Source organism: Janthinobacterium algoris (assembly GCF_051380935.1).
Taxonomy (GTDB): domain Bacteria; phylum Pseudomonadota; class Gammaproteobacteria; order Burkholderiales; family Burkholderiaceae_D; genus Janthinobacterium.
In genome coordinates this window covers 170614-283061 of record NZ_JBNYXZ010000008.1, presented here as the reverse complement: position 1 = coordinate 283061, position 112448 = coordinate 170614, and the positions used below count along the sequence as shown (strand labels likewise).

Genomic DNA, 112448 nt, shown 5'->3' with positions numbered 1-112448 from the left:
TCGTTTGCCATTTGCGCGTCCAAATATTGAAAGTAAACGCCTTTCTTGGCAGGTTTACAAGCAATATTTTTGCCCTACGGCCAAACCGAGCACTAATCCTTCATGCAATCGCCCTGCGGGCACAGGCCGTCCGCGTGGCGGTGCGCCACAGTTCTGTTTATACTCTCCCTTTCCCTACTTTGGCAGACCGCTCATGCAAGCACAGCACACCCAGCAAGGCCAACGCTTCGATGGTTCCGACAGCTATGTCGCCACCGCCGACCTGAAACTGGCCGTGAATGCGGCGCTGACCTTGCAGCGCCCCTTGCTGATCAAGGGCGAACCGGGCACGGGCAAGACCATGCTGGCCGAGGAAGTGGCGGCCGCGCTGAACATGCCGCTGATGCAATGGCATATCAAATCAACCACCAAGGCGCAGCAGGGCCTGTACGAATACGACGCGGTGTCGCGCCTGCGCGATTCGCAACTGGGCGACGAGCGCGTGCGTGATATCCAGAACTACATCGTCAAGGGCGTGCTGTGGCAGGCGTTCACGGCGCCCGAACCGGTGGTGCTGCTGATCGATGAAATCGACAAGGCCGACATCGAATTCCCCAACGACTTGCTGCGCGAACTGGACCGCATGGAATTCTATGTCTACGAAACGCGCGAAATGGTCACGGCGCGCCATCGTCCACTCGTCATCATCACCTCGAACAACGAGAAGGAATTGCCGGACGCCTTCTTGCGCCGCTGCTTCTTCCATTACATCAAATTCCCGGACAAGGACACGATGGAGCAGATCGTCGCCGTCCACTACCCGCACCTGAAACAGGAATTGCTGGCGCAGGCGCTGCAAACCTTCTATGAAGTGCGCGATGTGCCGGGCCTGAAGAAAAAACCGTCGACCTCGGAATTTCTCGACTGGCTCAAGCTCCTGCTGGCTGAAGACATCCCGGCCGAAGCCCTGCGCAGCAAGGACAACAAGGCTGTCGTACCGCCGCTGCATGGCGCGCTGCTGAAAAACGAGCAAGACGTGCATCTGTTCGAGCGCCTGATGTTCATGTCGCGCACCAACCGCTAAGGAGCGCCGGTGAACGACATCAGCCCGGACAAGGTCTTCGTGCCCCTGCAACTGCACGGTATCCGCCTCGAAACGCTGGCGCCGCACCACGCGCCCGGCTTGCGCGCGGCGGCCACGGATGGCGAGCTGTGGAAACTGCGCGTCACCTCCGTGCCCGAACCGGACCAGGTGGACCAGTACATTTTCAAGGGCATCGAGATGCGCCCTTCGCGCTTCGCCTTTGCCGTCGTCGACGCGGCCAGCGGCGAGGTGCTCGGTACCACCAGCTACCACGACGTGATAGCAAGTATTGGCCGCCTGGAAATCGGCTACACCTGGTATGCGAAGCGCTGCCAGCGCAGCCACGTCAACACCACCTGCAAATTGCTGCTGCTGGCGCACGCCTTCGACACGCTCGGCTGCGCACTGGTGGGTTTTCGCACAGATAACTTCAACCATGCCTCGCAGGCGGCCATCGAACGCCTGGGCGCGAAGAAGGATGGCGTGCTGCGCCACCATGCGCTGCGCCGCGACGGCACCGTGCGCGACACGGTCATGTACAGCATCACGCGCGGCGAGTGGCCGGAAATTGCCGCCCATCTGCGCTACAAGCTGGCGCAGCGCCCTATCGCCGCCCTGCCTTGCGCAGGAGGTGAGGGGACCGAGGCAGCGACAGAGGAAGCGCCATGCTGATCGATTTCTTCTTCACGCTCAAGGATGCGAAGATTCCCGTCTCGATCAAGGAATTTTTGACGCTTCTTGAGGCGCTGCAAAAGAACGTCATCGATGCTTCGATGGACGATTTCTACTATCTGTCACGTTTGACCCTGGTCAAGGATGAAGCCCATTTCGACAAGTTCGACCGCGCGTTTGCCCAGTACTTCAAGGGTGTCAACGCGGCCTTCGAGACGAACGCGGCGATTCCCCTCGACTGGCTGCTGAAACGCATGCAGCGCGAACTGTCCGAGGAGCAGAAGGCGCAGCTGGAGAAGTTCGGCTACGACAAGCTGATGGACCGCCTGAACCAGCTGCTGAAGGAGCAGAAGGAGCGCCACGAGGGCGGCAGCAAGTGGATCGGCACGGGCGGCACCTCGCCATTCGGCAATGGCGGCACGAATCCGGAAGGCATCCGCATCGGCGGCAAGGGCGGCAGCCGCACGGCAGTGAAAGTGTGGGAAGCGCGCAGCTACAAGGATTACGACGGCGAGCGCGAACTGGGCACGCGCAACATCAAGGTAGCCTTGCGCCGCCTGCGCAAGTTCGCGCGCGAAGGCGCGGAAGACGAACTGGCCCTGGACGCCACCATTGCCGCCACGGCCAACAATGCGGGCTACCTCGACATCCGGATGCGGCCCGAGCGCAAGAACCGCATCAAGGTGCTGATGCTGTTTGACGTGGGCGGCAGCATGGACGACCATATCGAGCGCACCGAGGAACTGTTTTCGGCGGCGAAGACGGAATTCAAGAACATGGAGTTCTTTTACTTCCATAACTGCGTCTACGACACTTTGTGGAAGAACAACCGGCGCCGCAACGCCGAGCGTTTTCCCACCTGGGACGTGCTGCGCAAGTACCCGTCCGACACCAAGCTGATTTTCGTCGGCGACGCCACCATGAGCCCCTATGAAATCCTGCAGCCGGGAGGCAGTGTCGAATACGACAACGAGGAAGCGGGATCGACGTGGCTGGCGCGCTTTACCCAGGCGTTCCCGAAATTCATCTGGCTCAATCCGGAAGCAGAAGGCCTGTGGCAATACCGCCAGTCGATTGGCGTGATGCGGCAATTGATGAACAACCGCATGTTCCCCCTGTCGATCGACGGGCTGGAACGGGGTATGCGTCTGCTCAGTAAATAAAGACGCACGACAAAAAGTCCATGGCGGCAGGTGGCCGCCATGTCGTACACTGCACACGGCACTACCGTGCGGAGCCTCTCCGCTGCGGGCGGGTACCATACGCTGATACCAGCCCGGCCCTAACCTGCTGCATCCTGTGCGCGGCCGCCATGGCCACGACTCTGTTCGATTGCGCACATCGTGCGCGCCTTCTGCTCCGGTAGAATCGGCGCATCGCTCTGCGCAAACAATGCACCATCGCTGCACCACGACATTGCCGCGCCAGCCTCCGCGCTGCCGGCTGGTGCCAGCGCTATTTCAAAGGAATGAGCATGCAAAGTCTGATCTCGATCGCCGCCGACCTGTCCTGGCCGTTCGCCATTACCCTGGCCTGGGTGGTGGGCGAATTCGGCCACCGCTGGACTGGCCTGCCGCGCATCAGTTTTTACGGCGTGATCGGCTTCGTCCTCGCGCAGACGCAGGTGGGCATCCTGCCACAGACGGACGCCGGCCCCATGCTGGTGCTGGCCGACGTGGCCTTCGGCTTGATCCTGTTCGAGGTCGGCTACCGCATCAACCTGCGCTGGCTGAAGAACAATCCGTGGATCGCCGTCACGGGCCTGGTCGAATCCCTGCTGACCTTTGCCGTCGTCTACTTCATCGGCATCGAATTCGGCAGCACCTCGATGACGGCGCTGCTGCTGGCGTCCCTGGCCATGTCCACCTCGCCGGCCACCATCATGCGCGTCATCAACGAGGAACGCAGCTCGGGCCAGGTGACGGAACGCATCGTCCACCTGACGGCGCTCAACTGCGTACTGGCCGTCTTCACGTTCAACATCATCGTCGGCTTCTGGATGTTCCAGAGTTCCACCGACTTGATCGAGGCGAGCAGCAGCAGCGCCGCCGTGCTGGCCGCCTCGGTGGCCGCCGGCACCGTCTTTGGCATCGTCGTGCCGGCCATGCTTCGCCGCCTGGGCAATATGGCGCAGGATGCCACCGTCGCATTTGCACTGTCGGTGATGCTGCTGGTCGCCCTGACCTACACCACCAGCCTGTCGCCGCTACTGGCCACCCTGACGTTTGGCCTGGTGGCGCGCCACCGCCGCGTGGCCTTCAGCCAGGCGCAGCGCAATTTCGGCGCGCTGGGCGAGCTGCTGACGGTGCTGCTATTCGTGTATGCCGCCTCGACCCTGGAATGGGCCAGCGTGACGGCCGGCGCGGGCCTGGCACTGGCCGTCGTTGGCGGGCGCCTGCTGACCAAAGTCGTTGGCGTGGCCGCGTTTTCGCATGTGAGCGGCATTTCCTGGCGCAAGGGCGTGCTGACAGGCGTGGCACTGACGCCCGTCTCCGTCTTCATCATCCTGCTTCTCGAGCACGCGCGCCAGCACGGCGTGAACTTCGGCGACGAATTGAACGCCCTGGCCGCCGTCACCCTGGGCCTGGAACTGGTCGGCCCCGTGCTGGTGCAGCGCGTGCTGATGCTGGCCAAAGAAACCCACGAAATCAAGGAGCGCTAAATGCCGCTGGAACCCTTTGGCCAATCGGCCGCGCTGACCTTCGGCGTCGAACTCGAACTGCAACTGGTGAACCTGTCGGACTATGACTTGACGGCCGCCAGCCCCGACCTGCTGCATCTGCTGAATAAAAAACCGTTCCCCGGCAACGTCACGCCGGAAATCACCGAGAGCATGATCGAGATTAATTCGAGCGTGCACACGCATCACGGCCCCCTGCTGGCGCAGTTGCAGGAAATCCGCGACACCTTGATCACGGCCGGCGACAAGCTCAATATCGGCATCGCGGGCGGCGGCACGCACCCGTTCCAGCAATGGTCGTCGCAAAAGATCTTTTCCAAGCCCCGCTTCCAGGAAATTTCGGAACTGTACGGCTACCTGGCCAAACAATTCACCATCTTCGGCCAGCACGTGCACATCGGCTGCGCCTCGGGCGACGATGCCATGTTCCTGCTGCATTCGCTGAACCGCTACATCCCCCACTTCATCGCCCTGTCGGCTTCCTCGCCCTACGTGCAGGGACGCGACACCCTGTTCGATTCAGCGCGCCTGAACTCCGTGTTCGCCTTCCCCATGAGCGGGCGCGCGCCGTTTACGCTGAGCTGGGACCAGTTCTCCAATGAGTACTTCTCCAAGATGGAGAACACGGGCATCATCAAGAGCATGAAGGACTTTTACTGGGACATCCGTCCCAAGCCGGAATTCGGCACCATCGAACTGCGCGTGTGCGACACGCCGCTGACGGTGGAGCGGGCCGCCGCGCTGGCCGCCTACCTGCAAGCCCTGTGCCGCTACCTGCTGGAGCGGAAAGAAACGCCGCCCGTGGAAGACGATTACCTCGTGTATAACTACAACCGCTTCCAGGCTTGCCGCTTCGGCCTCGACGGCGCCATCACGCATCCGAAAACCTACGAAACGATGTCGCTGCGCGAAGACATCATGACCACCCTGCGCAAGATGGAGCCGCACGCCGAGGCACTGGGCAGCACGCCAGCACTGAAACACCTGTCGGACGTGGCCAAGCAATGGAGCGACGCGCAATACTTGCGCAAGCAGCACAGCCTGCAGGGCAGCGCCGAGGGCATGGTCGATTCTGCCATCCGCTGCTTCCGCGGCGAGCCGATGAATTATTGAGGATGCCTGGCCAAACCTGCTGCGCGCCGGTTTGGCCAGGCATCGTGACTTTTACCCCAACAACGCAACCCAAAAAACCACACCCCATCCCCCCGTCATTTACAGCATCCGCCCCCGCTTGTTACAATAAGTGAGAATGATTCTTATTATTGTTTAAAAACACCAGTCCAGCCGGACCGGCCATGCAAGGGGAATGCGATGCCGCTGGCAAAGCCGCTACAACGCCAGGACATCGCTACACTGTACGCCGACCACCACGGTTGGCTGCAAGGCTGGCTACGCAAGAAGCTGGGCAGCACGGCTTGCGCGGCCGATGTGGCGCATGACACCTTCATGCGCCTGCTCGACCGCGAAGACGCCGTCGCCGCGCGCGCGCCGCGCGCCTTGCTCGTTACCGTCGCACAGCGCGTGCTGTTCAACCATTACCGCCGCCAGAAACTCGAACAGGCTTACCTCGACGTGCTGACGCAACTGCCGCCCCTGCACACACCGTCGCCGGAGGATCGGGCAATGCTGCTGGCCACCGTGTTTGAACTCGACCGCATGCTCGACGGCTTGCCGCCTCCCGTCAAACGGGCTTTTTTACTACGCCAGCTCGATGAGCTGCCGCAGGAAGATATCGCGCGCCAGCTCGGCATCTCGCTGGCCACGGTGAAACGCCATCTGCAGCGGGCCGGTAGCGCCACGCAAGCGTGGCAGCAGTTGCAAACGCAGCACGAGCATCTGCCGCCCGCCATGCACGCGACCCTGCTGCGCGCCTGCGTGCAAGCCAACGCGCCGCGCCGCCATGCCGTCAAGACGCTGGCCCTGCTGCTGGGCTGCGGCGCCTCGCTGTATGCGCTGGAACGCCGCAGCCCATGGCGCGGCTGGACGGCCGACTATCGCACCGGCGTCAACCAGCGCCGCGTGGTGACCCTGAATGATGGCACGCAGCTCACGCTCAATACCAACAGCGCCGTCAACATCGCTTATGACGGTGCACAGCGCCGTATTGAACTGCTGGCCGGCGAAATTTTCATCGCCACCGGCAAGGATGCGGTACAACGTCCCTTCTTCGTCGGCACGCCGCACGGCGGCCTGCAGGCGCTGGGCACGCGTTTCACCGTGCACCTGCACCAGCAATACGCCAGCGCCGGCGTGCTCGAAGGGGCAGTCGCCGTGCTGGCCGGCGATGGCGCACAGCGCCTGGTGCTGCGTCCCGGCGAAGGCGCGCATTTCGACGACATGGGTGTGCACCGCCAGGCGCTGGCGCCGTATGGCGGCGCCTGGCTCGATGGTATGCTGGTGGCGCGCGACATGCGCCTGGCCGATTTCCTCGCCGAGCTGTCGCGCTACAGCAACCATCCGCTGGCCTGCGCGCCGGCCATCGCCGGCTTGCGCGTCTCCGGCTCCTACCCACTGGCCGATGTCAATGCCATCCTCGACGCCGTCAGTGCCAGCTTGCAACTGCAGCGCAATACCGTCACGCGCTTCTGGGGCCATCAAGTCGTCAGGATCGAACTGGCGGCGCGCTGAAAAAAAGTATTTTCTGCAAAGTGAGCTGTTTCGCCGTGCTCGCGTGACTTGGTAGACAGGTAGTCTCCATCTTGCGCATCCACGAAAGGTTTTATTCCATGCACCACGCTTCGCGTTCCCTCCTTACCCGCACCGTCCTGGCCTGCGCCCTGTCGCAGATCGGCATGGCCCTGGCCCTGCCGGCATCAGCTCAGGCGCAAACCCGGCAAGTGCGCAGCTACAGCATCCCCGCAGCTTCCTTGGGCGACGTGCTGACGCGCTTCGGCAGCGACAGCGCCATCCTGCTGTCGTTCTCCAGCGATGCCACGCAAGGCTTGCGCAGCGCCGGGCTGCAAGGCAGCTACAGCTTGCAGGATGGTTTCCGCGTGCTGCTGGCAGGCAGCGGCCTGCAAGCCGTGCCGCAGGCGAATGGCGGCTACCTGCTGCAAAAGATCCCCGCCGGCGCGAATACTCCCTCGGCGGACAGCCGCGGCGTGGCCGTCATGAGCGGCGTCACCGTGGTCGCGGCAGCCGAGCGCAACGCCGCCACTAGCGGCACGGGCAGCTATACGGGCGGCCCCGCCAGCGGCGCCACAGGCCTGGCCCTGACGCAACGCGAAACGCCGCAGTCGCTGACCATTGTCACGCGCCAGCAGATGGATGACCAGAACAGCAACGCCGTTTCCGACGTCATGAAGAACGTCAATGGCGTGAGCGTGCAAAACTACGACAGCGACCGCTGGAGCTTCCAGGCGCGCGGCTTTGCCGTCACCAATTTCCAGTACGACGGCGTGTCGGCCATCTATGACGGCGTCTACGACTGGGGCACGACGAACAGCGACATGGCCATCTACGACCGCATCGAAGTGCTGAAGGGCGCGACGGGCCTGATGAGCGGTTCGGGCGACCCGTCGGCCACCGTCAACATGGTGCGCAAGCGCCCCACCGCCAACTTCGAGGGCTCGGCAACCCTGGGCGCAGGATCGTGGGACAACTACCGCGGCGAAGTCGATGTTTCCGGCCCCCTGAACGACAGCCGCACGGTGCGCGGCCGCCTGGTGGGCGCCTACCAGGACAAACACTCCTACCTGGACCGCTACAAGCAGCAAAAATCAGTCGCCTACGGCATCGTCGAGGCGGACCTGACACAAGTCACCCTGCTGACGGCAGGCTTCACGCACCAGGATTACAAGCCGCGCGGCTCCACCTGGACGGGCTTTCCTCTGCTGTTTTCCGACGGCACGCGCACGGATTTCCCCACCTCGTGGAATCCTGCCACCGACTGGAGCCGCCGCGACATGCAGAACACCACGCTGTTCACGTCGCTGGAACACACGTTCGCCAACGCGTGGAAAGTGAAATTGAGCGCCAACCAGTTGCGCAGCAAGCATGACAGCGTGTTGAGCTCGGTCAGCGGCGGCTATCCTAACCCAGTCACAGGGGAAGGCGCCAGCTTCTACATGGGCAAATACGCGGGCGACCGCCGCCAGACCACCTTCAACGTGGACGCCAGCGGCCCGTTTACCCTGTTCGGCCGCCAGCATGAAGCGATGTTCGGCTATTCCACCTCGACGGCAAAACAGGATGGTCCCGTCTATGATTCGGTTTATCCGACCCTGGACAGCAGCTACTTCGACTGGCGCGGCCAGTATGCGGAGCCGGCGTTCGAACACCAGGGAAACGACAACGACAGCACACGCCAGAGCGGTCTGTATGGCGCCGTGCGCCTGCGCCCGAGCGATGCGCTATCGGTGATCGTCGGCACGCGGATCAGCAACTACAAGATGGACCAGAAGCGCAGCTTATTCGACAATGCCACGCCCAGCCATACGCGCATGGACGAAAGCGGCGTCATCACGCCGTATGCGGGCGTCGTGTATGACCTCGACAAGACCTATTCCGTGTTCGGCAGCTACACCAGCATCTTCGCGCCGCAGAGCAACCGCGACATCAACCGCAACTTCCTCGCACCCGTGCGCGGCAAGGGTATGGAAGCGGGCGTGAAGGCGGAGTACCTCGATGGCAAGGCCAACGCCAGCGCGTCCCTGTTCCAGATCCGCCAAAGCAATGTGGCCAGCCCTGTGGGCGAAGTCAACGGTGAGTTAGTGTATAAGGCCATCGATGGCGTCACCAGCCGCGGCGTGGAAATGGAAGTAACAGGCGAGGTGCTGAAGGATGTGAAACTGAGCGCCGGCTACACGTATGCGCATGTGCGCGACAAGGATGGCAAGGCAGTGTTCGCGGAAACGATGAAAACCACGCAGCCGGCCCACCTGGCAAGAGTGCAAGGCAGCTGGCGCCTGCCGGCCAGCCTGGACAAAGTGACGGTGGGCGGCGGCCTGACCTGGCAAAGCAGTTTCCACGGCGAGGTCTGGAACCCTGCCGCCAACGAAAATGCGCGCCTGCAGCAGGGCAGCTATGCACTGGTCAACCTGATGGCGCGCTACGAGATCAGCAAGAACGTCACGGCCAGCCTGAACGTCAACAACCTGATGAACAAAAAATACCTGACGGGTCTGGGCCTGTTCGGAACAGGTTTTTATGGCGAACCGCGCAATGTGATGTTCACCGTGCGCACGAAGTTTTAACGCTAAGTTCTCACTAAGCACCGTACAGCGCCAGCGCCCAGGCTGGCGGACGCAATTCCAGCGCCAGGGGCAGGTAAGCGGGGTCGAAGCGCGCCGCCAGCAGATACACATTGGCGGCGCCCTTGGACTCCCAATTCCCCGTAAATCCCTTTTCACCGGCGGCCACGCGCTTGCGGTCGAACGGCACGGCGCTCTTTGCGAATTCCTCGTGCGTCTTTCTGCCCTGCGCGTACGGCGCCAGCCAGGCCAGCGCCTCGGCCAGGCGCCGCGCTTCCGGCGCGTCATACCAGTCGTCGCCATGCGCCTGCGCCATCAGGGCCGTCGTCAGCAGCGGCTCCAGGCTGTAGGTGGTGTAGTGCAGGGCGTCGCGCTGTTCGAAATCGAAGGGTACGCCGCCAGCACCGATATTGCGCGGCACGTGCGCCAGGAAGCGCTCTTTCGCGCGCGCGATCAGCAAGACGTCGCCCGTGACATACGCGGCGGCCGTGCCGATCTTGATGCGGTGGCTATGCCAGTTGTTGCGTGCCGTGGACGGACCGCCCACCTTGATGGGATCGCTCAAATACCCTCGCGCCAGGGTGCGGCAAAACGCCTGCACCTGCTCGCGCTCCACGCCGTTCAAGCGTTCCTGTATCAAGTCAAAACCCATCAGCAGGCTGGCCAGCTCCGTCTCGTCGACGGGACTGAACGATGGCTGATAAGCACCGCTCCAGGCCAGCAGCAACTGGCGCGCTGCCTCGAAATGCGCCAGCTCGCCCGACAATCTCCAGGCCAGCGCCTGCAAGCGCGCCTGGCGCCAGTCTTCCTGCGCCTGCTGGCTGGTCTCGCGTCCGCCTTCTCCCTTCAGCAAGCCGCCCGTGCGCACTTCGGCCATCAGGTGCACGGGTCGCGCCGCATCCTTGCGCGCCGCCTTGAGCACCTGCTCGGCAATGGCTGGCGCCACTCGCATCTTGAACGTGCGGGCGCGCGCGGCGGACGTCAGCGCAAACGCCAGCACGCTATCACGCGGGTGCGGCGCGGCGCGCAAGCCCGTCAGGGGCAGTGCCAGCAGGCCAGCCAGCAAGGTGCGCCGGCGCGTCAGGTGCGTACTCAAAACCGCGTCTCCCGCGCCGCGCGCAAAAAGTTATCGAGGATCGGGGTGCAATCGAGCAGTTCGACCCCGCCCGCCGAATGAAATTCCGGGTGCCACTGCAAGCCCATGACGAAGCGCGCCCGCTGGTAGCGGATGGCTTCGACGATATTGTCCCCTTGCGAATACGCTTCCACGGTGATGTCGCGTCCCAAATCCTTGACCGACTGATGGTGGATGGAATTGACGAGCGCCTCGCCCGCCTTCGGGAACATGCCGGCCAGCGACGAGCCTTTCGGGAAGGCGATGCTGTGGCGGTGACGGTCATACAGGTCGTTGACGTGCGAGGTGGCGCCTTCCACGTCCGAGGCGATGTCCTGGTACAAGGTGCCGCCAAAGCCCACGTTGATGAGTTGGCAGCCGCGGCAAATACCCAGCACGGGCTTGCCCGCGTCGACGAATTCGTGCAGCAATTCCAGTTCGTACAGGTCGCGCGCGCGGTCGCCGCTCCATTCGGGGCGCGTGGCCGTCTCGGAATAGGTCTGCGGCGAGACGTCGGCGCCGCCCTGCAGCACCAGACCGTCCAGGTGGCGCGCATAGTGACGCAAGGTGATGTTGCTCGGGTGTAGCAAGCCGCTGGTATTGACCGTCGGAATCATGAACACCAGCACATCGCGCGACATGACCCACTGCGCAATCGACTCTTCCAGGTATTGCAGGTTCTTGCTGCGCAGGCCAGTGGCGCCTGGTTCGGGGTGGAAAATGCGCGCCGAGATGCCGATGCGCAGCGTGCGCCGCATGAAATCGCGGCTGGCCTTGTCGCGCATGGAACGGTAGCGCGATGTGATCACGCGCCAGGCCAGCGCCAGCGGCGTGTCGTTATCCTTCAAGTAGCGCGGTGCCGCATCGCGCGCGCGGTGGTCGTCATCGGGTGCCCTGCCGACACGGTCGGGCCGCGCCGGCGTTGCAGGATCGGCGGAAGGGGGCTGCTGGGGATCTTTTTCGTCTGACATGGCAAGGCTGACTGAAAGCGGAGACGTTTTCAATATAAACCCCTGCCCCCGAAAGCACGATTCAATTTTGTAACAAAAGCACATGCGCGGCATTTCCACGCAACACGCCGGCAGTAAAACTGCATACAGCCCGCATACAGCCCGTTTACGCCCACGGCCCCGCTTTTTAGAGAATCTTTACGCCCCCGCTGCTAATCTTGAACGTACCTCAACCACCGCTGCAAAGCCACCATGGAACCCCATTCACGCCTGCAAACGCATCAAGCGCATCAAGCACTGCCCCACCGCCATCCCCGCCTGCCCACTTTCCTCATGCATATCACGGTCGACAAGTCCTGCCTGGCCGAGCTGCGCCAGCTGGTCGTCAGGACCTGCGGCGGCATGCTGTCGTTCATGCGCGTCGAGGCGGTCGACCACGCCGAGCGCATGAAGGTATGGCTGTGCGTGACGGAGCCGGCCCTGCGCCTGACCATGGATGCCGTCATGCGCCTGCTGCCAGCGGCGGAATTTGGCCGCATCAGCCAGGGGAAATCGCTATGAACCAGTATTCCTGCGAGCAGGCGATGTCTTCGTCGCGCATCACCGCGCACTTCCAGGGCATCTGGGTGCCGATGGTCACGCCATTCCGTGATGGCGAGATCGACTTTGACGCCGCCCAGCAGCTCGCTTGCGAGCTAGCCGCCAGCGGCGTTGATGGCCTGGTGGTATGCGGTACTACGGGCGAAGCGGCCATGCTGAGCGCCGCAGAACACACCATGCTGCTCGATAGCGTGCTCGAAGCCATCGGTCCCCGCTTCCCCGTCGTGATGGGTATCGGTGGCAGCGATACGCGCAGCGTCGTCGCCACAGTACAACGCTATCACGACCATCCGCTGGCTGGTCTGCTGATCTCGGCACCGTCATATGTACGCCCTTCGCAGGACGGCATCGTGCGCCACTTCGAGGCCATCGCCGCCGCCACCGACCAGTCCATCGTGCTGTACAACGTGCCGGCACGCACTGGCGTCAATATCGAACCGCAGACGGCGGCGCTGCTGGCGCGCGACTCGCACTTCGTCGCCATCAAGGAAGCGGGTGGCAAGCTGCAGCAACTGGGCGAACTGCTGCTCGACACGCGCCTGGATGTGCTGTGCGGCGACGATGCGCTGCTGCTGGCCAGCCTGTCCATGGGCGGCCACGGCGCCATGTCGGCCGCCGCCCAAATACGCCCCGACCTGTATGCGCAGCTGTACCACCTGGTCAGGCAGGGCCGCCACGGCGCCGCCAGCACCCTGTTCAAGACCATGCTGCCCGTCATCCGACTGCTGTTCGCCGAACCCAATCCTGGTCCCGTGAAGGCGGCGCTGGCCATGCAGGGCAAGGTGCGCGACGAGCTGCGCCTGCCGATGACGCCGATGTCGTCCGCCGGCCAGGACAAGCTGGCCGAAGCACTGGAGCCATTGATGCAGCTGCCCGCATGGACAGCCAGCGACAGGGACGCGCCGCGTGAAGGCTGTTTGCTGCAACTGGTCTCCGCTTCCAACATTATGCCAGCCGTGCGCCAAGATGATCATCGCCATCACGGATGAACGCGGGGGGATGGAGAAATCCATCCTGGCCGGACGGCTGGCCGCCTCGCGCGCGCTGGCCGGGCGCAAGGTATTGTTGCTCGATGCCGATCCGCGCCAGGGAGCCATGGCGCAGGCGAGGAATATGCACGACGGCGCCATGCACGGCAGCCTGATGCAGCCGCGCCTGATGGCGCGCGCCATCAGCGCCAAGGGCTTGCAACCGGAGCTGGAGCACCTGGTGAACTGCTACCACGACATCGTCATCGACAGCGAAGGCCGCGACTCCATGGGCAGCCGTTCGGCCCTGATCGCCGCGCGCGTGCTGGTGGTGCCGCTGGACGGCGTCGTGGACGGTGCCGCGCAAGCGGGCCTGGTGCGCCGCATCGCGCACGCGCGCAGCGTCAATCCGGACCTGCGCGTCCTGCTGGCAACAGACACGCAAGCGGCGCTGGCCCATGCCCTGGCCGCACAGATTCCAGCCGCCTGCGTGGTCAGCCTGGGACAGCTGTATTGCGCCGTTTTTAACCTGCCTGCCTAACCTGGCTGGGCAAACAAAAAAAAGGCGGCGCATGCGCCGCCTCTCCTCTCAGTCAATTCAGTCAATTCAGTCAATTAGAACGTTTTGCTGACCGTCAGCTGCAACGCCGTCTTGCCCATGAATTTACCGTTCACGGGCGAAGCATAGGCCGACTTGTCCGCGTTCGTGCCGATCACGGCCAGCGCGCCCGTCACCACACCGAAATCGCGCGTGACGCCCACTTTCCAGTCCGTGTAGCTAGCCGCATCATTGTTTTTGACCTTTTGGTGGCCCGCGTGCAGGTTGCCGATCCAGCCGTTGCTCAAGTCGATATTCGCGCCGATGTCCAGGTAGCCGCTGTTCTTACTGTTGACGATGCCGAACAGATTGGAGACGGCGTGCGAATACTTGATATAGGCCGGGCCATACGACAGTTGACCGTAGACTTCCTGGGTGTCCGCGTCGGCCAGGCCGTCGATGTGCTTCAAGCCGTTGTCCGCATACACATACGCCAGCACGCCCACGTCATAGCCGATATCGGCCGTCAACTGGCCGCGCTTGCCCGCATACAGGTCCACTTCCACGTCACCGCTACCACCCGCATCCTTGGTCCACTTGATGGTGGAGGCCCAGGCGCCCGCATACAGGCCGGTAGGATTGTTGACGTAGTCGACGCCGCCCTGCAGCGCGGGTTTCAAGCGCGTCTGCGAAATGCCGCGATAACGGTAGTCGGACACGCCGGCCACGTTGAAGCTGACGTCATTATCGGGCTTGGCCTCTTCCGCGTGGGCCAGGCTGCCCGTAAAGGCGGTGGCGACGGCAAGTGCAAGTATCATTTTATTCATGGTTTCTTCTTCTTCATGGGTGGTATGGGCCTTTGCCAACATGGCGCAGCTGGCCCGCCGCTGCAAAAATTTAAAGTAAAGCGTCCCCCCGGCGCGCGCGGCGCCTGTTTTCCAACAGGGGATTAACAGGTATTAGAGCGGCAGCAGCAAGCGGTAGCCGACGGCCGTTTCCGTCAGCAGGTGCTGCGGCTGGGCCGGATCGGCTTCCAGCTTCTGGCGCAGATGCCCCATATAAATGCGCAGGTAGTGGCCATTTTCGCTGTTCGACGGCCCCCACACTTCACGCAGCAGCTGCGGATTGGTGACCACCCTGCCGGCGTTCTTCACCAGCACCGAGAGCAAGCGAAATTCCGTCGGCGTCATGTGCACCAGTTGCTTGTTGCGCGTCACCAGGCGATCCTTCAGGTCGACCCGCACATCGCCAAACTGCACCACGCCATCGTCGCTGGCGGCGGGCTGGCGCTGGCGGCGCAAGGTGGCCCGTACGCGGGCCAGCAGCTCGCCCACGCCGAACGGCTTGGTCAGGTAATCGTCGGCGCCCGCGTCCAGCGCGCGTATCTTGTCCTCTTCGTCGACCCGCGCCGACAGCACGATGATGGGCACGGCCGACCATTTTCGGATGTCGGCGATGAAGTCGATGCCATCTCCGTCAGGCAGGCCCAGGTCCAGCACGATCAGGTCGGGCCGGCGCGTGCCGGCATCAATCAGGCCTCGCTGCATGGTGGCGGACTCGAAAATCTGCCAGCCCTCGTCTTCCAGCGCGGCGCGCACGAAGCGGCGGATTTGCGGTTCATCCTCAACCAGCAAGGCGGTGGCGGAAGGTTCGTTCATGTTGGTTTTCCTGTTTCATGGTCGTTGGCGTCATCGAGCTCGATCTCTGGCGGCGCAGGGGGCGTGCCCAGCGGCAGGCTGAACACGATGGCAGCGCCCTGTCCCGGCGTGTGCGGCTGCGCCTGGATGGTGCCGCCGTGGGCTTCGACAATGGCGCGGCAAATGGCCAGTCCCAGCCCGACACCCGGCTTGTTCGATTCGCGCTCGCCGCGCGTGAATTTTTCAAAAATGGCTTCTTCGCGGCCGGGCGGCAGGCCCGGGCCATCGTCAAACACCCTCACCTGCAGGAACTGGCCGTGTACCCCGGCCGCGACCGTGATGGTGCTGCCCGGCGGCGTGTATTTGGCCGCGTTTTCCAGCAGGTTGCACAGCACGCGTTCGATCAGCACGGCGTCGTAGCGCACCAGCGGCAAATCCGGCGCCAGCTGCGTCTGCACGGCATGCTGCTGCAATTGCGGGCCGCTGGCGCGCAGCGCGCTGCCCACCACTTCTTCCAGCGCCTGCCATTGCAGGTTCAGGCGCACCTGTCCGCTTTCGATGCGCGCCATGTCCAGCAAGTTCGCCACCAGGGCGCTCATGCGCACGGTTTCGGACTGCAGCGAGCGCGCCATGTCCAGCTGCGCGGGCGACAACGCAGGCCTGGACAGGGCCAGCGATTCGGCCAGGCCCACCAGTGACGTCAATGGCGTGCGCAAGTCATGCGACAGGGCGGCCAGCAGCGAATTGCGCAACCGCTCGGACTCCATCTGCAGCAGCGCCCCTTGGGCCACGTCGATGTAGTGCACGCGCTCGAGCGCGATGGCTGCCAGCGCGGCAAAGGTATCGAGGTGCTGGCGCTGTTCCGGCACCAGCAGCCAACGCCCGCGGTCCGTGCCATCGAGTGGCAACAGCGCCAGCACGCCCCGCGTGCGCATCGGCGCGATCAGCGGCAGGTAGAAAATGGGCGAAGCCGGCAAGGTATCTGTTCCCGTCCCCGCCGCCTGCGCATGGTCGAAGGCCCACTGCGCGATGCCTATGTCCAGCGGCTCGCCGCTGCTCGGGGTCTGCAGGCTGCCCTCATCATCAGGCAAAAGCAAGGTAGCGCGCGCACGGAAAGCCCGCTCGATGGCGCTTTTCGTGATGTCGAAAATCTGCTCCGTTTGCAGCACGCCGGACAATTCACGCGAAAATTCGTACAGGGCGCGAGCGCGCGCTTCGCGGTGCGAGGCCACGCGCGCCTGGAAGCGCAGGCCGGCCGTCAGGTGGCCCGTAATCAGGCCCACGGCCAGCATCACGCCAAAGGTGATCACGTACTGAAAATCGCCCACGGCAAACGAGAAGCGCGGTGGCACGAAGATGAAATCGAAGCAGGCCACGCCCACCAGGCTGGCCAGTGCCGCCGGTCCGCGCCCCAGGCGCACGGCCACCAGCACCACCGTCAGTAGCGACAGCATGGCGATATTAGCCAGGTCCAGATAGGGTTGCAGGGGGACCGAGGCGAGGGCCGTTCCCAGGCTGACGCCAGCGGCCAATAGATAGCGCCAATGGCGTGATGGCCGGCGCGGTGCCTCCGTGTCTTCGCCAGCCACGCGCCGGGGTGCTGCATCGGCAGCTGGCAAGCCGACCTCGATCAGGTCGATATCGGGCGCCAGGCTGGCCATGCGCACGGCCGGCGGCGCATGCCACAGACGCGCCAATGCGCCAGCGCGGCCACGGCCCACGATGACTTTCGAGATATTCGCGTTACGCGCATACTCGACCACGGCGCCGGCGATGTCGGCGGACGGCACAATGGCCGTGCGTGCGCCCAAGTCCTGCGCCAGTTTCAGCGTTTTCAGGATGCGTTCGCGCTCGCGCGCCGGCAGACGCTGCAGGCGCGGCGTTTCCACGTACAGCGCGTGCCATTCGGCATTCAGCTGGCTGGCCAGGCGCGCCGTGCTGCGAATCACGTGTTCGCCACCCGCGTACGGTCCCACGCAGGCGAGCAGCGCGGCGCCCGTCTTCCACACGGGATTGATGGATTTCTCGACGCGGTAAGCCTGCACGTCGTCCTGCACCCGGTCCGCCGTGCGGCGCAAGGCCAGTTCGCGCAGGGCGATCAGATTACCCTTGCGGAAAAAATGCTGGGATGCCCGCTCGGCCTGCTGCGGCTGGTATACCTTGCCCTGCTTCAGGCGGCGCAACAATTCATCGGCCGGAATATCGACCAGCACCACTTCGTCGGCGCGGTCGAACACCGTGTCGGGCAGGGTTTCGGCCACACGCACGCCGGTGATGCCGCCCACCACGTCGTTCAGGCTTTCCAGGTGCTGCACATTCACGGTCGACAGCACGTCAATACCGGCCGCCAGCAATTCCTCGACATCCTGCCAGCGCTTCGGATGGCGCGAACCGGCCACGTTCGAGTGGGCCAGTTCATCCATCAGTATCAGCGGCGGCGCCCGCCGCAGCGCTTCGTCCAGGTCGAACTCGAACAAGGTCTTGCCCCGGTATTCGATGGCCTTCAGGGGGAGCAGCGGCAAGCCGTCAAGCTGGGCCGCCGTATCCTGGCGCCCATGCGTCTCCACCACGCCCACCAGCAGATCCTGGCCATCGGCCAGCAATTTGCGGGCGGCGGCCAGCATCGCATAGGTCTTGCCGACGCCGGCCGAGGCGCCGAAGTAAATGCGCAGCCGGCCGCGCGCGGCTTTCTTTTCCTGCGCCTGCACTTGCGCCAGCAGGGCATCTGGGTCGGGGCGTTGGCTGTCGTTGGGGAGCATGGGCATCTTTTAATATTAAAACCAGGGGCAAAACCGGCGGCTCTGCCCCTGCATCATCTTACTTCGCGGCTGCATCGAGCGCCAGATTCAGTTCCAGCACATTCACCCGTGGTTCGCCGAAAAAGCCGATATACGCGGTTTTCTGCACCTTGGCGATGGCGTTTTCTACCTGCGCCAGCGGCACTGCGCGCACGCGGGCCACGCGCGGCGCCTGGTACAAGGCTGCCGCCAGGCTGATTTCCGGGTCCAAGCCGCTGCTCGACGCCGTCACCAGGTCAACGGGAATGGCGCGCGTATTGCCGGGATCAGCTTCCTTCAGGGCGGCGATGCGCGCCTTGACAGCGTCCACCAGTGCCGGATTGCTCGGTCCCTGATTCGAGCCGCCCGAACCGGCGCCATTGTTGGCCATCGGCGCGGTGGCCGATGGCCGGCCCCAGAAATACTTGGGCGAGGTGAAGGACTGGCCAATCAGCATCGAGCCGACAGGTTTGCCGCCACGCTCGACGATGCTGCCATTGACTTCATCGTTGAAGGCCAGCTGCCCGATGCCGGCCGTGGCAAACGGATAGACGACGCCGCAGATCACGGTCAGCGCGGCAAACAGGACCAGGGCGGGACGTACGATAGTGCTCATGATGGTTCCTTTAGACTAAATTGAGTGCGGACAGCAGCATGTCGATCAGCTTGATCCCGATGAAAGGCAGGATGATGCCGCCCAGGCCGTAGATCAGCAGATTGCGACGCAGCAGGCTGGCCGCGCCGATGGCCCGGTATTGCACGCCTTTTAACGCCAGCGGGATCAGCACGACGATGATCAAGGCATTGAAGATCACGGCCGACATGATGGCCGACGCGGGGCTGGCCAGGTGCATGATGTCAAGCGCCTTCAGTTGCGGATAGGTGCCCACAAACGCCGCCGGGATGATGGCGAAGTACTTGGCGATGTCGTTCGAAATCGAGAACGTCGTCAGCGAACCGCGCGTCATCAGCATCTGCTTGCCGATTTCAACGATTTCCAGCAGCTTGGTCGGATTCGAATCCAGGTCGACCATATTGCCAGCCTCTTTTGCCGCCTGCGTGCCCGAGTTCATGGCCACGGCCACGTCGGCCTGCGCCAGGGCGGGGGCATCATTGGTGCCGTCGCCAGTCATGGCCACCAGGCGGCCTTCGGACTGATAGCTGCGAATCAGCTTGAGCTTGTCTTCCGGCGTCGCTTCGGCAAGAAAATCGTCCACGCCAGCCTCGGCGGCGATGGCCGCAGCCGTCAGCTTGTTGTCGCCCGTGATCATGACGGTCTTGATGCCCATACGGCGCAATTCCGCAAAACGCTCCTTGATGCCGCCCTTGACGATATCCTTCAGTTCCACGACACCCATGACGCGGCCGTCGTCGACCACCACCAGCGGCGTGCTGCCGCGACGCGCAATATCGTCGACGGCGCGCGACACCTCAACCGGATACGGCTGGCCCAGCGCTTCCACAAACTTTTTCATGGAATCGGCCGCACCCTTGCGCAACTGGCGTACCTGCTGTTCGCCAGGAATGTCCACGCCGCTCATGCGCGTTTGCGCCGTGAAGGGCACGAAGGTGGCGTGCAGGCTGGCCATCTCGCGTTCGCGGATATTGAACTTCTGCTTGGCCAGCACGACGATGCTGCGCCCTTCCGGCGTTTCATCGGCCAGCGAGGCCAGTTGCGCCGCGTCGGCCAACTGCTGCTCCGTCACACCGGGAGCAGGTACAAAACTTGACGCCTGGCGATTACCCAGAGTGATGGTGCCCGTTTTATCGAGCAACAGCACGTCCACGTCGCCCGCCGCTTCCACGGCGCGGCCCGAGGTGGCGATCACATTGGCTTGCATCATGCGGCTCATGCCGGCCACGCCGATGGCCGACAGCAGGCCGCCAATAGTGGTCGGAATCAGGCACACCAGCAGCGCGATCAGCACGGTGATGGTGACGGGCGTGCCGCTGCCGGCCGCCGCCACGGAAAACAGCGAGTACGGCAGCAAGGTTACGGTGACGATCAGGAAGACGATCGACAGGGCCACGAGCAAAATCGTCAGGGCGATTTCATTCGGCGTCTTCTGGCGCTTGGCGCCTTCGACCATAGCGATCATGCGGTCGATGAAGGCTTCGCCAGGGTTGACGGAAACGCGCACCAGCAGCCAGTCCGACAGCACGCGGGTGCCGCCCGTGACGGCGGAAAAGTCGCCGCCCGACTCGCGGATGACGGGCGCCGATTCGCCCGTGATGGCGCTCTCGTCGACGGAGGCCACGCCGGCCGTCACTTCGCCATCGGCAGGAATGACGTCACCCGCCTCGACCAGCACCGTCATGCCCTTGCGCAAGTCGGTCGCCGGCGTGGGCAGCCAGGAGGTGCCGTACTTCGGCGTTTGCATTTTCTTTGCCATCACCGTCTGCTTCAGGGCGCGCAAGGAAGCCGCCTGGGCCTTGCTGCGGCCTTCAGCCAGCGCTTCGGCGAAGTTCGCAAACAGCACGGTAAACCACAGCCACACGGAGACGGAGACGATGAAGCCGAACGGCGCTTCACCCTGGCCGTTCAGGGCCTGTATGGCCAGCAGGGTCGTGATGATGCTGCCGACATAGACGACGAACATCACGGGGCTGCGCCACTGCGTGCGGGGGTCGAGTTTTTTGAACGCATCGACGATGGCAGGGCCAATCAATGCGGAATCGAACAAGGTCAGGCTTGTGCGTGACATGGTAGCCTCTTATTTTGTGAAAAGTTGCAGGTGTTCGACGATCGGGCCCAAGGCCAGCGCGGGAACGTAATTGAGCACGCCAACCAGCACCACCACGCCAATCAGCAAGCCGATGAACATGGGGCCGTGCGTGGGCATGGTGCCGGCATTGGCCGACAGGCGCTGCTTGGCCGCCAGCGAACCGGCCACTGCCAGCACGGGCACGATCACGCCGAAACGGCCGAACCACATGGCGATCGCCAGCATCACGTTGTAGAACGGCGTGTTGGCGGACAGCCCGGCAAACGCGCTGCCGTTGTTGTTGGCCGCCGACGTGAAGGCATACAGAATCTCCGAGAAGCCGTGCGCGCCCGGATTGGCCACGCCGATCTTGCCCGGTTCGACCATCACGGCGATCGCAGTGCCCGTCAATACCAGGGCTGGCGTCACCAGGATGGCCAGCGACACCATCTTCATTTCATAGGCCTGGATTTTCTTGCCCAGGTATTCAGGCGTGCGCCCTATCATCAGGCCGGCGATGAAGACGGCCAGAATGGCGAACATCAGCATGCCGTACAGGCCCGTGCCCACACCGCCGAACACCACTTCGCCGAATTGCATCAGCAGCAGCGGCACCATGCCACCCAGGGGCATGTAGGAGTCGTGCATGGAATTGACGGCGCCGCAGGATGCCGCCGTCGTCACTGCCGCGAACAGGGTCGAGGAGCTGATGCCGAAGCGCGTTTCCTTGCCTTCCATATTGCCGCCCGATTGCAGACTGCTGGCCTGCTGATCCACACCCAGTGCCTGCAGGTTCGGATTGGCTTGCTGCTCGGCGCTCATCACGCCGGCCGTCATGACGACAAAGATCATGGTCATCGCGGCCAGCACGGCCCAGCCCTGGCGCAGGTCACCGACCATGCGGCCAAAGGTGAAACACAGGCCGGCGGGAATGATGAAAATGGCCAGCATCTGCAGGAAGTTCGACAGCACCGTAGGATTCTCAAATGGATGCGCGGAATTGGCATTGAAAAAGCCGCCGCCATTCGTGCCCAGCAACTTGATCGATTCCTGCGAAGCGACGGGGCCCATGGCGAGCGTCTGCGTGGTCGCCACTTGCGCTTCCATTACGGGTTTACCGGCGGCATCCAGCACGGGCTGGCCATCGGCCGTCATTTTCGGCGTTTCATACGCCACCTGATCGATCAGCGTCACTTCCTTGTAGGCGGAAAAATTCTGGATCATGCCTTCGCCCATGAAGACGACGGAGAGGGCCAGCGACAGCGGCAGCAGGATGTACAGCGTGGAGCGCACCAGGTCAACCCAGAAATTGCCGATCGATTTGCCCGAACGCGAGGCGAAACCGCGCACCAGCGCGAAGATCACGGCGATGCCGGTGGCCGCCGAAAAGAAGTTCTGGCATGCCATGCCCAGCATCTGGGTCAGGTAGCTCATGGTCTGCTCGCCGCCGTAGCCCTGCCAGTTGGTATTGGCGACGAAGCTGACGGTGGTATTGAACGAGGAATCGGGGCTGACGGCGCCCAGACCCTGTGGATTGAGGGGCAAGAAGCCCTGCAGGCGCTGCAGGCCGTACACAAAGACGGCGCCCACGGTATTAAAGACGATCAGGGCGATGGCGTAGCTTTTCCAGCCCATGGCCTTGTCGGCAGGAAGGCCGGACCAGCGGTACAGCAGGTTTTCCAGCTTTTGCAGCCAGCCCAGGCCGCGCACGGGGCCATCGCCGGCCACCTTGGCCATATACAGGCCCAGCGGATAGCCGGCGGCCAGCAGTACGGCCAAAAAGGCCACCAACAACAATATCGATTGCGTCGTCATCACAGTTCCTCCGCCTTCAGCAGCGCCACCAGCAGGTACACGAGCAGGCCAGCCGAGACCACGGCGCCAAGCACATAAAACGCGTTCATTTGACGCTCCCTAATTTGTCGCAGGCGACGGCAAAGCCGGCCGCCACGACGAAAAAAACGGCAATCAAGCCGAGATACACGATATCCATTCCCACCCTCATTCAGGTTTGTTTTGATAGTGAGCAGATTAGCCAAAAGGGTCTAAAAAATTCGTAAAGACTGGAGAGGTGCTTGTAAACAAGATGTAAAAACAGGGGCTTTGCCGCATAAAATCGTCCACAATTGGCGCAAAACCACGCGCGCGGCGCACTGTTGTTGCCCTGGAGTAGCGCTATTGCTCGCTGGACAAGATAGAATGCGCGAGCGTCCGCACAAGGACGCCATGCCTGCCGCACTGCCCTCTCCCAGTGACGCTGGACGGAATATACTGTATATTTATACAGCTATCGCCGCCGTTGTCACTGCGCCCTGCAGTGCCATGGCCTGGCGTTCCAACCACTGTCTTTACTTAGCTTGAACACGTATGGCCACTAAAAAACCAGCATCCGACTACAGCGAATCATCCATCCGTGTCCTGAAAGGACTGGAACCCGTCAAGCAGCGCCCGGGGATGTACACCCGCACTGAAAATCCGCTGCACATCATTCAGGAAGTGATCGACAATGCCTCCGACGAGGCGCTGGGCGGTCATTGCACGCATATCGCCGTTACGCAAAACACGGATGGCAGCATCACCGTCGAAGACAACGGTCGCGGCATTCCCGTCGGCCTGCATCCGGAAGAAGGCGTGCCGACGGTGGAAATCGTGTTTACACGGCTGCACGCGGGCGGCAAGTTCGACAAGGGTTCGGGCGGCGCCTACGCATTCTCGGGCGGCTTGCACGGTGTCGGCGTGTCCGTCACCAATGCGCTGTCGACGCGCCTGGAAATCACCGTCTGGCGCAAGGAAAGCGATGGCAACGGCTTGCACCACATGGTGTTTGCGAATGGCGACGTGATCGAGCCCCTGAGTTCCCGCCCCGCCCCGCGCGACGGCAAGAAGTCGGGCACGCGCGTGACCGCCTGGCCCGATGCGAAGTATTTTGATTCGCCGAATATCTCGCAAACCGAGCTGCAGCGCCTGCTGCGCTCGAAAGCCGTGCTGCTGCCCGGCGTGACCGTCACGCTGACCAACGCCAAGACGGGCGATACGCAAACCTGGCAGTACGCGGAAGGCTTGCGCGGCTACCTGACCGAATCGCTGGCGCAGGTATCGAATGGCGAAACCCTGATTCCCCTGTTCGAAGGCGCGCAATACGCGGGTCCGGACTCGGAAGGATTTGCCGAAGGCGAAGGTGCGGCCTGGGTGGTGGCGTGGACGGAAGAAGGCGCCATCGTGCGCGAATCGTATGTCAACCTGATTCCCACCTCGAATGGCGGCACGCATGAATCGGGCTTGCGCGACGGCCTGTTTGGCGCAGTGAAAAACTTCGTCGAGATGCACTCGCTGCTGCCGAAAGGTGTGAAACTGCTGCCGGAAGACGTCTTTGCGCGCGCTTCCTTCGTGCTGTCGGCCAAGGTGCTGGACCCGCAATTCCAGGGCCAGATCAAGGAACGCCTGAACTCGCGCGACGCCGTGCGCCTGGTCTCGACCTTCACCAAGCCGCCGCTGGAACTGTGGCTGAACCAGCACGTCGACTACGGCAAGAAGCTGGCCGAACTGGTCATCAAGCAGGCGCAATCGCGCCAGCGCTCGCTGCAAAAAGTGGAAAAGAAAAAATCCTCGGGCGTCGCCGTCCTTCCCGGCAAACTGACGGACTGCGAATCGTCGGACATCACGCGCAATGAACTGTTCCTCGTCGAGGGCGACTCGGCGGGCGGTTCGGCCAAGATGGGCCGCGACAAGGAATTCCAGGCCATCCTGCCCCTGCGCGGCAAAGTCTTGAACTCGTGGGAGACGGACCGCGACCGCCTGTTTGCGAATAACGAGATCCACGATATTGCGGTAGCCATCGGCGTCGATCCGCACAGCGTGGGCGACTCGCCCGACCTGTCCGGCCTGCGCTACGGCAAGATCTGCATCCTGTCGGATGCGGACGTGGACGGCTCGCACATCCAGGTGCTGCTGCTGACGCTCTTCTTCAAGCACTTCCCGGCCCTGATCAACAAGGGACACATCTGCATCGCCCGTCCGCCACTTTACCGCGTAGACGCGCCGGCGCGCGGCAAGAAGCCGATGCAGAAAATCTACGCACTCGACGACGGCGAGCTGGTCGCGATCGAGGACAAGCTGCGCAAGGAAGGCGTGAAACAGGGCGCCTGGTCGATCTCGCGCTTCAAGGGCCTGGGCGAGATGAACGCCGAACAGTTGTGGGAAACGACGATGAACCCGGACACGCGCCGTTTGCTGCCCGTGACCCTGGGCGAAATCGACCACATGACTTCCTCCGCCCGCTTCAATATGTTGATGGGCAAGGGCGAAGCGGCAGGACGCCGCGCCTGGATCGAGGAACACGGCAATGAGGCGGAGGCGGATATCTGATGATCATCGGTATCGACCTGGGCACCACCAACAGCCTGGTCGCCATCTGGCGCGACGGCAAGGCTTGCATCATCCCGAACGCGCTGGGCGAACACCTGACGCCATCGTGCGTGAGCATCGACGACGACGGCAGCGTGCTGGTGGGCCGCGCCGCGCGCGAGCGCCTGCAGACGCACCCGCAACTGACGGCCGCCGTCTTCAAGCGCTACATGGGTAGTGAAAAGAAGATCAGCCTCGGCACGCAGCAATTCCGTCCGGAGGAGTTGTCGTCGATGGTGCTGCGTGCGCTGAAGGAAGATGCCGAAGCCTTCCTGGGCCACAAGGTCGAGGAAGCCATCATCACCGTACCCGCGTATTTCAGCGATGCGCAGCGCAAGGCCACGCGCATCGCCGGCCAACTGGCCGGCTTGCGGGTGGAGCGGCTGCTGAACGAACCGACGGCCGCCGCGCTGGCCTACGGCATCCGCGACAAGGAACAGGAAAGCAAATTCCTCGTCTTCGACCTGGGCGGCGGCACCTTCGACGTGTCGATCCTGGAGCTGTTCGAAGGCGTGATGGAAGTGCGCGCCTCGGCTGGCGACAATTTTCTGGGTGGCGAAGACTTCGTCACCGTGCTGGTGGACGCCTTTTTGGACGGCAGCGGCTTGCGCGATGCGGCCGGCAGCCGCCTGTTCGACCCGCGCCAGCAGCAGTTGCTGCGCGATGAAGCCGAGCGCGTCAAGCGCCTGCTGTCGGAGCAGCCATCCGTGCGCATGGCCACGCGCTACCAGGACAAGGAATATAGCTGGGAGATCAGCGAAGACAAACTGGCGCAGCTGTGCGAGTCGCTGCTGGCACGCTTGCGCCTGCCCGTGGAACGGGCGCTGCGCGACGCCACCATCCGCGCCGCCGAACTGAATGAAGTGGTACTGGCAGGCGGCGCCACGCGCATGCCGCTGGTGCGTAAACTTGTCTCTCGCATGTTCGGCCGCTTCCCCGCCATCCACCTGGATCCGGACGAAGCCGTGGCGCTGGGCGCCGCCGTGCAGGCGGGCCTCAAGATGCGCGACGCTGCGCTGGACGAAGTGGTCATGACGGACGTGGCGCCGTATTCGCTGGGCATTTCGATTTCGCGCCAGGTCGGCGCGAACCAGTATGAAGGCGGGCATTACCTGCCCATCATCGAGCGCAACTCCGTGGTGCCCGTCTCGCGTACGGAAAACATCACCACCATCTACGACAACCAGAAGGAAATCAACGTGGCAATCTTCCAGGGCGAATCGCGCCTGGTGGCCGACAACGTCTTCCTCGGCAAGATCAGCTTCCCGATTCCCGCGAAAAAGGCGGGCGAGATCGGCATCGACGTGCGCTTCACCTACGACGTCAGCGGCGTGCTGGAAGCGGAAGTGACGGTGCTGGCCACGCAGGAACGCCACAAGATGATCATCAGCGACAACGCGGGCGTGATGACGCCGGAGCAGATCGAGCAGCGCTTTGCGGAATTGGCCGACCTGAAGATCCACCCGCGCGAGCAGATGGAAAACCGCACCCTGGTCACGCGCGCCGATCGCCTGTACGAACAGTCGCTGGGCGACGTGCGCCAGTACTTGGCGGCGCACACGGCCAACTTCCAGGCTGCGCTGGAAACGCAGGACCCGAACATCATCCGGCAAGCGCGTACGGCGTTTGCGGAGGTGCTCAAGGAAATAGAAAGTGACAGTTTCCTGTGACGGATAGCGAGACGCTGGATATCTGGCAAGTCCTGGGCATCGCCGAGACGCGCGATGAACGGGACATCAAGCGCGCCTATGTGCGCCAGTTAAAACTGAACCGTCCTGAAGACGGTGCGGCCGCCTTCCAGCGCCTGCGCGATGCCTATGAGTATGCGCTGCGCATCGCCGCGCACAGCCAGGAACAGCAGGCGCCTGAAGCATCCGCCACCCCGGCCACAGCGCCCGCGCCCGCGCCAGCCCCGCTGGCAGCTGGCAAGATCGACTTTGGCAAAACGCCGCCAGCGGCATCGCCTGCCATGACAGCCGATCCCCGGAAAGAAGCACAGACCCTGTGGCGGGAATGGCTGGCCTCCGGCAACGGCATCAAGCTGTCGACGCTGGAAAAGCGCGAAGCGATGACCCACCTCGCCGTACGCGAGGAATTTGAACTCCTGGCCCTGCACTACTGCGCCACGGCCGCGTGTCATGACGCCACCCGTGGCCGCTTTATCGAGCACTACCAGTGGGACCAGCGGCTGCCGCAATTGCGCAAAATGGATGCGGAAGCGGCACGCAGCCTGGTCGGGCGCCACAACGCGACGGCTTCGCTGGCCTATTTGCGCAGCAGCGGAGAGTACGACGCATGCCTCGATCTGCTGATGGCCGCACCGCCGGCATCCGCATTCTGTCTGCACGATGTGCGATTGACGCGGACCCTGCTGGCACTCATCGAGGGCATACGCGCGCATCATGGCGACCTGCTGGCCTACAAGATCGATCCCGCGTCGATCGCCTGGTGGGAGCGCAAGGCGCGCGCCAAAAAATACTTCGGCGGTACCGCCATACGTTCCGCAGTGACCGGCCTCGCCATCTACGGGCTCGCGCTGTTCATGCATGAGCACTGGGGTTTCTTCGGCATCGACTCCTTTTATGCGATTTTCTTCGTGCTGTCACAGTTGCTATCCTTCTCGGCCTACGCCGCATACACCTTTTACCGCCCTGCCGCGCTGATTGAGCGGATGGCGCAATTCAGGCAGCAGCACTTCGGCGTCTATCTGCAGTACCGGCATCGGCACCTGTGGCAATTCGGCTGGGTGTATGCCTATGCCGGGCTGTCGCTGCTGCTGTTTATCAACCATCCATCGCCGATGCTGGTCTCCGGCGCCACGCTCCTGCTTGCCGTCTGCGCGCTAGTGGCCGTATTTGCTTCCTCGGTGCACTTCAAGCTGCGCGCCTATCTGCTCTTGCTGCCGATTGCCTCGCTGCTGGCCTGGATGATGCGGGAAACCGCCTTCGACGCCTTTCCTGCCGGCGCCTGTTTTGCTTTCAGCCTGTGCTTGCTGATACTGCTGGCGCGCAGCGGCGCGCAACTGTATCAGGCCCTGGGCTTGCCAAAGGCGTGGCACCACCGCTTGCGCATCACCTGGCTGCTGGGTGGCACATTGCTGTTTTTTGTCACGGCGGCGGGCGTGCTGCCGGCCGGGGTGGCCCCGGTGCTGGCCTGGCTGTGGTGCCTGGCCGGTGTGCCGCTGTACGCATTCACGATGCCCAATATTTCCCGCCACCTAGTATGGCCAGCCCTGCTGCTGGTCAAGATCACGCTGGTATCGAGTGCCTCCTTTTTTGCCAATTTTCCCGATGCCCGCCTGATACTGCCGGAAGCCCTGCTGCCACTCATCGCGATGCTAATCCTGGCCAATCTGTTCTATGAAAACCAGCAAGAAAACGTCCATGCCTGAACGCACCCCCATGCCCAAGCAAGCCACTTCACCCTACCTGTCCCGAAACGGGAGCGACGTCTGATGGACGGCAGCATGCATGGTGCTGAACGCAGCCTGTGGGACATCCTCGGCACGGCGCCGACGGGCGACGAGCGCGCCATCAAGCGCGCCTACGCGAAACGCCTGAAAGTGACACGGCCGGAAGACGACCAGGCCGCCTTCCAGGAACTGCGCGACGCCTATGAGTATGCGCTGCGCCATGCACCGCGCTTTGCCGCGGAGCTGGCGGAGATGCACGCCACACCAGCGACTGAACTGGCGGAGCCGGGTCCGGCGGATCCGCCTTCGGCGCTCGTTTCCCGCTTGAAGTCAGACGCAGGCCTGGCGGCACCGGTGCCAGAGCCAGTACCTGTGCAAGAGCCGGCAGCCGAACTGTGGGGCGTCATCGCCGACGCGGCGCAGGAGACACACGCGGCGCAGAAAACGCCTGCGGAGCTGTGGGGCGTCCCCAACGAACCAGCGCAGGAACGCACGCCGCCATCGGAATTATGGGGCGTGGTCGCCATCGATCCCGTACAGGAAGCCGCCAGCCTGTGGCAGGCATTTCTGGTGCATGCACGGCGCCGCAACGCGGCCGCCCTGCTGCCTACTTTCCTTGAGCGCGAAGAATTGCTCAACCTCGACGTGCGCGAGGAATTCGACCTGTGCGCGCTGCGCTATTGCGCCAGTGCCGGCTATGACTTGGCGCTGCGCCAGGCCCTGTTCGAGCAGCTGGGCTGGGACCACGATTTTTCCTATCTGGCGCGCAGCCATGTGGATCTGGTGCGCAGCGCCGTACAGCGCTACCGGGCGGACCGCTCGTTCGCCCATTTCAGCGACAACCGCGACAACTATCCCGGCCTGGATTGCATCATGTCGCAACAGCCGCCTGGCGCTTACGCGCGCCAGTTGTTCGACCAAAAATTCACGCTGCTGCTGCGCCAGCTGCTGCACGCGATACGCTGGCAGCACAGCGAGATGCTGGCTTACAAGCTCGATGCCGACCTGTTCGAGCAATGGGAACACGCCGTCCATGCCAAGCGCTACTTCAAGCAGACGGCGCTCGCTTCGTGCGGCCTGGGCTTCGTGCTGCACTTCATGCTCTCGGGCGTGCTCGATGCGGCGGGCTTCACGCTCGGCGACACGGCTGCCTATGCCAGCCTGCTGGGCTTCCAGGCGCTGGCCTTTGCCCTGCTTGCCATGCATGCCTTGCGCTGGCCGGCGCCGCTGTTCACGCGCCTGGAAGCGCTGCAGGAGTCGCTGCAGGAACACCTGCCCGTGCTATGGGCGCGGCGCGGCTTGCGGCAACTGGGCTGGATCGTGCCCTATCTGCTGCTGGTGCTGCTGCTCTTCCTGCCCGAGCGCAGCGAGACTATGCGCCTCGTGACCACGGCCGGTTTGTGCGCGTCGGCCCTGCTCGCGTATGCGATGAACCGCCAACTGCTGCATGGCATGCTGTTGCTCCTGTGCCTGGGCCTATCGCTGTTCGCCGCCATGTTCATGAGCGGCAAAGGCCAGTCGGCGCTGGCCGTCGGCGATGCCATGCCATTGATGTTTTGCCTGGCGGCGCTGGCCCTGCGCAGCGCCAGCGGTCTGTATGGCGATTGCGGCTGGCCGGAGGCGCTCTTGCCCCGCCTGCGCGCCGCATGGCTGATCGGCTGTGCGGGCTTGCTGTCGCTACTGTATATACAGCAATTGCCGGCCGCCCTAGTCGGCGCCATGCTGTTTCTCTGGTCGTGCGCCGGCTTGCTGTTTTCCCCCACAGATTTCCGCTGGAAGACGCTCTGGCCGCTGGTGCTGGTCCCATCCATCGGCATTTTTTTGCTGGCCGGTCAGGCTCCTTCCATCCGCGCCATGCCAATGATGCATAACAGCGTCGAACTGGCCGTGGCCGTGGTGTATCTCACCTTGCACTACATGTATCTGACGTACGGCAAGTCCTTTTCCAAATCCCGGCTGTCATAATCAGCTCTACGAACTCAACCGCAACCACTCAACACCGAAACAAGCGCCATGTCCACACAAACCAATTTATTTGACGATGCCCAGCCTGATCCGATCGAGCCGGATGAACCGGTATTCGACGGCGAAGCGCTGACCCTCTCTACCTTCGCCGAGCGCGCCTATCTCGATTACGCCATCTCGGTCGTCAAGGGCCGGGCCCTTCCCGACGTGTGCGATGGCCAGAAACCCGTGCAGCGCCGCATCCTGTATGCGATGAATGAGCTGGGGCTCAATTCCACGGCGAAGCCGCGCAAATCGGCGGCTGTGGTCGGCGACGTACTGGGCAAGCTGCATCCGCACGGCGACCAGTCCGTGTACGACGCGCTGGTGCGCATGGCGCAGGATTTCTCGCTGCGCTACCCGCTGATCGATGGCCAGGGCAATTTCGGCTCGCGCGATGGCGATGGCGCGGCGGCCATGCGTTACACGGAAGCGCGTTTGACGCCGATCGCCAAGCTGCTGATGGATGAAATCGGCATGGGCACGGTGGACTTCCAGCCCAACTACGACGGTTCGACGGAAGAACCGAAGCTGCTGCCAGCGCGCCTGCCGATGGTGCTGCTGAATGGCGCCTCCGGCATCGCCGTCGGCCTGGCCACGGAAATCGCCTCGCACAACCTGACGGAAGTGGCGAAAGCGGCAGTGGCCATGATCCGCGATCCAAAGATGACGCACGCCGAGCTGATGGCCTTGATTCCCGGCCCGGACTTCCCCGGCGGCGGCCAGATCATCACGCCGCCCTCGCAAATCCAGGACATGTATGCGAGCGGCCGTGGCAGCATGAAAGTGCGCGCGCGCTGGAAGATCGAAGAGCTGGCGCGCGGCCAGTGGCAAGCCGTCGTGACGGAACTGCCGCCGGGTACCTCGTCGCAAAAGGTGCTGGAAGAAATCGAGGAATTGACCAATCCGAAGATCAAGCTGGGCAAGAAGGCGCTGTCGCCGGACCAGGTAGCTCTGAAAGCGCTGATCCTCAATTCGCTCGACACCATCCGCGATGAATCGGGCCGCGCCGCGCCCGTGCGCCTGGTGTTCGAGCCGAAGTCGAAGAACCAGGACCAGACGGAATTCATGCTGATGCTGCTGGCGCACACCTCGCTGGAATCGTCGACCTCGATCAACCTGGTGATGATAGGCGGCGATGGCCGTCCGCGTCAGAAAGGCCTGGGCGACATCCTGCGCGAGTGGATCGATTTCCGCTTCGAGACCGTCACCCGCCGCACCGGCTACAAACTGGGCAAGGTCAAGGACCGCATCCATATCCTGGAGGGACGCGAAGCGATCCTGCTCAATATCGACAAGGTGATCCAGATCATCCGCAATTCGGATGAACCGAAAACGGCCCTGATCGAGGCCTTCAAGCTGTCCGAACGCCAGGCCGACGATATCCTGGAAATCCGCTTGCGCCAGCTGGCGCGCCTGGAAACGATCAAGATCCAGCAGGAACTGGCCGAGCTGCGCAAGGAAGAAAAGTCGCTGCAAGACCTGCTCGACAACCCCGGCTCGATGAAGCGCGCCATCATCCGTGAAATCGAAGCGGACGCCAAGCAGTTCGGCGACGCGCGCCGTACCCTGATCGAGGAAGCGCAAAAGGCCGTAGCCGAACAGAAGGTGGTCGATGAACCGGTCACCGTCATCATTTCGGAAAAAGGCTGGGTGCGCGCACGCACCGGTATCGGCCATGATGCGGAGCAGTTCACCTTCAAGGCGGGCGACACGCTGCATGGCGCCTTCGAGTGCCGCACGGTCGATACCCTGCTGGGCTTCGGCAACAACGGCAAGATTTATTCCGTGCCGGTGTCCGCCCTGCCCAATGCGCGTGGCGACGGCGTGCCGATCACGACCTTGTGCGACCTGAGCGGCGGCACGCCCGGTAACGCCGTACGCATCCTGCATTACTTTGCGGGCAATGGCGCCACCAATTTGCTGCTGGCGTCGAGCGCTGGCTACGGCTTCATCGCCAAGGCGGGCGACATGAGCAGCCGCCTGAAAGGTGGCAAGGCCTTCATCACCCTGGACGACGGCGACGTGCCCCTGGCCCCGAAGGTCATCCCCGAGGCGGCCAGCGCCCTGGCCTGTTTGACGGAAGGCGCGCGCCTGCTGGTATTCGGCCTCGATGAAATGAAAACGCTATCCAAGGGCGGCACCGGCGTCAAGCTGATCGACCTGGACGCCAAGGACAAGCTGCTGGCCGTGCAGCCGATCACCCAGCGCGGCGTGGTGGTCTCGGGCATCGGTCGGGCCTCGAAGCCGCAGGATGCATCGCTCGGCGCCACGGCCCTGGCCGAGCACTTCGGCAAGCGTGCGAAGAAGGGCAAGCTGCTGGCGGCCAAGCTGAAACCGGTCTCGATGGCGGCCATCGGCTGATCGTCATCGATCCATACGAAAGGACAGGTTCGCCTGTCTTTTTTTTCGTCCATCGCCGCCTACCGGCAACAGGAAAAATACATTTACAGATAATTTTACATATATTCCCCGCACTCCCGTTATCCCTGCAGGTATGCCACCGGCATGCCGCCATAGACAGGAGAGCCGGTATGAGCAACAACGTTTCAAGCAAGCTGCCATGCAGCGCCTGACCCCTGCCGAGCGGCTGGTAGCGGCCATGGCGGCCGAAGGCTTGCCGTATAAAAGCATCGCCAGAGAACTCGGCAAGTCGCCGGCCACCGTCCGCAACCAGCTGCATGCGATTTACCAAAAACTCGGCGTGGGCAACCGCACGGCGCTCGCCTGCAAACTGCGCGGCAAGCCTTAACGGTGCGACAGGCGCAGCACGTCGGGCGTCGCCTCGACGATGTCGATCACCTCTTGCGGCCCCGGCGCGCCAGCCAGTGCATACCGCCCCATGCCCAAGGGCTGCAGCCGGGTAAGCGGACCGGCACGGGGGCGGTCATCGGGGCCGGGCGACAGGCTGGTCATGCTCGCCTCGCCTCCTTCCATGCTCCCGGTACCGACGCTAAACTCCAGCACCTTGCGCCCCTTGCGGCTGGGAGGAAAGGCGAATGTGGCCGTGGGCCGGTACACCTCGATACCGTCTGCATCCTCCTCGAAGGAATGCGTCCAGCTACCGCTGGGCAATGCCATTGTTATGCCGTGCATGGCGCCTCCCGTTAAACACATTGACGTCAGAAACACGATACCACGCCGCCCAGGCTTTCATAGCCGCTCACGGAGGGCGACCAGGCCGTACCGTTCCACGCCTTGTGGAACAGGGCGCCATTCGTGCCTGTGACAAACACGTCGAGGCGGTTCGGCGCCCAAGCCGTGGCGCGCGGACGCGAGGTGCACATGCCGCCCAGGTTTTCAACTCCCGTCAGGGATGGCGACCAGGCGGATCCATTCCACGCCTTGTGGTACAGGGCGCTATCGGTGCCGATGACAAACAGGTCGAGACGGTTGGCCGCCCACGACACGGCTTCCACCTCGCCCACGCAGATCCCGCCCAGGCGCTCGAAGCCATCGATGGAAGGTCCCCATGTCGCGCCATCCCACCATTTATGGTACAGGGCGCCGTCGGTACCCGTGACAAACACGTCGAGCCGGTTCGGCCCCCACGCCACCGCCTTCGGCGACGAGGTGCAGATGCCGCCCAGGCGCTCGTAGCCCGTCGGCGACGGTCCCCATGCCGTGCCGTTCCACCACTTGTGGTACAGCGCATGGTCGGAACCAATGACGAACACGTCCAGGCGGTTCGGCCCCCATGCCACGGCTTCCGGCTGGCCCAGGCAGATGCCGCCCATGGCTTCGTAACCCGTCAACGATGGTCCCCAGGCGGTACCGTTCCACCACTTGTGATACAGGCCGCGATCCGTGCCGACGACAAACACGTCGAGACGGTTCGGTCCCCAGGCCACGGCGCGCGGGTCGCCCACGCACAAGCCACCCATCGCTTCATAGCCGGTCAGCGACGGCCCCCAGGCCGTGCCATTCCACCATTTGTGGAACAAGCCGCTGTCGCTGCCCGTGACGAACACATCGAGCCGATCCGGCGCCCACGACACCACCTGCGGCGCACTGGTACAGATGCCACCCTGCCCTTCGTAGCCGGTGACGGACGGCGCCCAGGCCGTGCCATTCCAGTCCTTGTGGCATAACGCGCGGTCCGTGTCCAGCACGAAGACGTCGAGGCGATTCGCGCCCCAGGCCACGACGGGCGAGGAACTCTGGCGCGGCGTGGCGCCAGTGCCTCCCGTTCCGATGCCGATGCTGGCGCGCGGACCATCGAGACAGGCCTGCATGCGCGCCACCTGGCCCGCGGTGAACATGAACATGGCGGAATCGTCGACGTAATCCATGTAGTTTATGAACAAGTCGCCATTCGGCCCGTTACTGCAGGACACCTGGGGAAACGAGGGCTGGCCCATATTCGGCCCGCCCTGGTTCGGCGTGTCGGCCACATTGTCCGTGCCCGAGCACCCCGTGCCGTCATCGCCCCAGATATGGTTCAAGTTCAGCCAGTGGCCGATTTCATGCGTGGCCGTGCGTCCCAGGTGAAATGGTGGCGCGGCCGTGCCGATGGTGCCGAAGGCCGATTGCAGAATCACCACGCCGTCGGTGGCGGCCGGGCCGCCGGGAAACTGCGCGTAGCCCAGCAAGCCGCCGCCCAGCTGGCAAACCCAGACATTCAGGTAGCTGTCGGCCGGCCAGGCGTCCATCCCGCCCATCGCCTGCGACTTGACGGCATCGTCGGCGCCAAAGGAGGTCAGCGTCGTCTGGCGCCGCTCGATGCCGCTGGTAGCCGCGCCATGCGGATCGATCGTGGCTAGCGCAAACTCCACGCGCGCATCGGCCGTCAGCGGCAGGAACGGTGCCGGTGTGCTGTTCACATCCGGATTGACGCGCCGGAAATCCCGGTTCAGCACATCGAGCTGGCTGGCGATCTGCGCATCCGAAATATTCTGCGCGGCCGTATTCCACACCACGTGCACCACCACCGGTATCTGCGTCACGCCGGAACGTCCGGCAATGCCGCTGTCGCCCTCATAGAGCCCGGCCAGGTTTTCGATATCGGCGCGTACGTTCGCATAGGACGGATCTTCGGTCAGCAGGCGGCGATGCACGTCCATCGTGGCGCAGGTGCGCGTCTGCGGCGCACCGCCGCCCTGCCCACCATCACCACCGCTGCCCATGCCACCACCGCCCACACCGCCGCCGGTCCCCATGCCGCCGTCACCGCCGACTTGCATGCAACTGGTACCCGCCATGCCCTGCGGCGCCTGCTGCATGCCGCCAGCCGGCATGGCGCTGGCATCCGCTGCGACCGCGCCCTGGGTGAGCGCCGCCTGGTCCGCATACGACACGCCCAGGCGCGGCCCCGACATGGCATCGCCGCTCACCACATCAGCGCCGGCCTGCATGTCGCCTTCGACCGGCATCGCCTGCATGGAAGACATGGACGGCATGGAGGGCATGCCTTCAGCCGAACCGGTAGCCGGTGATTTTTTCGTTTTAGCGGTGCTCATGATGTCTCCCTTCGTCTGTTTTCCAGCTCACTATGGCACGGCGAAAAGCGGAGCATTTGCGCCAGATCAAGATCGGCAAGCGGTGCAAAAGAAAAGTGCCAGACGAAAAAAAGACAGCCGAAGCTGTCTTTTGGGTTTGCAGGCCGTGGCCCGCAAACAGGGAATTACTTGGCGGCGGCGGCCTTGACTTCTGCGTCGGCCTTGGCCTTGGCTTCTACCGTCTTGGTGGCGGCGAGGGCCTTATCGGCGTTCGCTTCCACTTTTTCCTTGGCGACCTTGGCGTTCGCTTTCACGGCCGTCTTGGTGGCTTTCGCATCGGCCTTGGCATCGGTTTTATCTGCCTTGGCTTCCGCTTTCAGCTTGTCTTCAGCATCAGCGTTGACGACTTTGTCGTGGGCCTTGGCCTTGGTTTTATTGGCCTTGTGATGGGCATCGGCTTTCTTTTCGTCGGCCTTCATTTCAGCCTTGGCGACATTGGCGTCAGCTTTGGCATCGACTTTTGCTTCCGAAGCGGCAGCCTTGTTGACGTCTTTTTGTGCGGAAGCCTGGGCTTTCACGACAGCTTCCGTGGCCGGTGCGGTTTGAGCGAAGGCGGCGGTAGCAAACAGGGTGGCGATCAGGGCGGCGAGTAATTTGTTCATGATGTGACCTTTCAATATGGATTAATTTTATTCTTACTAAAGGCGGGAAAAATGTTCAAAATTTGCCAGGCATCGCGCTGTTTCTTGATGTAGCGCAATGGCATGACGTCATAGTAAAGACAAAACTAAAACCAGACTGTGCGCTATCGCACTCAATGGAAAATATGTGCAATTCGGCAAATTCCCCATTGGGTGCAATGGCACTGTCAAATCCTCATGCGCTCACGGCCAGGGCCGCGTGGCGTGCCGCCACCCACTCTTCATTGGCCGGCTCCACGCCCACCACGATGCGGCTGGCCTCGGTAGAAATACGGCCGGCGTTGCGCACATTGGCCTCCGCGTCGAGCACGGGGCCAATAAAGCCCAGCTCGGCGCAGATGCGCTGGCGCAGTTCGGCGCTGTGCTCGCCGATACCGGCCGTAAACACCAGCATGTCCAGCCCACCCAGCACGGCCGTCAGGGCGCCGATTTCGCGCACGATGCGGCGGATATACAGGGCCAGCGCGGCGCGGATGCGTTCGCCCGTGGCATCTTGCCGGTTCTGCTGCGCCAGCAGCACCGGTGGATCGGCCGACACGCCCGACACGCCCAGCAAGCCAGATTCGTGGTAGAGCACATGCGCCACTTTTTCCAGCGACAGTTTTTCGATTTCCATCAAGTAGATGACCGCGCCCGGATCGAGCGAACCGCAGCGCGTGCCCATCATCAGGCCATCGAGCGCGGAAAAGCCCATGGTGGTGGCCACGCTGTGCAAATTGTCCATGGCGCACAGGCTGGCGCCGCTGCCCAGGTGCGCGACGATGACCTTGCCGCGCGCGACAGAGCCGAAGCGCTGCTCCAGCACCAGTGACTGGTATTCGTACGACAGGCCGTGGAAGCCGTAGCGGCGCAAGCCCCGCTCCCACGCATCGTAAGGCAGGGCCAGCATCTGTTCGACCTGCGGCACCGTGTGGTGGAAGGCCGTGTCGAAGCACGCCACCTGGGCGATATCGGGCCGCGATTCGAGCAGCACCTCGATCGCCTCCAATGCGAACGGCTGGTGCAGCGGCGCCAACGGCACAAAACTTTTCAGGTCCGCCAGCACCTTGAAATCGATGCGCACGGGGGCGAAATACTTGCTGCCGCCATGCACCACGCGATGCGCCACCGCGCGCAGCGGGCGCCCGGCCAGCTGTGCCACGACTTGCGCGCGGATGTATTCGAGGGCCGCGTGATGGGGCTGCTCCACATCGAGCTGCAAGGCGACTGCCGGCAGGCCGCCAGCGCGGTAAGTGGCACTTTCGCGGCCGATGCCTTCGACCTTGCCGCTCCATTGCGCCTGCTGCGGCAGCACGCCACCGGCTTGCTCGAACAAGGCGAACTTGATGCTCGACGAGCCGCAATTGAGCACCAGGATCAGGGCGCCGTCGGCGTATTCGCCGGCATGGTGGGCTGGTACGTTCATGGTGGCGTGCTCCGGTAATGATTGGCCAGCATCACGGCGATGGCGCATGAAGCGATGCGACTGGCGCGCGAGTCGGCGCGGCTGGTGAGGATGATGGGAATTTTCGCGCCCAGCACGATGCCGGCGCTGTCCGCATCGCCCATGTATTCAAGCTGCTTGGCCAGCATGTTGCCGCTTTCCAGGTCGGGCACCAGCAAAATGTCGGCGCGCCCCGCCACCTCCGAGACGATGCCTTTGACGGTGGCGGCGGCTATTGACACGGCGTTGTCGAAGGCCAGCGGGCCGTCGAGGATGGCGCCAGTGATCTGCCCGCGGTCGGCCATCTTGCACAGCGCGGCTGCATCCAGCGTGGCCGGCATGTCCGCATTCACCGTTTCCACGGCGGCCAGGATGGCCACGCGCGGTCTGGCCACGCCGATCACGTGCGCCAGGTCGATGGCGTTGCGCAAGATGTCGGCCTTCATGGCCAGGTTCGGCGCGATATTGATGGCCGCATCCGTGATGATGAAAGGACGCGGATACGCGGGCGTCTGCATCAGGAAGCAGTGGCTGACGCGGCGCTTGGTGCGCAGACCGGCGCTGGCGGCCAGCACGGCCGACATCAGTTCATCCGTGTGCAGGCTGCCCTTCATCAGCGCCGCCACCTCGCCCTTGCCCGCCAGTTCGGCGCCGCGCGCGGCGGCAGCATGGCTATGCTCGACATCCTCGATGGCGATGCCGGCCAGGCTCAGGCCAGCCTCCAGCGCCACCGCTTCCAGGCGCGCGCGCGGCGCCACCAGCACGGGCGTGATCAGGCCGGCCGCATGGGCGTCCAGCGCGCCCGACAAGCTCAGTTCATCGCAAGGGTGAATCACGGCCACCTTGATCGGACCCAGCGTGCGCGCCTGCTCCAGCAGGCGCCGCGTGCCGTCGCCGTTATGCAGGCGAACTTCGGGCAGGGTGGCGCGCTTGCGTTCGATCTGCTCGGCGGGCGCGATCACCTGCGCTTCGCCGTCGAGCACCACGGCGCCATGCTGGTTGACGCAGCGGCAGGCCAGCGTCACGTGGCGGTTGCGCGGCTCGAGCGCAGTGACGGTGACGGTGATGGCCAGCGTATCGCCCACGCGCACGGGCTGCAGGAAACGCAGGGTCTGGCCCGTGTAGACGGTGCCGGCGCCGGGCAGGCGCGTCCCCAGCACGGCGGAGATGAGGGCGGCGCCCCACATGCCGTGCGCGATCACGCCCTGGTAGCGGCTGGAGGCGGCAAATTCGGCATCCAAGTGCTGCGGGTTGTCATCGCCCGACATCACCGCGAACAGGGCGATATCGTCCATGCTCAGGGTGCGCGTGATGCTGGCAGTGTCGCCGATGGCGATCTGGTCGAAGGTGCGGTTACGCACGATATGCAAATCATTGTCTTGGGTAGTAGTCATCGTGATCTTCTAGGCAGAGGTAGTGTTTTTGGCAGGTTTGGCCTGGATAGCAGGCTGGGACGCAGTTTGAGATGCATGCGCGGCCGGTGGCAGCGCCTTCGCGTGCGCCTTGATCGCGCGGTCGAATACCTCCAGCATTTGCTGCAGGCTCGCTTCCTCGTCCGGCGTCGGCGCTTCAGGCACTTGCAGCACTTGCTGCAGCCATTCGCCCAGCGCGCCGATGGCATCCGGTTCGGCACGCGACAGCAAAGTCGGCAAGGCGGCGATGGCGGCATCGAAATCATGCAGCATCAAACGCGCCTGCTGGCGCACGATGCCGCGGAACTCCTCCATGTTGAAATCCTGCCGGTATTGCGGCTTGATTAATTTGAGGGCCAGGTTGACCCTGCGCTCGTCGGCGATCATGCGGAAGCGGTAGATGTAGAACAGCGCGCGCACGGCCGCTTCCACCAGAGCCCCGTGCTGCATGTCCTCGTCCATCTTGCGCGTTTCGCAGCGCACGTATTCGCAATGTTCGGGCGAGATACCGGGGTGAGGACGCGGCGGCGTGGCGTCGCCGATGGCTTGTCCCGTCAGCGCCTGCACCAGGGGGTTACCGTACACCAGGTCGAAGGTGGTTTCCTGCACCGTGTCGCGCCAGTCGCGCCAGCTGTTCAAGCCGGCCGTGATGGCGCCAGAGATAGCCTCCTGCATGGCCAGCAGCGGATTGTCGGGCGCCACAGGCTGGCGATGGGCACGCACTTTTTCCGCCTCTTTGGCCACCAGCCTGGCCAGTGGATTGTGGTCGGTCCAGCGCTCGTACGACACGCGTAGCGGATGCGTGAGCTGCAGGAAGCGCGCCGTTTGCGGCGTGACCATGGCGCGCACCCAAGGCTGCGCGAAGGTGCGGTACAGCGCCAGGTTCACTTCGGACACGCGCGCGGCGGCGGCGAACTTGCGGTCGTTTTCCACGCTTGGCTGCACGATTGCGCGCACGTCCTCGATGCTGCGGTGCTCGACCTGCAGCACATAGTCGCCGCTGGCCAGGTCGGCGTTCGGCGTATCGGGCGTCTTATCGACGATCCGCGCTTCGTAGATGCCGGCCGGCAGCAGGTTGATCAGGTCGATATTGCTGGCAAATTTCTGGTGTTCCTTGTGTCCCACCTTGGCCGACACGAAAATACCCAGGTGGCCGATGCTGTCATGCACGGCATACACGATGGTCTGGTCGTGCAGCAGCACATCGTTGTCGTCGCGGTACAGGTCCGTGATCCAGCCCAGGGCCTGCGGTGGCGGCGTGATGTTGTCGCCGTTCGAGCAAAACACGACGATAGGCGAACGGATATTGCGCAAGTCCAGGCGTACGCCGTCGGCGGTGATCAACTCCGCCGTGGCCAGGCGGTTGCCGATGAACAGATTGTCGACGATATACTGCATCTCGACATCGTTGAGGAATACGTGGCCGCCCCAGTATTTTTCAAATTCCAGATAGCGCGGTGCTTCCGTATCGATGTTTGCGTACAGATTGTACTGCTTGCTCCACAGAGTGTTGGCCGGGTTCAGCTTCTCGAAATTCTGCACCAGGCTGGCGCCGTCGAAACGGCCGTTGCCCAGGTCGCCCGCCAGCGCCGTGGCCCAGCTACCGCCCATCAGACCACCCGCATAGCGCATCGGATTGCGGCCATGCCAGCCGGCCCAGTACGACACAGGCGCGCCGGCCACGATGATGGGACCGAACAGTTCCGGGCGCATGGCCGCCGTCATGAGGATTTGCCAGCCCGCCTGGCAATTGCCGATGACGACGGGCTTGCCCTCGCTGAGCGGATGCAGGGCGATGACTTTCTCCAGGAAGGCCGCCTCGGCGTGCATCACGTCCTCCACCGTCTGTCCCGGCACGGGATCGGGCAGGAAACCGATGAAGTAGCACGGGTGACCGGCGCGCAGGGCCACGCCGATCTCGCTCTCGGCCTTGAAGCCGCCGATGCCGGGACCGTGGCCGGCGCGCGGATCGACGACGACGAACGGGCGTTTCGACGGGTCGGGCTGCGGCACATCGGGCGTCAAGATGCGCGCCAGGCCGTAGTTGACGGGACGCGCCAGCTCCAGGCCGGACATCACCAGTTCGGCGGGGAAATCCAGCACGTTCGGCACTTCCTCGGCCAGATGCTCCTGGTACTGGTTGCCGCGCCGGCGCATCACGTCCGCGTACAGCACGATGCGCTGCCACGAGTCGCGTGCATAGTCGCCCAGCATGCCCAGGGACGGCAAGCCGCCGGTGGAAAAAAATGGAGCAGATTCGATCTTCATGGCTATCCTTTTCATGCAAACAAACGCCGGAACATTCCGGCGCAGGGCCTACGCCATCTGGCTGATGGTCTTGCGAAAGCGCGCCAGAGCGAAGGTAAACAGGGCCGTGCCGATTGCCAGCAGGGCCAGGAACGGTTTCCATACCACGTCGATGCCGGCGCCCCGGTACAAAATCGCCTGGCTCAATTCGACAAAATGCGTGGTCGGTGCGATCAGCATGATGTTCTGCACCAGGTCGGGCATGCTTTCGCGCGGCGTGCTGCCGCCCGAGAGCATCTGCAGCGGCAGCAGCACGAGGATCAGCAGCATGCCGAACTGCGGCATGCTGCGCGCCACGGTGGCCAGGAAAATGCCCATCGAGGTGGTGGCAAACAGATGCAGGGCCGCGCCGCACAGGAACAGTGCGATCGAGCCTTCGATGGGCACATGCAGCATGCCGCGCACCACCAGGTTCAGCGACAGGGCGGCGGCCAGCAGCACCACCAGTCCCATCGACCAGACCTTGCCCAACATGATTTCGGCCGGCGTCACGGGCATCACCAGCAAGTGCTCGATGGTGCCATGTTCGCGCTCGCGGATCAGGGCCGCACCCGTGAGGATGATCGACAGCATCGTCACCTGGTTGATGATTTCCATCAGCGAGCCGAACCACGCCTGGCTGAGTGAAGGGTTGAAGCGCGCGCGCATCACCAGCTCCACCGGCGAGACCGTCGCGCCCCGGTAGCGCTTGGTGAATTCGGCCACTTCGCCGGCGACGATCTGCTGGATGTAGCCGCTGCCGCTGAAAGCCTGGCTCATGCGCGTGGCATCCACGTTCAGCTGGAGCTCCGCCTGGCGCCCGCCCAGCACGTCCGCCTGCAGCTTGGGCGGTATCGTCAGCACGAAGGTGTACTGGCCCGCGTCCAGGCCCGCATCGACCTGGCTCTGGTTGATCATGGCCGGCGGCGTGAACTGCGGCGGGAAGAAGGCCGCGGCGATGCGCCCCGACAGCGGCGAGCCATCCTCGTCGACGATGGCGATCGAGGCCATGTGCAGGGTTTCCGGCTTGGCCGTGGCGGCCACGTAGATCGCCAGCGTAAAGGTATACAAAATCAGGACCAGCATCATCGGATCGCGGATCAGGCTCCAGATTTCCTTCACGCCCAGGCGGTAGATATTTTCAAGGTGGCGCATACGCTTACGACTCCTGTTTCTTCAGCAGCGCCACCGTCACGCCGAGGATCACGGGGATCGCCACGATCAGGGGCCAGAACGAGGCGTGCAGGTCGCCGAATCCCAGCGCCTTGTTGAACACGCCGCGGCTGATATTGAGCATGTGCGTGGCCGGGTACATCAGGCCAATCGCCTTGCCCACGCCTTCCATCGACGAGACGGGATTGAGCAGGCCGGAAAACTGGATGGCCGGGATCATGGTGCCGATCATCGTCACGAACAGAGCCGCGATCTGGCTGCGCGTAAACGTCGAGGCGAACAGGCCGATGCCGGTGGCGCAGATATTGAAAATGAAGGTGGCGCCGATCAGGGTCGGCAAGCTGCCCTTGATCGGCACGCCAAAGGCGGTGACCGCCAGCAGCGCCATGAGAGCGAAGTTGAACATGGCCAGCACGACGTACGGCACCTGCTTGCCGAGCAAGAATTCCAGGCGCGTGACGGGCGTCACGTACAGGTTGATGATGGAACCCAGTTCCTTTTCGCGCACCACGGACAGCGCCGCCAGCATGGCCGGCAGCATCAGCAGCAACAGGGGAATCACGGCAGGCACCATGGCCGGCAAGCTTTTCACGTCGGGGTTGTAGCGATAGCGGGTCTGGATGGCGACCGGGTTGTTCATCTTGATGCCATAGCGGTGCAGGGCCTGGTCGGCCAGCCACAGCTGATGCATGCCCTGCACGTAACCCTGCACGGTTTCGGCGCGCATCGGCATGGCGCCGTCGATCCACGCGGCCACCTGCGCTGGTGCGCCGCGCTGCACGTCGCGCGCAAAGCCGGGGGGAATCTCGATGGCCAGCGACAATTCGCCGCTGCGCATACGCTGGTCGATATCGGCATAGTCGCGCAGCGGCGGGCGCTCGACGAAATAGCGCGAGCCGGCCAGGTTGTTCGTGTAATTCTGGCTCAGGGTCGTCTGGTCGTGGTCGAGCACCGCATAACTCAAGTCTTCGACGTCCAGGCTGATGCCGAAGCCGATCACGAACAGCAGCAGCACGGAGCCGCCCAGCGCCAGGGTCAGGCGCACGGGATCGCGCCGCAGTTCCAGGGTTTCGCGCCACATGTAGCTGAGCATGCGCCCCAGGCTGAAACGGCTGCGCTGCTGCCGGTGTTCCTGCTGCGGCGCGGTCGCTTCCGCCTTCTGCGCGGGCGCCTCGCTTTCCTGCGCCGCCGGCGCCGTGCCGCCGCCCGCCTCTTCCAGATAGGCGATGAAGGCCGCTTCCAGCGATGGCGCGCCCTTCTTGCGCACCAATTCGGCCGGCGCATCGCTGACCAGCACTTTCCCCGCATGCATCAGCGAGATGCGGTCGCAGCGTTCAGCCTCGTTCATGAAGTGGGTGGAAATGAAGATGGTGACGCGGTCGCGCCGCGCCAGCTCGATCATCAGGCGCCAGAAATTGTCGCGCGCGATCGGGTCGACGCCAGACGTCGGTTCGTCGAGGATCAGCATTTCCGGCTTGTGCACCATGGCCACGGCCAGTGACAAACGCTGGCGTATGCCCAGCGGCAGGCTATCGGGCAGGTCGTCCATCACCTCGCGCAAGTCGAAGCGCTGCGCCATTTCATCAATGCGCGCCGCGATCTCGCTCGCGGGCACGTGAAACAGCCGCGCATGCAGCACCAGGTTCTGGCGCACCGTCAATTCGCTATATAGCGAGAAGGCCTGCGACATGTAGCCGACCCTGCGGCGCGTGTCGATATCGTTGGAATCGACTTCCTTGCCGAACAGCCAAGCCTTGCCTTCCGTGGCCGGCAGCAGGCCCGTGAGCATCTTCATGGTGGTCGACTTGCCGCAGCCGTTCGAGCCGAGAAAACCGAAAATCTCGCCACGGCCGATGCGGAAATTCACATGGTCGACGGCCGTGAAATCGCCGAAGCGCATGGTCAGGTCTTGTGCCTCGATGGCAACGTCATGCGCGCTGGCGGCATCGAGCGGCGTGATGACCACGGGCTGGTGGCCCGCGCGCTTGGCTTCGGGCAGCAGCTTGATAAAGGCCGCTTCCAAGTTGTCGCTTTGCGTGCGCGCCAGCAGTTCGGCCGGCGTGCCCGTACCCCGCACCTTGCCGTCATCCATGGCCACCAGCCAATCGAAGCGCTGCGCTTCGTCCATGTAGGCGGTGGCCACCATCACGCTCATTTGCGGGCGCTGCACGCGGATGCCGGCGATCAGGTCCCAGAACTGGGCCCGCGCCAGCGGATCGACGCCGGTCGTCGGTTCATCCAGAATGAGCAGGTCGGGGTCGTGGATCAGGGCACAGCACAAGCCCAATTTCTGCTTCATGCCGCCCGACAGCTTGCCCGCCGGGCGCGCCAGGAAAGGCTGCAGGCCCGTGCTGCGGGTCAGCTGATCGATGCGGCGCCGGCGTTCGGCGGCATCATGGCCGAACAGGCGCGCGAAAAACTGCAGGTTTTCCTCGACCGACAGGGTCGGATACAGATTCTTGCCCAGGCCTTGCGGCATGTAGGCGATGCGCGGGCAGACGTCGTCACGGTGGCGCGCATCGCGCATGTCGCCGCCCAGCGCCATGACGCTGCCCTGCTGCACGGCGCGCGCGCCGGCCACCAGCGACAGCAAGCTCGATTTTCCCACGCCATCGGGTCCGATCAAGCCCACCATGCGGCCGGCCGGCACGTCGAGGTCGATGGCGGCTAGCGCCACCGTCTTGCCGTAATGCTGGCTGACGCCCTTGATGCTGACGACAAATGGGTTCACGTCCATGGTCACTGCGGAACCTTGGCCGTCAGTTCAGCGGGCCATGCCTGCTTCGCATCGAGACGCACCCAGGCCACGCCGGGCAAGCCGACCTTGACCAGCGCCAGGTGTTTTTGCAGCAGCTCGCGGCTGATCTGCGCTTTCACGCGGAACATCAGCTTCTGGCGCTCGCTGGCCGTTTCCACCGTTTTCGGCGTAAACTGCGCGCTGGCAGCGACAAAGGAAATCGTCGCCGGAATCACGTAATTGGGCGCTGCGTCGAGGATGATGCGCACTTCGCCGCCCATCGCCACCTTGCCGGCCGCCGTCTCGGGCAGGAAGAAGGTCATGTACACGTCCGACAGGTCGACCAGGTTGAGCACCTTGCCGCCACCGGCCAGTACTTCGCCCTGCTGCGCCACCAGGTACTGCACGCGGCCGTCGCGCGGCGCAGCCAGTTGACCATCGGCCAAGTCGGCGTCGATGCGCGCAGTGGTCGCTTCGGCAGCCGTCACGGCGGAACGCGAACCGACTACTTGCGCCTTGGCCGCGTCGATGGCCGCCTGCGCCGCCGTGACCTGCGCCTTGGCCGCATTCAGGGCTGCGGCCACGCTACGCACGCGGGCGCGGTCATCGTCGAGTTCCTGCACCGAGGAAGCGCCCTCCTTCGACAAGGTTTCGGAGCGGGCCAGGCGGCGCTTGGCCGCATCGAGTTCGCTTTCACGCTGCGCCACCAGGGCCAGCGCGGCCGCCTTGTCGCTCTCGCGCACGGCCACCTGCGCCTGCGCGCCAACCACCGCGTCGGAGGCCTGCTGCTGGCGCGCGCGCGCCTCGTCGCGCTGCGCCGTCAGGGAATCGACCTGCATGGTGGCCAGCGGCTGGCCCGCCTTGACGAAGTCACCCTCGCGCACGAGGATTTCCTTGACTCTTCCGGCCAGCTTGGTGGCAACGTCGATTTCAGTTGCTTCGATGCGGCCATTGCCGCTGACAAAACCTTCGCCAGGGCCAGTGGGACGCATTTTTTGCCAGGCCACATAGCCCAGCACGAGAACGGCCACGACCAGCGCCGCAGGGATGATTTTTTTCTTCAATTGAGCATTCATGGTATCGGGGCGATCAAATTAATGGGTGGAAGCGGCGGTGGAAGTGGCGGAGGTGTTGGCAAGTACGCCGCCGCCCAGCGCCGCATACAGGCTGACCTGGCTGGAGAGCAGCGCGCGGCGCGTCTGCACCAGTTGCTGCTCCACCGTCAGCAGGTCGCGCTGTGCATCGAGCACTTCCAGGTAGGGCGCGGCGCCATTGTCGTAGCGCAGTTTGGCCAAGCGCGCGCGTTCGCTCTGCGCGGCCAGGGTGGTCTTGCCGATGTCGACTTGCAGCGCCAGCCAGCGCCGGTTCGACAGCGCGTCGGCCACTTCGCGGAACGCGCCCTGCACGCTCTTTTCATAATTCGCCACGGCCACCTCGCGGCGCACCTCGGCCAAGTCCATATTGGCGCGGATGCGTCCCGCGTCGAAGATCGGCAGCACCAGGCGCGGCGCAAAATTCCAGGCGCCGCTGCTAGAATCGAACAGGCCGCTCAATTCCGCGCTGGCCGTGCCGTAGGCGGCCGTCAGTGAAATCGTGGGAAAGAAGGCGGCGCGCGCGGCGCCGATATTGGCTTGCGCGGCGCGCAGTTGATGCTCGGCCGCCACCAGGTCGGGGCGCTGCGCCAGCAAGGCCGATGGTAAGCCCGCATGCAGCGGCTGCAGCACGCTGGCGTCGTCGAAGCGGCGCACCTCACCAGCCACCGGCGTCAGGTCGACCGGGCCGCCCACCAGTTGGGCCAGCGCGTGCGCCTGCGCGGCGCGCGCCTGCTCCAACTGCGCCGACAGCGACAAGGCCTGGCTGAGCAGGGTTTCCACCTGCGTCAGGTCCAGCTTGGAAATCGAACCCACCTCGAAGCGGCGCGTGAAGATGCGCAGCGATTCGGCGCGGCTGTCGACCGTGGCGCGCGCCAGCGCCACCCGTTCATCGAGTTCGCGCAAGCCCAGATAGCCATTGGCCACCTGCGCCACCAGGGCCACGCCGACGGCGCGGCGCGCCTCGTCGCTGGCCAGCAGGGTTTGCAGCGCGCTGTCCTTCAGGCTGCGCACCCGGCCCCAGAAATCGAGCTCCCAGGCACTTACGTTCAAACCCGTTTGGTACTGCGCGCTCGTCATGGGGCGCCCCGTCACGCTCAGGTCACCGGGCACGCGCGCGCGGCTGCCGGAGGCGCCCAGTGCGATGGTGGGAAATTGTTCGGCGCGCTGGATGCCATACGCGGCGCGCGCCTCTTCCACGCGCAGGGCGGCGATACGGATATCGCGGTTGCTGGCCAGCGCCTGCGCAATCAGCGCCTGCAGGCGCGCGTCGGCAAAGTAGGCTTGCCAGGCGATGTCCGCAGCGTGCGCGCCAGCGGGATCGGCTTCCGGATACTGCGCCGCCACCGGTAGCGGCGGTGGCGCGTACGGCGGCGCCATCGAGGCGCAGCCGGCCAGGGCCAGCGTGGCGGCCAGCGTGGTGGCCAGTGCAGTGGCCAGCGCGGCCATCCTGGCGCACGCAGATAAAGCGGGAACAGGCATGATCATCTTCTTCCAGTCAATTCAGAATGTTGTAGCCGCCATCGACATATAAGGTGCCACCCGTGATGGCGCACGCGCCGTCACCGGCGAGGAAGGCGCACAGCGCGCCCACGTCCTCGATGGTGGCCAGGCGCCGCATGGGCGAACGTTCGATGGCGTCGGCCATCAGGCGGTCGAAATGGGCAATGCCGGAAGCGGCCCGCGTCTCCAGAGGCCCCGGCGAGATGGCATTGACGCGGATGCCCTGTGGGCCCAGTTCCGCAGCCAGATAGCGCACCGATGCTTCCAGCGCCGCCTTCACAGGGCCCATCAGGCCATAGTCGGCGATGACTTCCTCCGCACCCAGATAACTCATGGTCATCAGGCTGCCGCCGTCCGGCATCAGGGGTTCGGCCAGCTTCGCCATGCGCATGAAGGAGTGGCAGGAAATATCCATCGCCTGCGCAAAACCGTCAGCCGAACTGTCCGTGACGCGGCCATGCAAGTCCTGCTTCGGCGCGTAGGCGATGGAATGGACGAGGAAGTCGAGCCGCCCCCACTGACGCTCGATCTGCGCGAACAGCGCTTCGAGCTGGCCCGGCACGGCCACGTCGAGCGGCGCCATGATGGCCGCCGACAGTCGCAACGCCAGCGGCTCCACGTGTGGACGCGCCTTGTCATTGAGCCAGGTCACGGCGAGTTCGGCGCCGGCCGCGCGCAATGCGCTGGCGCAGCCCCAGGCGATGCTTTGCGTGTTGGCGATGCCCACCACCAGGCCCCGCTTGCCCTGCAAAGGCAAGTGCTGGCGCAAGTCGGCCGTCATGCCTGGACTGGACGCAGGGCGGGCCACGGCGTGGCCGCATGCACGCATCGCACCGCGCCGGCGCGCATGGCGGCAGCGCACATGGCCAGGGTGACGCCACCGGCGCGCGCATACGGCAAGGCAATGGGAGTGTGGGGGTGTAAGGTACTGCACGCGCCAGGCGCGGGGATCTGCATCTTCATGAATCGGGCTTCCGTCACTGAAATTCGAGGCCTGCACCAGTGCATTCTCGGGGAACTGGTACGGGGCGAAATTACTCTACAGCATTTAGACGCGTGATTCGTGATGAGCCCGATCCGCATTCCATGACGCTTTGAGCTAGGTCAACTATAAGTGCGATTGCGGCAATGCAGCATTGATGTAGATCAAATTCTACCTCAATATTATCTAAATGAAATATTTTTCAAGCAAGCGTGCGAGCATGCATATTTGACAATTCTTCTGGGCTGACGGGGAGAAAATGGACTTTACCAGCGGCGATAGTTATTGAATTAAAAACAATAATCGTTGGGAGGTGGCGGACGGCGGATGGTGGGGAGAGACAGAATGAGGGCCATGCTATTGCATTGCAACATGGCCGCCATGCCTTACGAAACTGCGCTAACCGGCCTTATTTGCGCGGCGCCGTGGCGGGACGCGAATACAGGTCGATGATGGTACTGATGCCATCTTGGCATACGGAGCAAAACGTCTCGCTGCGGTCGAACATGATGCATTGCATCTCGGGCCGGTAGTAGCCGGACGACTCATAGTTGGCGCCCTCGAAGGCGCCAACGGCATGCCGCTGCGGCGCCTTGGAGAACAGCTGCTGGGTGTACGCCAGGTCGGCCTTGAACAAGTCGCTCATCTCGCTTTCCGGGCGGTTGGCCGCGCGCAGGGCGGCGCGCTGCTTCTGGTATTCGCGCGCATGGCTGTCGTACGCTTCCTTCGGCCACGGCGTCGGCAGTGGCGTGCCGGCTTTGACGTGGTTCTGCCATTTCAGCCTGGCCGGATCGCGCAGCGCCGTGGCGTTCGGCTCCCACGGTTCCTGCCGCTCGCCATTCGACTGATAGGCCACGGGCGAGGTGTAGTACTCGTCGGCCAGGCCGGCGAAATGGTGGCCGAATTCATGCACGAACAGGTAATTGGCCCAGTCGTTATTCGCTGCGGCCGTGCTGAACTGGCCGAAGATGCCGCCGCCGCCGTAGGTGTCGTTGTTGACGAGGATTTCAATGAATTCATACGGCGCATACTGCGCCAGGTCGCGCAGGGCGCGGTTGTCCGTCGTCAGCACGTAGCGCTCGCTGCCGAATATGTCGTAGCGCGTGCCCAGCGGCGAGGCGTGATGCACGCCCGTCGATGGACGCGATACGCCCGATTCCTGCGTCGGCGCTGCCATGGCCCACACATTGAAGTCCTTGGCCCGTTCGCGAAATGGCGAGACTGTAAACAGGTGCTCGGCCAATTTCCGCGCCGTCGCTTCGAACTTGCCCATGTCGGCCGCCGTATAGCCGTCGCCCATGATCAGCAGGTCGACCTTCTCGGACGAGGGGCCTTCGACACGGATAGGTATCGGCTTGACGGGCGCCGGCGGCTGCTTGCGGATCACATCCTGCGCGGCAGGATCAACATCGGTACTCCACACAACGGAAAACAGACCGCGCTCGTCACGCTTGAGGATGCGCACGCGCACGGGCTGCTCGGGCTGCGGGAAGCGCACGGATTCCTGGAAGGCGCGCGTGGTGGTTTTCGCTTCATCGGTGCTGGCCCACTCGCCGAAGATGGTGGAAAAACCGCGCGAATACAGCACCTTGCCCGACTTGATATCGACCACTTCCAGCAGGTTGTTGCCACGGTTGCTGTCGTCGATGGGGCGTGCCAGATTGCCCGGCCACGGCAAGGGCTCGACCAGCACGCGCTCAACCGCATAATGTTCGCCCAGCGCATTGCCGCTGTGCTGGTAATCGAGGCGCATGGTGGCTGGCTGCGACGCATTATCCGCGTGCGCGGCAGGGAGCAAGCCGGCGGCCAGCGCCAGCGCGCAGAGGAAGGATCGAGTCGGGGTCTGCTGCATGTCATTCCTAAAACGGTAGAAAAACAGGTGGAGGGAACGGTTTTCCAAACAATCAGCGGGCCTGTCGGCAAGCGCGGAAAAAACCGCTGCGGCACATTGTAGCGACAGGAAGCGGGCATGCAAAGCACGCGTTTTCAGCCTGCACGCTTGACCTCGGAAACAGCTTGCCCTATATTAAACTGACTAATCGATTAATTAATAAGGAATGTATGCGCACCATCGATCCCGACAAACACGCGGCCCGCCGCGCCGCCATTCTCGCGGCGGCGCGCCACTGCTTTGCCCGCAAGGGCTTTCACCAGACCAGCACCGCCGCCATCTGTGCGCAAGCGGGCATGAGTCCCGGTAACCTGTTTCATTACTTCCCCACCAAGCAAGCCATCATCGCCGCCATCGTCGACCAGGAAGGCGGCGAGACGGCCGCCTATTTCGCCGGCGCGCAAGACAGCGCCGATGCGTACGGCGCCCTGCTCGACTTCATGGACCTGGTGCTGGCGCTGGCGGCCGACGCGGACTTTGCGGGACTAACTTTGGAAATAGCGGCCGAGGCGATGCGCGACATGGATATCGCGGTCAGGGTGGCGCGCAATGACGCCTGCCTGCGCGGCGGCCTGCAAACCTTGCTGGAAGAGGCGGCCGCGCGGAGCCAAATCGACGCCGCGCTGGACCCCGCGCAAACGGCCAGCTGGCTCGCCGCGCTAATCGACGGCATCTTCAACCGGGTCGCCGTCGATCCCGATTACACGCCGCTGGCGCAGCGCGCCAGCCTGCACCAGCTGCTGGCGCGCTTCCTGCGCCCGGCCCTGCCATGAGCGCCTCCATGAAAACCAAGCCCGCGCGCATCGCCGACGTCGACGCCCTGCGCGGCTGCGCCCTATTCGGCATTTTGGTCGTCAATATCGGCGCCTTCGCCACACCCTGGTTTGGCCTGGGCATGACCGATCCGGCCTTTCACGGCAGCGTGGATCGCGCCACGCATTTTCTCGTCGCGCTGCTGTTCGAGACCAAGTTCTACCTGCTGTTTTCCTTCCTGTTTGGTTATAGCTTCACCTTGCAGATGCAGGCGGCAGCGCGTGCCAATGCACCGTTCGTGCCGCGGATGCTGCGCCGGCAAGCAGGCCTGTGGCTGATCGGCGCCCTGCATGCCGTGTTCCTGTTTCATGGCGACATACTCACCACCTACGCCGTGCTGGGCATCGTACTGCTGGCGCTGCACCGCTGCGGCGAACGCCAGGCACTGTCCCTGGCCTTGATTCTCGTCACCGTCTGCGCGGGGTTCTGGGGATGGATGGCCTGGCTACAAAGCCTGCAACCGGCGGGCGACGCCGCCCAGCAAGCCGTGACCATGGCGCAAAAGGCGGCGACCGCGCTGGCCGCCTACCGTGCCACGCCGGCCACCGTCATCGCCCAGCACTTGCGCGAACTGAATGAAATCTGGATCGTGCTGCTGCTGGTGCAGGCGCCGTGCGCGCTGGCCATGTTCCTGTGCGGCCTGGCCGCCGGCAAGCGCGAGATGCTGCTGCACGCAAGCGCTTATCTGCCGCTGCGGCGCCGCCTGCTGCGGGCCGGCGCGTTGGCGGGGGTGCCAGGTGCCGCCATCTATGCATGGACCTCCGTGTATGCTGACAACCAGGCATGGCAGGTGGCGGGACTGGCCGTGGGCCTGGCGACCGCGCCGCTGCTGGCGGGCGCTTACCTGGCGCTGGCCCTGGCCCTGTTCGAGCGCCTGCGCAACGGCACGCTGTTTGCCATGCTGGCCGACACGGGCCGCATGGCCCTGTCGAACTACCTGCTGCAGTCGGCCATCTGCGCCTGGCTGTTCCTCGCGTATGGCGCACGCTTGATGGGCAACGTCTCGCCGCTGGGTGCCCTGGCGCTGGCCATCATCATCTTTTGCATGCAGCTACCACTGAGCCGATGGTGGCTGCGCGGTCACGCGTATGGCCCTGTCGAGTGGCTGCTCAGGGCCTTGACGATCGCGGCGTGGCCGCGCTGGCGGCGCGCCGGCACCGCTTATTTGTAGCGGTACAAAGGCTGGCGCAGCTGGATCGGGCGGATGTCAAGGCGCAGCTTCAGCACCGAATACGCTTCCGCCTCGGTCGAGCTGTAGCCGACGCTGTTGACGGTCTTGCTGAACCTGAACTCGAAACCCAGGTCCGGATACGGGTCGCGCGGGTTGCCGAAGGCGATGCCGATAGCTTCCTGCTGCGCGTTGTCGATCAGGTTGCCCATCAGGTCGAGCACGGCGTTATTGCCGAGAATATCGTTGGTAAACACAGGCTCGCGCATGTCGGGCTGGTTCGGATCGAGCTTGTTGTCGGCCTTGTCCGGCGACGGCGTAAACACGCGCGTGACGAGGTTGAATTTGTCGCCCCGGTCCAGATAGCTGATGGCGGCGTTGCTGATATTAAAATTTTTCACGCCACGGTCGCTGATGGCGCCCGACAGGTCGATCAGCAAGGCACCGCTGTAGCCGATGACTTCCACGTCGCGCATGGCGTCGACCACCATGGCGCTGTTTTCATCGATGCCCAGCCCCAGGTGATAGCCTTTTTTCAGCATCACGGGAATCATGCGCGCAAAACGCCCGCGCACCAGCAGATGCTGGTCCACGAAGACATCGCTGCCGATGAAGCCCAGCCCCGGCGCAATCTCGCGCCCGTCCGTCACGCCCATCTTGAGCATGTCGAGCACGGGTTTGGCGTCGTAGAACATGGTGGTGCTCATGATGGCGGCACCGGCGCTGGAACCGGCGATCACGCCGCCGTTGCGATAGACCGACCAGATGGCTTCCAGCGCGGCCGTGCGGCTGCCGTCCGGGCGCAGCAAGGCTTGCGTGATGCGTCCCTGGTCGCCGCCGGCAAAATAAATGCCGCTGGCCGACTTGATCTGCGTGACGATGGCCGGGTCTTCGGCTGCCTTGCGGTAATCGCGATTGGGCAACTTGACGGCCAGCGGCACGAAAAAGGCGTCGGCGCCATATTGGTTAAGCTTCTTGATGATGCTTTCTCCCGATTTTTCCGGGTTCATCGCGGCCGATGCCAGCACGGCGATGCGCGCGCCTGGCCCGCCCGACAACTTGACGATGCGCTGCCAGACTTCGGCATTGTCGGCACGCAGGCCGCCGCCAATGATGACGAGGGTGCCCTGCGGGGCGCTGCCGATGGCACTGCCGCCAGGCGCCGCCACGGCATGGACGCTGCACAATGCCAGCGCGAACAGCAGCGCGGCGCGGAAGGTGTGATACAGGCTTGCGGATGATTTCATGGTGCCTTTCGAATACAAGGAAAGTGGCGCACACTTGTTGCTACAGGCGCGCGCCCTTGCTGCCAAAACTGCTGCTTGCAACCCAACTGCATCGAACTACGATACTACTTGCTGCATATGACAGCGTTGTTGCGGTATCTCCACGCTTCTATGTAAAACTGCTTACTTGAAGCTGTAATTGGCACTGGCATAGAAACGCCGGCCGCGCGGGTCCGTGTAGGTCGGATCATAGCCGGAGAGGAAAAAGTACGCCTGGTTCGAGTACGGCGGACTGGTATTGAACAGATTCTGTATGCCCGCGCGCAGCTTGAACTGCTTGTTGACGGCATACGCGCCGGACATGTCCCACAGCGTATACGCCTTCACCCGGTTCGGCTTGACCACACTGCCATCGTCCGTGTTGATGGCCGAATTCTGGTCATCATAGCCGCTCGAATAGGTGTTCGACAGGCTGGCCGAATACGGGCCATTGTCCCAGTCAAGGGTGATCGTATGGCGCCAGCGCTGCACCACGCCGTCCGTGACGAATTTATTCAGGTTACTGATAAAGACGTCGCCAGGGCTGGTCTGGATTTTCGAATCGAGCACATAGGTGCCGCTCAAGTGGCCGCCGAAGCGTCCCCAGGCAGTTTGCACACCATGCAGGTCGGCCGTCAGGTCAATACCCGCAGCTTTTTGCGCGCCGCGGTTTTCCTTGCGCAGCTCGATATAGTCGATTTCATTGTCCTTGTTGCGGTGCACGAGGTTGCCGTACTTGGCGAGGTTGCCAAGGATGATGTCGTCGCCGATCTCGCTGATCAGGTCCGTGCGCTTGATGTTCCAGTAATCAAAGCTGAAGGTCCAGTGCTGGCTGGGCTCAAGCACCAGGCCGGCCGTGAACTGGCGGCTGCGCTCCGGTTTCAGCTTGTCGTTGCTGTAGCGGCGCGTATCCCAATTATCGGCGCAGACGGAGTAATCATTGTTCTCGCTCGCGCAATACACGGGATCCGGTAGCGTCGCCGTACTGCTATAGGCAGTGGGCCGGTGCAGATCCGACATCGATGGCGCGCGAAAGCCCTTGCCGGCCGAGGCGCGCAGCAGCACCTGCTTGCCGGGCATATAGGTCAGCCCGATCTTCGGACTGAGGGCGCCGCCTACCTGCTGGTAATGATCGTAACGGCCAGACAACTGTGCCTGCCACTGCTTGGTAAATGGCAGCAGCAATTCACTGTAAATGGCTTGCACCTTGCGGCTGTCGCTGGTGGCCACGCCGCCTTCGGGCGCCGCATCATTGTTGATGTTGTCGCTCATCAGCAACGCCGATGGACGGAACTCGGTGCGTTCGCGGCGCACTTCGCCGCCCACAGCTAGCGCCATGTCGCCGCCACCCAACGCCATCAGCGCGCGCGATGCCTTGAAGTCGAGCGTATCCATGGTGCCGCGCGCATGCCGTACTTCGTCATTGACCTGGATGCTGTCGAGCAGCGCCTTGCCCTTCGCGCCCGATGGGCCAAACGGGTTGATGTCGCCGGAAGCGATGCCCTCCAATAGCTTGTCGTACAGGACATAACCATGCGTATCGCGGTCCTTCACGACGTTGACGCTGTGATTGAAGCCCACCTCGTAATCCCAGCCGGCGAGCGTGCCGCTGGCGCCCACCACGAAGCGCTGGCTCTCACTGGTCAACTGACTGGTGCGCATGCCCGCCTCGTTCAGCCGCATGCGCAGTTCCAGTTCACGCCCTACCGGGTCGCCATCTTCATCGACCGCCGTATCAAAGCCGGCATTGGCCAGTTGCGGCACCTTGCTGTAATCGAGGTAGCCGATCACGCGCGCCGACGAGCCCACGTAATAGCTGCGCGAGCGGCTCAACGCCACTTCCGCATATAGCTGATGGTCGTTACCCAGCTTCAGCACGCCGCGCGTGAGCAGGTTCTGCTTGTCCGTCTTCGGATACAGCTCCGTGTCGCCCATGTAATCGTAGGTACAGGCATCGACGCCGCCCGTTCCCGCCGGCAGGTACAGGTTGGCCGGCGGCGCGCAGTTCGGGATCGACAGATTGATCTGCCGGTTGGTGATCGGCTGGCCATTAAGCTGGAAGCCATTATCCTGCAAGTGCGCGCGCTGGGCGCTGGACAGGCGGATATTCGCCGGGCTGGTAAAGTTCGACAGCAAATGCCCCAGGCGCTGCGGAATCTGCAGGTTCGGAATAAACTTGCGCTGCGAGGAGCTGAGGCGGTCCGTCTTTTGCATGTCGACCACGGCAAAGATATTGTAGCCATCCATGGCCAGGTCGCCCGTGCCGGCCGTGATGCTGGCCGTGCGCTTGCCGGCGCCCCCTTCATCGGTGCGGCTGCCGTAGGCGTTCAGCTCCACGCCCTGGTAATCCTTGCGCGTAATGAAATTGATGACGCCGCCGATGGCATCCGTGCCGTACAGGGCCGAGGCGCCGTCGAGCAGTACTTCCACGCGCTGCAGGGCGGCGGCAGGGATATTATTCAGGTCCACGCCGGCATCGTCGCCGGGCGAGGCAAAGTTCGCCATGCGCCGGCCATTCAGCAGCACCAGCGTGGACGACGTGCCCACGCCGCGCAAGTTGGCGCTGTTGAAGCCGCGCTGGTCGCCGCCCACGTTGATGCTGGCGCCATCGGTCAAGCCACCTACATTGGCAGACACACGCGCCATCAGCTCGGCCGCCGTCGTCACACCCGCCTTTTCGATGTCGGCGCGCGTGATGATCTGCACCGGCAGCGCCGTCTCCGATTCCAGCCGCTTGATGGCCGACCCCGTGATTTCCACGCGCTGCATTTTTTTCGGCGCAGGCTCGCCTTCCTGCCCCTGCTCCTGCGCCAGCGCGCCGTTGGCCAGCATGCCCAGCGCCGCCGACACGCTCAGGGCGCCCAGCGCCAGTCGCACGCCTTGCGCCAGCACCGACTCGCGTGGCAGTACGCAACTGCCGTCTTGTTTTTCTGCTTGCATGCAAACTCTCCCCGATGGTGTTAACCCTGATTTTTATAATGACTGCGGCACTGCCTTGCGCTGCTTTACTGCTCTTTTCCGGGTTCCCTGCACGCCATGTTCGCCGCCGTACAGATAGGCGGCGATGACTTCGCTCAGGCGGGCCGCTTTTTCAACGTTCTTCTTGTTCGATACCATCAGCGCCACGGCCAGCGCCTCGATCATGGCCAGCGCCGTGCTGGCGCTGCTGGGCAGGACGGGATGCGTGCTTTGCGCATACAGCGCGTGATCGGCCAGTTCGGCCAGGGGGGACGCGGGCGAATCGGTGAGCGCCACGATGCAGGCGCCGCGGTCGCGCGCGAAGCTGGCCAGGCCGATGCAGTCGAGCGTGTAACGGGGGAACGAGATCACCACCAGCACGTCGTGCGCCGTGAGGTTGACCAGATGGCCGGCCGCCACTTCCGAGCCGCCGATGCCCACCACTTCCACCACATGCGGACAAAACGGCTGCAGATGCTGCACCAGCATGCCGGCCAGGTTGGCCGACAGGCCAAAACCCATCACATACACCACCTTGGCGCGCGTCAGGCGGCGCACCACGGCCTGCATGGCGTGCGGCGACAGGGCATCGGATGTGGCGGCTATGTTCGCGGCCGCATACTCCAGGCTTTCCGTGATGGGCGACGTGGCGCGCGCACGCCGCTGTATCGTGCGGCGCAATTTGTCGACTGGCTGCAACAGCGATTGCAGGGTTTCTGCCATGGCGCCGCGCATGGCCGAATAATTCTTCTGGCCGATGTCGCGCGCGAAGCGGCTGATGGTGGCCGTCGATACCTGGCAGCTGTCAGCCAGTTCCTCGATGCCCAGCGCCGTCACGCGCATCTGGTTGCGCAGCAGGTAATCGGCGATCTGCCGCTGCGACGCCGAGCCGCCGGCCAGCACGTGCATCAGCGCCTGCCCCAGCGGCGATTGCGCGAACGCGGCATCGGGCGACGATAGGGCGGTGGCCGCTGGCGTGTAGGGACTGCTGCGTGCAGGACTGGCGGATGATTTCATATCACTGGCGGCCTGTGTTCTTGTGCATGGCGGATGACGAAAAAAAGGCGAAATCGGGTCGCTGGAACTTACTCTACTCATATCAAAAAGAAAACTCAACAAATATTTGTAAAAGGATTTTCATTGATTTACTTCGTGAAAATATTGCTACATAATCGACCGAAATCCATCAACCGCGCCCCGTTTTGGGGCGAATTCACCATGCAAGTACAACAGCATCCCATTTCCACCGCGCACGCCAGCGTAGTGTGCCAGTTGAGCAGCTTCCACTTCGGCACTGCGGCGGCCAATAGCCGCAGTGGCAAGAAGGTCTACATTCAGGCGGCGCTGCATGCGGACGAGGTGCCAGGCATGCTGGTGTCGCAATTTTTGCGCCGCGAACTGCTGGCGCTGGAAGCGGCGGGCAAGGTGCATGGCGAAATCATCCTGGTGCCGGCCGCCAATCCCATCGGCCTGGCACAAGCCATCCATGGCGCGCCGTTCGGCCGCTTCGATCTGACCACCGGCATCAACTTCAACCGCGCCTACCGCCATGTGGCCGATGAACTGAAAACCACGCTCGATGGCCAGTTGGGACAGGATGCGCAAGCCAACGTGGCGCTGATACGCCGGCACGCGCGCGCCGCCGTCGCCGCTTGGCGGCCGGGCACGGATGCCGAGGTATTGAAGAAAACCTTGCTGGGCATGGCCATCGACGCCGACATCGTGCTCGACCTGCATTGCGATAACGAGGCGGCCCTGCACATTTACACAGGCACGCCGCTGGCCGCGCAGATCGCGCCCCTGTCCGCGTTACTGGGCGCGCGCGCCGTGCTGCTGGAACTGGCGGCCGGCGAAGAGCCGTTCGACGAAGCCTGCAGCCGATTGTGGTGGGATCTGGATGCGCACTTCAAGGGACGCTATCCGATTCCCGCCGCCTGCCTGTCGACCACCGTCGAGTTGCGCGGCGAAGTGGAAGTGAGCTACGCCCTGGCCGAACGCGACGCCAATGCCCTGCTGCGTTTTCTCGCCATCGAGGGCGTACTGGAGATCGACGGCGCCGGCGACGACCTGCCCGCACCGCAATGCGAGCCGACGCCGCTGGCAGGCGTGGAACCGATCCTCGCGCCGCATCACGGCGTACTGGTCTACCTGCGTGAAATGGGCGACGTGCTGGCCGCCGGCGACGCGTTAGCCGACCTGATCGACCCTGTCAGCGGCGAGACGACAACCTTGCGCTGCACCGTCGCCGGCGTCTTTTTTGCGCGCAGCGCCCACCGCCACGTCTTGCGCGGCATGAACGTCGGCAAGGTCGCCGGCGCCATCGCCTTCCGCGGCGGCAGTCTGCTGAGCCAATGACGCCATGAGAAAATTCAAGCTCCCTAATACCTTCGTCCTGCTGTGCGGCATCCTGGCCATGATTGCCCTTGCCACCTGGCTGGTACCGGGCGGGAAATTCGATACACAGCTGGTCAACGGCAAGCAACTGATCATCCCCGGAACGTTTCACTACGTCGACAACAAGCCGCAGGGACTCGCCGCCCTGATGATGGCGCCTATCAAGGGCTTCGTCGACGCCAGCCTGATTATCGGCTTCGTGCTGATCGTCGGCGGCGCCTTCGCCGTGCTGCAGAAAACCGAAGCCTTCGATTCGCTAATCAAGGCCATCGCCAAGGCGCACACCAGTTCGCGCTTCGTGCGCGCCGCCATCATCCCCGTGTTCTTCACCATGTTCTCGCTCGGTGGCGCCACTTTCGGCATGAACGAGGAAGCGATTCCCTTCATCCTGATCTTCGTGCCGCTGGCGCTGGCACTGGGCTATGACACCATCACGGGCGTATCGATTCCCTTCATCGGCTCGCAGGTGGGCTTTTCCGCCGCCTTCCTGAACCCGTTCAATGTCGGCATCGCGCAGGGTATCGCCGGCGTGCCGATCTTTTCCGGCATCGGCTACCGCCTGATCGTGTGGGCCATCGCCACGGCGGTCAGTATCGTGTTTTTGATGTGGTACGCGGCGCGCATCAAACGCCATCCGGAAAAAAGCCCGACCTATCTGCTCGACATCGAAAAGCGCAGCGAGCACTCGATGGACCTGGACAGCTTTGCCGGCATGACCGGCACGCACCGCGCCGTGCTGTGGATTTTCATGGCGACGTTACTGACGATGGTCGTCGGCGTCGTCAAGTACGACTGGTTCATCGATGAAATCGCCGCCCTGTTCCTGGTGATGGCCATCGTTGTCGGCCTGGTCGGCCGGCTCGACATGGACAGTTTGGTGGCGTCTTTCGTGCAGGGCGCGCGCGACATGGTCAGCGTGGCACTCGTCATCGCGCTGGCGCGCGGCACCATGATCCTGGCGCGCGACGCGCAGATCATCGACACCATGCTGCATGCGCTCACGCCCCTGGTGGCGTCGTCGAGTCCCGTCTTCGCCGCGCAGAAGATGTTCTTCATGCAGTCGGTGATCAACTTCTTCATCCACTCGGGCAGCGGCCAGGCCGCGCTGACCATGCCCATCATGGCGCCGCTGGCCGATCTGGTGGGCGTGACGCGCCAGACCGCCATCCTTGCCTTCCAGTTCGGCGAATTCACCACGCCGATGATCCCCACTTCCGGCATCACCGTCGGCGTGCTGGCACTGGCGCGCGTGCCGTGGATTACGTGGGCCAAGTGGATGATCCCGCTGCAGCTGATTTACCTGGTGCTGGCGCTGCTGCTGCTGATTCCCCCCTGCCTGATGCACTGGCAGTAAGCCATTCAAGGCTGGTAGATGTCCGGCACATACCGCTCCATCAGCGTCCCTGGCCTGAACGGGGCCGTAAAGCCGTAGCGTGCATATAAATCATGCGCCGTGCTGGTGGCCAGCATGAAGCGACGCAGGCCCTGCAGATCGGGATGCGCCATCACGGCCGCCATCAAGCGCTTGCTGTAGCCGCGGCCGCGGTACTCTGCCAGCACGTACACGTCGACCAGGTAGGCAAACGTGGCGCAGTCGCTGACCACGCGGGCGAATGCCACCTGGCGGTCGTCGATATAGCCACCCACGCAGAGAGAATGGTCGATCGCGCGCTGCACGGTGGCCGGCGGGATGCCGATGGCCCATGTCGATTGCGTACTGAGAAAATGGTGGATGGCTGGAACGTCGAGTTCCGCCTTGTCGGTGCTGACGTGCAAATCTTGGGTATTCAGGTGTGACATGGTGTGCCGGTCCGCCAGTCGTTGAAAAACACGATCCTCTGCGATTTTGGCGCTGCTGTCACCAGGGCTGGAGAGAACCGGGGGGCGCCGCCCGTCCTGACTGCCTGTGACGCGATAATTCTGCTGCGTGCTTCTGCTACTGCTACTACTGCTGCTGCTCTTGCCGTCATCGATTACAGGGCAGCTTTTTCTTCGACGCTCAGGCGCTTGGCGCTGACATACACCGTGTGCATGGTGGCCTGGTCGGCGCTGGCAACGATGGCTGCTGGCGCGGCGCGGAACTTCGGCACGGCGGCGGTGGCCAGGCTGGTAGCAGCGGCGATGGCGATAATGGCAACGAAGATGGCTTCCATGTTTTTAGCGATGTTCATGATGGTGTCCTTTGAGTGACTGGTTGTGTGCTGCGATGATTGAACTGTAGGCCGATCACCGCTGGACTGCCATCGGATTGCGACAAAACGCACGATTTGCGGGACAGAATACAAAAAGCCCGGATGGAACGCGCAACAGCGCCCGCGCCGTGGCATTTGACGCGTGTCAGCCCCACTCCTGGCCATTTCAGCGCCCTGCAAGCCCCCAAAAGCCCTACCGCAGGCCAACCTTGTTTATAATCGCCCTACACTAAAGGACTTCTTTCATGACTGATCAATTCTCCAAAAAGGGCGAAGCCTGGTCGGCCCGGTTTTCCGAACCGGTCTCGGACCTCGTCAAGCGCTACACAGCTTCTGTTTTTTTTGACAAGCGCCTGGCGCTGTTCGACATCGAAGGTTCGCTGGCCCATGCGGAAATGCTGCATGCGCAAGCCATCATCAGCCCGGCCGATTACGCGGAAATCCAGCGCGGCATGGCGCAAATCTCGCAGGAAATCGCCGCCTGCCAGTTCGAATGGCTGCTGGACCTGGAAGATGTCCACCTGAATATTGAAAAGCGCCTGACCGAACTGGTAGGCGATGCGGGCAAGCGCCTGCACACGGGCCGTTCGCGCAACGACCAGGTGGCCACCGACATCCGCCTGTACGTGCGTTCCGCCATCGACGACATCACCGCCCTGCTGGCGACGTTCCGCAGCGCGCTGACGGACCTGGCCGAGCAGCATGCCGACACCATCATGCCGGGCTTTACCCACATGCAGGTGGCCCAGCCGATCACCTTCGGCCATCACATGCTGGCCTACGTGGAAATGTTCGGCCGCGATGCCGAGCGCATGGCCGACTGCCGCAAGCGCGTCAACCGCCTGCCGTTGGGCGCCGCCGCTCTGGCCGGCACCACCTTCCCCATCGACCGCCTGCGCGTGGCCAAGACGCTGGGCTTCGACGACGTCTGCCACAACTCGCTCGACGCCGTGTCGGACCGTGACTTCGCCATCGAATTTTGTGCCGCTGCCGCCGTGCTGATGATGCACGTGTCGCGCATGGCCGAGGAACTGGTAATCTGGATGAGCCCACGCATCGGCTTCATCGACATCGCCGACCGCTTCTGCACCGGCTCGTCGATCATGCCGCAAAAGAAAAACCCGGACGTGCCGGAACTGGCCCGTGGCAAGACAGGCCGCGTGTATGGCCACCTGATTGGCTTACTGACCCTGATGAAAGGCCAGCCGCTGGCCTACAACAAGGATAACCAGGAAGACAAGGAACCGCTGTTCGATACCGTCGACACCGTCATCGACACCCTGCGCATCTTTGCCGACATGGCCGGCGGCATCACAGTGAAACCGGAAGCGATGCGTGCGGCAGCCCTGCAGGGTTATGCCACGGCGACCGACCTGGCAGACTACCTGGTCAAGAAGGGCTTGCCGTTCCGTGACGCGCATGAAGCGGTGGCCCTGGCCGTGCGCGCCTGCGTCGATGCCGGTTGCGACCTGGCCGACCTGTCTTTGGAACAGCTGCGCGCATTTTCCCCGTTGACGGGCGAAGACGTGTTCGCGGTGCTAACCCTGGAAGGCTCCGTCGCCGCGCGTGACCACGTGGGCGGCACCGCGCCGCGCCAGGTGCGCGCCGCGATTGCCCGCGTGCGCACGCAGCTGGAAAAATAGACGGCTTCCGTCCCGCCAGCGCCCCGCTGCATCGCTGCAGCGGGGCGCTTTTCATTGCGCGACGATTTTCGACAACACGGAAAAGGCGGCGCCCGTCTGCGATGCTTCCAGCAGCAGGGTCAACTCCGTATAAGTGCAGATGATGTTGATCAGGTTGATGCGGTCCCACGCCAGGCGCCGCAGGATGGCGTGATACACGCCAGGCGTATAGCAGGTTTCGGGCGCCAGGTGCAAGGTCACGGCCGTCACCCGCTCCAGGCGCGCCAGTTCCTGCTCGTCGCCGAAAACCTCTTCCACCAGCGCATGCAGCTCGCGGCTGCAGATCACCATCACCTCGTTGACGCCGCGTGTCACCGTGATGAACGTGCCGCGCTGGGGTGCGGCCAGCGCCAGCAACTGACGCTGGCAGGCATACGTCTGGTCGGAATAGCGGTAGGTAAAAATCATCAGCTCGCTGCGCGTGGACAGTTCGCCCGCGCGGTGCGCCAGCACGATCTCGCCGTTTTTCTGCTGCGGCATCCTCTCGGCCAGGCGGCGCAGCGCCATCACCACGGCGGCTTGCCCCACCGGCTTCCACAAATCGGTCTGCAATTGCGGCTGCAGCTGGCGCGCCAGTTCCGACAAGTTGAGCAAGCCCCGGCCCAGTCCCTCGCTGAGAAACACCGATTCCATCACGATCTGTTCCACTTTGGTCGCTATCGAAAGCATAGTTCTTCGGGCCGGTGATTCCGGTGCACGCACCAGTAGCCGGCAACCCTTTCTAAAAAAAGTATGCACTGCGCCAGCGACCACGCCGGGCGGCGCGGTCGGACTCGCTGAAAAGCCCCCGTCGCAGGGGGAGGAGCCGGATAGCGGCGGCTAGGAAGGCGGATGCAGCATGAATGCGGCTCCAGAGGGGAAATGGCTGAAACCAACAGCAGAAAATAGAACTGATGTCATGTGAAACTCCTGATTTTTTCCCGATGCGCTGTATCTGGACGCGGTCATTGCCGCGTGCGCTTTTTTTGTTTTCGCGTGCGCCACTGGGGACAACGCGAAGACCTAGTGTAGATCGCAATATTTAGAAAATGCAACAGTGTTTTTCCAACAGAACACGTCATTGATGGGACTGGTCCAAAACAAAATTTGCAGCTTGCGATACATCAAACTTTGCGATGATGCAGCGCCAATAAATGTTCAATTCTTAACAAAAATTCGCGTAGTGACCCATTTCTTGAATTTTTTGACATGGCGATCTCGACAAGTTTAGTGTCCCCCTACCCGGCGTCATGCCACCACAAAACGGCAGACTATCCGCCAGCCGCCAGGCACGCCGGGGTGGCCATCAGGCATCGCGGCCAGCTCATTCACCATTTCCTTAACCGATACCATGGAGCAGAAATGAATTTACGTTTGACGATAGTTGCCGCATCCATCGCCGCCCTGCCGCTGATGGCCACCACTGCCGATGCCGCCACGCCGCTGCCACACACCCTGATGGCCGCCCCGGTTACCCTGGCCTCTCCACAAGAGAACGCCAGCTTGGTCGACAAGCTTGCCACGCAGGCGCGCAGCCGGGGCCTGAATACCGAACATGGCTTTGCCGTCGGCGCCCAGCATCCGGGCGTCAGCGGCACGCGCGTGAGCCGCGTACAGCACACCTACAAGGGCTTGCCCGTCTTCGGTTCCGAGACGGTGGTGGTCAGCAACAGCGCCGGCGACATCGTCAGCGAATCCGTGTCGGACCGCGCGTCGGGCCTCGGTAGCGGCGGTGTCAATGCCGTCACCCGCAGCGCCACCACCGATATCGACACCACGCCGGCCGTCAGCGCTGCCGCCGCCATCGCCGCCGCCGTGAAAAGCATCGGCGTGCCGGCCGTCGACCATGTGCCGCCGCATGCGCAACTGCTGATTTACCCCGTGATGAAAACGGTGCGCGTGGCCGGCGCCGAGAACAAGTCGGAAGCCGCGCTGAACGCCCTCGACGTACAGGACGTGGTCGACCACTACGAGCTGGCCTACCTGGTGCAGACGCGCATGATCAGCGGTAACAAGCCCGTTTACTATGACACCGTCGTCAGCGCCAAAGATGGCCGCATCCTGCGTCAATGGAAAGCCCTGAAAACCGTCGCCGGCATCGGCAACAGCCAGTACAACGGTCAGGTCCCGCTCAACACCACGCTCACGGGCAGCACCTACACCATGAAGGACCCCAGCCGCGGCACGGGCGGCAGCTTCGGCGGCATGGCCATCACGAATGCCAACCACGGCACCACCTCGGGCAGCGTGTACAGCAGTACCAGCAATACCTGGGGCGACGGCCAGCAATACATCAACGGCGGCAGCACCACCAATGCCAACGGCCAGACGGCGGCCGTGAACGCGATGTGGGGCTTGATGAACACCTACGACACGCACAAGAATGTGCTGGGCTGGTCCAGCCTGGACGGCAACAACACGGCCACCCACATCGCCGCCCACGTCAACACGGCCTACGACAACGCCTATTACGATAGCAGCTGCAAGTGCATGTACATCGGCGATGGCGGCAGCTCGTTCAACAACCTCGGTTCCATCGACGTGATCGGCCATGAAATGGGCCACGGCATCACGGACGCCACCTCGGGCCTGATCTACTCGCAGGAGTCGGGCGGTTTGAATGAATCGAGCTCGGACATCGCCGGCGAAATGGTCGAAGCGTATGCGCGCGCCGGCGGCACCGGCACCACGATTCCCAACACGGGCAACGATTGGATGACGGGTAAGGAAATCGCCAAGAATGGCCAGCCGCTGCGCTGGCTGTACAAGCCGAGCAAGGATGGCAGCAGCCCGAATGCATGGAGCAGCACCATCAAGAACCTCGACGTCCACTACAGCAGCGGCCCGAACAACCGCATGTTCTACTTCCTGTCGCAAGGTTCGAACTCCACCGCCAGCAGCGACTACTACAGCTCCTACCTGAACAAAAGCCCGCTAGCCATGACCGGTATCGGCAGCGACAAGGCCTACCGCATCTGGTTCAAGGCAGCCACCACCAAGTTCACTTCGTCGACCAACTACGCCGATGCGCGCAACAAGGTGCTGCTGGCCGCCGAAGAACTGTATGGCGTGGGCAGCGCCGAGGCGACGGCCGTCAAGCGCGCGTATGCGGCCATCAACGTGGGCGCCGACGTCGATGAATCGACCACGGGCGGCGCGGTGACGATCACCAGCCAGCCGGCCAGCATCACCGTCGCACCGGGCGCCACCGCCTCGTTCGCCGTGGGCGCGGGTGGCGGCACGGCGCCGTACACCTACAAGTGGTACCGCAACGGCGCTGTGATCAGCGGCGCCACGTCGCCAGCCTACAGCTTCACCACCGTGGCGGCCGACAACGGCGCCGTCTTCAAGGCGACGGTAACGGATGCCTCCTCGCCCGCCGTGACGGCCACGTCGAACAACGCCACGCTGACGGTGGGCACGAGCAGCGCCACCGAACGCGTGACGAACGGCGGCTTTGAAGCGGGTGCCACGGGTTGGAGCGGCACCACGGGCGCCATCGGCACGTTTACGGGGCAAGCCGCGTATGAAGGCACGCAGTACGCCTGGCTGGGCGGCAATGGCGCCACGGCCAGCGAATCGCTGACGCAAAGCGTGGCCATTCCGACCGCCGCCACCTCGGCCAGCTTGACCTTCGCGCTGCATATCGACACGGCGGAAACGGGCAATACCGTGTACGACAAGCTGGTCGTCACCGTGAAGAACAGCGCCGGTACGGTGCTGGGTACTCTGGCCTCGTACTCGAACGTGAACAAGGCGGCCGGCTACCAGATCCGCACCTTCAACCTGATCGCCTACAAGGGTCAGACCGTGCAGATCTCGTTTGCCGCGACCGAGGACGCCTCGCTGCAAACCTCGTTCGTGATCGACAAGGTCAGCCTCGTCACCCAGTAAGCGGTTGAACATGCGGGCAAGCCATCGTTACAAGGGCTTGCCCGCGCATGCAACACCGCACGATTGATTTTTTGGTAATTCCAGTCTACCCTGAGGCAACTCATTGCATCTTGCTGCTGCCGGTACCCGCGACGAATTGAACTTTTTTTGGATTGTTCCCGACCGATGCCTACTTTGACCGCACGCGCCTTCGTCCCTAGCAGCCTGTCTCTGTCCCTGTATGTTTTTGTCGTCCTGCTCACCTGAGCCGACGATGCAGTTCCACCTCCAGGTGCAGGGTCCGGCGGGCAGCCAGGCGCTGGCCATCGACGCCGCCAGCGAGGCCGAGGCGATCCGCGCGGCCGTGCGCGGCGGCTGGCGCGTGCTGGCCGTCGACGATGGCGCTGCGCAGGATGCGGGCGCCGCGCTACGTCCCGGTAAACAGGGCCTGCCCCTGCTGCAATTCAGCCAGGAGCTGCTGGCCCTGCTCGAAGCGGGCCTGAACCTGGGCGAGGCCATGGCCACCCTGCACAACAAGGAAACGCGCCAGGGCGCCAAGGCCACCCTGGCCGCCATCGTGCTCACCTTGCAGCAGGGGCTAAGCTTTTCCGACACCCTGGCCGGCTTCCCCGACATTTTCCCCGACATTTACATCGCTACCGTGCATGCGGCCGAACGCTCGGGCAACCTGCCCGAGGCGCTGGCGCGCTTTGTCGGCTACCAGCTGCAATTCGACGCCATCCGCAAAAAACTCATCTCCGCTGCCATCTACCCGTGCATGCTGCTCGTCGTCGGCGGCCTGGTAACGCTGTTCCTGCTCGGTTACGTGGTGCCGAAGTTCAGCGTCGTCTACGAAAGCTCGGGCCGCGAGATTCCGTGGATGTCGCAAATGCTGCTCGGCTTTGGCCAGACCCTGGCCGCGCATCCGCTGCTGTGCGCCGGCGCACTGGCCGCCGCGGTTGGCGCCGTGGTCTTTGGCATAGCCAATGCCGGCGCGCGCCAGGCCCTGGTCTTGCGCCTGCTGCGCCTGCCCGTGCTGGCCGGGAAGGCGGCGGAGTTCCGCCTGGCCCGCTTCTACCGCGCCCTGAGCTTGCTGCTGCACGCGGGCATCCCGCTGCACAAGGCGCTGGCCATGGTCGGTCCCATGCTGCTGCCGGCGCAGCAGGAGCAACTGGCGCAGGCACGCCGCGCGGTACAGGAAGGCATGCCGTTTTCCACCGCACTGGAACACGCCAACATGACCACGCCGGTGGCGCAATCGCTGCTGAAAGTGGGAGAGAACACGGGCCGCCTGGGCGACATGCTGGAACGTTCGGCCAAGTTCCACGACGAGGAATTCGCGCGCTGGGTGGACTGGGCGTCGCGCCTGCTCGAACCGCTGCTGATGACCATCATCGGCGTCGTCATCGGCGGCGTGGTGGTGCTGATGTACATGCCGATCTTTGAACTGGCCGGGAGCTTATCTTGAAGTTCATGTCATGAACGCACGCGACGAAGAGCGCACCGTGCTCGATGCGGCCATGCTGCGCCGCGCCCATGCCAGCGCGCTGGAACAGGGCCGCCCGCAGATGGCCGTGCTGCAGGAAACGGCAGCCTTGCCACCCGAAGTCTTTTTGCGCCAGCTGGCCGCCCTGTTCCGCTACCCGGCCTGGACGATGGCCGAGCTGCAAGCCGCCTTGCCCGCCTTTGCCCTGCTGCCCTACACGGATTGCGCCCAGCGCGACTGCGTGCTGCTGCAGCCGGGCGCCCCCGGCGCGCCGCCCGTGCTCGTCATCGGCAACCCGTTCGCCGAAGACCTGCTGCAGTGGGCCGACTTCGCCCTGTCCACGCCCTTCACGGTGGCGTTGGCCCACCCGGACGACCTGGCCGCCTATTTGCTGCAGCAGGAAAGCGTGCAACAGGCGATGCAGGAGATGCAACACGGTGATGATGTGCCGGGACTGGACCAGAGCATCGAAGACATCTCGCTGATCCGCATCAGCGAAGACAGCAGCCCGGTAGTAAAACTGGTGAACTCCACCATCTACGACGCGCTGAAATTCCAGGCCAGCGACATCCACCTCGAATGCGACGTGGCCAGCCTGGTCATCAAATACCGCGTCGACGGCGTGCTGGTGCAGGCGGGCCAGGTGCAGGGATTGGCGATGGCCGAACAGATCATCTCGCGCATCAAGGTCATGGCCGACCTCGACATCGCCGAACGGCGCATCCCGCAAGATGGCCGCTTCAAGGTGCGCGTGAAAGGAGCGGAGATCGATTTTCGCGTCTCCATCATGCCCAATATCTTTGGCGAAGATGCCGTGCTGCGCCTGCTGGACCGGCGTGCGCTGACGGAAGCGGCGCAAGCGCTGCGCCTGGAAAGCCTGGGCCTGAACGAGGATGCCATCGAGCAGATACGCCGCCTGGCCGCCAAGCCGCACGGCATGTTGCTGGTGACGGGACCCACGGGCTCGGGCAAGACCACCACCCTGTACGCGGCCATCACGGAAATCAATACGGGGCGCGACAAGATCGTCACCATCGAAGACCCCGTCGAATACCGCTTGCCGCGCGTGCTGCAGATACCCGTCAACGAAAAGAAGGGGCTGACGTTTGCGCGCGGCCTGCGCTCCATCCTGCGCCACGATCCCGACAAGATCATGATCGGCGAAATCCGCGACGACGAGACGGCGCAGATCGCCGTGCAGGCGGCGCTCACCGGCCACCTGGTATTTACCACCGTGCACGCGAATAATGTGTTCGACGTGGTGGGCCGCTTCCTGCACATGGGCGTCGATGCCTACAGCTTTGCGGCGGCCCTGAACGGCATCGTGGCGCAACGCTTGCTGCGCCTCAATTGCGCCCATTGCGCCGTCGACGCCAGCGCCGAGGTGCTGGCCGATGCGCAGCAATTGCGCGACAGCGGCCTGGCCCTGCACCAGGTACAGGACTGGCAATTCATGGCCGGCAAGGGCTGCGGCCATTGCCGCGGCACCGGCTACAAGGGCCGCAAGGCAGTTGCCGAAGTGCTGATGCTCAGCGATGCGATGCGCGAAATGATTTGCACGCGTGCGCCCCTGAGCCAGATGAAGGAAGAAGCGGCGCGCAACGGTTTTCGCCTGGCGCGCGAAGCGGGCCTGGACCTGGTGCGACGCGGCGAAACCACTTTAGCGGAGCTCAATCGTGTCACTTATTGAACGTATTACCCGCGCCACCCTGTGCCTGCACCTGGCGCCGCACGGACTGTACGGCGTGCTGCGCCGCGCCGGCCGTCCCGTGGCCGACAGCGCCTTCCACCTGCCGATCCTGAACCCCGACGCCAGCTGGGAAGTGGCGCTGGCGGCCCTGCGCGGCTGGCTCGAACAGGATGGCGGCAAAAAACTGCCGCTCGCCGTCAGCCTGGCCAGCCGCTGGTGCGCCATGCTGATCGTGCCGTGGAGCGGCGCCTTGCTCGACCGGGCCAGCGCGCAGCGCTTTTTGCATAGCCAGTTCGCTGCCGTGTACGGCGATGGCGCGCGCGCCTGGCGCCTGGCTACCGACGACGCGCCTTATGGCAAGCCGCGCCTGGCCTGCGGCATCGATGCAGCTCTGCTGCAAGGCGTGCAGGAGGCGCTGGCAGCACATGGCCGGCGCTGCCTGTCCATCGAACCCCTTGTCGGACCGGCCTGGCGCAGCATCGCCGGCGGAAAACCTGCCGCCTTCGCCCTGGTGGAAGCGGGACGGCTGCTGCTGGCAACGACCAGCAGCGGGCGTATCACGGCCTTGCACAGCCAGTCTTGCGGCGCCGCCTGGGGCGAGGAACTGGATCGGGCGTGGCGGCGCTGGAACTTGCGCGCGCCGCAGCTGGACGCCATCGAACACGTGGCGCTGCTCGACTTGAGCGGCGTGCCGCAGCATGCCCTGCCGGGGCGCTTCCAGCCCATACCCGTGGCCGGCGCCGCCCACCTGATGCGGGAGGCAGCATGGGCCTGAGCCGCCTGGAATTCCTGCCGCCCGGAGCAAAACAGACCTTCAAGGGCTGGCGCATGGCCCTGTGCCTGGCGGGCGGCTTGATGCTGCTGCCGGCCGCCGTGTACTGGCTGGTGCAGGCGCAGGAAACGCGGCGCCTGGAAGCGCAACTGGTGCAGCTGCAGCCCGCGCGTCCCGTGCGTGCGCCCCTCTCGGCGAGTCAGCAGCGTGAACGCGACCTCGAACTAAAACAGGTGGCTGCCGCCGTGCGCCAGCTTAACCTGCCCGTCACGCGCCTGGTCAAGACCGTGCAGCCGCCGCGCGACGTGCACGTGGCCCTGCTGGGACTGGACCTGAACGCGCAGCAGGGACAGGATGGCGCCAGCGTCCTGAAAATCGCCGCCGAGGCGGAAACGCCGCAGGACATGCTCAACTACCTGGCCTTCCTGAACCAGCAACCCATGTTCAGCGCCGTGTATCTGCTCAAGCACGAGATGAACGCCAACACGTCGGAACACCCCTACCGTTTTCAGCTGGAGGCGCAATGGCGGCAATAAAACCTGTGTTGAAAACCAGCACACCCGTGGCCCGTCCACGCCAGCAACTGCGCCTGCCCCCGCGCCTGCAATGGGAGGCGCAGCGGCTGTGGCGCACCCTGGGCTGGCCTTGCGCCATCGGCGCGGCCGGCCTTGCGCTGGCCGCTTTCGCCGTGCAGCAGGGCGATGCCTTCGACGCGCGCCAGCAGCAATTGACGGCAAAACTGGCCACTGCGGCCAGACAGTCGGCGCTGCCGCCGGCGGCCGTCACGCTCGATGCCGATGCGGACAGCCTGGCAGCCTTTCACGCCTACCTGCCCGCGCATGACAGCATTCCCGAACAGTTGAAGGCATTGCTGGAGGTGGCGCAAAAGAGCGGCGTCACTCTGGCCAAGGCCGACTACAAGCCGCAGGAAGACGGCAACACGGCCTTTTTGCGCTACCAGATCACCCTGCCCGTGAAGGCCGAATACGCGCAGCTGCAAACCTTTATCGTCGATGCCCTGCAAGCGCTGCCCACCCTGACTCTCGACTCCGTGCTCTTCAAGCGCGAACAGATCGAAGCGGGCGAGATCGATGCGCGCATCCAGTTCATCCTGCTGGTGAAGAAGGCGGAGGTACGCCCATGAAAAAAGCCGTACTGGGAGCCGCCGCCGTGGCGACTTTGCTGGCCGCCCTCTTCGCCCCCGAGGACGAGGGTAGCATCGTGGGGCCGGCTACGGCCACCACGCGACAGGTGGAGCGTGTGGCGGTCGCGCCTCTCGCTGCAGCCAACGCCGCTGCGCAAACTGATCGCGCGCTGGCCATCCATCCACGTCGTGCGCTCGACGACGAGGAGGCGGCCACCCTGTTCGCCAAGCAAAGCTGGCAACCGGAAACGCCGAAAAAAATCATGCTCGACCAGCAGGCGGCGCAGGCCACGCGGACTGTCGCCGCCGTCGATGCGAACGCACCGCCACCGCTGCCCTTTCAATTCCTCGGCCGCTTTGTCGATGAAGGCAAGGCCGCCTACTTCTTGCAAGCCGGTGATCGCAACGTGGTAGCGCGCCCCGGCGACACGCTCGAAGAGCGTTACCGCTTCGACGGCGTGGTGCAGGGCGCGCTGCAATTTACCTATCTGCCGCTCAACCTGAAACAAACACTCGCCGTAGGGGATCTCAATTGAAACGACGCGCCGCACGTATGTCAGGCACCTTTGCCCTGCTCCCTCTGCTCCCTTTGCTATCCCTACTGGCCGCCTGCGCCGGCAACCAGGCGTATAACGACGGCCAAGCCATGCTGGGCGCGGGCCGCACGGAACAGGGCCTGGCCCTGCTGGAACAGGCGGCGCAAGCCGAGCCGACCAACGCCAAGTACCGCATCGCCGTCACCAATGGGAAAATGCGCGCGCTGAACAATCTCAATGGCCGCGCCGAAGCGCTGCGCCTGCAGGGCAAGCTGCCCGAAGCGCAAGCGCTGTACCAGCAAGCGCTGGCGCTGGACGCCAGCAACGACGTAGCGCAACGGGGCCTGGCCGGCGTGGCGCAGGATGAACGGCACCGCAAGCTGGTGCAGGAAGCGCAGGCCAACTACCAGCGCGGCGGCGAAGCGAATGTCGCGCAAGCGCAGGAAGCCTTGCGCCAGGTGCTGCAGGAGCGCCCCGCGCAGCGCGAGGCGCTGGCCCTGAAAAGCCGCATCGGCGATGAGCAGGCGAAGGCACGGCCGGCCGGCGGCAAGCTGGGCGCCGCCTACAGGAAACCAGTCACCCTCGAGTTTCGCGACGCGCCGCTGCGCTCCGTGTTTGACTTCATCAGCAAGGTATCGGGATTGAACTTCGTCTTCGACAAGGAAGTCGATCCGGCCCTGCGCGCCACCATTTCCGTGCGCGACACCAGCATCGAAGAGGCGATTGCCATGCTGCTGGGCGCCAATCAGCTGGAACAAAGCGTCACCAGCGACAAGTCGATCACGATCTATCCGAATACGCCGCAAAAGGTGAAGGATTACCAGCAGCTCGTGGTGCGCACCTTCTTCCTCGCCAATGCCGATGTCAAGACGGTGGCATTTTCCATCAAGACCCTGCTCAAGGCCAAGGATGTCGTCACCGACGAGCGGCTGGGTATCATTATGCTGCGCGACACGCCGGAAATGGTGCGCATGGCCGAACGCATCATCAACGTGCAGGATCTGGCCGACCCGGAAGTGATGCTGGAAGTGGAAGTGCTGGAAGTCAAGCGCACGCGCCTGATGGAACTGGGCGTGCGCTGGCCCGACCAGGCCAGCCTGACCTTGGCCGGTGTCGGCAGCGGCTTGGGCGGCCTGAAGGTGGCGGACCTGCACCGCATCAATGGCGACAATATCAACCTGGGCATCGGCGGCGTCACCCTGAACGCCAACAAGACGGACAGCGACAGCAATATCCTGGCCAACCCGCGCATTCGCGTGCGCAACAAGGAAAAGGCCAAGATCCTGATCGGCGACCGCGTGCCCGTCATTACCGTCACGACGAATAACGGCGTCAGTTCCGACAGCGTCAACTACATCGACGTGGGCTTGAAGCTCGACGTCGAGCCGAACGTCTACCTGGACGACGAGGTGGCCATCAAAATCAACCTGGAAGTGTCGAACGTCGTCAAGGAAGTGATCAGCAAGACGGGCACGCAGGCTTACCAGATCGGCACGCGCAGCGCTTCCACGGTGCTGCGCCTGAAGGATGGCGAGACGCAGGTGCTGGCAGGCTTGATCAGCGACGAAGACCGGGGCACGGCCAACAAGGTGCCGGGCGTGGGCGAACTGCCCGTGCTGAACCGCCTGTTTGGCAGCCAGAAGGACGACGCCATGCGCAGCGAGATCGTGCTGTCGATCACGCCGCGCCTGCTGCGCAGCATCCGCCGCCCGGACCTGACGACGGCCGAATTCAATTCGGGCACCGAGGCATCCGTGGGCGGCCGCGCCAGCGTCAGCGGCAGCCCTGAGGCTATCGCCGCGCCCGAGCAAGCCGCGCCGCGCACCGGCTCGCCCATGACGGGCGGCGACGAAGCACCGGCCGCCGGCGACAAGGCCACTGTCAAGGGTGGCCAGTGAGGTGGCCTGTGAAGCAGCAGGGCTTTACCTTCATCGAACTGATGATCACCCTGGCCATCATGGCGACCCTGGCCACGGTAGCCGTGCCGATGGCGCAGGTGGCGCAACAAAGGGCGAAGGAACATGAATTGCGCAGCGCCCTGATAGATATACGCGAGGCCATCGATACCTACAAGCGCGCCTCGGACAATGGCCGCATCAAGCTGTCACTGGGAGGATCCGGCTATCCGAAAAAACTCGATGAACTGGTCGATGGCGTGCCCGACCAGCGCAGCCCCTCGAAGCAAAACATCTATTTTTTGCGCCGCCTGCCGCGCGACCCGTTCCAGCCCAGGGAAGACGGCAGCGCCGCCGACAGCTGGAGCAAGCGCGCCTATGCCTCGCCGCCCGACAATCCCAGCGAAGGCGAAGACGTGTTCGATGTCGCCTCGCGCTCGACCAAGGTAGGCCTGAACGGCGTGCCGCTCAATCAATGGTGACCCCCATGCCCTATTCATCCCCGCGGCGCGGCTTTACTCTGGTCGAACTGTTGGTGGTACTGGCGATCATCTCGCTGCTGCTGACGATTGCCATTCCCCGCTATTTCGGCTCGGTGGAAAAATCCAAGGAAGTCGCGTTGAAGGAAAACCTGCAAGTGCTCAGGAGCGGCCTGGATAAATACTATGCCGACAAGGGAGAATATCCGGCCGCGCTGGCCGACCTGGTGACCCACCATTACTTCCGCAGCGTGCCGCTGGACCCCGTCACGGAGTCCGCCGCCACCTGGCAGCTGATCCCTTCGCCCAATGGCGAAATCGGCGGCGTGGCCGACGTGCGCAGCGGCGCCAAGGGCAAGACGCGCGAGGGTATCCCGTTTGAGCAGCTCTAGTTTTCAACCCCGCGCACGGGGCTTCGCGTATATCTGGACCCTGATGCTGGTGGCCTTCATGGGCGTGGGCCTGGTGCTGGCCAGTGAGCTATTTGCCACGGCCGCGCGGCGCGACAAGGAGCGCGAACTGCTGTTCATCGGCCACGAATTTCGCAATGCGCTGGGCCGTTACTACGACGGCACGCCGGCCGACGGGCGGCCCCGCTATCCCTTGGCCTTGCAGGAATTGCTGCGCGACCCGCGCTACGCCAACGCACGGCGGCACCTGCGCCGCGTGTATGCGGACCCCGTCACGGGAAAAACGGAATGGGGCTTGCTGCGGCAGGAGGGACGCATCGTCGGCATCCATTCGCTATCGCCACAACTGCCCATCAAGCAGGACAACTTTCTCGACGAAGACGCCAGCCTGCGCCGCAAGCAGCGCTACGCGGACTGGCACTTCACCTATCCGCACGACCTGGTGCTGGCCCCGCCCGATGCCGCCGGCGGCGCGCCTGGACTCAAGCCGAAAGGCGCGAACTGATATCATGCCCGCATTCCATATTCAGCATCGAGCAAAGGAGCAGGCATGAGCATAGGTGGCAATTCCATCGAACAGGCATTGGCATCGCTGTCGGACATGACGGGCGGCATGGTCGCCATCGGCAAGGACGAACATGCGCAGCGCATCGCCAAGGCGCAAGCGTTCATGCGCCAACAGGGCATCGCCGCCATCTACCTGAACGCGGGCGCCAACCTCACCTATTTCACGGGCACCAAATGGTATGCCAGCGAACGCATGGTGGGCGCCATCCTGCCGGCCAGCGGCGAGATCGAATACATCGCTCCCGCCTTCGAGGAAAGCACCTTGCAAGGCTTCATGCTCATCGAGGGCCGTGTCAATTGCTGGGAAGAACATGAAAGCCCGTACCAGTTGTTCGTCGACGTGCTGGCGCGCATGGGCGTGGCGCAAGACGCGCACCAGCCGCCGCGCGTGGGCATCTGCGAAAGCGCCGCCTTCTTCATCTACGACGGCATCAAGCCGCTGGCCACCGGCTATACGCTGGAAAACGCGCGCGCGGTCACGGCATACTGCCGCAGCCGCAAATCCAGCGCGGAAATCGCCCTGATGCAGCGCGTGATGGACATGACCCTGGCGGTGCACGTGGCCACGGCCAGCATGCTGTACGAAGGCATCACGACGGTGGAAGTGGAAGAATTCATCCAGCGCGCGCACCGCAAGGTGGGCGCACCGCGTTCCTACTTCTGCATCGTGCTGTTCGGCGAAGCGACGGCCTATCCGCATGGCGTGAACTACGTGCAAACCCTGAAGGCAGGCGACACGGTGCTGATCGACACGGGCTGCCAGGTGATGAATTACATCTCCGACATCACGCGCACCTATGTGTTTGGCGCCATCAGCGCGCGCCAGCGCAGCGTGTGGAACAGCGAAAAGGCGGCGCAGGCCGCGGCGTTTGCCGCCGCGCAACTGGGTGTGCCCTGCGGCGACGTGGACCGCGCTGCCCGCGTGTCCCTGGACGCAGACGGCTTTGGTCCCGGCTACAAGCTGCCGGGCCTGCCGCATCGCACGGGCCACGGCATCGGCCTCGATATCCACGAATGGCCTTACCTGGTGGGCAATGACACCACGCCGCTCGACGTGGGCATGTGCTTTTCGAACGAGCCGATGATCTGCATCCCCGGCGAATTCGGCATCCGCCACGAAGACCATTTTTATATGACGGAAAACGGTCCGCGCTGGTTCACGCAACCGGCGCACAGCATCGACGATCCGTTCGGACTGCAGCGCTAAGCCGCCTACCTCAACGCCAGCCGCCGTGCCGCCGGCACGATGGTGATCGCCGGCGCGCCGCCCTGCGCCAGCTTGAACACGGCCAGCGCCGTGCCCAGTTGCACCGCCTGTTCCTGCAGCGATTCGGCCGCCGCTGACGCCTCTTCCACCAGCGCGGAGTTTTGCTGCGTCATTTGATCCATGCTGCCGATGGCCACGCCGATATCGCCGATGCCGGCGCTTTGCGCTTGGCTGGCGGCGCTGATTTCGGCCATGATGTCGGCCACTTTTTTTACGGAATCGACGATCTGGCCCATGGTCAGCCCAGCTTCGTCCACCAGCTTCGAGCCGACATTCACCTTCGCCACCGAATCGCCGATCAGCTGCTTGATTTCGCGCGCTGCGCCGGCGCTGCGCTGCGCCAGGTTGCGCACTTCGGACGCCACCACGGCAAAGCCGCGTCCCTGTTCGCCCGCGCGCGCCGCTTCGACGGCCGCATTCAGGGCCAGGATATTCGTCTGGAAGGCGATGCCGTCGATGACGCCGATAATGTCGACGATGCGTCTGGACGAGTCGTTGATCTCGCCCATGGTGGTCACCACCTGGCTGACCACTTGCCCTCCTTTCACGGCGACGGAAGAAGCCGACACCACCAGTTCATGCGCCTGGCCCGCGTTGGCCGCGTTGTCGCGCACGGTGCTTGTGAGGCTATCCATGGCGCGCGCCGTCTGGTCCAGGCTGCCCGCCTGCGACTCCGTGCGCGCGGCCAGGTCCGCATTGCCTTGCGCGATTTCCGCGCTGGCCACCTGGATAGTTTCGGCGGAAGCCTTGATGTCGGCCACCATGCCGCCCAATTTGCCGCGCATGTCCTTCAAGGCCGCCAGCAGGCTGTCCTGGTCGCCCGCCTCGGTGGCGATTTCCATCGACAGGTCGCCATCGGCCACGGCGCGCGCGATCTGACGCGCATATTCGGGCTCGCCACCCAGCTGCTGCCAGATGGCGCGCACGACAAAGTGCGACACGGCCGCCAGGCAAACAATGACGGCCAGCGCCACGGCGATGCTGGTATTGAGGGCATTGCGCACGTTGGATGCACTGCGCTCTATGCCCTGCTTGAACTGCAATTGCGCCTGCTCGTTGGTCTTTGCCAGGTCCGTATTGAGTACCGCCAGCGTGCCCTGCATGCGCGCCACTGTCGCTTGCGGGTCGCCCTCTTCCATTTCCAGCATGATGCGCGCCGCGCTCAGGGCCGGCGCATAGTAGGCATCGAATTCTTTGGCCAGGCGCTGGCCCTGCTCGCGCTGGCCGGGAATGGCCGCAAAGGCGGCCAGCTTGGCGCGCAGCTTGACGGCCTGGCCACCGACTTGCCCGATGCGCTCCTTGTCGCCTTCGCTGACGGCATCGCGCAGGGCGTCGCCGACTGCGGCCACGTCCAGCGTCAGCGACTTGGCCATATCGAGCACGGGATAGTCGGCGCTTTCGGTGGCGTGGATGGAATTGAGCGCGGCCGTGGACAAATAGGCACTGACGGCCAGTCCCAGGCCGAAGATCACGGCCGAGACGACAGGCAGCGCCCATATCTTGCGTTTGATGCTCATTGCTGTCTCCTGATGTTGATGAATTATCGGGCCGCCGCATGGCGCGCGGCCCGAACCGGCTTTATGGCGCCGTCAGCACAACTTTGACGGTGCCGTCGACGGCACTCTTTTCGATATAGCCGATGGCTTTCGGATCGGCCGCGACAGCCTTCTTCACGTCGGCGCTATTGGCCACTTCCTTCGGCAAGGTCGCCTTGCCCGTGAAGACCAGCTTGGACCACAGGGCCTTGGCTTGCGATGGTTCCTTGTCCGTCACCTTCTTGTAGAACTCGGCGCGCACGGCGGCGCTTTCCGGCTGGTCGATCGGCGTCATGGCCGTCGATTTACCGAGAAAAAATTGCGCCACCTGTTCATTCGTCATCGCGCCGGCGGCGCTTTTCGGATTGACCACCACGACCACTTCGGCCATGGCGGGAACAGCGGTCGACAGCGCCAGCAAGGCAGCCACATTCACGATCAATGGTTTCATGCGGCGCTCCTTAGAAAACGAAATCGATGGCGGCGGCGGCCACCGTGACGGGACCATGGAAGCCAGGCTTGGCTTGCACGAACAGGCCCGGGCCATTCTTCGGCTTGATGCGGTCGATCTGCACTTTCAGCGCGGCCGAACGGTGGAAGTCCCAGCGCACGCCGATGCTGTCCGTCGTTTGCTCCAGCTGGTTGCGCGTGTTGGCCATGGCATTGACGCCCGCCGACAGAGCGCGCAGGGTCGGCGTGCAGGCGGCCGGATAGCCAGGCGGGCAGGCAGCCGGCACAGTGTTGTTCACGCGGCCATCGGCCTTCAGGCTGGCGTGGCTGTAATACGGCAGGAAGGCGCCGATGCGGTAGCCGCCCATCACGTACCACGAGGTACTGTCGCTGACATAGCTATCCGTCTTGCGCTTCGCATATTCGGACTGTACCAGCACGTTGTTCCAGTCCAGGCCCAGGCCCACGGACGTGAATGACGCCTTCTTGTCCTTGACTTCCAGCGCATCGGCCAGGGCGCCCAGCTGGGCGAACTTGTAGCCAGCACCAGCCGCGCGCAAGCTGCCCATCAAGGTATTCAGGCTGGGCGAATCGTTGATCGTCAGCTTGGTCTCGGCACGGCCGAAGCGCAAGGTCACGGGGCCATGTTCGGCCACCACGTTGAGGGCGACGATAGACTTGCCTTCCACCTGCACGGTCGAATCCGGCCCTGTCGCCAGGGTCGCCTTGGTGCGGCCCAGCGCCAGCTGCGTGGTGATGCTGGTGTCGCCCGCGCTGAACTGGTAGGTGCCGTCGATGCCATCGATGCTGTTGAGAGGCACCTGCGAATACATTTCGCCCGGTGGGCGCAGCAAGGTGTTGGCATAGCCCACGTTACGGTAATCGGAAATCATGAAGACGGGCAGGCCCATGCGGCCAACGCGCACACTGAAGCTGTCCGACACCTTGGCCTTGGCGAAAGCCCATGCCAGCTCGGCGCCAAAATCATCCTCGCCATCCTTGCGCGCCAGGCCCTGCACGGTGGCCGACAGCCAGGGATTGACGGTAACATTGGCTTGCAAGCCCAGGTTGGAATCAATGCCCGTGCGGGCAGTGCGGCCGGCGCCGGCGGCCTGGTTCGGGCGCGCGAACTGCGCGTTGTCGGTATCGGCCATGGTCAGCGCAGCCGTGCCGAAACCGCTGATCTTGACGGTAGGGCCATTGGCCTCTTCGGCGTAGGCATGGCTGATGGCCAGGGGCATAGCCAGCAGGAAAATCAGGACGTGTTTATTCATAGTAATTAAATACCCGTAGCGGTGAACGTTAATCGTGGAATGGGACTCGCGGTCGTTGGCTCACCGGCCGTAAAAGGCCGGGTCCGTTTTTTTCGCGCCGCCAGCGCGTCGTAGAGCGTGCTTGGCGGCGTGACCAGTGAGTAAAACCATGCTACAGAGAAAAGGTTTTACGGTGGAAAGTTTTCTTGAGGCAATGAGCAAATTCGCCGCTTTTTACGAAAAAAGTACGCGTTCTAGAGGGATTTATCTAAATAGCACGCCGTGCAAAACCACACTTAGCCTATATTTTTCATATACTTATGGATAATTCAAGACAAAAAGACATTGGATAAAGAAAGCGCCACCCGCGCGAAGATCGCGGGTGGCGCGGTTCAAACCAGTGCTGCCGGAGATGCTTACTCGCGCTTCGACACTAGCGTCAGAATGTCGTAACTGGCTACCAGTTCCTCGTTCTGGTTCGTCACCTGCACGTCCCACGCGACCACGCCCTGGCCTACGCCAAACACGTCCTTGCGGTTGCGGTCCACCTTGCGCTTGCAGGTCAGGCGCGCGCGGATGGTGTCGCCGATGGCGACGGGCGCGACGAAGCGCAGGTTATCCAGGCCATAGTTGGCCAGCACGGGACCGACGCCAGGCGAGACGAACAGGCCCGCAGCGGCCGACAGCACGAAGTAGCCGTGGGCGATGCGCTTGCCGAATTGCGATTCCTTGGCCGCGATCTCGTCGAAGTGCATGTAGAAAAAGTCGCCCGAGATGCCGCCGAAGGCGACGATGTCCGCTTCGCTGACGGTGCGCCGGTGCGTGAGCAGCGAGTCGCCCGTCTTCAGGTCCTCGAAATGCTTGCGGAACGGGTGGATCGGGCTTTCATTAACGTCCGCGCCGCGCACGTATTCGCCGGTGATGGCCGCCAGCATGGTCGGCGAACCCTGCACCGCCGCCCGTTGCAGGTAGTGGCGCACGGCGCGCACGCCGCCCAGTTCCTCGCCGCCGCCCGCGCGGCCAGGGCCGCCGTGCTTCAGCTGCGGCAAGGGCGAGCCATGTCCCGTCGAATCGACGGAGGCCACGCGCTCGAGCACGTGCACGCGGCCATGCGTGGCCGCCACGTGCGGCACCACGCGCGCGGCGATCTTCGGATCGCGCGTCACCAGCGTGCTCACCAGGCTGCCCTTGCCGCGCGCAGCCAGGGCCAGCGCTTCGTCGATATCCGTGTAGCCCATCATGGTACTGACAGGGCCAAACGCTTCCACGTCATGCACGGCGTCGTTGCCGAAGGCGTCGCGGCACAGCAGCAAGGTCGGCGAGAAGAAGCTGCCATCCAGCGCATCATCGCCGAGCGGATTGAAGCCGTCGGCCGCGCCAAATACCACTTCGTTACCCTGCGACAGCGTGGCGACCCGTTCGGCCACGTCGCTTTGCTGCTCCTTCGAGGCCAGCGCGCCCATGCGCACGCCTTCGATGGACGGGTCGCCCACCACCACCTTGGCCAGGCGTTCGCGCAGGCGCGTGCCGACAGCGTCTATCAGGTGCTCAGGCACGATGATGCGGCGAATCGCCGTGCACTTCTGGCCCGATTTACCCGTCATCTCGCGCACGACTTCCTTGACGAACAGGTCGAATTCCACATCGTCGGGTGTGACGTCCGGCGCCAGGATGGCGCAATTGAGCGAATCGGCTTCGCCATTGAAGGGCACGGACTGGGCGATCAGGTTCGGATTGGTGCGCAGCTTGGCGGCAGTGGCGGCCGATCCCGTGAACGTGACGAAGTCCTGTCCATTCAAACGGTCCAACAAGTCGCCCGTGGAGCCGATCACCAGTTGCAGGCTGCCAGCCGGCAGCAAGCCAGATTCATGCATCATGCGCACGACGGCTTGCGTCAGATAGCTCGTCGCCGTGGCCGGCTTGGCGATGCATGGCATGGCCGCCAGGAAGCTGGGCGCGAATTTTTCCAGCAAGCCCCAGATGGGGAAATTGAAGGCGTTGATGTGCACGGCCAGGCCGCCGCGCGGCACCAGGATGTGCGTGCCGGCGAAGCCACCTTTTTTGCCGAGCGCGATGGCCGGGCCTTCATGCAGCACATTCGACGACGGCAGCTCGTTGCTGCCCATGCTGGCGTAGGCAAACAGGGTGCCCGTACCGCCTTCGATATCGACCCAGCTATCGGCGCGCGTGGCGCCCGACAGGTGCGAGATCGCATACAGTTCTTCCTTGCGCTCGACCAGGTACAAGGCCAGCGCCTTCAGGCGCGCGGCGCGCTGCTGGAAGTCCAGCGCCATCAAGCCCGGCACGCCCGTCTTGCGCGCATACGTGACGGCTTCGTCGAAGTCGATCTTTTCCGCATGCGTGTGATAGATGACGCGGTTGTTCAAGGCGCTGTGCAAGGGCACGGCAGCGCTTTCGCCCAGCCAGCGGCCGGCAATCAAGCTTTGCAGGGTGGATATTTGAGCCATGTGTACTACTCCTATATTGGTTTACTGCGTGCTTACTGCGCTGCGGCGTTTTTATGCAAGTGCAGCGGCAAGGCCGATTCGAAATTCAGGCGCTGGCGGTTCGCCTCGACTTCCGTCAGGGCTTCCACTTCGCGCATCGTCTGCATCGAGCGCACGGCCAGTTCGTGGTACTGGCCGGTGCCCGCGCTTTTCCACTTGATTTCATCGTCTGTCAGCGCGCGCATTACCTTGGCCGGCGTACCGACCACCATGCTGCGCGGCGCGACGATCATGCCTGCCTTGACGAAACTCATGGCCGCGACGATGGATTCCTCGCCGATGATGGCGTTATCCATCACCACGGCGTTCATGCCGACGAGCGCATTGCGGCCGATGCGGCAGCCATGCAGCACGGCGCCGTGACCGATATGACCGTCGGTCTCGACCACCGTGTCGCAGCCGGGAAAACCGTGCATGACGCAGGTATCCTGCAGGTTCGCGCCCTCTTCCAGGATCAGGCGGCCGAAGTCGCCGCGGATCGAGGCCAGCGGACCGATATAGCAGCGCGGGCCGACGATCACGTCGCCGATCAGCACCGCGCTCGGGTGCACATAGGCGCTGGGGTGGACGACAGGGGTGACGCCGTTGATTTCGTAGACTTTGACCATACAGACTCCTTACATGCCCAGATAGGCGCTTTGTACCTGCTCGTTATGCAGCAATTCGGGGCCGGGACCGGACAGCGTGATGGCCCCCGTCTCGATCACATAGCCTACGTCGGCGATCGACAAGGCGGCGTGCGCGTTTTGCTCGACGAGGAAGATGGTGATTCCCTGGTCGCGCAGTTCGGCCACGATGCGGAAGATTTCCGCGATCAAGAGCGGCGCCAGGCCCATGCTCGGTTCGTCGAGCAGCAGCAGTTGCGGACGGCCCATCAGCGCGCGCGCCATGGCCAGCATCTGCTGCTGCCCGCCCGATAAGGTCCCGGCCAGCAGCAGCCGCTTTTCCTTCAAAATCGGGAACAGGCCATACATGCGCTCCATGTCGCCCGCTACGTCCTGTGCCGGGCGCGTAAAGGCGCCCAGGCGCAGGTTGTCTTCCACCGTCATGGGGCCGAACACTTGCCGTCCTTCCGGCACCTGGCAGATGCCGCTGCGCACGCGCTTGTCTGCGCTCATGCGGCTGACGTCCTGGCCGGCGAAGGCGATGCTGCCCGCACTGATCGGCTGCACGCCCGAAATCGCCCGCAACAGGGTGGTCTTGCCGGCGCCATTCGCGCCCACCAGCGCCACCAGTTGCCCCTGGCGTACCTGCAAGTCGATGCCGTGCAGGGCCTGGATGCGGCCGTAATGGCTGGTCAGCCCTTTGATATCGAGCACCAGCGGAGTTTGAGGTTTTTCCAGCATCATGCCGCCACTCCCAGATATGCCGCCACCACGTCGGGGTTCGCGCGCACTTCGGCGGCAGTCCCTTCGGCCAGCTTCTTGCCATAGTCGAGCACCAGGATATGGTCCGACAAATTCATCACCAGTTTCATGTCATGCTCGACCAGCACCACCGTCACACCCGATTGCGCCACCTTGCGTATCAAGGCTTCGATCTCGCCCGTCTCGGTATGGTTCAGGCCAGCGGCCGGTTCATCGAGCAGCAGCACCTTCGGCTTGGCCGCCAGCGCGCGGGCAATTTCCAGGCGCTTTAACGCGCCATACGACATCTGCCCCGCCTCGTCATCGATATGCCGGCCCACGCCGACAAACTCCATCAGGCTGGCCGCTTCATCGCGGCAGGCCGCATCGGCACGACGCACGGACGGCAAACGCAGCATGGAGGCGAACAGGTTCTGGTTCAGGCGCAAGTGCGCGCCCACCATCACATTGGCTATGGCCGTCATGTTCATGCACACTTGCAGATTCTGGAAGGTGCGGCTCATGCCGCGCCGCGCCAGCGCATCGGGCGACATGGCGGCCACGTTCTCGCCATTCAGCAAAATCTCGCCCTTGCTCGGCGTATACACACCCGTGATCAGGTTGAACAGCGTCGTCTTGCCGGCGCCATTCGGCCCGATCACGGAATGGATATTGCCTTCCTTGACGGTAAAGCTCACATCCTGCACCGCATGCACGCCGCCAAAGCTCTTGCTCAGATTATTAATCGTCAGCATCTCACACCTCCTGCGCGGATTTGACGGGCGCCTTGGGCGTGGCGGCCCGCTTGCGCGAACGGCTGGCCAAGCTAGGTACCAGGCCCTTGGGCATGAAGATCATGGTCGCCATCAGGATCACGCCGAAGACCACCGTTTCCCAACCTTCAAAGCTGGACAGCAGTTGCGGCAGTATCGTCAGCAGGGCCGCGCCGATGATGGAACCGAAGATCGACGCCATGCCGCCCACCACCACCATCGTCACCAACTCGATCGAGTGGAAAAAGCCAGCCAGATTGGGGGTGATGAAACCGATGTAGTGGGCGCTGATGCTGCCCGCGATGCTGGCAATGACGGCCGACAGCACGAACACGCGCACCTTGAAGCGGGTCGTGTCGACGCCGACCACGCGGGCCGCCACTTCCGAGCCGTGGATCGCCTGCAGCGCGCGCCCGACGGGCGAATCGATCAGGTTCAGGGCTAGCCACGTGACCATCAACAGCAGCACGGCGCACACCAGGTACCACGATTTTTCACCGGCGATTTCCAGGCCGGCGACACTGAAGGCGGACACGCCGATGCCGTCCGGGCCACCCGTCCATTGCGTCTCGTTGTTAATGACGATGGAAATGATGATGCCCAGGCCCAGGGTCGCCATGGCCAGGGTATGGCCCTTGAGCTTCAGTACAGGGCGGGCTAACAATAGCGCCAGCAGGCCTGTAGCGACGGCGCCGGCGGCCAGCGCCGCCAGCGGCGGCCAGGCATAGTGCGTGGTCAGCACGGCCGACGCATACGCGCCCAGGCCATAGAAACCCGCGTGGCCCAGGCTGATCTGGCCCGTATAGCCCATCAGCAGGTTCAGGCCGATGACGACGATGGCGTTGAGCGCAATCCGGATCGCCACGTCATAATAAAACGCGTTGGTGAGAAACAGCGGCAGGATGGCCAGCACGAGTGCCAGCAACAGCAGCCCGCCATGGCGCGAACGGGTAAAGAATGTTGGCAACTGCGTCTTCATACACGCTCCGAATTTTTAGCGCCAAACAAGCCTTGCGGCAGGAAGAACAGGATCAATAAAATCAGCACGAAGGGCACGGCGTCCTTGTAGGCCGACGAAATGTAACCGGCCGTCATGGCTTCGGCGATGCCCAGGATCAGGCCACCAGCGATTGCGCCCACGCCGCCACCCAGGCCACCCAATACGGCAGCGACAAAGCCTTTCAGGCCCAGCATGATGCCCGCGTCATACGACGTGTAGGTGATCGGTGCGACCAGGATGCCGCCCGCTGCGCCCAGCAGGGCCGACAGGCCAAATGAAAACAGCAGTACCTTGCGCGTGTTGATGCCCACCAGTTGCGCGGCCAGCTTGTTATGCGACGTGGCCAGCATGGCCTTGCCCATCAGCGTGCGACCGAAGAACCAGCCCAGGACCAACACGATGACGACAGTCACGCCCAGCACCCACAGGCTTTGCGGCAGCAGGCTGGCGCCCAAAAATTCAATCGGTGCATCGCCCGAAAAGGCTGGCAGCGAGTGCGTATCCTTGCCCAACCAGATTTGCACCAGGCCACGCAACACCAGTGAGGCACCGATGGTGATGATCAACAGGGTAATGACCTGCGCATTTTGCGCCGGTTCGATCACGGTTTTTTCCATCAACAGGCCAACCAGGCCCGTGGCGATGACCGCCAGGATGATGGCCAGCGGCAGCGGCACGCCGGCGGCGGACATCACGGCGGCCAGCATCCCGCCCAGCATGATGAACTCGCCCTGGGCGAAGTTGATCACGCCGCTGGTGTTGTAGATGATGGTAAAGCCCAGCGCCGCCAGCGCGTAGGCGGAACCGACCGTCATCCCGGAATACAGAAATTGTAGAAATTGAGCGACTTCCATGGTGTCTCCATTATGTTCGGCTATGCGCGGACCACCTTCGAGGGCGGCCCGCGCAACTACTTCTGGCTTACCTTCTCGAACTTATTTAGACAATTGCCATTCGCCGTTCTTCACTTCCACCATGCGGAAAGCCGACAGGTCCAGGCCCATGTGGTCCTTGACCGACATGTTGAAGACACCGGTCGTGCCCACAAAACCCTTGGTCTGTTCCAGTGCCGCGCGCACTTTTTCGCGGTCCGTTCCACCGGCGCGCTTGATGGCGTCCACCGACAGGTTCAGGGCGTCGAGCGCATAGCCGCCAAAGGTCGACGGGTCGATCTTGTAGCGTTCTTTATACGTCTTGTCATAGCCGACCACGATGGCCTTTTGCGCGTCGCTGTCCGGCAGCATGGCGCCGATCAGCAAGGCCGGCGTTGGCAGACGCACGCCTTCGGCGGCCTTGCCCGACAGCTTCAGATATTCGTCCGACGCCACGCCGTGTGACTGGTACAGCGGCAGTGCGGCCATGCCCAGCTGGCCGTAGTTCTTGGTCACGACCGCCGGCCCCTGGCCCAGGCCGAAGACGAAGACGGCTTGCACGCCAGCCGTGTTCTTGATGCGTGTGAGCTGCGCCGTGATGTCCGTGTCTTTCGGACCATAAGTTTCATCGGCTACCAGCGCGATGCCATATTTCGAGGCGACGATCTGCGATTCCTTGCGGCCCGAAGCGCCGAAGCCGCTCGTTTCCGACAGCAGGCCCACCTTGCTGATGCCGCGCTTCTTCATGTCCTCGAACACTTTCTCGGCCGCCATGCGGTCCGTATGCGGCGTCTTGAAGACCCACTTCTTGACAGGATCGATGATGACAACGGCGCCTGCCAGCGAGATGAACGGCATGCTAGCGCGCTCCACCAGCGGCGCCATCGCCATCGTCGCACCGGTGGTGGTACCGCCGATCAACACATCGACCTTGTCCGATTCGATCAGGCGCTTGGTAAAACCGTTGGCCTTGGCCGCATCGCTGCCATCGTCGTAGTGCACCAGTTCCAGCTTGCGCCCCAACACGCCGCCGGCCGCGTTGATTTTCTCGATATACAGCTGCAGGGTTTTCAGTTCAGGGTCGCCCAGGAAGGCGGCCGGTCCCGTGACGGACAGCACGGAACCGATCTTGATGTTATCGGCAGCATACGCGCCCGCGGCGGACATGGCCAGCACGCCGGCGATCAGGGTTTTCTTGAAGATATTGGCAATCATTGTGGTCTCCACCAGGTTGGCACTACGGTCAATGGTCGGCGCTTTTTTACAAGCCTGCGCCTTTTTTTTTGTTATACGCGTTCAATCACTACAGCAATACCCTGCCCTACGCCGATGCACATGGTGCACAGCGCATAGCGCCCGCCCGTGCGCTCCAGCTGGTTCAGGGCAGCCATCACCAGGCGCGCACCGGATGCGCCCAGAGGATGGCCGATGGCAATCGCGCCGCCATTCGGATTCACGTGGGCCGCATCGTCCGCCAGGCCCAGGTCGCGCGTGACAGCCAGCGCCTGCGCGGCAAACGCTTCATTGAGTTCGATCACATCCATCTGCTCGATGGTGAGGCCAGTCTGCGCCAGTACCTTGCGCGACGCCGGCGAGGGACCGAAACCCATGATGCGCGGCGCAAGGCCGGCCGTGGCCATGCCCAGCACTTTTGCGCGCGGCGTCAATTTGTATTTATCCACGGCGGCGGCGGACGCCAGCAAAATTGCGCAGGCGCCGTCGTTCAGGCCCGAAGCATTGCCGGCCGTGACGCTGCCGTCCACTTTCACGACGCCCTTGAGCTTCGCCAGCATCTCGATCGAGGTATCCGGACGTGGGTGTTCGTCCATCGTCACCATCTTCGGTTCGCCTTTTTTCTGCGGCACGGCGACGGGCACGATTTCGCGCTCGAAGACGCCAGCCGCATGGGCGGCGGCCCAGCGCTGCTGGCTGCGCAAGGCCAGACCATCCTGGTCGGCGCGGCTGATGCCAAATTCCACGGCCACGTTTTCAGCCGTTTCCGGCATGGTGTCGATGCCGTACTGCGCCTTCATCTTGCCGTTGACGAAGCGCCAGCCCAGGGTCGTGTCTTCGATTTTCACTGCGCGCGAGAACGCGCTGTCAGCCTTGCCCATCACGAAAGGCGCGCGCGTCATGCTTTCCACGCCGCCGGCGATGATCAGATCCGCTTCGCCCGCCTTGATGGAGCGGGCAGCCATGCCGACGGCATCCAGGCTGGAGCCGCACAGGCGGTTGATGGTATTGGCGGGTACGGCGGCAGGCAAACCAGCCAGCAGCGCGACCATGCGGCCTACGTTGCGGTTATCTTCGCCCGCCTGGTTGGCGCAACCGTAGAACACGTCGTCGATGGCGGACCAGTCGACGGACGGGTTGCGGGCGATCAGCGCGGCAATCGGCAGCGCGCCCAGGTCGTCCGCGCGCACGCTGGCGAGGGAACCGCCGTAGCGGCCAAACGGGGTGCGTACGGCGTCACAGATAAAAGCGTCGTTCATGTTTGGTTCCTTGTTCGGGCTATCAGGAGAAAATCTTCGGGCGCTGGTCGACCACGCGGCGGGCCTTGCCCGTCAGGGTGCGTTCGATGCCGGCAGCAGCCACCAGGCGCACGCGCGTGCTCACGCCCACATGCGTCTTGATACGGTGTTCCAGCTCGCGCGCCAGGGCGTCCGTTTCACTGGCCGAGATGGTGGACGTCAGGTCGAGGCGCAGCTCGGCGATCACTTCGAGCTTGTCGAGGTGGCCGTCGCGCGTGACCACCAGCTGGTATTGCGGTGCCAGCTTCGGCATTTTGAGGATCAGCTCTTCGATCTGGGTGGGGAAGACGTTCACGCCACGGATGATCAGCATGTCGTCCGAACGGCCCGTGATCTTGCCGATGCGGCGCATCGAGCGCGAGGTCGGCGGCAGCAAGCGGGTCAAATCGCGCGTGCGGTAGCGGATGACGGGGAGCGCTTCCTTCGACAGCGAGGTAAACACCAGTTCGCCCTCTGCGCCGTCCGGCAGTACTTCGCCCGTTTCCGGATCGATGATTTCCGGGTAAAAATGGTCCTCCCAGATGACGGGACCGTCCTTGCTTTCGATGCATTCGGAAGCCACGCCAGGGCCCATCACTTCGGACAGGCCATAGATATCGACGGCATCGATGCCGGCGCGCGCCTCGATTTCCGAACGCATGGCATCCGTCCACGGCTCGGCGCCGAAGATGCCCACCTTCAGCGACGATTCAGCCGGGTCGAGGCCCTGGCGCGTGAATTCCTCGATGATGTTGAGCATGTACGATGGCGTGACCATGATGATAGACGGCTTGAAATCCTGGATCAATTGCACCTGCTTTTCCGTCTGCCCGCCCGACATCGGAATGACGGTGCAGCCCAGGCGCTCGGCGCCATAATGCGCGCCCAGGCCGCCCGTGAACAGGCCGTAGCCGTAGGAGATATGCACCATGTCGCCCGCGCGGCCGCCGCCGGCGCGAATCGAGCGCGCCACCACATTGGCCCAGGTATCGATGTCGTTCTGCGTGTAGCCAACCACCGTGGCCTTGCCCGTGGTGCCGCTGGACGCGTGAATGCGCACCACTTGCTCGCGCGGCACGGCAAACAAGCCAAACGGGTAATTATCGCGCAAGACTTTTTTATCGGTGAACGGGAATTTCGACAAGTCGGACAGCGATTTCAGATCGTCCGGATGCACGCCCGCTTCGTCAAAGGCGGCGCGGTAATGGGGCACGTTGTCATACGCGTGCTTGAGCGTCCATTTCATGCGTTCGAGCTGCAGCGCCTGCAGTTCATCCTTGCTGGCGCGTTCGATCGGCTCAAGGTCATTCGGGGAAGGCGTACGTTGGACCATCATTGTCTCCTAATTGGTTCTTTAACTATTTAAAGCTGCAGCGGCAGTTCAAGCCTGCTCTTGTACCTTCAATCACTAATGACTTCACCCGCCACGCGGATCGACTTGCCACGGAAGAGCGCGATGGCGCGGCCATCCTGATTGCTCACCCTGACGTCGTAGACGCCGCTCTTGCCGGCCAACGCCTGTTCAACGGCGTGCGCCGTCAGCACGTCGCCTTCGCGGCCCGGCGCCAGATAATCGATGGTGCAGCCGGCGCCCACGGTATTGAGGTTGTAGCTGTTGCAGGCAAACGCAAAAGCGCTGTCGGCCAGGGCGAAGATGAATCCGCCATGGCAGGTCTGGTGGCCATTGAGCATGTCGGCGCGCACCGTCATCGTCATGCGCGCATGGCCGGGGCCGACTTCCGCCAGGGCGATGCCCATGGCAGCGGTGGCGTTATCGCGCGACAGCATGGACGCGGCGGAAGCTTCAGCCAAGGCCTGGGCGGCGTGGATAGGCTCTTCCTTATGCATGAAACTGTGCTCCAGTGGCGAGTTTGCGGCGCAGCAGCGGCGAGACACGGTAGCGATCTTCGCCGTAGCCTTGCGCCAGGTGCTGCAGCACGGTCACGATGTGTTGGATGCCCACCGCATCGGCCCAGGCCAGCGGTCCGCATGGATAGTTGACGCCCTTCTGCATGGCGATATCGACGGCGGCCACCGTGCACACGCCCTGGTTGACGGCGTCGGCCGCCTCGTTGGCCAGCATGACGACCGTGCGCATGACGGCCAGCCCAGGCACGTCGTCCAAGCGCGTGACGATAAAACCGGCTGCCTGGAACAGACCCACGACGGCGACGTAAGCGGCGTCGCTGCACTGATCGGCACGGGCCACGGCGATGCGTTTGGCACTGGCGTAATCGAGCGCGAGGTCGAACAGCACCGTGTCCGGATGCTGGTTGTCGTGCGCGCGCTGGGTAGCGCTACGGCCATCGGTGAGATAAATCGCGGCGCCATGGCAATGCAGGGCGGGTGCCTCGTCCATCGCCTGGCCTTCCTGCGTCACGCGGCGGCTGACGGTGATGCCCGCCTGCTCCAGCCGCTGCACCAGGCTGCGAATGACGCCGCTGTGGCCACGGCCATCGCCACCGATGGCAGCCGACAGGGCGACGAATTCCGGCTTCGCCTGTGCGCTTTCCGCCTGCGCCACGGGGGCAGGTGCGCCTTCGCCATACAGGTAAAAGCCGCGGCCCGATTTGCGGCCGAGGAAACCGGCGTTGACCATTTCCTGTTGCAGCACGGACGGCGTGAAACGGGGGTCGTTGAAATAGGCGCCGAACACGGATTGCGTGACGGAGAAATTGACGTCGTGGCCGATCAAGTCCATCAATTCGAATGGCCCCATGCGGAAACCGCCCGCTTCGCGCAGCACGGCGTCGATGGTGGCGGGGTCGCCCGCCTGTTCGTTCAGCAAGCGCCAGCCTTCCGCGTAAAACGGACGCGCGACACGGTTGACGATGAAGCCGGGCGTCGATTTTGCATGCACGGGGTTCTTGCCCCAGGCGATGGCGGTGTCATACACGGTGGCGGCGACTTGCTCGCTGGTGGCCAGGCCTTCGACCACTTCGACCAGCGCCATCAAGGGAACAGGGTTAAAGAAGTGCATGCCGACCAGGCGTTCCGGACGGCGCAACTTGGCGGCGATGGCCGTGACGGAAATCGACGAAGTGTTCGTCGCCAGAATGCAGTCTTCGCTGACCACGGCCTCCAGTTCGGCGAACAGGCCGCGTTTGACGTCGAGGTTTTCCACGATTGCTTCCACCACCAGTACGGCATCTGCCACGTCTGCCAGGCTGTCTGCCGCCTGCAGGCGCGCCGTGGCGGCCGTGGCTTCGTCAAACGTCATGCGGCCCTTTTCGGCCAGCTTCGCATACATCTTGCCGATGTCGAGCAAGGCCTTGCTGACGGCCTCCGCACGCGTGTCGTACAGTTTTACCCTGTAACCGGCAGCTGCGGCCACCTGTGCGATGCCGGCGCCCATGGCGCCGCTGCCGATGACGGCGATGATGCTGTTGTTGTCCAAAGCTGCCATATCAGTGTCCCTTGAATTGCGCTGCGCGCTTTTCCATGAAGGCAGCCACGCCTTCGCGGTAATCGTCGCTGTTACCGAGATCGCTCATCATGCGCGCTTCCAGCGCCAGCTGCTGCGGCAGGGTATTGGCGCCACTGGCGGCCAGCGCCTGCTTGGTATAAGCCAGGCCCTTGGTCGGCGCGCTGGCAAAGTGCACGGCGAGCTTGCGCGTTTCTTCCGCAAGCTGCGCATCGTCCACGCATTTCCAGATCAGGCCCCAGTCTTCCGCTTTTTCGGCCGTCAGTTTTTCGCCGAGCATGGCCAGGCCCATGGCGCGCGCCGAGCCGATCAGCCGTGGCAGGAAGAAGGTGCCGCCCGTGTCCGGGATCAGGCCCAGTTTGCAGAACACTTCGACGAAATTGGCCGACTTACCGGCGATGACGATGTCGCAGGCCAGCGCCAGGTTGGCGCCCGCGCCTGCCGCCACGCCATTGACGGCGCAAATGACGGGCATAGGCAAGGCCTTCAAGGCCAGCACCAGCGGCGCGTAGTTTTTTTCCACCGACTCGCCCAGGTCCACGCCTTTCGAGCCGGGTTCCACGGCGCGGTCGGACAAATCCTGGCCCGCGCAAAAACCGCGCCCCGCGCCTGTCAGCACGAACACGCGCACGGAGCTGTCGGCGTTCACTTTCGCTATCGCATCGCGCACTTCCTCGTGCATGGCTTGGGTAAAGCTATTGAGCTTGTCGGGACGGTTCAGGGTCAGCGTGGCGATGCCCTGCTCGATGGTAAAGAGGATGTTTTGGTAGCTCATGGCGTCTCGCTTTTTTAATGGGTACGGCAGGGCACCAGCCCTGCGCCGGCTTTATTCTGCCTGGTCGAAATCGACCACGACCTTGTCGGTCAGCGGAAAACTCTGGCAGCTGAGGACAAAGCCGCGCGCTACTTCATAGTCTTCCAGCGCGTAGTTGACGTCCATCTCGACCTTGCCGTCGAGGATCTTGCAGCGGCAGGTCGAGCATACGCCGCCCTTGCACGAGTAGCGCATGTCGATACCCTGACGCAGGCCCGCGTCGAGGATGGATTCCTTGTCCTTGTCCATCGTGAAGGTGGTGTGGTTGCCATCCATGATGACGGTTACTTCCGTTTCCTGCACGGCGCCCGCGTCGAACTGGGCGCGCGGCTTGTGGGCGTTTTTCGGGATGCTGGCGGCGAACAGTTCGATCTTGATATTTTGCTTCGGCATGCCGGCCGCCTGCAGGGCGGCGGAGACGCCCAGCATCATGTCTTCCGGACCGCAGATGAAGGCGTTGTCGTAGTCTTCGACACGGATCCAGTGCTGCAAGAATTGCTCGCATTTTTCCTGCGTGATGCGGCCGTTGAACAATTCGATATCCTGCTGCTCGCGGCTCATCACGTAGACCAGGTTCAAACGCTCCAGGTACACATCCTTCAAGTCTGTCAATTCTTCCTTGAAGATGACGGACGACGAGGCGCGGTTACCGTAGAACAGCGTGAAACGGCTCAATGGCTCCGTCAGCAGAGTCGTCTTGATGATGGAGAGGATGGGCGTGATGCCGCTGCCGGCCGCAAACGCCAGGTAGTGCTTGCGGTTGACGCAGTCGAGCGGCACGTTGAAGTGGCCCATGGGCGGCATCACCTCGATGGTGGCGCCGGCTTTCAGGGTGTCGTTCGCCCAGGTTGAAAAGGCGCCGCCCGGCGTGCGCTTGATGGCCACGCGCAGCGTGCCGTCCTGCACCGCCGAACAGATGGAATACGAGCGGCGCACGTCTTCCGCATTGATATTGGCGCGCAGGGTCAGGTGCTGGCCCTGCTGGAAGCGGAACTGCTGCTGCAACTCAAATGGCACGTCGAACGTGACGGCGATGGTGTCGCGCGTTTCGTTGCGCACGTTCGATACGCACAGCGGATAAAATTTACTCATGCTTCATCTCCAGTTTCTTCGGAACGTGTGCCTGATTTTTTTAGTGGCACTTGAAGTAGTCAAACGGTTCGCGGCAATCCAGGCATTTGTACAGGGCCTTGCACGGCGTGGAGCCGAACTGGCTGGTCAGCTGCGTATGCGTGGAACCGCAGTTCGGGCAGATCACCTCCAGCTTCGGCATAGGCTGGCGCTTGACACCACCCGCTATTCCTCTACGCAGGCCGCTGATGTCGATCACCTGCTGCTGTGGCGGGGCGATGCCATAGCCTTTCAGCTTGGCCTTGCCCGCCTCGCTCATCCAGTCCGTGGTCCAGGCGGGCGCCAGCTGGTTCACCAATGTCACCTTGGCCACGCCATGGCTGCGCAAGGCCTCCGTGACGGCATCGGCGATCACCTGCATGGCCGGGCAGCCCGAATAGGTGGGCGTGATCGTCACGATGCATTCATCGCCACTGACCACATCGACGGCGCGCACGATACCCAGGTCCACCACCGAAATGACGGGAATTTCCGGGTCCGGCACGTCGCCCAGCCAGGCCCATACCTGGGCGGCGTCCAGCGCAGCCATGGCCGTGTTCATTACCACTCCGCCCCGGGATAGGCGCGCTGCAGAAACTGCATTTCGGCCAAAATAAAACCCAGGTGTTCCGTGTGCGTGCCCTGCTTGCCACCCTTTTGCATCCAGGCGTCGGGCGCCGGCATGACAAGCGTCGCTTCGGCGAAGATCTCGGCCACGTGTTCGAGGAAGGCCTGGCGCAACACGTCCGATGGCGGCGCGATGCCGGCGACGACCATGACCTGGTCGACGGCGTCGTACTTGAACATCTCGCCCGTGAACATCCAAAGCTTGTCGGCGGCGGCCTGTGTTTTCGCGTGGCTGTCCGCCGTGCCGTCGCCGAGGCGCACGATCAGGTCACCGCTGCGGCGCAGGTGATAGGTGACTTCCTTGATCGACTTTTGCGCCACTTCGACGATGCGTGGATCACTGCATTTCGCCAGTTCCAGCAGCTGGAAGTAGTGCCAGGTGTCGAAGAAGAACTGGCGCATCATGGTGTCGGCATAATTGCCGTTCGGCTGCTCCAGCAGCAGACAATTCTTGAAGTCGTGGGCGTCGCGTAAAAAGGCGATGTCGTCCTCGTCGCGGCCCGCGTTTTCCAATTCGGCCGCATAGCTGAACCACAAACGCGTCTGGCCCAGCAAGTCCAGCGCCACGTTGGTCAGCGCCATGTCCTCTTCCAGCGCGGGACCCTTGCCGCACAGCTGTGACAACTGCTGGCTGAGGATCAGGGCGTTATCGCCCAGGCGCAAAAGGTAATTGACTTTGTCATCCATTGCGATCGCTCCCATCACAGGTTCTTGACTTCTTCCGGCATCGGGAAGAAGGTGGGATGGCGGTACACCTTGCTGTTCGACGGCTCGAACAGGGCGCCCTTGTCGCCCGGGCTGCTGGCGACGATATCGGCCGCGCGCACCACCCAGATGCTCACGCCTTCATTGCGGCGCGTGTAGACGTCGCGCGCATGGTTGACCGCCATGGTGGCGTCGGAGGCGTGCAGGCTGCCCACATGCTTGTGCGCCAGGCCGTGCTGGCTGCGGATGAAAACTTCCCACAATGGCCATTCTTTGCTCATATTGCTCTCCCCTATCTGTCTTATGTATTTACGCTGCCGCTTTGACTGCGGCTTGTTTATCGGCATACGCGAGCAAAGCATCGCGGAACCATACACCGTCTTCATACGCCTTGACCCGCGTTTGCAGGCGCTCGCGGTTACATGGGCCATTGCCCTTCAATACATTGTTGAACTCGGCCCAGTCGATCTCGCCGAATTCATAGTGACCCGTCTCGGCATTGAATGTCAGGTCGGGATCGGGCACGGTCAAGCCCAGGTATTCGATTTGCGGCACGGTCTGGTCCACCATGCGCTGGCGCAATTCATCATTCGAAAACAGCTTGATGCGCCATTGCGCCGATTGGGCGCTGTTGACGGAAGCAGCGTCGGACGGGCCGAACATCATCAGGGATGGCCACCACCAGCGGTTCAGCGCATCCTGCGCCATGGCTTTCTGTTCTGGTGTGCCCTTGCACAGTGACATCATGATGTCGTAACCCTGGCGCGCATGGAACGATTCTTCCTTGCAAACACGGATCATGGCGCGCGCATACGGGCCATACGAGCAACGGCACAGCGGAATCTGGTTGATGATGGCGGAGCCGTCGACCAGCCAGCCGATGGCACCCATGTCGGCCCACGACAGGGTGGGATAGTTAAAGATGCTGGAATACTTGGCTTTGCCCGAGTGCAAGGCAGCGAGCAAATCGTCGCGCGACACGCCCAGGGTTTCGGCGGCGCTGTACAAGTACAGGCCGTGACCGGCTTCATCCTGGATCTTCGCCAGCAGGATGGACTTGCGTTTCAAGGTCGGCGCGCGCGTGACCCAGTTACCTTCGGGCAATTGACCGACGATTTCCGAATGCGCATGCTGCGAAATCTGGCGGATCAGGGTCTTGCGGTAAGCGTCCGGCATCCAATCCTTGGCCTCGATCTTGATGCCTTCGTCGATGCGCGCCTGAAAAGCGCGCTCTTCTTGACCCATGTCATCGATGGAACGGACGTTCTTGAGGCCGGTTTCAACCATTTGTGCGTACATGATCTGTCTCCCATGTCTTTGATTTTGCGCAGCAACGCGGTGCGATGAACAGATAATACGATACAAAAATCGATTTGCATACACTTGATGTGAGTCATTTTAAAAATTCGTATCTTGTGCCGCTTTTTTGTGCGTATGATATTGCTGATGAGAAAACATTGCGAAGTGCCACCAGCGCTTCCGGCAAATTATTGACGCGCTACCCGCGCAGCCAAGTAAACTGCTGCTTTTATTGAATCGACCGCAACACGGCCAGACCGGAACCACATGAAGAACACCCGCTGCACGGCATGGATAGCCGATTTCCTGGAAAGCGACCCACCGCGCTCAAAGTCTCTGGTGATGACCATCTTTGGCGACGCCATCGTGCCGCGCGGCGGCGCCATCTGGCTGGGCAGTCTGATCGAACTGCTGGCGCCGTTTGGCGTCAACGATCGCCTGCTGCGCACCAGCGTGTTCCGCCTGGCGCAGGAGGGCTGGCTCAGCTCGCAACGTGACGGCCGCCGCAGCGCCTATACGATACGCCCGGAGGCGCTGGCCCGCTTCGAACGCGCCTATCGCCGCATTTATGCGCCGCTGGTCGTGCACTGGGATGGCAGCTGGACCCTGGTGATCGGGCCGGCCGGCAGCATCGGTGCCGCCGAACGGAGCGCGCTGCGCAAGGAATTATTGTGGGCGGGCTATGGTTTGATCTCTCCCGGCATCTTTGGCCATCCAGCCAGCAACTCGGAGGCGCTGGAAGATATCCTCGCGCGCAACGAAGTACAGGGCAAGCTGTATGTCTGCCACACCACGGAGCTGCCGCATGTCAGCACACGCCCCCTGCGCGACATGGTGGGCGAATGCTGGGACTTGTCGGAAGTGATGGCCGGCTACGAAAAATTCATCGCCCGCTTCCAGCCGCTGCTGACCCTGCTGCAAGAAGAACCCGTGTTCGATGCCGAGCAAGCCTTCGTCATCCGCTCGCTGCTGACGCACGCCTATCGCCGCGTGCAGTTGCACGATCCGCAACTGCCCGTCGAGCTGCTGCCAGAACCGTGGCCAGGCACGCAAGCGTACGTGCTGGCGCGCGACCTGTACCGCATCACCCACGCGGCGGCCGAGGAACATATCCTGGCCACCCTGCGGCGCGAAGATAAGCAGGCCGCATCTGTCGAGCCCTGGTTCTACGAGCGTTTTAGCGGCCTGACTACGTGAACGCCTGAAAAATGTTCAGGGCCAGGCGCGTGGCCGCAGGCAGTACGACTAGTACTGCCAAGACAACGCAACGCCGCCATGGGCATTTTCTCAGGCGTTCACTGTTTGGCGACGACCTGCTTTGCCCCTGCCAATAAATCCTGCCCCAGCTTTTCCAGCGCATTGGCTTGCACCAGCATGGTATCGAGGATGGCGACATTGAAGGTAAATTCGGCCGGCGTGGTGTAGCCGGGGAAACGCAGGATGCGCAGCAATTCCTGCAAGGTCGTGCCCTTGCCCAGGTGCGCCAGAGCGTCGCTGAGGGCGCTGACTTTCTTTTCCAGTTCGCGTATGTGCTTGCCGTTGTCATCCATGATGATCTCCCCATGTTAGAGCTTCCACGTTAGCAAAGCACGTCCGTTATCGTTTGCGCCAGCACAAAGGCCGCCGCAAAACAGGTATCATCGCGCCATTGCACACGATGCAAAACCCATACGTTTTTATCAGGAACACTCATGACCATTAAAATCAGCCAGCAATTCGACGCCGGCGCGATCGAGGTGCTGCGCGCCGACGATGCCCAATCCATCGAGCTGAACATCCGCAAGGATTCTCACGCCGACATCACGCAGTGGTTTTACTTCCGCTTGCAAGGCGCGCAAGGCGAGGCGTGCACGATCCGCTTCATGAATGCAGGCAAGTCGGCCTACCCGGACGGCTGGAAAGACTACCAGGCTGTGGCCAGCTACGACCGCGAAACCTGGTTCCGCGTGCCCACCAGCTTTGACGGCGCGGTGATGACCATAGCACACACGCCGGAAGAAGAAAGCGTGTACTACGCCTACTTCGAACCGTATCCATGGGACCGCCACCTGGCCCTGATCGACAGCGCGCAAGCGTCGCCGCTGGTGCGCTTGATCGACCTGGGCAGCACCGTGGAAGGGCGCGACATGAATATGCTGGTGGTCGGCGACGCCGATGCCGAGAAGAAAGTCTGGGTCATCGCGCGCCAGCATCCCGGCGAAACGATGGCGGAATGGTTTGTCGAAGGCATGCTCGAAGCCTTGCTGGACCAGGCCAATCCGTTTGCCCGCCAGTGCCTGCAAGATGCCGTCTTCTACGTGGTGCCGAACATGAACCCGGACGGTTCCGTGCATGGCAACCTGCGCACCAACGCGGCCGGCGCCAACCTGAACCGTGAATGGATGACGCCGACGATGGAACGCAGCCCGGAAGTGTTCCTGGTGAAACAGAAAATGCATGAAATCGGCTGCGACTTGTTCCTCGACGTGCATGGCGACGAAGGCTTGCCATACGTGTTCGTCGCCGGCAGCGATGCGCTGGAAAATTTCACACCGGCACAGAAGGCCGAGCAAGACCGCTTCATCGCCGACTTCAAGGTGGCCAGCCCCGACTTCCAGGATGAGCATGGCTATGAAGACGGCCCGTTCACGCCGGAAGTGCTGACCATGGGTTCGCCCCATATCACGCACGCCTTCGGCTGCCTGTCGTTGACCCTGGAATTGCCGTTCAAGGACAATGCCAACGATCCCGACCCGCAAACGGGCTGGAGCGGCGCCCGCAGCGCCGCGCTGGGTGCGGCCGTGCTGCAGCCTATCCTGTCCACCTTGCGCGCCTGATAGACGAATGACAGCGGCCCGTCGACCAGGACGGGCCAGGCCGGCTCGGGCAAGCAATCGTGCGCCAACTGCCATGAGCCGGCCCCCGCTTGGGCGCCACCGCTACGATTCCACATCTGACCTCTACCTGGCCAACAAGGTTCCCCTCGCGCTGACGGAATGACGGAATGACGGAATGACGGAGCCAGGCCCTGTTCAACAATGAATGCAAGGGCAATTGCGCCGCTTGCCATCCCGGCGTGCGGGGCGAACATGGCGCGCCATCGCTATTGACGGACTTCAGTTTCGACAACCTGGGTGTGCCGCGCAATACGCGCATTCCCGCCACCGCCGCCCCCGAGTATTGCAACCTGGACTTGTGCGACCCCGACCGCACGGACCTGGCGATGAAAGGCGACTCATGCGGCGCCTTCAAGGTGCCCAGCCTGCGCAATGTGCGCAGAAATTCAATGACATACCCGCCAGGTAGCGCGCCAACGTCAACGTCAAGGAAGCGCCATTCGGCCGCAAGCGCGGCATGGCGCCGGCACTGACGGCGGGCGAGATCGAGGATATGCTGAAGTTTTTAGCCACCCTGACGGATGACTCTCAAGTCCAGCAGTGAAAGCATAGAGCGCCCATCGCTGGAGCGCCCCATGGCCACTAACCCCGCGCCACCTTGCGCAAGGCAACGATCAGGCGGTCCACATGCGACTCGGGCGTAAAGATGCCCGGCGTGACGCGCACGCACGCGCCGCTGGCAAGACCGTCGCGCGGCACGGCAAAGATGCCGTGTTCCTGCACCAGCTTTTTCGACAGGGCATAACTGTCGGCCACGCTGGTCTTGCCTTTCAGCCGGAACGAGGCGATGGCGCTCGTCAGGCGCGGGTCGCTGGACGCCAGCACCTCGATACCATCGATGCCGCGCGCCGCCTCCACCCAGCGGTTGCGCAGCAGCCGCAGCCGCGCCTGCTTATTGGCGACGCCGATCTGCGCATGCAAGTCCAGCGCCGCCGGCAAGCTCAGATAGGCGGCAAAATTGACCGTGCCCGTGTGCACGCGGGTACGGATATCGTCACCCGCCTTTTCTCCAAGCCAGGGGTCGATATCGGCCACCCTGCCCCGCTTGATGTAGGCAGCGCCCACGCCGACGGGCGCGCCTATCCATTTGTGCAGGTTGATGCCGGCGAAGTCCGCCTGCAAGTCGGGTATCGTCATGTCCAGCTGGCCAAAGCCATGCGCCGTATCGACGATCACGTCGATGCCCCGTGTGCGCGCCAGGCGGCTGATCTCGGCCACGGGCAAGACCATGCCGTTGCGGTGGTTGACATGTGTCAGCAGCATCAGTTTCAGCTTCGGATGGCGTTCCATGGCAGCAACATAGGCAGCAATGACGTTGTCATGCGTAAACGGTTCCGGCATGGCGATATTGACCACCTGGACGCCGCGCCGCTGCTCCAGCCAGCGCGTGACGGTGATCATATTGTCGTAATCGATATCCGCGTAAAGTACCGTATCGCCCGGCTGCAAGCGCTTGTAGCCGGCGATCAAGACTTGCAGCGCTTCCGTGGCGCCCCGCGTCAGCACGATTTCATCGATACCCACGCCCAGTGCCCTGGCCGCCGCCGCGCGGGCCGCCTCGAAGTCGGCCGGAAAGCGCATGCGCGCATACCAGGCGTTGTCGCGGTTGACCATCGCCAGTTGCTGCTGGTAATGCATCAGCACGGGCCTGGCCATCGAGCCCCAGAAGGCGTTGTCGAGTTGCACGACGGCATCGGTGGTGTCGTATTGCGCGGCCACCGCCTGCCAGTACGCCTGGTTGCTGGCCAGGGCTTGCGGCGTGGTGCCGGCCGGCACTGCCGGTAAAAGCACCGGCAAGGTGGACGCCGCCGCAGCCGATGCTGCGCCCGCCGTCAAGGGCAGCGCCGCCGCCAGCGAACCCGCACGCAACAAGGCGCGGCGTTGTGGATTCATCGTCATCTCCCCTTAAAATTTCACTGCATACTCGACGTACAGCTTACGGCCATCCGTGTCGTAGGGCGCATTGCGCGAATAGATCAGACCGCGGCTGGCCTGAAAGCTTGCTTCATCAGGATACTTGTCCAGCACATTATCGATCCCCACGCGCACGGACTGCTGGTCGCTGATCTTGTAACTGGCCGCCAGGTCAAGAAATTGCATGGCGCCAAAGCGCTGGAAGATATCGCCCGTCGCATTGCCGGAATTGTCCGTCCACGCGCCGTAATAGCGCACGCGGGCCAAGGTATTCCAGTTGCCCAGCTCATAGTTGCCGCTGATGGTGGCTTTCTGGCGCGGCAGGCGTTCTTCGAAGACCTGGCGTTGGGCCGGATTGGTCACCAGGCTGGACTTGCCGCCATCGACTTTCGTCGTGTTGTAATTGTAGGCCAGCATCAGGTTCAGCTTGCCGTCGCCGATACGGCTCAAGTGGCTGCCCACGATATCGATGCCGCGCGTGGTGGTGTCGAAGTCATTCGTGAAATAACTGACCGAGGTGTAGCGCAGCGGGTTGGCCACGCCAGCCGGCACGGCAAACGCAGCGGACGTGCTGAAGCGGTCGCTGACCTTGATGTCATACACGTCGACCGAACCGGAAAAGCCGGCCTGCGTCTTCCAGGTAAGGCCCAGCGACAGATTTTTCGATTTTTCCGGCTTCAGCGCCTGCGCACCGAGCAGGATGGCCAGCGGGTCGTTGTTGGCCAGACGGCCGCTGGTAAACAATAGCAGGGTCTTGGTGTCGAGGCCCTGGTTCGTGCTGTTGGTGTTCGACTGGCCGGGCGTTGGCGCGCGGAAACCCGTCGAGTAGGAGCCACGCAACGCCAGGTCCGCGCTCAAGGCGTAACGAGCCGACAACTTGCCGTTGACGGTGCTGCCGAATTCCGAGAAATGCTCGTAGCGGGCCGCCCCGCCCAGGCTCAGTGCCTTCGTGACAGGCACTTCCACGTCCAGGTAAGCCGCATAACTGTCCTGACCCCAGCTGCCCGCCTGGCGGTTGCTGAAACCCGGTGCGCCGTTGGCGTTCGCGTCCAGGCCAATGGCCGCGCCCGGTCCCACCGTCCAGGACGCCGCATCGCCCGCCTTCACGCCATACGTTTCATTGCGCGCCTCGGCGCCAAACGCAATATTGACCGGTTGCGGCAAGGATGCCATGGGCAATTCATAGTTGAAATTGGCATTGAGAATTTTTTCCGCCTGCGACAACTGGCCCAGGTAAAACGACGTGGGGCTGGTCGGCCCCATTGAGGCGTTGATGGAGTTGGCCAAGTGGTAATCGATGCGGTTGCGGCCGTAGGAAGCGCTCACATCCCAGCCGAAGCGGTCGTTGAAGTGACCACGCACACCGGCCACCAGTTGTAAATCATCCTGGTCGTTCGAATAGCTGGGACTAAAACCCAGCGGATACACGCTGCGCAAGTTCCAGCCAGGGAACAGGCTGCTGGTTTTATACGCGCCCGTGCTGGTGTCGGGATTGCGCCAATTAAAATCCGAGGTGCCGTCGCTGCGGCTGTACAAGCCGAAACCGTACAGATCGATGCTGTCAGACAGGGCCATGCTGGCATTGAAGCCGATGCGCTTGCTATCGAGCTCAGGCTGGCCCCAGCGCTGCACGGGATTGGGCACCTTCAATTCCGGATGGGCGTTCTGGAAGGCGATGGCGTCGGCCCGCTGGCGCGTGCGCGAGGTAGGGTCGGACTTGGCCAGCGCGCCGAAAATCGTCGCCTTGCCCGTCTCGCCAAAGGCAAAGCCCGTCTTCAGGTTGAGCTCATTGCCTTTGCCGTCACCTTCCGAATATTGCGAATGGTGCAAGGAAAGCTCCGTGCCCAACGTATCGTCGAGGATGATGTTGATCACGCCGGCGATCGCGTCGGAGCCGTACTGGGCCGAAGCGCCATCGCGCAGCACTTCGATGCGCTTGATGGCGGACACGGGAATCTGCGCCAGGTCGGGCGCTTGCGCGCCGCGCGCGCCCAGCAAGGCGCTGCGGTGGAAGCGCTTGCCGTTGACCAGCACCAGGGTCTGGTCCGGCGACAGGCCGCGCAAGGTGGCGGGACGCACAAAGACTTGCCCATCGGCCATCGGCAAGCGCTGTACCACATACGAGGGAACCAATTGCGCCAGCACATCGTTCAAGTCCGACGATGCGACGGCACCGATATCGTCGCGGTTGAACACATCGACGGGCGCCATGGTGTCGAACTGCGTGCGGTTGCTGCCACGCGTGCCGGTGACGATCACGGCTTGCGGTGCCTCCAGGGAATCGCTGGCGACAGTTGGTGCGGCGAGCGCATCGCCATGGGCTTGCGCCTGGGTAGAGAACAGAGCGTGCATGGCACACAACAGGGCCACCGCGCGGGCGATGCGGGTACGGGAGTAGGTCATGGAGAGTTCACTATGCAGGTTGGATCAACAACGACGCGTTACTGCAAGATTCTCATCTTGCATGAAATATCACGAAGTTCGGCTTACTTACATTAAAAGCATCTAAACCACGCAAATAACGTCAGGTGGCGCCATCATACGAAGGGAATATTTCCGCCGTATGACGATCATGCCGCTGCCCGAAAAAACACAGGGACAAGAAAAAAGGCGCCAGCGGCGCCTTATGACAAGGAGGAATGCTTCCGCTCAGCCGCCCGCCACCACCATGCTCTCGATGAGGATGGAACCCGTCTCTTTGGTGCCACGGCGCAAGACGTCGGCGCCCACGGCGACGATGTTACGCAGCATGTCCTTCATGTTGCCGGCGATAGTGATTTCTTCCACCGGATACTGGATCACGCCATTTTCCACCCAGAAACCGGAGGCGCCGCGCGAATAGTCGCCCGTCACGTAATTGGTTCCTTGCCCCATCAGTTCGGTCACCAGCAAGCCCGTGCCCAGCTTTTTCAGCATGGCAACAAAATCATCGGTGGTGGCCGTCTGGCTGGACGTCAGGTACAGATTGTGCGAGCCACCCGCGTTGCCCGTCGTCTGCATGCCCAGCTTGCGGGCCGTGTAAGTCGACAGGAAGTAACCTTGTACCACGCCATCATTGACGACATCGCGGCTGACGGTTTTCACGCCCTCTTCGTCGAACGGCGCAGAACCGACGCCGCCGATCACGTGCGGGTCTTCAAAGATCTGCACGTGCGAGGGCAGCACTTGTGTGCCCAGGGAATCGTTCAGGAAAGTGGATTTGCGGTACAGGGCGCCGCCCGAGGTCGCTTGCACGTAGGTACCGAGCAAACCGGCCGCCAGCGGTGCCTCGAACAGCACGGGACAGGTGCGCGTGCCCAGTTTGCGTGCGTTCAGGCGCGACAGGGCGCGTTCGGCGGCGTAGCGGCCGATGGCTTCCGGACTCGACATTTTGGAGGCGTCGCGCACGGACGAATACCAGTCGTCGCGCTGCATTTTGGCGCCCTTGCCGGCGATGGGCGCCACGGACAGGGTGTGACGCGAAAACGGGTAGCCGCCGATGAAGCCGCGCGAATTGGCGGAAACGAAATGCGATTGCTGCACATGCACGCCAGCGCCTTCGCTGTTCGTGATGCGCGGGTCGACGGCAAACGCGGCCGCCTCGGCGCGCTGGGCCAGCACGACGGCGTCCTCGGCGGAAATCAGCCATGGATAAAATAATTGCAAGTCGCGGGGCGCCATTTCCAGCATGTCCACGTCGGCCAGGCCGGCACAATCATCCTCGGCCGTGAAGCGGGCGATGTTGTAGGCGGCGTCCACCGTGGCGCGCAAGGCGGACGGCGAGAAATCGGAGGTGCTGGCATTGCCGCGCTTCTTACCGACAAACACGCTCACGCCCATGCCCTTGTCCTTGTTTTGCTCGATCGTCTCGATCTTGCCTTTTCGTACAGAAACGGACAAGCCACCGCCTACACTGACTTCGACGGCTGCGTCGGTGCCGCCCGCTTCCCGCGCAAAAGACAACACATCACGGGCTAGTTGCTGCAATTGCTCTTGACTATGGGTAAATACGGAGTCGTTCATGCGCTGTTTTCTTCGGAAAGCCGCTAAAAAGGTTATCATAGCAGTCGTTTACAGTTTACAGGTGCGGCCTACGCGGCCAATCCCGCCTTATCATGCCAAATCCAAACCGGGGAGCTTGCGGCTTCCAATCCACCGAATTCGAACAGGAATATGAACGTCCGTCGAAGTCGGAACTCAAGCGTCAGATGACCGTCCTGCAAAAGATGGGGGAAGAACTCGTCAATGAAGCACGCGACCGCGTCAAGCGCGTTCCAATGCCGGAAGACGTGCGCGAAGCCATCCTCGAATGCCAGATGATCCGCGATCACGAAGGCCGCCGCCGCCAGTTGCAGTACGTGGGCAAAAAAATGCGCACCCTGGATGAGGAAGAAGTTGCCGCCATCCAACGCACCATCGATAGCTGGAAAGGCTTGTCGAAAGCCGATACGGCCAATATGCACGCGATGGAACGCCGCCGCGACAAACTCTTGACGGACGACAAGGCATTGACCGTCTTGCTGTCGGAAAACCCGGAACTGGACGTGCAGCAGCTGCGCACCCTGATCCGCAATGCCCGCAAAGAGCAGGCCGAGAACAAGCCGCCAAAGGCCTACCGTGAAATCTTCCAGATCTTGAAAGAGATCGCCAAGAAGAAAAACAGCGGCAAGAAAGATGCCGATGAAGATGACGTTGAGCAAGAAGACGACGAATAAACCCCAGCTCTTGGGCTTGGGTTGATAAAAACCGGGAACCAACCCGGTTTTTTTTACGACATAGACAGGTGCTCCATGACCACGATAGAAGACGAATTGATTATCGGCCTCGTGTCGATCTCGGACCGCGCCAGCGGCGGCGTGTATGAAGACCTGGGCATCCCGGCCCTGGAAAGCTGGCTGTCCGCCGCCATCCGCACGCCTTTCCGCCTGGAAAAGCGTTTGATCCCTGACGATCGCTCGCAAATTGAGAATACCTTGATCGACATGGTCGACCTGAGCCACTGCCATCTGATCCTGACGACGGGCGGCACTGGCCCGGCACGGCGCGATGTGACGCCGGACGCGACCTTGTCCGTCGGGACCAAGGAAATGCCCGGTTTCGGCGAACAGATGCGCCAGATCAGCCTGCAATTCGTGCCGACGGCGATTTTGTCGCGCCAGGTGGCCGTGATCCGTGAAACGCCCGAGCGTGCCGCCCTGATCATGAACTTGCCGGGCCAGCCGAAAGCCATCAAGGAAACCCTGGAAGGCTTGAAGGATGCCGATGGCATGCAACTGGTCAACGGCATCTTTGCCGCCGTGCCGTATTGCCTCGACCTCATCGGCGGTCCCTACATGGAAACCGACCCGGCCATCTGCAAGGCCTTCCGTCCCAAATCGGCGTTGCGTCCGGCGCAACCAATACCTGAGGAAAATACATGAGCACCTTGCTGGAAACCATCGAACTCGACAGCGCCCCGAACCCCACCGTCTCCATCATCTGGATGCACGGCCTGGGCGCCGACGGCAACGACTTCGTGCCACTGGTGAAAGAACTCGATTTGCGCGGCTGCCCCGCCATTCGCTTCATCTTCCCCAGCGCCGGCACCATACCCGTCACCATCAACAACGGCTATGTGATGCGCGCCTGGTACGACATCCGCGAGAACGACCTGGTGCGCCGCGAAGATGAGAGCGGCTTGCGCGCCTCGCAGGCACAGGTCGAAGCGCTGATCGCGCGCGAAAAGGCGCGCGGCATTCCCGCCAGCCGCATCATCCTGGCAGGCTTCTCGCAAGGCTGCGCCATGACCTTGCAAACGGGCTTGCGCCACGCGGAACCGCTGGCCGGCCTGATGTGCCTGTCCGGCTATCTGCCGCTGGCCGACAAGACGGCGCTTGAGCGCACGCCAGCGAGCCTGCAGACGCCCATCTTCATGGCGCACGGCACGGCCGACCCTGTGGTGCCGATCGCCCGCGCACAGCAGTCGCGCGACTTACTCACCGGCATGGGCTACAAGGTGGAATGGCATGAGTACCTGATGCAGCACTCGCTGTGCCAGGAAGAAATCGACGCCATCGGCGCCTGGCTGAAAAAAGTATTGGCTTAAAGAAAAACAGGCGCGGTGTGGGCCGCGCCTGCTGTTGTATCTGTACGTAACGCCGGGAACGATCAGTTCGCCGGCGTTTTTTCATTCCAGATTTTCAACATGTCGGGTGACGCTTCCGAACGGATGCCGTTGTCTGTCAGCACCGATTCCGTCGCCGCCAGCATGTCCTTGCGCGGCACGACGACCATTTCCGCATCGCGCTGCTGGAAGCGGAACGTCAGCAGCTCATCCGTCTGGTCGCGCAGCAAGGCCACCAGGTGCGCCAGGCTGCGCACGCGCACGCCATTGACGGAATCGACGACCGAGAAGAAACGGGTACTGTAGCCATTCATCAGCTTGTGCGGGAAGAACGGCGCGGCAATCACCACCAGTTCTTCGCGCTCGCCATCGGGCGCATCGCCGCGCCGCGTGGCCAGCGGATTGCCGGCAAACGCCATGCCGCCCAGCATCGCCGCGTTGCCATTCGGCGCCGCCATGAATTCCGTGCTGGCGCGCGAAAACACCATGGGCCCAAAAATGAAATAGGACGGGTAATTGCCCTGCAGGCTGGCAATAAGCATCGGGTGCGCAGCCGAGACGGGCACCTTGATTTTCAGGGGCGCGCCCTGGCGTACCACCGTCAACGGCAGCAGGCCGTCTTTCGCCAGCTGCTGCACCCGGTACTGGAAGCGCACGCGGCTGTTGGCATTCAGCTTGACCATACCCTGGTTGTCGATAGGAAAATCGCCGATATGCGTGATCACGTCCCACTCCTTGAGCGGATAGGCGGCGTCCTTGCTGGCCGGCGTCATCACGACGGCGCCCTCGACACCCTTGGCCAGCTTCAAATACGTGCGCAGCGCGGGATTTTCCAGCGTTTGCGTCACGTCACGCATGGCCGGCTTGCCCTTGGGTACGCCACTTTCCTGATCGCGCAGGAACAGCTCGATTTCTTCATTGGGGATGATATAGCCGATGTTTTGCGCATTGAGCATGCCGGCAAAGGCCAGGCCGATCATCTTCTCGCCGGCAATCACGGGGCCGCCGCTATTGCCCGGGTTGATGGCCGCATCGATCTGGATGCGCAAGCCCGAGACGGGGAAGTTGTAGCGCACGAATTCGATGCGCGAAACAATGCCCTTGGTGATCGACAGCGACGTGCCGCCCGTCGGATAGCCATACGCCAGCACGGCATCGCGCACGTCCGGCAAGAGATTGGCGCGCGGCACCGCTTTGTGGCTGGCGAAAAAACTGTCGTCATCGATTTTCAGCAAGGCCAGGTCCATGCCGCGCGAGATGGCCAGCACGGTCGCCGGTATCTTGTCGCCGGCGCCATTCGCCTGGATCTGCACTTGGCTGGCATACCCGACCACGTGCGCATTGGTCAGGATGCGGCGGCCTTCGATGACGACGCCGGAACCCGTCACCTCTTGCGGCGCAGCCTTGCTCCAGGGTTTATAGGGGTCCGGCCCGCGCAGGGTGGAAAACACCTTGACGACGGAATTTTCCAAGGCGGAAGCGCCGGGGTTCGCGGTAGCGGCGGTCTCGGCGGCCAGCGCGCGCACCGTCATCAAGGGGGAAAAAGAAAGGGCCAACGCCAGCAAGGCGCGGCCCATCAGGGTGAAGTACGGACGAGTTTTCATTGAGCTTGTTGGCAATGGAAGGGAAGCAAAATTATATATTGAATAATTTCAACCACATTACACTTTATCCATCTTTTCCTGAAGAACTCTTCTAATCAGGCGGGCAAGGGCGGCACGCCCAATGCCGGCACCGCTGTCTGCGCCCCATTCATGACCATGGCCAGGAAAGTGTAGTAACCATTGATGCCCATCAAGTCGACCACGCCGTGTTCGCCGAACAGCGCCAGCGCGCGCGCATACGTGGCATCGCTGACGCGCTTGTTCTGCTGCAACTCGACGCAAAAGTCGTGCACGGCTTGCTCATCTTCTTTCAGGGCAAGCGGCGCGCGCCGCGCGGCAATGGCGTCCACGGCCGCTTGCGCGATGCCGTTCTGCACGGCCAGCGGCGCGTGGATGGCCCACTCGACTTGCTGGTTCCACTGGCGCGCCGTCACCAGAATCGCCAGTTCCGACAGGCGCGTGCCGATGGCGCTGCGGTAGCGCAAATACTCGCCCATGCGTTGCGCCGTTTCCATCAGCTCGGGGCTGCGGATCAGCGGCACGAAGGGGCCGTACAACGCCCCGCGCGGACCGTCGATGATGGCTTGCGCGGCCACGCGCTGCTGCGCGTCGAGCTGCGCCAAAGGCAGCGGCGGCAGACGGTCGATATCGCTACCGGCCATCAAGCCGTCCAGGCGACCACGTCCTGCTGCTGTTCGCCCAGGCCGGGGATGCCCAGGCGCATGCTGTCGCCCTTCTTCAGGAAACGCTGCGGCTTACGGCCCTGGCCCACGCCCGGCGGCGTGCCCGTGGCGATGACGTCGCCCGGTTCCAGGGTCATGAATTGCGACAGGTAGCTGACGATCTGCGCCACCGTGAAGATCATGGTTTGCGTATTGCCGGTCTGCATGCGTTTACCATTGACTTCCAGGTACAGGTCCAGGTCTTGCTCGTCGATGACTTCATCGCGCGTCACCAGCCACGGACCGATGGGGCCGAAGGTGTCGCAGCCCTTGCCTTTATCCCATTGACCGCCCCGCTCCAGCTGGAACGAGCGCTCGGAAATATCGTTGACGACGCAATAGCCGGCCACGTATTGCAGCGCATCCTCTTCGCTCACGTACTGCGCACGCGTGCCGATGACCACGCCCAGTTCCACTTCCCAGTCTGTCTTTTTCGAACCTTTGGGCAACACGACATTGTCGTCCGGGCCATTCAGGCAAGTAATTGCCTTCATGAAGACGATGGGCTCGGCCGGGATCGGCATGCCGGATTCGGCCGCGTGATCCGCGTAATTGAGGCCGATGCCGATGAACTTGCCGACTTTCGCCAGCGGCACGCCAAAGCGGGGATTGCCGCGCACCAGGGGCAGCGTCTTTTCGTCGAGCTTGGCCAGCTTGCGCAGGGCCTTGTCGGACAGTTGCGCGCCATCAATATCCTGAACCACGCCGGACAGGTCGCGCAGTTTGCCTTCTTCATCGATCAGGCCCGGTTTTTCCTTGCCTGGACGTCCATAACGAACGAGTTTCATAGTCTTCCTTGGAGTTGATCATTGCCGCTGTGCAGGCTGCCATTTTACCGGATGGCCCGGCACGCCTGTAGCGGTGGATGAAAAACATCGCAAGTCCCGGTAGTTGCAAGGCCGCCAGCACGCCAAACGCCACCTGATACGCTTGCGGCGGATACTGCTGCAAGCTGTTCAGGGGCCAGCAGCCGAGGATCAGGCCAAAACCCGCCTGCACCAGGAAGGCGCCCGTAAAAATGAGCAGATTCAGGCAGGTGGCCGCCCTGCCCGTCAAGCTGGCCGGCATGCTTTGCGCGACGATCGCATATTCGAGGCCCGTC

General features: G+C 63.1%; 95 protein-coding genes and 1 pseudogene (1 of these 96 running past the window's edge). 40 read left to right on the top strand and 56 right to left on the bottom strand.

Features of this window, described 5'->3' with window-relative positions; all coding sequences use genetic code 11:
• Positions 1 to 193 precede the first annotated feature (193 nt).
• From ACQ4W7_RS14560 to ACQ4W7_RS14525, 8 genes and pseudogenes are all read left to right on the top strand, one after another.
• On the top strand, positions 194 to 1063 hold the full coding sequence (locus tag ACQ4W7_RS14560; protein WP_426072013.1) for an AAA family ATPase: 870 nt from the start codon (positions 194 to 196) through the stop codon (positions 1061 to 1063).
• A 9-nt stretch (positions 1064 to 1072) separates the two neighbouring features.
• Positions 1073 to 1735, top strand: a complete 663-nt coding sequence (locus ACQ4W7_RS14555) for a GNAT family N-acetyltransferase (RefSeq protein ID WP_436531340.1) — start codon at positions 1073 to 1075, stop codon at positions 1733 to 1735.
• Entirely contained in the window at positions 1729 to 2898 is a 1170-nt protein-coding gene (locus ACQ4W7_RS14550) for a vWA domain-containing protein (RefSeq protein ID WP_436531338.1), read from the top strand. Before ACQ4W7_RS14555 ends, ACQ4W7_RS14550 begins: the two co-directional genes overlap by 7 nt.
• Positions 2899 to 3209: 311 nt before the next feature.
• Positions 3210 to 4397, top strand: coding sequence for a cation:proton antiporter (locus ACQ4W7_RS14545; protein ID WP_426072010.1), 1188 nt, complete (start codon positions 3210 to 3212; stop codon positions 4395 to 4397).
• On the top strand, positions 4398 to 5528 hold the full coding sequence (locus ACQ4W7_RS14540; protein ID WP_436531336.1) for a YbdK family carboxylate-amine ligase: 1131 nt from the start codon (positions 4398 to 4400) through the stop codon (positions 5526 to 5528).
• 198 nt (positions 5529 to 5726) lie between these two features.
• Positions 5727 to 6209, top strand: a pseudogene (locus ACQ4W7_RS14535) (sigma-70 family RNA polymerase sigma factor); the annotation flags it as partial.
• A gap of 54 nt (positions 6210 to 6263) precedes the next feature.
• Entirely contained in the window at positions 6264 to 7043 is a 780-nt protein-coding gene (locus tag ACQ4W7_RS14530; protein WP_436531351.1) for a FecR domain-containing protein, read from the top strand.
• Between the two features lie 98 nt (positions 7044 to 7141).
• Positions 7142 to 9610: a TonB-dependent siderophore receptor gene (locus ACQ4W7_RS14525; protein ID WP_436531334.1), complete on the top strand. Its 2469-nt coding sequence runs from the start codon at positions 7142 to 7144 to the stop codon at positions 9608 to 9610.
• 13 nt (positions 9611 to 9623) lie between these two features.
• On the opposite strand, the gene ACQ4W7_RS14520 is transcribed toward ACQ4W7_RS14525, so the two are convergent.
• The gene (locus ACQ4W7_RS14520; RefSeq protein ID WP_436531332.1) at positions 9624 to 10703 is read right to left on the bottom strand and encodes an alginate lyase family protein; all 1080 of its coding nucleotides are present in this window, start codon (positions 10701 to 10703) and stop codon (positions 9624 to 9626) included.
• The gene (locus ACQ4W7_RS14515) at positions 10700 to 11692 is read right to left on the bottom strand and encodes a gamma-glutamyl-gamma-aminobutyrate hydrolase family protein (protein ID WP_436531330.1); all 993 of its coding nucleotides are present in this window, start codon (positions 11690 to 11692) and stop codon (positions 10700 to 10702) included. Before ACQ4W7_RS14515 ends, ACQ4W7_RS14520 begins: the two co-directional genes overlap by 4 nt.
• Positions 11693 to 11923: 231 nt before the next feature.
• On the opposite strand from ACQ4W7_RS14515, the gene ACQ4W7_RS14510 reads away from it, so the two are divergent.
• Genes ACQ4W7_RS14510 through ACQ4W7_RS14500 form a run of 3 tightly spaced genes read left to right on the top strand, consistent with a single transcriptional unit; the run spans position 11924 to position 13780 of the window.
• Positions 11924 to 12232 (top strand): hypothetical protein, encoded by a 309-nt coding sequence (locus tag ACQ4W7_RS14510; RefSeq protein ID WP_243136064.1) that lies wholly within the window; start codon positions 11924 to 11926, stop codon positions 12230 to 12232.
• On the top strand, positions 12229 to 13260 hold the full coding sequence (dapA, locus tag ACQ4W7_RS14505; protein ID WP_436531328.1) for a 4-hydroxy-tetrahydrodipicolinate synthase: 1032 nt from the start codon (positions 12229 to 12231) through the stop codon (positions 13258 to 13260). The genes ACQ4W7_RS14510 and dapA overlap by 4 nt, the downstream gene beginning before the upstream one ends.
• Positions 13238 to 13780, top strand: a complete 543-nt coding sequence (locus ACQ4W7_RS14500; protein WP_426072004.1) for a division plane positioning ATPase MipZ — start codon at positions 13238 to 13240, stop codon at positions 13778 to 13780. Before dapA ends, ACQ4W7_RS14500 begins: the two co-directional genes overlap by 23 nt.
• 74 nt (positions 13781 to 13854) lie before the next feature.
• Here the strand turns inward: ACQ4W7_RS14500 and ACQ4W7_RS14495 are convergent, their stop codons facing one another.
• The 7 genes from ACQ4W7_RS14495 to kdpF form a co-directional block, all read right to left on the bottom strand.
• The gene (locus ACQ4W7_RS14495) at positions 13855 to 14604 is read right to left on the bottom strand and encodes a TorF family putative porin (protein ID WP_436531326.1); all 750 of its coding nucleotides are present in this window, start codon (positions 14602 to 14604) and stop codon (positions 13855 to 13857) included.
• A gap of 132 nt (positions 14605 to 14736) precedes the next feature.
• Positions 14737 to 15435 carry a two-component system response regulator KdpE gene (kdpE, locus tag ACQ4W7_RS14490; RefSeq protein ID WP_096237871.1) on the bottom strand — a complete coding sequence of 233 codons (699 nt, stop codon included), beginning with the start codon at positions 15433 to 15435 and terminating at the stop codon, positions 14737 to 14739.
• On the bottom strand, positions 15432 to 18173 hold the full coding sequence (locus tag ACQ4W7_RS14485) for a DUF4118 domain-containing protein (RefSeq protein ID WP_436531324.1): 2742 nt from the start codon (positions 18171 to 18173) through the stop codon (positions 15432 to 15434). Before ACQ4W7_RS14485 ends, kdpE begins: the two co-directional genes overlap by 4 nt.
• 58 nt (positions 18174 to 18231) lie before the next feature.
• A complete protein-coding gene (gene kdpC, locus ACQ4W7_RS14480; protein WP_436531322.1) occupies positions 18232 to 18807 on the bottom strand; it encodes a potassium-transporting ATPase subunit KdpC in 576 nt (191 codons plus the stop codon).
• Between the two features lie 10 nt (positions 18808 to 18817).
• Positions 18818 to 20896: a potassium-transporting ATPase subunit KdpB gene (kdpB, locus tag ACQ4W7_RS14475; protein ID WP_426072000.1), complete on the bottom strand. Its 2079-nt coding sequence runs from the start codon at positions 20894 to 20896 to the stop codon at positions 18818 to 18820.
• A gap of 9 nt (positions 20897 to 20905) precedes the next feature.
• A complete protein-coding gene (gene kdpA / locus ACQ4W7_RS14470) occupies positions 20906 to 22711 on the bottom strand; it encodes a potassium-transporting ATPase subunit KdpA (protein ID WP_426071999.1) in 1806 nt (601 codons plus the stop codon).
• On the bottom strand, positions 22711 to 22800 hold the full coding sequence (gene kdpF, locus ACQ4W7_RS14465; RefSeq protein ID WP_034746483.1) for a K(+)-transporting ATPase subunit F: 90 nt from the start codon (positions 22798 to 22800) through the stop codon (positions 22711 to 22713). The genes kdpA and kdpF overlap by 1 nt, the downstream gene beginning before the upstream one ends.
• 463 nt (positions 22801 to 23263) lie before the next feature.
• Here kdpF and ACQ4W7_RS14460 point away from each other — a divergent pair, with 463 nt between their 5' ends.
• From ACQ4W7_RS14460 to ACQ4W7_RS14435, 6 genes are all read left to right on the top strand, one after another.
• Complete coding sequence (locus tag ACQ4W7_RS14460; RefSeq protein ID WP_426071998.1) at positions 23264 to 25261, top strand: DNA topoisomerase IV subunit B; 1998 nt, start codon at positions 23264 to 23266, stop codon at positions 25259 to 25261.
• Positions 25261 to 26970 carry a molecular chaperone HscC gene (locus ACQ4W7_RS14455; protein WP_436531319.1) on the top strand — a complete coding sequence of 570 codons (1710 nt, stop codon included), beginning with the start codon at positions 25261 to 25263 and terminating at the stop codon, positions 26968 to 26970. Before ACQ4W7_RS14460 ends, ACQ4W7_RS14455 begins: the two co-directional genes overlap by 1 nt.
• Positions 26967 to 28691, top strand: coding sequence for a J domain-containing protein (locus ACQ4W7_RS14450; RefSeq protein WP_436531317.1), 1725 nt, complete (start codon positions 26967 to 26969; stop codon positions 28689 to 28691). Before ACQ4W7_RS14455 ends, ACQ4W7_RS14450 begins: the two co-directional genes overlap by 4 nt.
• Positions 28692 to 28754: 63 nt before the next feature.
• Positions 28755 to 30677, top strand: coding sequence for a hypothetical protein (locus tag ACQ4W7_RS14445; RefSeq protein WP_436531315.1), 1923 nt, complete (start codon positions 28755 to 28757; stop codon positions 30675 to 30677).
• Between the two features lie 48 nt (positions 30678 to 30725).
• Positions 30726 to 33080 carry a DNA topoisomerase IV subunit A gene (parC, locus tag ACQ4W7_RS14440; RefSeq protein ID WP_436531313.1) on the top strand — a complete coding sequence of 785 codons (2355 nt, stop codon included), beginning with the start codon at positions 30726 to 30728 and terminating at the stop codon, positions 33078 to 33080.
• Positions 33081 to 33279: 199 nt separating this feature from the next.
• Positions 33280 to 33468, top strand: a complete 189-nt coding sequence (locus ACQ4W7_RS14435; RefSeq protein WP_289946083.1) for a helix-turn-helix domain-containing protein — start codon at positions 33280 to 33282, stop codon at positions 33466 to 33468.
• Here the strand turns inward: ACQ4W7_RS14435 and ACQ4W7_RS14430 are convergent.
• The 13 genes from ACQ4W7_RS14430 to ACQ4W7_RS14370 form a co-directional block, all read right to left on the bottom strand.
• Entirely contained in the window at positions 33465 to 33812 is a 348-nt protein-coding gene (locus tag ACQ4W7_RS14430) for a hypothetical protein (RefSeq protein ID WP_436531310.1), read from the bottom strand. The genes ACQ4W7_RS14435 and ACQ4W7_RS14430 overlap by 4 nt on opposite strands.
• A gap of 26 nt (positions 33813 to 33838) precedes the next feature.
• Positions 33839 to 36175 (bottom strand): DUF8189 domain-containing protein, encoded by a 2337-nt coding sequence (locus ACQ4W7_RS14425; protein ID WP_436531308.1) that lies wholly within the window; start codon positions 36173 to 36175, stop codon positions 33839 to 33841.
• 164 nt (positions 36176 to 36339) lie between these two features.
• A complete protein-coding gene (locus ACQ4W7_RS14420) occupies positions 36340 to 36816 on the bottom strand; it encodes a hypothetical protein (protein ID WP_426071990.1) in 477 nt (158 codons plus the stop codon).
• A gap of 214 nt (positions 36817 to 37030) precedes the next feature.
• Positions 37031 to 38260 (bottom strand): acetate/propionate family kinase, encoded by a 1230-nt coding sequence (locus ACQ4W7_RS14415; protein WP_426071989.1) that lies wholly within the window; start codon positions 38258 to 38260, stop codon positions 37031 to 37033.
• Entirely contained in the window at positions 38257 to 39672 is a 1416-nt protein-coding gene (locus ACQ4W7_RS14410; protein ID WP_426071988.1) for a bifunctional enoyl-CoA hydratase/phosphate acetyltransferase, read from the bottom strand. The genes ACQ4W7_RS14415 and ACQ4W7_RS14410 overlap by 4 nt, the downstream gene beginning before the upstream one ends.
• Before the next feature lie 9 nt (positions 39673 to 39681).
• A complete protein-coding gene (locus ACQ4W7_RS14405; protein ID WP_426071987.1) occupies positions 39682 to 41958 on the bottom strand; it encodes a DUF3141 domain-containing protein in 2277 nt (758 codons plus the stop codon).
• 48 nt (positions 41959 to 42006) lie between these two features.
• Positions 42007 to 43131, bottom strand: coding sequence for an ABC transporter permease (locus ACQ4W7_RS14400; protein ID WP_426071986.1), 1125 nt, complete (start codon positions 43129 to 43131; stop codon positions 42007 to 42009).
• A gap of 4 nt (positions 43132 to 43135) precedes the next feature.
• Positions 43136 to 45886, bottom strand: a complete 2751-nt coding sequence (rbbA, locus tag ACQ4W7_RS14395; RefSeq protein ID WP_436531304.1) for a ribosome-associated ATPase/putative transporter RbbA — start codon at positions 45884 to 45886, stop codon at positions 43136 to 43138.
• A gap of 2 nt (positions 45887 to 45888) precedes the next feature.
• Complete coding sequence (locus ACQ4W7_RS14390; protein WP_436531302.1) at positions 45889 to 46962, bottom strand: HlyD family secretion protein; 1074 nt, start codon at positions 46960 to 46962, stop codon at positions 45889 to 45891.
• An 18-nt stretch (positions 46963 to 46980) separates the two neighbouring features.
• Entirely contained in the window at positions 46981 to 48465 is a 1485-nt protein-coding gene (locus ACQ4W7_RS14385) for an efflux transporter outer membrane subunit (RefSeq protein WP_436531300.1), read from the bottom strand.
• A gap of 10 nt (positions 48466 to 48475) precedes the next feature.
• Positions 48476 to 49261 (bottom strand): enoyl-ACP reductase FabI, encoded by a 786-nt coding sequence (gene fabI / locus ACQ4W7_RS14380; RefSeq protein WP_426071982.1) that lies wholly within the window; start codon positions 49259 to 49261, stop codon positions 48476 to 48478.
• Complete coding sequence (locus ACQ4W7_RS14375) at positions 49258 to 49443, bottom strand: hypothetical protein (protein ID WP_426071981.1); 186 nt, start codon at positions 49441 to 49443, stop codon at positions 49258 to 49260. The genes fabI and ACQ4W7_RS14375 overlap by 4 nt, the downstream gene beginning before the upstream one ends.
• Positions 49444 to 49871: 428 nt before the next feature.
• Positions 49872 to 51314: an IgA Peptidase M64 gene (locus ACQ4W7_RS14370; RefSeq protein ID WP_436531298.1), complete on the bottom strand. Its 1443-nt coding sequence runs from the start codon at positions 51312 to 51314 to the stop codon at positions 49872 to 49874.
• A 209-nt stretch (positions 51315 to 51523) separates the two neighbouring features.
• Between ACQ4W7_RS14370 and ACQ4W7_RS14365 the strand changes: the two genes are divergently transcribed.
• Together ACQ4W7_RS14365 and ACQ4W7_RS14360 are read left to right on the top strand one after the other, a co-directional pair.
• Positions 51524 to 52126: a TetR/AcrR family transcriptional regulator gene (locus ACQ4W7_RS14365; protein WP_436531296.1), complete on the top strand. Its 603-nt coding sequence runs from the start codon at positions 51524 to 51526 to the stop codon at positions 52124 to 52126.
• 8 nt (positions 52127 to 52134) lie between these two features.
• On the top strand, positions 52135 to 53337 hold the full coding sequence (locus ACQ4W7_RS14360) for a DUF418 domain-containing protein (protein WP_436531294.1): 1203 nt from the start codon (positions 52135 to 52137) through the stop codon (positions 53335 to 53337).
• Here ACQ4W7_RS14360 and ACQ4W7_RS14355 read toward each other — a convergent pair.
• The 3 genes from ACQ4W7_RS14355 to ACQ4W7_RS14345 all read right to left on the bottom strand — a co-directional run bounded on the left by ACQ4W7_RS14355 (position 53328) and on the right by ACQ4W7_RS14345 (position 58574).
• On the bottom strand, positions 53328 to 54581 hold the full coding sequence (locus ACQ4W7_RS14355) for a cyanophycinase (RefSeq protein WP_034780338.1): 1254 nt from the start codon (positions 54579 to 54581) through the stop codon (positions 53328 to 53330). The genes ACQ4W7_RS14360 and ACQ4W7_RS14355 overlap by 10 nt on opposite strands.
• 162 nt (positions 54582 to 54743) lie before the next feature.
• A complete protein-coding gene (locus ACQ4W7_RS14350; RefSeq protein WP_436531291.1) occupies positions 54744 to 57539 on the bottom strand; it encodes a TonB-dependent receptor in 2796 nt (931 codons plus the stop codon).
• Between the two features lie 33 nt (positions 57540 to 57572).
• The gene (locus ACQ4W7_RS14345; RefSeq protein WP_436531289.1) at positions 57573 to 58574 is read right to left on the bottom strand and encodes a MurR/RpiR family transcriptional regulator; all 1002 of its coding nucleotides are present in this window, start codon (positions 58572 to 58574) and stop codon (positions 57573 to 57575) included.
• Between the two features lie 201 nt (positions 58575 to 58775).
• On the opposite strand from ACQ4W7_RS14345, the gene ACQ4W7_RS14340 reads away from it, so the two are divergent.
• Both ACQ4W7_RS14340 and ACQ4W7_RS14335 read left to right on the top strand, forming a co-directional pair.
• Positions 58776 to 59912, top strand: coding sequence for a succinylglutamate desuccinylase/aspartoacylase family protein (locus ACQ4W7_RS14340; RefSeq protein ID WP_436531287.1), 1137 nt, complete (start codon positions 58776 to 58778; stop codon positions 59910 to 59912).
• Positions 59913 to 59916: 4 nt separating this feature from the next.
• Positions 59917 to 61305 (top strand): YfcC family protein, encoded by a 1389-nt coding sequence (locus tag ACQ4W7_RS14335; protein ID WP_426071974.1) that lies wholly within the window; start codon positions 59917 to 59919, stop codon positions 61303 to 61305.
• Positions 61306 to 61310: 5 nt separating this feature from the next.
• Here ACQ4W7_RS14335 and ACQ4W7_RS14330 read toward each other — a convergent pair whose 3' ends face one another.
• Positions 61311 to 61751, bottom strand: a complete 441-nt coding sequence (locus ACQ4W7_RS14330) for a GNAT family N-acetyltransferase (RefSeq protein WP_436531284.1) — start codon at positions 61749 to 61751, stop codon at positions 61311 to 61313.
• A gap of 173 nt (positions 61752 to 61924) precedes the next feature.
• A complete protein-coding gene (locus tag ACQ4W7_RS14325; protein ID WP_426071972.1) occupies positions 61925 to 62122 on the bottom strand; it encodes a hypothetical protein in 198 nt (65 codons plus the stop codon).
• A 266-nt stretch (positions 62123 to 62388) separates the two neighbouring features.
• Between ACQ4W7_RS14325 and argH the strand changes: the two genes are divergently transcribed.
• On the top strand, positions 62389 to 63786 hold the full coding sequence (gene argH / locus ACQ4W7_RS14320; RefSeq protein WP_436531282.1) for an argininosuccinate lyase: 1398 nt from the start codon (positions 62389 to 62391) through the stop codon (positions 63784 to 63786).
• 51 nt (positions 63787 to 63837) lie between these two features.
• Here the strand turns inward: argH and ACQ4W7_RS14315 are convergent, their stop codons facing one another.
• Positions 63838 to 64494 carry a hypothetical protein gene (locus ACQ4W7_RS14315; RefSeq protein WP_436531280.1) on the bottom strand — a complete coding sequence of 219 codons (657 nt, stop codon included), beginning with the start codon at positions 64492 to 64494 and terminating at the stop codon, positions 63838 to 63840.
• Positions 64495 to 65166: 672 nt separating this feature from the next.
• Here ACQ4W7_RS14315 and ACQ4W7_RS14310 point away from each other — a divergent pair.
• The 12 genes from ACQ4W7_RS14310 to ACQ4W7_RS14255 all read left to right on the top strand — a co-directional run bounded on the left by ACQ4W7_RS14310 (position 65167) and on the right by ACQ4W7_RS14255 (position 77863).
• Positions 65167 to 67698, top strand: a complete 2532-nt coding sequence (locus ACQ4W7_RS14310) for a M4 family metallopeptidase (protein ID WP_436531278.1) — start codon at positions 65167 to 65169, stop codon at positions 67696 to 67698.
• Positions 67699 to 67951: 253 nt separating this feature from the next.
• Positions 67952 to 69145 (top strand): type II secretion system F family protein, encoded by a 1194-nt coding sequence (locus ACQ4W7_RS14305; RefSeq protein ID WP_436531275.1) that lies wholly within the window; start codon positions 67952 to 67954, stop codon positions 69143 to 69145.
• A gap of 10 nt (positions 69146 to 69155) precedes the next feature.
• A complete protein-coding gene (locus ACQ4W7_RS14300) occupies positions 69156 to 70853 on the top strand; it encodes a GspE/PulE family protein (protein ID WP_436531273.1) in 1698 nt (565 codons plus the stop codon).
• Complete coding sequence (locus tag ACQ4W7_RS14295; protein ID WP_436531271.1) at positions 70840 to 71628, top strand: hypothetical protein; 789 nt, start codon at positions 70840 to 70842, stop codon at positions 71626 to 71628. Before ACQ4W7_RS14300 ends, ACQ4W7_RS14295 begins: the two co-directional genes overlap by 14 nt.
• The gene (locus ACQ4W7_RS14290) at positions 71619 to 72161 is read left to right on the top strand and encodes a hypothetical protein (protein ID WP_436531269.1); all 543 of its coding nucleotides are present in this window, start codon (positions 71619 to 71621) and stop codon (positions 72159 to 72161) included. Before ACQ4W7_RS14295 ends, ACQ4W7_RS14290 begins: the two co-directional genes overlap by 10 nt.
• Positions 72149 to 72769 carry a type 4a pilus biogenesis protein PilO gene (locus ACQ4W7_RS14285; protein ID WP_436531267.1) on the top strand — a complete coding sequence of 207 codons (621 nt, stop codon included), beginning with the start codon at positions 72149 to 72151 and terminating at the stop codon, positions 72767 to 72769. Before ACQ4W7_RS14290 ends, ACQ4W7_RS14285 begins: the two co-directional genes overlap by 13 nt.
• On the top strand, positions 72766 to 73305 hold the full coding sequence (locus ACQ4W7_RS14280) for a hypothetical protein (RefSeq protein WP_426071963.1): 540 nt from the start codon (positions 72766 to 72768) through the stop codon (positions 73303 to 73305). Before ACQ4W7_RS14285 ends, ACQ4W7_RS14280 begins: the two co-directional genes overlap by 4 nt.
• A 17-nt stretch (positions 73306 to 73322) precedes the next feature.
• The gene (locus ACQ4W7_RS14275) at positions 73323 to 75203 is read left to right on the top strand and encodes a secretin GspD/PilQ domain-containing protein (RefSeq protein ID WP_436531265.1); all 1881 of its coding nucleotides are present in this window, start codon (positions 73323 to 73325) and stop codon (positions 75201 to 75203) included.
• 8 nt (positions 75204 to 75211) lie between these two features.
• Positions 75212 to 75682: a type II secretion system protein gene (locus ACQ4W7_RS14270; protein WP_436531263.1), complete on the top strand. Its 471-nt coding sequence runs from the start codon at positions 75212 to 75214 to the stop codon at positions 75680 to 75682.
• A 5-nt stretch (positions 75683 to 75687) separates the two neighbouring features.
• Positions 75688 to 76071: a type II secretion system protein gene (locus tag ACQ4W7_RS14265; protein WP_436531261.1), complete on the top strand. Its 384-nt coding sequence runs from the start codon at positions 75688 to 75690 to the stop codon at positions 76069 to 76071.
• Entirely contained in the window at positions 76058 to 76594 is a 537-nt protein-coding gene (locus ACQ4W7_RS14260; RefSeq protein ID WP_436531259.1) for a type II secretion system protein, read from the top strand. The genes ACQ4W7_RS14265 and ACQ4W7_RS14260 overlap by 14 nt, the downstream gene beginning before the upstream one ends.
• A 45-nt stretch (positions 76595 to 76639) precedes the next feature.
• Positions 76640 to 77863, top strand: a complete 1224-nt coding sequence (locus ACQ4W7_RS14255; protein WP_436531257.1) for a M24 family metallopeptidase — start codon at positions 76640 to 76642, stop codon at positions 77861 to 77863.
• 5 nt (positions 77864 to 77868) lie between these two features.
• On the opposite strand, the gene ACQ4W7_RS14250 is transcribed toward ACQ4W7_RS14255, so the two are convergent.
• The 20 genes from ACQ4W7_RS14250 to paaA all read right to left on the bottom strand — a co-directional run bounded on the left by ACQ4W7_RS14250 (position 77869) and on the right by paaA (position 98148).
• Positions 77869 to 79440 carry a methyl-accepting chemotaxis protein gene (locus tag ACQ4W7_RS14250; protein WP_436531255.1) on the bottom strand — a complete coding sequence of 524 codons (1572 nt, stop codon included), beginning with the start codon at positions 79438 to 79440 and terminating at the stop codon, positions 77869 to 77871.
• Positions 79441 to 79501: 61 nt separating this feature from the next.
• Complete coding sequence (locus ACQ4W7_RS14245) at positions 79502 to 79909, bottom strand: type 2 periplasmic-binding domain-containing protein (RefSeq protein ID WP_426071956.1); 408 nt, start codon at positions 79907 to 79909, stop codon at positions 79502 to 79504.
• A gap of 10 nt (positions 79910 to 79919) precedes the next feature.
• On the bottom strand, positions 79920 to 81182 hold the full coding sequence (locus tag ACQ4W7_RS14240; RefSeq protein ID WP_436531253.1) for a hypothetical protein: 1263 nt from the start codon (positions 81180 to 81182) through the stop codon (positions 79920 to 79922).
• A 395-nt stretch (positions 81183 to 81577) separates the two neighbouring features.
• On the bottom strand, positions 81578 to 83629 hold the full coding sequence (gene paaZ, locus ACQ4W7_RS14235; RefSeq protein WP_436531251.1) for a phenylacetic acid degradation bifunctional protein PaaZ: 2052 nt from the start codon (positions 83627 to 83629) through the stop codon (positions 81578 to 81580).
• Between the two features lie 32 nt (positions 83630 to 83661).
• Complete coding sequence (paaY, locus tag ACQ4W7_RS14230; RefSeq protein WP_426071953.1) at positions 83662 to 84276, bottom strand: phenylacetic acid degradation protein PaaY; 615 nt, start codon at positions 84274 to 84276, stop codon at positions 83662 to 83664.
• 9 nt (positions 84277 to 84285) lie between these two features.
• A complete protein-coding gene (locus tag ACQ4W7_RS14225) occupies positions 84286 to 85017 on the bottom strand; it encodes an ABC transporter ATP-binding protein (RefSeq protein WP_436531249.1) in 732 nt (243 codons plus the stop codon).
• Positions 85014 to 85769 carry an ABC transporter ATP-binding protein gene (locus tag ACQ4W7_RS14220; RefSeq protein ID WP_426071952.1) on the bottom strand — a complete coding sequence of 252 codons (756 nt, stop codon included), beginning with the start codon at positions 85767 to 85769 and terminating at the stop codon, positions 85014 to 85016. The genes ACQ4W7_RS14225 and ACQ4W7_RS14220 overlap by 4 nt, the downstream gene beginning before the upstream one ends.
• A gap of 1 nt (position 85770) precedes the next feature.
• A complete protein-coding gene (locus ACQ4W7_RS14215) occupies positions 85771 to 86766 on the bottom strand; it encodes a branched-chain amino acid ABC transporter permease (RefSeq protein ID WP_436531246.1) in 996 nt (331 codons plus the stop codon).
• Entirely contained in the window at positions 86763 to 87641 is an 879-nt protein-coding gene (locus ACQ4W7_RS14210) for a branched-chain amino acid ABC transporter permease (RefSeq protein WP_426071950.1), read from the bottom strand. The genes ACQ4W7_RS14215 and ACQ4W7_RS14210 overlap by 4 nt, the downstream gene beginning before the upstream one ends.
• Positions 87642 to 87722: 81 nt before the next feature.
• Positions 87723 to 88874 carry an ABC transporter substrate-binding protein gene (locus ACQ4W7_RS14205; protein ID WP_436531244.1) on the bottom strand — a complete coding sequence of 384 codons (1152 nt, stop codon included), beginning with the start codon at positions 88872 to 88874 and terminating at the stop codon, positions 87723 to 87725.
• Between the two features lie 71 nt (positions 88875 to 88945).
• Positions 88946 to 90151: a 3-oxoadipyl-CoA thiolase gene (gene pcaF / locus ACQ4W7_RS14200; RefSeq protein WP_436531242.1), complete on the bottom strand. Its 1206-nt coding sequence runs from the start codon at positions 90149 to 90151 to the stop codon at positions 88946 to 88948.
• A 22-nt stretch (positions 90152 to 90173) separates the two neighbouring features.
• Positions 90174 to 91502: a phenylacetate--CoA ligase PaaK gene (paaK, locus tag ACQ4W7_RS14195; RefSeq protein WP_426072174.1), complete on the bottom strand. Its 1329-nt coding sequence runs from the start codon at positions 91500 to 91502 to the stop codon at positions 90174 to 90176.
• Between the two features lie 68 nt (positions 91503 to 91570).
• Positions 91571 to 92017: a hydroxyphenylacetyl-CoA thioesterase PaaI gene (gene paaI / locus ACQ4W7_RS14190; protein ID WP_436531240.1), complete on the bottom strand. Its 447-nt coding sequence runs from the start codon at positions 92015 to 92017 to the stop codon at positions 91571 to 91573.
• Positions 92010 to 93575: a 3-hydroxyacyl-CoA dehydrogenase PaaH gene (paaH, locus tag ACQ4W7_RS14185; protein ID WP_436531238.1), complete on the bottom strand. Its 1566-nt coding sequence runs from the start codon at positions 93573 to 93575 to the stop codon at positions 92010 to 92012. The genes paaI and paaH overlap by 8 nt, the downstream gene beginning before the upstream one ends.
• A gap of 1 nt (position 93576) precedes the next feature.
• Positions 93577 to 94368 carry a 2-(1,2-epoxy-1,2-dihydrophenyl)acetyl-CoA isomerase PaaG gene (gene paaG, locus ACQ4W7_RS14180; RefSeq protein ID WP_436531236.1) on the bottom strand — a complete coding sequence of 264 codons (792 nt, stop codon included), beginning with the start codon at positions 94366 to 94368 and terminating at the stop codon, positions 93577 to 93579.
• Between the two features lie 51 nt (positions 94369 to 94419).
• On the bottom strand, positions 94420 to 95499 hold the full coding sequence (paaE, locus tag ACQ4W7_RS14175; RefSeq protein ID WP_426071944.1) for a 1,2-phenylacetyl-CoA epoxidase subunit PaaE: 1080 nt from the start codon (positions 95497 to 95499) through the stop codon (positions 94420 to 94422).
• 40 nt (positions 95500 to 95539) lie between these two features.
• Positions 95540 to 96079 (bottom strand): 1,2-phenylacetyl-CoA epoxidase subunit PaaD, encoded by a 540-nt coding sequence (gene paaD, locus ACQ4W7_RS14170; protein ID WP_436531233.1) that lies wholly within the window; start codon positions 96077 to 96079, stop codon positions 95540 to 95542.
• Positions 96079 to 96831, bottom strand: coding sequence for a 1,2-phenylacetyl-CoA epoxidase subunit PaaC (paaC, locus tag ACQ4W7_RS14165; protein WP_436531349.1), 753 nt, complete (start codon positions 96829 to 96831; stop codon positions 96079 to 96081). The genes paaD and paaC overlap by 1 nt, the downstream gene beginning before the upstream one ends.
• 14 nt (positions 96832 to 96845) lie before the next feature.
• A complete protein-coding gene (paaB, locus tag ACQ4W7_RS14160) occupies positions 96846 to 97130 on the bottom strand; it encodes a 1,2-phenylacetyl-CoA epoxidase subunit PaaB (protein ID WP_034746356.1) in 285 nt (94 codons plus the stop codon).
• A 28-nt stretch (positions 97131 to 97158) separates the two neighbouring features.
• Positions 97159 to 98148: a 1,2-phenylacetyl-CoA epoxidase subunit PaaA gene (gene paaA, locus ACQ4W7_RS14155; RefSeq protein ID WP_426071942.1), complete on the bottom strand. Its 990-nt coding sequence runs from the start codon at positions 98146 to 98148 to the stop codon at positions 97159 to 97161.
• A gap of 267 nt (positions 98149 to 98415) precedes the next feature.
• On the opposite strand from paaA, the gene paaX reads away from it, so the two are divergent.
• Positions 98416 to 99345 (top strand): phenylacetic acid degradation operon negative regulatory protein PaaX, encoded by a 930-nt coding sequence (gene paaX / locus ACQ4W7_RS14150; RefSeq protein WP_436531231.1) that lies wholly within the window; start codon positions 98416 to 98418, stop codon positions 99343 to 99345.
• A 98-nt stretch (positions 99346 to 99443) separates the two neighbouring features.
• Here the strand turns inward: paaX and ACQ4W7_RS14145 are convergent, their stop codons facing one another.
• The gene (locus ACQ4W7_RS14145) at positions 99444 to 99698 is read right to left on the bottom strand and encodes a hypothetical protein (protein ID WP_426071940.1); all 255 of its coding nucleotides are present in this window, start codon (positions 99696 to 99698) and stop codon (positions 99444 to 99446) included.
• Positions 99699 to 99839: 141 nt separating this feature from the next.
• Between ACQ4W7_RS14145 and ACQ4W7_RS14140 the strand changes: the two genes are divergently transcribed.
• Together ACQ4W7_RS14140 and ACQ4W7_RS14135 are read left to right on the top strand one after the other, a co-directional pair.
• Entirely contained in the window at positions 99840 to 100964 is a 1125-nt protein-coding gene (locus ACQ4W7_RS14140) for a M14 family metallopeptidase (protein WP_436531229.1), read from the top strand.
• A gap of 239 nt (positions 100965 to 101203) precedes the next feature.
• Positions 101204 to 101497 (top strand): hypothetical protein, encoded by a 294-nt coding sequence (locus tag ACQ4W7_RS14135; RefSeq protein ID WP_436531227.1) that lies wholly within the window; start codon positions 101204 to 101206, stop codon positions 101495 to 101497.
• A gap of 109 nt (positions 101498 to 101606) precedes the next feature.
• On the opposite strand, the gene ACQ4W7_RS14130 is transcribed toward ACQ4W7_RS14135, so the two are convergent.
• The 3 genes from ACQ4W7_RS14130 to pmbA form a co-directional block, all read right to left on the bottom strand.
• Positions 101607 to 102917, bottom strand: a complete 1311-nt coding sequence (locus ACQ4W7_RS14130; protein WP_436531225.1) for an aminotransferase class V-fold PLP-dependent enzyme — start codon at positions 102915 to 102917, stop codon at positions 101607 to 101609.
• 12 nt (positions 102918 to 102929) lie between these two features.
• Positions 102930 to 105341, bottom strand: a complete 2412-nt coding sequence (locus ACQ4W7_RS14125) for a TonB-dependent receptor plug domain-containing protein (protein WP_436531223.1) — start codon at positions 105339 to 105341, stop codon at positions 102930 to 102932.
• A 246-nt stretch (positions 105342 to 105587) separates the two neighbouring features.
• Entirely contained in the window at positions 105588 to 106940 is a 1353-nt protein-coding gene (pmbA, locus tag ACQ4W7_RS14120; protein ID WP_436531221.1) for a metalloprotease PmbA, read from the bottom strand.
• 92 nt (positions 106941 to 107032) lie between these two features.
• On the opposite strand from pmbA, the gene yjgA reads away from it, so the two are divergent.
• The 3 genes from yjgA (at position 107033) to ACQ4W7_RS14105 (ending at position 109002) form a co-directional block, all read left to right on the top strand.
• Complete coding sequence (yjgA, locus tag ACQ4W7_RS14115; RefSeq protein WP_426071935.1) at positions 107033 to 107632, top strand: ribosome biogenesis factor YjgA; 600 nt, start codon at positions 107033 to 107035, stop codon at positions 107630 to 107632.
• 75 nt (positions 107633 to 107707) lie between these two features.
• On the top strand, positions 107708 to 108337 hold the full coding sequence (gene mog, locus ACQ4W7_RS14110; RefSeq protein ID WP_436531218.1) for a molybdopterin adenylyltransferase: 630 nt from the start codon (positions 107708 to 107710) through the stop codon (positions 108335 to 108337).
• Positions 108334 to 109002, top strand: a complete 669-nt coding sequence (locus ACQ4W7_RS14105; protein WP_426071933.1) for an alpha/beta hydrolase — start codon at positions 108334 to 108336, stop codon at positions 109000 to 109002. The genes mog and ACQ4W7_RS14105 overlap by 4 nt, the downstream gene beginning before the upstream one ends.
• 62 nt (positions 109003 to 109064) lie before the next feature.
• On the opposite strand, the gene ACQ4W7_RS14100 is transcribed toward ACQ4W7_RS14105, so the two are convergent.
• The 4 genes from ACQ4W7_RS14100 to ACQ4W7_RS14085 form a co-directional block, all read right to left on the bottom strand.
• Complete coding sequence (locus ACQ4W7_RS14100; RefSeq protein WP_436531216.1) at positions 109065 to 110624, bottom strand: S1C family serine protease; 1560 nt, start codon at positions 110622 to 110624, stop codon at positions 109065 to 109067.
• A 95-nt stretch (positions 110625 to 110719) separates the two neighbouring features.
• On the bottom strand, positions 110720 to 111286 hold the full coding sequence (locus ACQ4W7_RS14095) for a carboxymuconolactone decarboxylase family protein (RefSeq protein ID WP_436531214.1): 567 nt from the start codon (positions 111284 to 111286) through the stop codon (positions 110720 to 110722).
• The gene (locus tag ACQ4W7_RS14090; RefSeq protein ID WP_436531212.1) at positions 111286 to 112134 is read right to left on the bottom strand and encodes a fumarylacetoacetate hydrolase family protein; all 849 of its coding nucleotides are present in this window, start codon (positions 112132 to 112134) and stop codon (positions 111286 to 111288) included. The genes ACQ4W7_RS14095 and ACQ4W7_RS14090 overlap by 1 nt, the downstream gene beginning before the upstream one ends.
• On the bottom strand, positions 112079 to 112448 hold the final stretch of the coding sequence (locus ACQ4W7_RS14085; RefSeq protein ID WP_436531210.1) for an MFS transporter. 989 nt of this gene lie beyond the right edge of the window; only the last 370 of its 1359 coding nucleotides appear in the window; its start codon lies off the right edge, out of view; the stop codon is at positions 112079 to 112081. Before ACQ4W7_RS14085 ends, ACQ4W7_RS14090 begins: the two co-directional genes overlap by 56 nt.

Excerpts from the sequence above, each read along its gene's own strand:
- ACQ4W7_RS14560 (WP_426072013.1), top strand. The coding sequence starts at position 194 with ATGCAAGCACAGCACACCCAGCAAGGCCAACGCTTCGATGGTTCCGAC.
- ACQ4W7_RS14550 (WP_436531338.1), top strand. The coding sequence starts at position 1,729 with ATGCTGATCGATTTCTTCTTCACGCTCAAGGATGCGAAGATTCCCGTC.
- ACQ4W7_RS14545 (WP_426072010.1), top strand. The coding sequence starts at position 3,210 with ATGCAAAGTCTGATCTCGATCGCCGCCGACCTGTCCTGGCCGTTCGCC.
- ACQ4W7_RS14540 (WP_436531336.1), top strand. The coding sequence starts at position 4,398 with ATGCCGCTGGAACCCTTTGGCCAATCGGCCGCGCTGACCTTCGGCGTC.
- ACQ4W7_RS14530 (WP_436531351.1), top strand. The coding sequence starts at position 6,264 with ATGCACGCGACCCTGCTGCGCGCCTGCGTGCAAGCCAACGCGCCGCGC.
- ACQ4W7_RS14525 (WP_436531334.1), top strand. The coding sequence starts at position 7,142 with ATGCACCACGCTTCGCGTTCCCTCCTTACCCGCACCGTCCTGGCCTGC.
- ACQ4W7_RS14515 (WP_436531330.1), bottom strand. The coding sequence starts at position 11,692 with ATGTCAGACGAAAAAGATCCCCAGCAGCCCCCTTCCGCCGATCCTGCA.
- ACQ4W7_RS14510 (WP_243136064.1), top strand. The coding sequence starts at position 11,924 with ATGGAACCCCATTCACGCCTGCAAACGCATCAAGCGCATCAAGCACTG.
- dapA (WP_436531328.1), top strand. The coding sequence starts at position 12,229 with ATGAACCAGTATTCCTGCGAGCAGGCGATGTCTTCGTCGCGCATCACC.
- ACQ4W7_RS14500 (WP_426072004.1), top strand. The coding sequence starts at position 13,238 with ATGATCATCGCCATCACGGATGAACGCGGGGGGATGGAGAAATCCATC.
- ACQ4W7_RS14495 (WP_436531326.1), bottom strand. The coding sequence starts at position 14,604 with ATGAATAAAATGATACTTGCACTTGCCGTCGCCACCGCCTTTACGGGC.
- kdpE (WP_096237871.1), bottom strand. The coding sequence starts at position 15,435 with ATGAACGAACCTTCCGCCACCGCCTTGCTGGTTGAGGATGAACCGCAA.
- ACQ4W7_RS14485 (WP_436531324.1), bottom strand. The coding sequence starts at position 18,173 with ATGCTCCCCAACGACAGCCAACGCCCCGACCCAGATGCCCTGCTGGCG.
- kdpC (WP_436531322.1), bottom strand. The coding sequence starts at position 18,807 with ATGAGCACTATCGTACGTCCCGCCCTGGTCCTGTTTGCCGCGCTGACC.
- kdpB (WP_426072000.1), bottom strand. The coding sequence starts at position 20,896 with ATGTCACGCACAAGCCTGACCTTGTTCGATTCCGCATTGATTGGCCCT.
- kdpA (WP_426071999.1), bottom strand. The coding sequence starts at position 22,711 with ATGACGACGCAATCGATATTGTTGTTGGTGGCCTTTTTGGCCGTACTG.
- kdpF (WP_034746483.1), bottom strand. The coding sequence starts at position 22,800 with ATGAACGCGTTTTATGTGCTTGGCGCCGTGGTCTCGGCTGGCCTGCTC.
- ACQ4W7_RS14460 (WP_426071998.1), top strand. The coding sequence starts at position 23,264 with ATGGCCACTAAAAAACCAGCATCCGACTACAGCGAATCATCCATCCGT.
- ACQ4W7_RS14455 (WP_436531319.1), top strand. The coding sequence starts at position 25,261 with ATGATCATCGGTATCGACCTGGGCACCACCAACAGCCTGGTCGCCATC.
- ACQ4W7_RS14445 (WP_436531315.1), top strand. The coding sequence starts at position 28,755 with ATGGACGGCAGCATGCATGGTGCTGAACGCAGCCTGTGGGACATCCTC.
- parC (WP_436531313.1), top strand. The coding sequence starts at position 30,726 with ATGTCCACACAAACCAATTTATTTGACGATGCCCAGCCTGATCCGATC.
- ACQ4W7_RS14435 (WP_289946083.1), top strand. The coding sequence starts at position 33,280 with ATGCAGCGCCTGACCCCTGCCGAGCGGCTGGTAGCGGCCATGGCGGCC.
- ACQ4W7_RS14430 (WP_436531310.1), bottom strand. The coding sequence starts at position 33,812 with ATGCACGGCATAACAATGGCATTGCCCAGCGGTAGCTGGACGCATTCC.
- ACQ4W7_RS14425 (WP_436531308.1), bottom strand. The coding sequence starts at position 36,175 with ATGAGCACCGCTAAAACGAAAAAATCACCGGCTACCGGTTCGGCTGAA.
- ACQ4W7_RS14420 (WP_426071990.1), bottom strand. The coding sequence starts at position 36,816 with ATGAACAAATTACTCGCCGCCCTGATCGCCACCCTGTTTGCTACCGCC.
- ACQ4W7_RS14415 (WP_426071989.1), bottom strand. The coding sequence starts at position 38,260 with ATGAACGTACCAGCCCACCATGCCGGCGAATACGCCGACGGCGCCCTG.
- ACQ4W7_RS14410 (WP_426071988.1), bottom strand. The coding sequence starts at position 39,672 with ATGACTACTACCCAAGACAATGATTTGCATATCGTGCGTAACCGCACC.
- ACQ4W7_RS14405 (WP_426071987.1), bottom strand. The coding sequence starts at position 41,958 with ATGAAGATCGAATCTGCTCCATTTTTTTCCACCGGCGGCTTGCCGTCC.
- ACQ4W7_RS14400 (WP_426071986.1), bottom strand. The coding sequence starts at position 43,131 with ATGCGCCACCTTGAAAATATCTACCGCCTGGGCGTGAAGGAAATCTGG.
- rbbA (WP_436531304.1), bottom strand. The coding sequence starts at position 45,886 with ATGGACGTGAACCCATTTGTCGTCAGCATCAAGGGCGTCAGCCAGCAT.
- ACQ4W7_RS14390 (WP_436531302.1), bottom strand. The coding sequence starts at position 46,962 with ATGAATGCTCAATTGAAGAAAAAAATCATCCCTGCGGCGCTGGTCGTG.
- ACQ4W7_RS14385 (WP_436531300.1), bottom strand. The coding sequence starts at position 48,465 with ATGATCATGCCTGTTCCCGCTTTATCTGCGTGCGCCAGGATGGCCGCG.
- fabI (WP_426071982.1), bottom strand. The coding sequence starts at position 49,261 with ATGACGGCCGACTTGCGCCAGCACTTGCCTTTGCAGGGCAAGCGGGGC.
- ACQ4W7_RS14375 (WP_426071981.1), bottom strand. The coding sequence starts at position 49,443 with ATGAAGATGCAGATCCCCGCGCCTGGCGCGTGCAGTACCTTACACCCC.
- ACQ4W7_RS14370 (WP_436531298.1), bottom strand. The coding sequence starts at position 51,314 with ATGCAGCAGACCCCGACTCGATCCTTCCTCTGCGCGCTGGCGCTGGCC.
- ACQ4W7_RS14365 (WP_436531296.1), top strand. The coding sequence starts at position 51,524 with ATGCGCACCATCGATCCCGACAAACACGCGGCCCGCCGCGCCGCCATT.
- ACQ4W7_RS14360 (WP_436531294.1), top strand. The coding sequence starts at position 52,135 with ATGAAAACCAAGCCCGCGCGCATCGCCGACGTCGACGCCCTGCGCGGC.
- ACQ4W7_RS14355 (WP_034780338.1), bottom strand. The coding sequence starts at position 54,581 with ATGAAATCATCCGCAAGCCTGTATCACACCTTCCGCGCCGCGCTGCTG.
- ACQ4W7_RS14350 (WP_436531291.1), bottom strand. The coding sequence starts at position 57,539 with ATGCAAGCAGAAAAACAAGACGGCAGTTGCGTACTGCCACGCGAGTCG.
- ACQ4W7_RS14345 (WP_436531289.1), bottom strand. The coding sequence starts at position 58,574 with ATGAAATCATCCGCCAGTCCTGCACGCAGCAGTCCCTACACGCCAGCG.
- ACQ4W7_RS14340 (WP_436531287.1), top strand. The coding sequence starts at position 58,776 with ATGCAAGTACAACAGCATCCCATTTCCACCGCGCACGCCAGCGTAGTG.
- ACQ4W7_RS14335 (WP_426071974.1), top strand. The coding sequence starts at position 59,917 with ATGAGAAAATTCAAGCTCCCTAATACCTTCGTCCTGCTGTGCGGCATC.
- ACQ4W7_RS14330 (WP_436531284.1), bottom strand. The coding sequence starts at position 61,751 with ATGTCACACCTGAATACCCAAGATTTGCACGTCAGCACCGACAAGGCG.
- ACQ4W7_RS14325 (WP_426071972.1), bottom strand. The coding sequence starts at position 62,122 with ATGAACATCGCTAAAAACATGGAAGCCATCTTCGTTGCCATTATCGCC.
- argH (WP_436531282.1), top strand. The coding sequence starts at position 62,389 with ATGACTGATCAATTCTCCAAAAAGGGCGAAGCCTGGTCGGCCCGGTTT.
- ACQ4W7_RS14315 (WP_436531280.1), bottom strand. The coding sequence starts at position 64,494 with ATGCTTTCGATAGCGACCAAAGTGGAACAGATCGTGATGGAATCGGTG.
- ACQ4W7_RS14310 (WP_436531278.1), top strand. The coding sequence starts at position 65,167 with ATGAATTTACGTTTGACGATAGTTGCCGCATCCATCGCCGCCCTGCCG.
- ACQ4W7_RS14305 (WP_436531275.1), top strand. The coding sequence starts at position 67,952 with ATGCAGTTCCACCTCCAGGTGCAGGGTCCGGCGGGCAGCCAGGCGCTG.
- ACQ4W7_RS14300 (WP_436531273.1), top strand. The coding sequence starts at position 69,156 with ATGAACGCACGCGACGAAGAGCGCACCGTGCTCGATGCGGCCATGCTG.
- ACQ4W7_RS14290 (WP_436531269.1), top strand. The coding sequence starts at position 71,619 with ATGGGCCTGAGCCGCCTGGAATTCCTGCCGCCCGGAGCAAAACAGACC.
- ACQ4W7_RS14285 (WP_436531267.1), top strand. The coding sequence starts at position 72,149 with ATGGCGGCAATAAAACCTGTGTTGAAAACCAGCACACCCGTGGCCCGT.
- ACQ4W7_RS14280 (WP_426071963.1), top strand. The coding sequence starts at position 72,766 with ATGAAAAAAGCCGTACTGGGAGCCGCCGCCGTGGCGACTTTGCTGGCC.
- ACQ4W7_RS14275 (WP_436531265.1), top strand. The coding sequence starts at position 73,323 with ATGTCAGGCACCTTTGCCCTGCTCCCTCTGCTCCCTTTGCTATCCCTA.
- ACQ4W7_RS14265 (WP_436531261.1), top strand. The coding sequence starts at position 75,688 with ATGCCCTATTCATCCCCGCGGCGCGGCTTTACTCTGGTCGAACTGTTG.
- ACQ4W7_RS14255 (WP_436531257.1), top strand. The coding sequence starts at position 76,640 with ATGAGCATAGGTGGCAATTCCATCGAACAGGCATTGGCATCGCTGTCG.
- ACQ4W7_RS14250 (WP_436531255.1), bottom strand. The coding sequence starts at position 79,440 with ATGAGCATCAAACGCAAGATATGGGCGCTGCCTGTCGTCTCGGCCGTG.
- ACQ4W7_RS14245 (WP_426071956.1), bottom strand. The coding sequence starts at position 79,909 with ATGAAACCATTGATCGTGAATGTGGCTGCCTTGCTGGCGCTGTCGACC.
- ACQ4W7_RS14240 (WP_436531253.1), bottom strand. The coding sequence starts at position 81,182 with ATGAATAAACACGTCCTGATTTTCCTGCTGGCTATGCCCCTGGCCATC.
- paaZ (WP_436531251.1), bottom strand. The coding sequence starts at position 83,629 with ATGGCTCAAATATCCACCCTGCAAAGCTTGATTGCCGGCCGCTGGCTG.
- paaY (WP_426071953.1), bottom strand. The coding sequence starts at position 84,276 with ATGGTCAAAGTCTACGAAATCAACGGCGTCACCCCTGTCGTCCACCCC.
- ACQ4W7_RS14225 (WP_436531249.1), bottom strand. The coding sequence starts at position 85,017 with ATGATGCTGGAAAAACCTCAAACTCCGCTGGTGCTCGATATCAAAGGG.
- ACQ4W7_RS14220 (WP_426071952.1), bottom strand. The coding sequence starts at position 85,769 with ATGCTGACGATTAATAATCTGAGCAAGAGCTTTGGCGGCGTGCATGCG.
- ACQ4W7_RS14215 (WP_436531246.1), bottom strand. The coding sequence starts at position 86,766 with ATGAAGACGCAGTTGCCAACATTCTTTACCCGTTCGCGCCATGGCGGG.
- ACQ4W7_RS14210 (WP_426071950.1), bottom strand. The coding sequence starts at position 87,641 with ATGGAAGTCGCTCAATTTCTACAATTTCTGTATTCCGGGATGACGGTC.
- ACQ4W7_RS14205 (WP_436531244.1), bottom strand. The coding sequence starts at position 88,874 with ATGATTGCCAATATCTTCAAGAAAACCCTGATCGCCGGCGTGCTGGCC.
- pcaF (WP_436531242.1), bottom strand. The coding sequence starts at position 90,151 with ATGAACGACGCTTTTATCTGTGACGCCGTACGCACCCCGTTTGGCCGC.
- paaK (WP_426072174.1), bottom strand. The coding sequence starts at position 91,502 with ATGGTCCAACGTACGCCTTCCCCGAATGACCTTGAGCCGATCGAACGC.
- paaI (WP_436531240.1), bottom strand. The coding sequence starts at position 92,017 with ATGCATAAGGAAGAGCCTATCCACGCCGCCCAGGCCTTGGCTGAAGCT.
- paaH (WP_436531238.1), bottom strand. The coding sequence starts at position 93,575 with ATGGCAGCTTTGGACAACAACAGCATCATCGCCGTCATCGGCAGCGGC.
- paaG (WP_436531236.1), bottom strand. The coding sequence starts at position 94,368 with ATGAGCTACCAAAACATCCTCTTTACCATCGAGCAGGGCATCGCCACG.
- paaE (WP_426071944.1), bottom strand. The coding sequence starts at position 95,499 with ATGAGTAAATTTTATCCGCTGTGCGTATCGAACGTGCGCAACGAAACG.
- paaD (WP_436531233.1), bottom strand. The coding sequence starts at position 96,079 with ATGAACACGGCCATGGCTGCGCTGGACGCCGCCCAGGTATGGGCCTGG.
- paaC (WP_436531349.1), bottom strand. The coding sequence starts at position 96,831 with ATGGATGACAAAGTCAATTACCTTTTGCGCCTGGGCGATAACGCCCTG.
- paaB (WP_034746356.1), bottom strand. The coding sequence starts at position 97,130 with ATGAGCAAAGAATGGCCATTGTGGGAAGTTTTCATCCGCAGCCAGCAC.
- paaA (WP_426071942.1), bottom strand. The coding sequence starts at position 98,148 with ATGTACGCACAAATGGTTGAAACCGGCCTCAAGAACGTCCGTTCCATC.
- paaX (WP_436531231.1), top strand. The coding sequence starts at position 98,416 with ATGAAGAACACCCGCTGCACGGCATGGATAGCCGATTTCCTGGAAAGC.
- ACQ4W7_RS14145 (WP_426071940.1), bottom strand. The coding sequence starts at position 99,698 with ATGGATGACAACGGCAAGCACATACGCGAACTGGAAAAGAAAGTCAGC.
- ACQ4W7_RS14140 (WP_436531229.1), top strand. The coding sequence starts at position 99,840 with ATGACCATTAAAATCAGCCAGCAATTCGACGCCGGCGCGATCGAGGTG.
- ACQ4W7_RS14130 (WP_436531225.1), bottom strand. The coding sequence starts at position 102,917 with ATGAATCCACAACGCCGCGCCTTGTTGCGTGCGGGTTCGCTGGCGGCG.
- ACQ4W7_RS14125 (WP_436531223.1), bottom strand. The coding sequence starts at position 105,341 with ATGACCTACTCCCGTACCCGCATCGCCCGCGCGGTGGCCCTGTTGTGT.
- pmbA (WP_436531221.1), bottom strand. The coding sequence starts at position 106,940 with ATGAACGACTCCGTATTTACCCATAGTCAAGAGCAATTGCAGCAACTA.
- yjgA (WP_426071935.1), top strand. The coding sequence starts at position 107,033 with ATGCCAAATCCAAACCGGGGAGCTTGCGGCTTCCAATCCACCGAATTC.
- mog (WP_436531218.1), top strand. The coding sequence starts at position 107,708 with ATGACCACGATAGAAGACGAATTGATTATCGGCCTCGTGTCGATCTCG.
- ACQ4W7_RS14105 (WP_426071933.1), top strand. The coding sequence starts at position 108,334 with ATGAGCACCTTGCTGGAAACCATCGAACTCGACAGCGCCCCGAACCCC.
- ACQ4W7_RS14100 (WP_436531216.1), bottom strand. The coding sequence starts at position 110,624 with ATGAAAACTCGTCCGTACTTCACCCTGATGGGCCGCGCCTTGCTGGCG.
- ACQ4W7_RS14095 (WP_436531214.1), bottom strand. The coding sequence starts at position 111,286 with ATGGCCGGTAGCGATATCGACCGTCTGCCGCCGCTGCCTTTGGCGCAG.
- ACQ4W7_RS14090 (WP_436531212.1), bottom strand. The coding sequence starts at position 112,134 with ATGAAACTCGTTCGTTATGGACGTCCAGGCAAGGAAAAACCGGGCCTG.